This is a genomic window from Paenibacillus sp. CMM36, from assembly GCF_053570945.1.
This window is the reverse complement of record NZ_JBSEDY010000010.1, coordinates 57672-173014: the sequence shown is the minus strand read 5'-3', so window position 1 is coordinate 173014 and position 115343 is coordinate 57672. Positions and strand designations below refer to the sequence as shown.

Here is a 115343-nt window from a genome sequence, read left to right as displayed (position 1 = left end):
GCACATCCGCAAACAATCGCTGTACACCAGGCACACAGGGTCCGCCATGATGCGCCTCTATCGGCATCCCCGCAGAAGGCTTTCTATAATGAAACATTCGGAAATATATCTGAATATAATAGTCCTTAATCAGCTTCGAGACATGGCTTTCATCTACTCTCCCAAATTTGGAAAGCATCATTTTAACTACCTCATAGCCCCTCTGCTCAATAAATTCATTCCTGTACAAAATTTCATCCTTCACATAAGCATCGTTAATGTAGGAGGACCTTACACTGTACAGACTTTCGAAGGTTTCATAATTCGTATAAAAATCATTGATACAACCAAAATCATTACGGGTATCCAGCACCACATTAAAATTAATCCATTCAAAGAGGTCCGGGTAATTTCTCTTAATTTTATCTACATTGGCAATAATGGTATCAAAGGAGCCTCGTCCGTTAACAGCAAATCGTCTATTTCTATCATGATTCTCTTGATCTCCATCCAGACTGATCGTAAGTACAAAACGATGCTCATCCAGAAAGTCCAAAATATCGTCATTAAGTAGCGTACCGTTGGTCGTCAAATGAAAACCTACATCTCTATACGCCACCTGCTCCTTGATATATTCGACACATTTCTTGACCAACGGGAAATTAATGAGCGGCTCTCCCCCATAAAAACCGAAATCCAGACGGTCACTGTCTACTGATCTATCAATGACAAAATCAATACACTTGCGCGCTGTCTCAAAATCCATCATCAGATTCGTATGACCTCGATTGTCATATCCTCCTGAATAAACGCAGTAAGAGCATCTAAGATTACAATTTTGAGTTACCTGTAAGGTGAGGGTTTTCAGCTGATGCTGAAGCATATGCTCCAGGTGCTTTGTCTTGGGATGATTCATAATCTGCGGACGCTGTGAAGATAAAAATCCGTTATCCAACAAGTCACGGATATACTGCTGCAATTCCGGTGTAGCCTCCATCTGATCCAGGTTGAAGCTGGAATGCGAATTCAGAAAATGATAAGCCTCCTCTTTAATCCGCAAAATTAAATTAGTATTTACATCATATACATAATGGTGGAGTCTCGTTTGAAATGTGTATATAAAGGGTTGGCACATGTTCATGATTCACACCTACTCTGTTTTGATGTGGACAGAAGCCTGGAATGTCCAGGCTCCTCCATACAGGTATAAGCTTAATAATTACCAATTCCAGTTCCATTATCTCTGCGATAAGAACCGTCACTTTCTCGCGATGTATTGGAGCTTCGAGTCAGACTGCCTGCGCAATAACAGGAGCAAGGACAGTAACAGGAACAACCACAGCCAAATGCCTCAATCGTGTCGCCTACATTCGCGCTTCTTTTCACAAGCTTACGCATGTTAAACTACTCCTCCCATTCATGATATGATTTAAAAAGGTGTTCACCTATACTAATTCCGTACATGGTGTTAAATCACACTATGAATGCGTTTGTTTTTTTCATCATTTTATGGGGACCTCTTCTTTCTCTAATACCCATCCTCTGTATTCCGCATGACAGGTCATAAAATGGGAGTGTGATCCTATTTGGGCTGGTTCGCCGTTCTCCAACAAAATAACTCTATCGACATGCGCTAATATCTCGCTGCGATGTGTAACGATGATTACGGTCTTGTCACGCAATCGGGTCTTCAACAATCGCTGAACATTTAGCCTAGCTTCTGTGTCCAGATTGGAGGTCACCTCGTCGAGAATAAACAATGACGCTTCCCTGATCAATGCCCGGGCCATAGCAATTTTCTGTCTTTGCCCACCCGACAATCTGGAGCCGTTCGAGCCTATGGGGAAGTCATCTGCCGAGTTCTGAACCAATTCTTCCAGGCCAACCTCAGCGATAATGTCCTCTATTGCATCATTAGTGACTTCTGTGCCTATGCGGATGTTGCCAAAAATAGTAGTATCAAATAAATACACCTGCTGACTGACCAAAGCTATTTGACTTCGATACTCATCTATTTCATAGCTTTGGATGTCAATGCCGTCATAGGTGATTATCCCCTGATCAGGCTGGCTGAATCTCATCATCAAATCCAGCAGCGTAGACTTCCCTGCCCCATTTGCTCCAATGATAGCTACCTTTTCCCCTCGGGCAATCCTAAAGTTCACGTCGGATAGGACGGGTTCATCCTTGGTATAAGAAAAAGAAACATGATGAAATGCAATGTGATCTTCGAATGGCGGCTCAGTTAGTATAGACGCTGGGGTGACTGAATTAGATGTCTCTTCCTCTGCCCAGTCCAAGAACTGATAATATCGAATGGCGGAGGGAACGACTTCAGCCAGCATGTAGCCAATGTTTAAAATAGCGAAAACAGGAGTGGTAACATAAGCACTGTAAGAAACAAAGGCAAAAATCCCCCCTACAGTGAGCTGTAAACGAAAGATAAGATTAGCTCCCACAACGTACACAAGCATCATTAGAAGCTGAATTAAAATAGATTCCGAAGCGATATTCCAGGCGTCCAGAAGTGACAATTTCCGTTCTGAATCTACAATTCGACGCTGCTTGGTTGAGAACTGCTGATGCTTATGTGGAATAAGACCAAACATTCGCTGCTCCTTCATGCCCCCGACAGATTCCCCAAACCACTGGGCAAAATCACTACTGCCTTCAATAAAATCCCCTACCAGTTTTTTCCTACGCTTCACAAAGTACTTCACCACAACATATTTGATGGGTAAAAAAAGCAGCACGATTACAGTCATTTTCCAGTTAATGAGCAGCAAACCACATAAACCACCAATCATGCTGAACGCCTGCATAATTACAAAAAATACTCCACTATCTGTGATCCTTGATACATTGCCTACATCCGTGCCAATTTGGTTCAGCAACTCCGCTTCATTGGTTCGGTTAAAATAGCTCATTCGTACTCTTGTCAGATGTAAATACGCTTTTTCAAATAAAGTAAAGGTAACCTGTGCGCTTAAACCTGCCCGAAAGGTTTCTTTACACACATTCAGCAGCTTGTCCAAGCAAACGATTAAAAACGCAGCAGAAGTGTACAGGATTACAGCCTGCATATTCCCTTTCAGAAGACCTTGATCCACAATAACCTTGCTTGTTAAAGGCAATAATATATTCAAGCCCGCTGATAGGATGAGACATATCAAAATGATAGTGACCGTCTTCAGATAAGGCCTAAATGTTGCCGCCAGACGTTTATATACTATGGATTCTTTCATCCTTTTCCCCCTTTCATCAGATGTACCTTCTCCCCCTATTAACTAATTCCGTATCAGAATCAAAATCACCTTAAAACATCTTTTAACTGTTCTAGTAATTCCATATTTACGAGATTAAATATGATTTATGTCATTCTTGAAAATTGGAATTAATGTATATGATTGGCACATACAAAAATCACTTATTTTTTTATCCGTCCAAAGGGGGCTTGAACAAATGCCGACCACGATGGTTATCGACTGTTGCAAAGAGGATCAGTGCAGAGGTAGTTCCAGATGCTTTTACAGAAAAATTTGTGAACTTTATCTGAGCGAGGTATACCGTTTCTGTATGCATTTAGTCAAGAATCAGTCTTGCTTTACATTTATGGCAGAAGAATGTACACAAGATACTTTTGTAGCGGCAAGACAGCAACTGGTCAAGCTCAAACAACACCCCAATGTAAAAGGTTGGCTGTACCTCACGGCTAAAAATCTTATATATAAATCATTTAGGTGCTACTATACACAAAAAAAGCATGAAACTACGCTTGAATGTGAGAAGATCTGTAGTTATTCAAATTCGGTAGAGGAGGAGTGGGAAAATCGTAGATTGGGAGATGTGGATACGGTTATCGTTAATATACTAATGCAGCTTTCCAACAATGAATATACGCTCTATGAAGACTACTTTTGTCGACAACTGGCTGTGCCCTTCCTTGCTGTCAAATATAATATTTCGGTTACGGCTACAACGACTCGAATCTATAGACTGAAAAGAAAACTTCGTACATTGTCTCATCAATATTGTCTAACTCATATATAAATTTATCCATGAAAGCAAAAAAGCGGAGCCCCTCTTCCTAAGAGAAGCTCCGCTGTTCGTATTGTGACTATGAATTGTATTCACACTACACGATTACTTAATCCCCGAAATCGTATAGTTCTCAATAATATACTTTTGGAAAACAATGAAGATAATCATGATCGGAACGACCATGAAGGTCGAGCCTGCCATTTGAAGGGCAAATTGGCTTTCGTTCTGTCCCTTGAGCAGTGACAGTCCGACGGACAAGGTGTACAGCTTCTCATCGTTCGCAATAATGAGTGGCCACAAGAAGCTGTTCCATCCGCCGATGAAGGTCAGGATGGCCTGTACTGCGATAATTGGCGTCGAAATGGGCAGTACGATTTGTAAAAAAGTGCGGAACTCCCCTGCTCCATCCAGACGTGTCGCCTCCAGCAGTTCTTCCGGGATATCGGACATGAACTGCCGGAACAGGAAGATCGCGAACGCGCCTACCAATCCAGGCAGGACAATCCCCAGCATGGAATTGGTCAATCCCATCTGGTTCAGAATCAAATAGACGGGAATCATTGTCACTTGACCTGGAATCATCATCGTTGCCAGTACCAGATAGAACAGAAACCCTTTGCCTTTAAATTGGAATTTGGCAAAGCCATAACCCGCCATGGCATTCAGGAATAATCCGAAGAAGGAAGCTAAAACAATGATCAGCGTATTCGTCAGATAGGTTCCAAAAGCCATGCTATCGAATAGTAATTTAAAATTATCCAGTGTAAAATGCTGCGGCCAGATGGTCGGGGGAATTTGGGTTACCTCGCCCTCAGTCTTAAAGGAGGATAAAATCATCCACGCAAAAGGCAGCACCATCAACAGACCTCCCACGGTCAGGAGAGTCGCCACGAACCATTGAAATGTTTTTTCACCACTGCGCGTATTGGCGCGGGCTTGCTGAACAGCTGTTTTCACGTTCATCACCTCTCTCTATCAGGACTCCGCTTTATTTTGCAAACGGAACTGAATCAGCGTCACCGCAATGATTGCGAAGAACAGAATGAACGATCCCGCCGCGGCATACCCGAATTTACTAAATTGGAAGCCGTTATTGTAAATGAACAGGGATGCCGTCAGTGTGCCATCGAGCGGTTTCCCTTTGGTCATGACAAACGGTTCCTCGAAAAATTGCAGCCAGCCGATCATCGTTGTGATGGACACGAAGAAAATAGCGTAACGAAGCTGCGGAAGCGTAATATAACGAATTTGCTGCCATGTATTGGCACCGTCAAGCTGAGCCGCTTCATAATAAGAACCCGGAATCCCTTTAATAGCCGCAATAAAGATAATCATGTTTAAGCCGATGCCCCGCCAAACTGCTAACACAATTAACGAAACTTTCGCAACTGTTGGATCGGTCAACCATGGGACGGGACCTAAATTCATCAAACCAAGTACATAGTTGAATAATCCAAGCGTCGGATTATACAAGTAGCTCCAAACGACCGCGACCGCAACTACATTCGTTACGGACGGTAGATAGAACACGACGCGGAATACTTTGAACGCACGTGATTTACCCATGTTAATCAGAATCGCGATGCTAAGCGAAAATATCAGCACCAACGGAACACCTATGATGACGAAGAACAGGGTATTACCAAGGGACTTTATAAAGGAAGGGTCCAATAGTACGTTTGTATAATTTTCGAGACCTATAAAGCGAATACTATCATAATTAACGAGTCCGGACAGATCCATATCCGTGAAGCTGATCACGAGCGCCAGTAGTATCGGCAACAGCGAAAACAGCGTTAACAGGATGATGGAGGGACCGATAAACAAGTATGGCGCAAGCTTCTGCGAGCTTCCTTTCATGCCTTCACTCCCTTTGACAATGGCGGATATGGATCATTATTTTTTCATAATACTTGCAGCCTGCTGATTAAAGTCATCCATTTCCTTTTGTACATCGGCATGACCGCGGTAAATACGCTCGAAGCTCTTGATAAATTGTTGAGAAACCTCTTCCCATGCAGCCAGTTGCGGCAATGCTGCGGAATGATCTAGCTGTTTGCGAATCGTCCGAAGCATCGGATCACTCTTCAGTTTGGCATCTTCCCACGATTTAGTAGTCGCAGGCAAGTTACTGGACAGATCCATCCATTTCAGCTGCGTTTCTGGTTTGCTCATGTAAGCCAGGAATTTGGCTGACTCCTCTGGATGCTTGCTGAATTTCATAATTGAAAGGTTGGCACCACCCAAAACGGACAGGTTGTTTACTTTTCCAGGAAGCTCCGCTATATTCCACTTACCTTCCAGTTCTGGTGCCTTGCTCTTGATTTCTTTAATCATGAAAGGACCGCTGATAAACATTGGAACGATCCCCTCGCCTTGCAAACCTTGAACGGAGTCAATTCCAATATCCACTGCGTTAGAGCCATTTTGGAAAAAGGTATTTACATACTTCACAGCATCTACAAACGGTGGTTGGTTGAACAGCGGATTGCCCTGCTCGTCAACCAGTTTGGAACCGTTCTGGAGAGCAAACATAAAGCCCATAGACTGCTCCTTTGCACTAAAGGAGATACCATATTTGCCTTTGCCCCGAGCCGCCAGCTTTTGGGCAGCATCGGAAAGCTCTTCCCACGTTTTAGGTGCTTCATTATATCCGACTTGTTTCAGCAGGTCAGAACGGTAGAACAAAACTCTCGTTTCAGTGTACCAAGGCACACCGACCGGTTTTCCTTCAAATTTTGTCGTACCTACAGCACCCTCGAAGAAATTCTTCGATTCCAGCTCAGGATACTTGCTGATATAAGGGGTAATATCCGTCAATGCACCCGCAGACGCAAGTTCTGGAACCCATGATGTACCTAACTGAACCACGTCCGGACCGGATTTTGAAGCAACTGCTGTCAGCAGCTTATCGTGAGCGTTATCCCAAGGCAACGCCTGTACCTCAACATGAATATCCGGATTTTCCTTTTCAAAACCTTTCACAATTTCAGGCAGCAGCTTTCCTTCCGCTCCCATACCCCATAAGGTAATGGTCGTCTTGCCACTCGCATCTTTGCCAGACGAATCATCCTTGGACGAGCAGCCCACCAGCGCGCCCCCCAGTAATAAGGTACTTGCCAAAATGATCCCTAACGTTCTTTTCATCATACGAATTCCTCCCGAGATGACCGGTTTACCGATCATGCAATATGATAACGGATTCAAATACGAGGACTTTGCAAAAATTCAATAAGCAACTTCCAATGAACATTATATAGAACGAAATGGTTTAATTCGTCCATATATTGCACTTTGAAACGACAAGAATCGAATTTTGTAAAATCCTGATGCATGTAAATACCTAGCGATTAAAGCATACCGCTATAACACTTATGTTCAAAGCACAAGGACCATACCCCTCAATAGAAACGTTTCGATAGTCATTATAAAACAAATTGAAACCGTATTCAATAGGAATATTATTTTTTATTCACCTACAATTCCGACTTTTTTACATTTATATCATCTTTATTACGTTATTTATTCTATAAAAACTTCCCGAATTGGATTTGACTCTTCATTTGAAAGCGTATATAATCCAACTGAGTTCAACAATAGAAACGTTTCGATTAATAATACAACAGAATATTATGCTTCTATACTAGCTATTAGCCTGTTCAGTACTTTTTTGAATCAATTTTATCCAAAAAATCTCATGAATCTGAAAAAAAGAGCTGTCCACCAACAATACAGCTTATGGAGGATTATGATGGAACAACACCTGAATTCCTATTTAGAAAACATGACGCTTGAAGAAAAAGTCGATCAGCTACTACAGCTTGTAGGCGCCTTTTTTGAAGAAGCAGGAGCAGATAGTCAAATTACCGGACCTATGGCTTCGCTCGGCATCACAGAGAAAAATATCCACAACGTCGGTTCCGTGCTAGGCCTCGCAGGGGCTAAGGAAGCGATTCGTGTTCAACAGGCTCATTTGAGTAAAAATCGTCTGGGTATTCCGCTTTTAGTTATGGCAGATATTGTACATGGCTTCAAAACGATTTTCCCTATACCGCTGGCTATTGGTTGCTCATGGGATATGCGGCTGGCAGAAGAGAGCGCTACCATTGCTGCCCGCGAGGCGGCTGTATCCGGTGTTCACGTCACATTCGCCCCTATGGTCGATCTGGTGCGTGACCCACGCTGGGGCCGTGTGATGGAATCTACTGGGGAAGACCCTCATCTCAACAGTCAATTTGCCCGTGCGTTTGTGCGCGGATTTCAGGGTAAAGATCTGACGAACGATACCGACCGGGTGGCCGCATGCGTGAAGCATTTTGCCGCATATGGAGCTGGCGAAGGCGGACGGGATTACAACACTGTAGATGTATCCGCATGGCAGTTGCGAGAGTATTATCTTCCCTCCTATAAAGCTGCCTTAGATGAAGGCTGCGAAATGGTGATGACGTCCTTCAATACCGTAGAAGGCGTAGCCGCAACGGGCAATAAGCGCCTGATGCGTGATTTGCTTCGTGATGAATGGGGCTTTGATGGTGTACTCATCTCGGATTGGGCCGCCATCAAGGAGCTTATCCCTCACGGCATCGCCGAGGATGAGCGCGAGGCAGCGAAGAAAGCACTGCTGGCTGGCGTAGATATTGAAATGATGACCTCTTGCTATAACGGGCATCTGCCTGAGCTGGTTCGCAGCGGACAGCTGGATGAAACACTCATTGATGAAGCAGTAATGCGTATATTGAAGCTCAAGCAAAAGCTGGGCTTGTTCGAAAATCCGCTACGCGGCGCAGACCCTGAGCGTGAACGTGAAGTTGTGTTCTGTGAAGCTCATCGTACGGTTGCCAAAGAATTAGCTATTAAATCTTGCGTGTTGCTCAAAAATGATTCCGTTCTTCCATTAAATCGCAATCAACATATTGCGTTGATCGGGCCTTTTGCAGAGAACGGTGATATCCTGGGCTCTTGGTCGTGGAGCGGTTCGCAAGAGGAAGCTATTCGCGTTGTTGACGGGTTCCAATCGAAAATATCCTCCTCGCTGCTCACGGTTGCGACAGGTTGCTCTATCGACGATATAACTGAGGAGCAATATGCAGAAGCTCTGCAAGCTGCCAGCCAAGCAGAGGTTATCGTGTTGGCGCTTGGAGAGCGCTCGGATATGAGTGGTGAAGCAGGCAGCCGTTCCAATATTCGCCTACCACAAGCCCAGTTGGAATTGGTAAAGCGCCTGAAGACGCTGAACAAGCCTATGGTAGCCGTATTATTTAATGGTCGTCCGTTGGATCTGCACGGTGTTATTGAAGAAGCAGACGCTGTACTGGAAGCCTGGTTCCCTGGTGGCGAAGGCGGCGCGGCGATTGCCGATTTGTTGTACGGTGATGCCGAACCTACGGGTCGCCTGACCATGTCATTCCCGCAATCGGTCGGACAGGTGCCCGTGTACTACAATCATTTTAATACAGGACGCCCGCAGTTAGATCCGAATACAAAAGAACGTTATGTGTCTCAATATCTAGACGTACCGAACGAACCTTTATTCCCGTTTGGCTATGGACTGAGTTATACCGATGTCGCTTATGACAGCGTACAGCTTTCAGGCGATACCCTTATACCTGGTCAGGAACTGACCGTGAAAGTGCAGGTAACGAACACAGGAACACGTCCAGTCGAGGAAACCGTCCAGTTCTATGTTCGTGATATCAGCGGTGATACGGTTCGCCCAATGAAAGAACTGAAAGATTTCTGCAAAGTCCTTCTTGCCCCAGGCGAAAGCCGGGAAGTGGAATTTGCATTGACCGAGCCTCAGCTGCGCTATCATCATGCAGATTTGAGCTTCAGCAGTGACAGCGGTGAATTTGCCGTCTTTACAGGACCTAACAGCCGAGATACCAGCGAAAGCCGTTTTCGGTTAGTGAAATAAACAAGAAAGTGAGGCGTTCCCTTTGATGAATACAAGTCTGGATCAAAATATTTTGCTGCGGGCCGGCGACCTGTCTTTTACCTTCTTGAGCAGCGGTGATGTGTATAAGATCGCCCATGGCTCAACGATGATCAACCAGCTGTTGACCAATTCAGTCGATGGTTCCCTGAACAATCTGTACTTGAGATTGTACCGTCCATCCGGTGTAAGTATCACTCCCCTGCTTGGAGTTCGCTCACCGGGAGTAATTCGACAAACAGATCAGCAGATTATTTGGGAAGGTTTCACCGCTGGTGTAGGCTATCAGGTGACCTTCACGCTAAGCCGCCTGGGAGTATGGTTCTGGGATGTAACCCTACAGGGCGATGACGTGGAAGCAGATGTCGTGTACGGTCAGGATATCGGCATTGCCGATACCGCTGCTGTACGCAGTAATGAAGCTTATTTGTCTCAATATATTGACCACACCGTCTACCATAATGAACAAAGAGGCTATACCGTTTGCTCACGTCAAAACCAGCCTCAAAGTCAGACATTCCCATACATTCAACAAGGCTCGTTAACCCGCACTGTTGGTTACTCGACTGACGGTTTTCAGTTCTTTGGACTATCGTACAAGGAAACGAATGAGCCGGAAGCACTCCGTCGCGACTCGCTCGCCAATGAAGTATACCAATACGAATTCGCCTATACCGCATTGCAGTCCGAGCGAGTGGAACTTGCCGGGGAAGCTCGCTTTACTTTTTACGGTCTGTTCCAGCCCAATCATCCAGCCGCAGTGACAAAGCTGGAGTATCAGGAACTGGTGACAAAGGCACGCGACGAAGTAACTGCCGTTCTAGCAGATGCCTCTGAGACCAGCATACCGACACACGCGGCAAGTGATCTTCAGGCAGGGCGTGTGGCTCCAGCTCAAACCATCGGTGAGCCGCTGCGTACGCTGGACTTCACCGATGCCGAAGTGAATCAACTTTTCCCGAAACGGCAGGAAGAAGAACGGGATGGCAATAAACTCCTTTCCTTTTTCACGGACAGCTATGAGCATGTTGTACTCAAATCCAAAGAGCTTCGTGTAGAGCGTCCCCACGGGCACATTTTAATGGGCGGGCATTACTCAGGAGGTAAGGAAGAAACCATTACAACCACCTCCTATATGTACGGAGTGTTCAATTCCCAGCTCGTAATCGGCAATACGAATTTCAACAAAATGATTACCAACGCGCGTAATGCGCTCAATATTCCCAAGACATCCGGTCAGCGCATTTATGTCGGAATCCAAGGGAAATACCGCCTGCTCACGATGCCTTCCCTGTTCGAGATTGGCTTTAATTATGTGCGCTGGTACTACAAAACGGCTGACGATACATTCATTATTACAAACTATACGAATGCCGATAGCCCAGAAGTACGGCTTCACATGCGTGCGGCAAGTGGCCAAACCTATCCGTTCCTCATCACTCAGCAAATGTCTATGCATGTGAACGAATATGAGCTTCCGTTTCATATGGAACGTGAAGGCGACGCCTTACTCTTCCGGGCAGACTCTGCTTCCCTGAGTGCCGAAGCCTATCCCGACCTGCTGTACCGAATGCACATAGAAGGCGCTCCATTACAGCATGTGAGCGACGCTCACGCACTGCTACAGGGTAATGCTTCCCCTGATGCATCTCTGGTTGTGCTAGAGCTGGGTGACAGCAGCGAATGGACCTGCACCGTGCAGGGTTGGCTGAATGGACTTTCAGCCGGGCAAGAATCAGCACACAAAGAGCGTCACGCTTCCTTTGAAGATGAGCGCGAGCACTATCGGGCATATTTTGCCGAGCTTATGAACGGTTTCCATCTATCGCTGGGTCAACATGAAACAAGCGAGCTGTTCCGTGTGAACGCAGTGGCTTGGTGGTACACCCATAATATGCTCGTTCACTATTCTGTACCTCACGGTCTGGAGCAATACGGCGGTGCAGCCTGGGGAACACGCGATGTGTGTCAGGGGCCTGTGGAATATTTCTCAGCTGTGCAAAAGTTCGATGAGGTTCGTTCCATTCTGCTGACTGTCTTCAGCCATCAGTACGAGGACAGCGGAAACTGGCCGCAATGGTTTATGTTTGACAACTATACTCACGTGCAGCAAGAAGAAAGCCATGGGGATATTATCGTCTGGCCGCTCAAGGTACTGGGCGATTATTTGACCGCTACCCGTGATTACAGTATTCTGGAAGAAAATGTACCTTACACCCATCGACATACTTTCGATTATACCAAGCAGACCGCGACTCTCATGGAACATGCCCTGAAGGAAATCGAATACATTCGAGATAATTTCCTGCATGATACGTATTTGTCGGCCTATGGCGACGGCGATTGGGACGATACCCTCCAGCCAGCCAATGCACAGCTGAAGCAATACATGGCGAGCAGCTGGACGGTTGCACTCACCTACCAAGTTATTAGTAACTTTGCTGCAGCTTTGGAGCAGGCCCCCGCGGGTGTAGTAAGCGAAGCCGACAAGATTGCACAAGATCTACATCAGATGGCCAATGGCATCCGTAAAGACTTCAACCGCTACATGCTGGAGAGCGGAATTATTCCGGGCTTCGTGTATATGGAAGAGCCCGGTCAACCTAAGCTGATGCTCCATCCGTCTGACACTGAGACGGGAATCCATTACCGCTTGCTGCCGATGACGCGCAGCATGATCAGCCAGCTGCTCACGCCTGAGCAAGCATTGGCTCATGAGCAACTCATCCGTGAGCAGTTCCTCTGCCCGGATGGTGTGCGTCTGATGAACCGTCCTGCACAGTATGATGGCGGTGTGAGCTCGCACTTCAAGCGCGCAGAGCAAGCGGCCAACTTTGGACGTGAAGTCGGGCTGCAATATGTGCATGCCCATATCCGCTTTGCGGAAGCGATGGCCAAGTTGGGACGCAAGGATGACGCTTGGCATAGCTTGAAGCTCATCAATCCGGTCGGCATCCGTGCGTCCGTACCGAATGCCGAATGGCGCCAAAGCAACGCCTATTTCAGTAGCTCGGACGGTAAATTTAATTCCCGCTATGAAGCACAGGAACGGTTTGGTGAACTGCGTGAAGGAGCCGTACCCGTCAAAGGCGGTTGGAGAATCTATTCCAGCGGTCCGGGAATCTATATGAATCAGCTGATATCGAATGTCCTTGGTGTTCGTCAGTCAGGCGAAGACCTGATCCTGGACCCTGTGCTGCCGGATCATCTCGACGGATTGGAATTTAAGTTTTCCTTTGCAGGGAAACCGATCACCTTCGTCTACCGTATGTTGCAAGAGCATACTGGCGGTGAGCAGGGCCGTGTAGTATTGAATGGAACACCACTGGAAAGCGAGCCAGCCGGCGATAATCGCTACCGCTCCGGTGCCTTACGCATCAAACGCGAGGTTTTCGAGCAGACGTTAGCAGAGCATGATGGTGTACATCGTCTGGAGATTATTTTATAAAGAGTTTTTGATGCTAATCTGGTATAGGCAACAAAGGGATGGCGATCTTGCGGGATCGCCCTTTGCTGCTTAGGTGTAGGACTACGACATTTGGAATAGATATGTGGTTAATAATGAATATACAATAGCAATGATAAGACGGACGACAAGGAGGTGACGATGTGGTCAGCATTAAAGATATCGCCAAACAGGCGGGCGTTTCCATATCTACCGTTTCATATGCCTTGAATGGTAGCGATAAGGTAACAGAAGAAACTTGCGCACGTATTTTAGCCATTGCCAAAGAGCTTAACTATGTGCCCAATGCCGCCGCACGTAATCTCAAGAAAAGGCAGACCAAAATTATTGGCGTTTTCCTAACTGATTTTCGTGGAGACGTTTATGGAGATTTACTGTACGGCATCAAGGAAATTTTGAACCGCAAGGGCTATGATCTCATCGTATGTAGCGGTAAGCAGTCTCACCGAATGCTGCCGGAACGCATGATTGACGGCGCCATTGTGCTGGATCAGACGTTTGAAAGTCAGGAGCTACTGAACTACGCCGAGCGAGGACATAAAGTTGTCGTGTTGGACCGTGAACTGAATCATCCTAACATTAACCAGGTGCTGCTGGATAACAAAGCAGGCGCCGCTCTCGCCATAGAACATCTATTGGAATTGGGACACCGTAAGCTTTATGTGGTTACCGGACCAGAAGGTTCTTACGATTCATGGCAACGGATGCAGGCGGTCAAGCAGACCATTGAGCGTAGCGGCGTCGCTGAAATGATTGAAATTTACGGCGATTTTGAGAAATCGGGCGGTGAACAGGCGGCTGAGATCATTTTGCAGCAACAAGTTGGCCCGGGTTTGGAACCTGTAGCCGTATTTTGTCTCAATGATGAAATGGCAGTGGGCTTTTACAATCGAATGGCTCAGTCAGAGCTGACGATTGGCAAGGATATTCATATCGTCGGCTTTGATAATATCGAGCTGGCGCAATATATTCAGCCCCGTCTGACAACGATTGACTACTCCAAACGTAAATGGGGCGCTGTAGCTGCCGAACAAGTTCTCAAAATCATTGCCGGGGAAGACGTGGAGCATGAACGTTTATACGTTACGCTTGTCCAAAGAGAATCAGCAGGCGTAGCATTCATCACCCAAGATCAACAGAATTTGTGATGAGCAACGCAGAAGTAACCTGCTCGCCGACCTCCAAAAAAAGAACTTCCACAGTCCCAGTACACGGGTTGGAAGTTCTTTTGGTTATACTTTTTAACCTAACAAGTCCTCAATTGAATTCGACAACGACCGTAAGGGATTACCAATCGTTTGCCCCGTCTCCAGCTCCACTTGTAACGCAGCATCAACCATAGACAACTGTGCTACAGCCAGCCCTCTGCTTGGATCAGCCTCCCTTAGCTCATACAGCGAACGAACCAGCAGTTCCTTATACTCGTCTTCACGTCCCTGCATAATCAATTCAAAAGCGTCCTCCACCACCTTGACCTCTATCAAAGGAGAGATATCCGGTTTGCCTAACAGAGCAGCCGTATGATAAAGACGCTTCATCGTTCCCTCTACAGTAGCCGGATTCGTGAATACCAAGGTCCGTGGCCGCAAATCATCGCATATCTCATGAAAAAAGGGCTCATCCAGCGCAATTACTGGTGTAGACAGGGTCAATTGAGCCTTTTCTGCCAAAACAATATAATTCGTGCACGTTATCAAAATAACGTCTATATCGCTTTGGGCAATCCATCTCAGTTGCTCTTCTACCTTGCGACTGGCATCGTCCGCAGAAAAATGCGGGTCTGACGAGATCCGGCGCATAAGCCCAGGGTCCACAAAATGTATCAGCTCCACCTCATAAGAAGCCAAAGCTCGTTCCACATAGGCTATGTTCGAGTGATGTGCATGCAGGCAGCCCACACGTTGCTTCAAGCCTTCCATCGTCCAACCTCCTGTTATAAGTTTGCATCATTTTAACAGGAAGAGGACGATTAGGAAAGCATGCCAATCACGCCATACCACAAATGCACTTTCTTAAAACTTGCCGTTTGTATTTTTCCACTCTGTTTTAGCTGGAACCTCCTGAACTACGTCCCAATGTTCCGCTACCTTGCCGTTCTCTACCCGGAACAGATCATAGACAGCGGCTGAAGTTCCCTTAGACGATGTCAATTCACTCACAACCAGCACAAAGTTGCCTTCTCCAATGACCATGTGAACCTGATCATATCCAAAGGGAGAACCCTGGCTTCCCGCTGCGGAAAATGCTTGTTTCAAATTGGATACACCGTCACCAAAAAGAGGATTATGCTGAATGTAATGGTCACCGTTATAGTAGCTTTCCAATGCAGCACGATTTTTGCCAACCAGGACATCATCCACAAACTTGCGGATCAGTGTTTTGTTCGTCTCAGTTTGGTTGAGATCCGTGATCTGTGTTGTTCCGTCAATCATGGTATGTCCGCTTGGATTGGCTGGAGCCGAGTCCTGTATGTTGTCCCAATGCTCGACAATTTTACCGTTGCTATCGAAGCGGAAAATATCAAACACAATGCTAGTTTTCCCTGCAATGGACTTTTTATAATGAACCGCTACAACATTGCCATCCTGAATAACACGTTGGATTTCAACCTGTACATTGGCTCCCTTCAATTGGCTAATCCCTTGCAGCAAGGCATCTCTCCCGCTAGCAAAGCTCAGATTGTGCTGAATGTACTGATCCTTGCTGATCCAAGTCTCGGCCGCTTTCGTATTTCCGGTTTCAAAGCTTTTCAGAATCTCTATAACCTTATCCTTATTGCTCACCCCGATTTGCACCGTTTTGCTGGTCGGGTCCCAAATCACTTGCTTGCCCCATGCTTCTTTGATGACATCGACCGGTACATAGGTTACCCCTTGTTTAGTCAAGATGGGTGAGGTGGACAGCGGTACCTTAATCCCGTTGATTTGCGCTTCCGGGCTGCCCGACATCAGTACAACCGTCGCCTGATCATAACGAATGGTTGTGCTTTGACGCGCCGTATTGAACGTAATATGCTTGGAATCCAGTGGAATCCCCAAACTGGAAGCCAATTGTCTCAAAGGAATCAAAACCTGCTGATTTTCCACGATAGGAGCAATCTTGTAAGCCTCTTTCTTGCCATCTACCCAAACCTGAATACCCGTATCAGGTTTTACCTCGGCCGCTAAAGCCGGTACAGCAGAAGACAGAACAAGCAAACCAGCGAGTGCAGCAGTAACCGTATGTTTTTTCATGAATGTAAGCCCCTCTCAACCTGTAAAATAGAATATGAATACAATTCCTTTTTATGTAACTAATAAAGTTACACCTAATCACGAAAAAGCAATTTTTCCCCGCATACCTAACTTTAAACCCCATTTAAATCTTTTGAAACCTCAATACCCCCCCTTTCAAAATTTATATTTGTACTGCTACAATGCAAGCCACAAGCCTTAGAATAAAGGATATGGGGAGCAATAACAATGTGTGATAACTTGCTAATGCCGAAACTCAAAAAAGCGGCTCCTATCGGCAAGCGAATGAACGCTTTTTGAATAGTAAGCCGCTGTTAACCCCACTGCTATTGTTATACGGATAACGTTCTCCGAAACTTGATAAAGCTGCCGATTCGCCAGATCGAGATATACACCAACGCCATCGTAATTGCCAGCATGCTAATTTCGGACGTACCCAAACTACTAAGGTACTGGGTCAAAACAACGCGAATCAGGATAATAGCGATAATAATATATTTAAAATATTGGTTCGGCTTGGGATAAATCAGACCGTCAGACCGTCTTTCATACGCTGTATGCAGCAAAATAACATAGCCAAACAGAGCCCCTAATAGCCCGGCAGCCAGCAGTTCCCAAAAGGCGGGGGGCGCGTACGTTTGACCGGGAATATGCATTAATTGGTACACAGACATCATCATAAGCGGGAATACGATAAACAAGGGGAGGAGAATCCGTGTTCCGTTTCCCTTTATCGGCCCCCTTCGTCTCTTGGTTCTTAACCAGATCATCAGGCCCACCAGAACAGCTACCAATGCATATATGAATATCGTCGTCATGGTGTAACTCCTTCCTCATAGATCATATGGATACGCTAGTCTAAATCGACAGCTTTTTGTCCAACAAATAAGCGTTCAAGCGGATTAATATATACGCAGCAATCCAACTGATCAACACCGCAACCGGGAAATGCCAGGTAAAAGAAAACCACTGTCCTGTCTGAGCATGATCAAACTGCTCATAAAGCCCATGATCGCCCGACCAATAAAAGACACTCCCGCCACCCATCAAAAGAATCCACAGTATCGGGCTAAGCGGCCGCAAGGTACTGTATTTGGTACTGGCAGTCAGAAGGCCCAGCGCAATAACAAAAGGTGTGAAAGCGATAATCATCACAAACCAGTTCAATCCAGCTACAATAAAGCACGCTGCATCCGCGAGCGTATAAGGCTGTATCGTTGATGAGATGAACAATGCGTACAGAGAACCCACCACAAACAGGAACAATATCACGACAATGGTTTGTAGAATTGCCGCAATCCATTTGGCGCTAATCAGCCACATGCGCGGATAGGGAAGGGTCAGCCACCATCCGTAGGTGTCATTTTCCCATTCTCGTCTCAAACTTCCCACACCCATGAAAATGATCATGTACGGCAAGCCCAGGGTCACATACCACAGCCTTGTCAATTCGAGTTGGTTGTGAAGCGCGAAGTACAAGGAAATAGCGAACGCCGCAATGAGAAATAGTGAGAAATACACAAGTCTCCACGATCTCGGTAGTCGATTGCGGCTCTGTTTTCTCCAGCTTCCTTTATTTCGAAATTCATGGCGTATTAAATCTTTGAACAGCCCTGATGAATTCACGCCTTCCACTCCTTTTTGTACAAATTGCGGAACACCTGATTCAGCGAGCCATGCTCTGCACGCAGATCATCCGAATCACCAGACCATAGGATCCGTCCGCGGCCCATCATGACCGTGTAGTCAAACAAGCCTTCCACTTCCTGAATATCATGCGTGCTAATGAGTATAGATTGCTGCCGACCCTCCAAATAATCAATAATCCCGGCCACAATCGCCTCTCTGGAGAGGACATCAATACCTGCGAACGGTTCATCCAGAATCATGAGTGGAACCTCACGTGCCAAACATAAAATCAGTAGCACACGCGCCTCCTGTCCGCGACTCAACCCGGCCATTTTCAGCTCCAACTCCACGTCCATATGATCAGCAAGTTTATAGGCATCTTTTATATTGAAGCCAGGCAAAAAGGACTTCCCCCATTCCAGCGTCTGCTGAACTGTATGATTAGGGTACCAGCGTGCCCGGTCAGGAAGATAGGATATATCCCGGTTGGTTTCCCAACCAGGCTGTCGGCCCAACACCTGAAGCTCGCCCCCATCTGGCTGAATCAATCCAGTGATCGCTCGAAAGAAGCTGGACTTCCCACAGCCATTGGGTCCAAGCACGCCTACTATGCGTCCTGCCGGAATGACAACATCCAATTGATCCAACGCTTTTTTACTGCCATATTGCTTCACCAGATGATTCGCAACCACAACAGACTCCGTCATGCCTTATCGCCTCCTTCCTTCTCATTTCCGTCCTGTTTGCTTCGTATATACTGCTGAACATCTCCCCAGGATAGTCCCAGGCTGCTCATTTGTCCGAGAAACTGATCTATATACGTCATAGCCAGTTGTTCCCGAAAGCTGGCAATCCGCTCACTGGATGACGTAACATAAGTGCCTAGACCACGCCGTTTCTCAGTCAATCCGTCCCGCTCCAGCTCCTGATACGCTCGCATCACGGTATTCGGATTCATGCGTAATTCCTGCGCCAGATCACGAACAGACGGCATTTTGCTTCCCATTTCGATCTCCCCTTTAGCAATGGAGCTTCGTACTTGATTTAATATTTGTTCATATAATGGCTGGCTAAAGTCAATTAAAAATCGGAACGAGCCAACCCGTTGTTCTTCCATGGGTGTTTCCCCCTAATCGGCTGCATCTTTCGTGCCTGTAGTGTATTATATCACTTAATACACATAATACAAGTACTCTATTAGCTAAAATGTCAGTTAGTCACGCTCTCCAAATTCATTCAGTAAATGCTCAGCTTACACTCAGATAGCATTCAAGTTGATCCCTTATGATGTACCACGTACCAAACACCCCATTACTGAAAGGTGGAAAATGAAGATGAAGAGCACCAAAAAAGCAATTTTAGCTGGAACGATGGCGTTAGCATTTTTAGGAGGCGGAGCACTGTACTCCACAAGCGCAGCTCATGCTGCTTCCACTACACCTGAGAAGGCTCCCCTTGCAGACAAAGCACAGGCACCTAAGGGTAACCCAGGCGATGCTAACGGCCCTAAAATCGCAGGAGGAAACTATGCTGAGAACAAAGCTCTCCTGAAATTATTAAAATTATCCTCCAGTCAATTGGATACACAGCTGAAAGCAGGTAAATCCCTTGCTACAATCGCCAAAGCACAAGGCGTAAGTATAAATTCTGTTATTGATGTAATGGTTTCGGATATGAAAGCGAAACTGGCTACGGAAAAACAAAACGGTAAAATTACAGCAACCGAATATAACCAACGCGTTTCTAATCTAAAACAAATGATGACAGATATGGTGAATGGCGTGAAACCATCCAAACCACCAGTAGATGGCGGTAAAGCGGATGCAGGTAAAACTCCTGCTCAAGGAGATGCCAAGGCTCCTGCTAAAACCAATGCAGCTAAAGCCTCTACTAAGCAGAAATAGCTACAGCTCCCGTTTGGGCACATCCACTCATGTATAATAAATCTCCGTCCGGCTTCCCTGTACGGATAGAGACGACAATAAGCCTGTCCCCTGCTGCGATACAACATAAGGAGATAGGCTTATTTATCATGTAAATAAGATAATATGGTAGACTAACATGATCCAGAATTCATTTTTCACTCTAATCCATAAAAAGGAGAACGTAATGAAAATAAATCAACAGGAATTTGATGTGCAAGGAATGCGCTATACGATCAGATCAGCCATGATTCAAGATGCGAAGAATTTGTCTGAAATCCGTTTGCTGATTGATGGAGAAACTGAAAATTTAGACAGAGAGAAGGGAGAAGCATTTATAAGTACATCCGGTTTTGAACAGCTCATCGAAACGGATACAGAGAATAACAGAAACCTATTTTTAGTTGCAGTAGTTCATGATAAAATCGTCGGATTTTCAAGATGTGAGGGCCATGTTCTGAGCAGATTCTCTCATAAAGTTGAATTCGGCGTATGTGTACTAAAGGATTTTTGGAGTTACGGGATCGGGACGAATCTTTTAAAAAAATCTATTTCCTGGGCTGAATCCAATGGCATCAAGAAAATGACTCTACAAGTTTTGGAAACGAATGATAAAGCCATTGAGCTTTATAAAAAACATGGTTTTGAAATCGAAGGGTTATTAAAAAACGATAAGGTTCTTTCAGATGGCAAATACTACAACACCATTATCATGGGGAGATTTCATAAATAAAAAAAGACCCTGTTCAACAGGATCTTTCATCTTCGTATCAATCACTTACCCTAGTAGCGATAATCATCATAAGGATTGCGATTACGATACTGATCACGCGGCTGCTGAGCTGCGGTAATCATCAAAAATATGCCTGAGAGCAAATGCATCAACCAGCCCACAATCGGAATCCATCCAATAACCGAGGTCACGATCCCTAAAATAGATCCATAATAAGACTCTCTATTCGTCACCGATAGTACCAACGTAACAATGTGGAAAATCAGCATAAAGAACAATATAGTATACGCGGAATTTACGACGAGTAGCCCGCCCAAAACGGGAATAGCTAAAAATAGCTCCAATCCGCCTGTAATCCATTTTAATGTTTTTGATGGTGTCATTGTTCCACTCTCCCGATGCTGTTTCATTCCATAATTATATCCTATCCCTATACAGGATGACATACATTTTTTAACATACTATATGCTTATATCGTGACAGTCCCATCCCTTTCTCGAATGAGCTAAGCCCTGGCTACATATATGTGAGAGAGACGAAATTCCGTGATTTCTAAAGGGGTGAACACGATGGGATATTATATTGAGGTGGAACGCGGCGTGAAGCTGTATGTCGAGGATATTGGAGAAGGCATCCCTGTTCTGATGGTGCACGGCTGGCCGCTGGATCACCGAATGTACGAATACCAGGCCGCCTTGCTGCCTGCTTACGGGTATCGCTGTATTCAGATCGACCTTAGGGGGTTCGGCAAGTCTGATCGACCATGGCATGGATACAATTATGATCGATTGGCAGACGATCTGCTGGCTGTGATGCAGGCACTTCAGTTAAATCAGGTACGGCTGATCGGGTTTTCCATGGGGGGAGCTGTGGTTACACGCTACATGAGCAGACACCGGGGATTTGGTGTCAATCAGTTGATCCTGATCGGAGCAGCTACGCCTCGATTCACCCCAACCAGCGACTTTCCTTATGGTACTCCTGTCACAGAGGTAGATAAACTCATCAAACAAGCCTATACAGATCGTCCACAACTGGTAACTTCTTTTGGCGAAATGTTGTTTGCTAATCCCGTCAGCCAGAGCTTACGCGACTGGTTACGTGACCAGGGCTTTGCGGCAACAGTTCATAGCATGGCTTGTACTTTGTACTCACTACGTGACTCTGATTTGCGCCCTGATTTGCCATGTATACACGTGCCCACCTGGATTCTACACGGCAAGCTGGATCGGGTCTGTCCTTTCCCCCTGGCTGTCCAAACTCAAAAAGGAATTGCCGGATCAAGACTTATTCCTTTCGAACGAAGCGGCCACGGTGTGTTTTACGAAGCGCTACCCGAATTTAACTCTATCTTACTGAGCATACTAGCCCCATCCTCCGCACATAATTGAAAACCTGTTCATCCTTATGTATAATTTATATTTATAAAAAACAAAAAAGACGCCTCAGCGCCGTTAATGGCTATGGGGCATCTTTCACTACAAACATTTATCCGCTTAGGATTGTTTGGTATGGTTGAAGCTCGTATTATTTAAAACAGCCAGCTTTTTCTCGCCCTTCACCATGGCAGAACCGCAAATGGGGCATGTCGGCTCGACAGAAAAAGCGAAGTTATCTCGCATCCAGCCGTTACATGTATCGCTGGCGCAATTCCAGACAGTTGTAATTTCCTCAGGAATCTCATCCATTGGCTTTTTCCGTGAATTGTACATAAACATCCCTCTTTCTTCATGATTTATAAAGCGATAAGATGTAATCAGTTCAAAAACGGTCTTATGAACAGATAAAAACAAATGCCCCAAACGCTATGTTCGGGGCATCTGAAGTAGGCTGTAATTTAAAATTACAGTTTTACAACGTTCTCAGCTTGTGGTCCACGGTTTCCTTCAACTACGTTGAATTCTACGCGTTGGCCTTCGTCCAAAGATTTGAAACCTTCGCCTTGGATTGCGGAGAAATGTACGAATACGTCGCTTCCACCTTCAACCTCGATGAAACCGAAACCTTTTTCTGCGTTAAACCATTTAACTGTACCTGTTTGCATGGAATTACCTCCAAAATGTATTTATATGACCTTTATTTTTTACAAATAAAAATTCACATATTGCACAAGGTTATTTCAACCTAAAACAATAGCCCTCTACAATATGCGAATCTCAGGTCACAATCTCAATATACTCATATTACCATAAGTGTATTGAAAACGCAAGCACTGGTGAATTTAATTTATGCAGAGTGCTTATGTTCTCTATTGCTGCTTCAAAGCTGTGTTCATTCGGCGGGAGCGAGTCATTAACGCCTACTTAAAACATTATATCCGCAGTTGCTACCTATTATACCAGCAATCAAGAAATAAATATACAAAACATTGCGCAGGAGACGAACTTCTTAATAAAAGCCCATCTCCTGCGTTTATTTGCTTATTTTGAACTACAATTCTGCCAGTGCTTTAATTTCCTCTGCTGTCAGCGCTTTGTTATACAATTGAACTTCATCCAGGCTGCCATTGAAGTAAGCATCGGCGGCAAAGCGGCTTTTGCCGAGATAAGCCTCGCTCGTCAGCAACTCATTGGGATTAAAGGTAATACCGTCATTAACAGCTACTTCCTCACCATTTACATACAATTTCCCTGTATTCCCTTCCAGTGTAACCGCTACATGTGTCCACTGGTTTAGCGGTAATGATGATTTGGAAAGCAAGCTTTGATCCGTACCTTCATGGATTGTAAACTGGAGTACACCGCTACCTTGGGAAGGGGTAAGAAACATATGCCGGGCTTGGCCGTTGCCGAAGTCAAAAATCCGTTGCCAAGCTGCACCGCCCTTCCAGTTCACCCAAGCGGAAAAGGTAAAATCCTTCGCATCTGTTACTGTATTTGGTAGTTGCACGTAACCATCCTTACCGTTTAGGACAAGCGCACCGCCAAGCTTCCCGTCTTTATCCCATGCAGCACCACCATAGGTCTTACCATCAAATTGATTGTATGTGCTGTCGACAACCGTAGTTCCTTGATCTTCATTCCACGAATAGCGTGCGAGCTGAGGACCTTGGGCCTGCCCGGGAACAATGGCTGTAAAGCTTTTCTTAGCGGTGGCTTTGTCCTTTTTAATGGTCGCCGTCAATGTAACTTTTACAGGCTGAGAACCGGCTTCTGGACGGTATACATCACCTGTCACAGAAATATTCTCCGGGTGGGTGGACTCCCATGAAATAGTGGTATCTTGTGCTGCTTGAGTAGGTAGCGTCAGATTATAAAGAACATTGCTCGTATCGCCCAGACTAAGGTCCTTCTGCACAGCAGTTACAATCTTGCTGGCCTTCAGGTCAGGCTTTAGCGAACCCCATACCGCAACACCCTTGGAGGACAACGCGGTAAAAGCAAGCGTCTTGGCACCTGTGTCTGGATCACGGTGCCGCAGGAATACACCTTTGTACTTCGTGCCCTCTGCTGTAATTTCCAACTGATTGTCTGCCCCCAACTTCCATGTACCGTTCACTCCACCAGACAGTTTGCCACCGCGATCCAGATTGACGATAACAGCTTGCTTAATATTTGCCGAAATTTCCTTTCCATGATTTACATACGAGTATTGACCGAGGACATCCTTTTCTGACAGCCTTTTCAGTGAATCCTCATCTCCCGAATAACGATAAGGAGCAACCACAGGCCAACCGTCAGCGTTCATGAACATTTCATGTACCCGCACTTCAAACTGTTCGCCTCTCCCAGGGAAACGTGAATGAAAAATGACAAAATGCTTTTTCGTCTTGGGATCATAATAAGCCGAGTTGTGTCCGGGCGACACATAGCCTGCACCCAGTCCTGTACCCGGATCACCAATTTCTCTTGGAATCAGGTAATTACCTATCAGTTTGACACCGTATGGTTCAATGGAAGCGTCATCAAAAAGTGGTTTGTCCGGATTCGCCTTGACCTTGATCATATCGTTGCCTTCAGCATCGTAGAAAGGACCATCCGGTGTTTTGGACCGAGCCACCCGCAGGTTGTATCCGCCATCCGCTGACAATCCACCATACGATAGGAACAAGTAATAGTAGTCCGTTTGCGGACTGTATTGTATGTACGGCCCTTCCATACGAGCATGGTTGCCGCCTGTCAGCTTTTTCCCGTAGCCTTGACCTGGGAGCGGCTTCCCTGTTTTTTCATCCATCTGCATAATGAAGATGCCTCCTGAGTAGGAGCCATATACCATCCACAGCTTGCCGTTCTTATCGTAAAAGGTGTCCGGGTCCACGGCGTTCGGATGCTTGGTTGCGTCATAGATCGCCCCATCCTCACTCGGTTGGTCCCACATACCGGATTTTAGAAAAATCCCTTTATTCTTATACGGCCCTTCAATTTTATCAGCAACTGCTAGGCCCATTGCTGAACGCGGGGAATCACCTTTACAAGCGTTATAATACATATAGAACTTGCCATCTGCCAGTTGAATGACATCAGCTGCCCACAGCGTGTCTGTCTGCGCCCAATCCAGTGCTTCCTTTAATTCTTCTTTAACGTTGGGAATTAATGCATTACCATTCGCCACTCCTGTAGCAATCGTATCCCAATTCATGAGGTCTTTGGACTTGGCAGCCGCAAGATGGGAGCCAAAAATGTAAAATGTGTCTTTCACTTTCAGGATGGATGGATCATGTACGGAAGTCTCCTTGAAGGAAACGGCCTTTTTACTTTGGATTGAAAGGTTCCCCATATCTTGAGCCTGAAGGGAAGTTTGACCCACACTTTGAGCCTCAACTGTATCTAAATTGAGTGTTTGCTCGGCGCCTACCAAAGAAGCAGGCAACAACAGCGCACCTGCGAGTGAAGCTGCCGTTACTTTACGAACAAATAAATGCTTCATAAATTAATCTCCTCTCGTTTTGAACATCCCTGATAACATAAAACAATTTTGGGAAAGCGGTCAGGATTATGTTTGTATTAACTTCTTCGCCCTCGAATTTAAAGTTACTTATCCCTCCTGTCCAATTTAAAGCGCTTTCAATAGATTTGAAAAATAAAAGCACCTTCTGTTAAGAAGGCCTATTCAAACCTGACGGTTAACCGTACCTCTATATTATTCAATGGATATGGAAAATTCAATATGTAATTTTATATTTTTATAAATTATTCACTGTATTATTAATTATAATAAATGTATTGCTTTAATTCCTAGTTTAAAGTTATAATTTTACAAGTAAAATTCTATATGTTACCTGCCGATATATTTAAAAACAACTGTTTTATGATGATTATAATACAAATATTTACATTTTATGAGGAGGTGAAAATATATGCAATGGTATTTAAATGGATTAAAAAACTATGTAGGATTCCAAGGTAGAGCAAGACGTACAGAGTATTGGATGTTTGTTCTATTTAGCGTAATTGCCAGCTTTATAGTCGGTCTGATCGATGGTCTTGTGGGCTTAACTCCGATATTGACGTACATTTACTCTCTGGCAGTCTTGCTGCCATCCTTGGCCGTTCTGGCCCGTAGACTGCATGATACAGGCAGAAGCGGATGGTGGATTCTAATCGCTCTGATTCCTCTTGTAGGGTCAATTATTTTGATTGTATTCGCATGCCAAGACAGTCAGCCTAACGACAATAAATATGGAAAAAACCCTAAATTGTAATGGTTGTAGTTGTCTAAAAACCTCCTTCACTTTTGTGAAGGAGGTTTTTTTCATATCCGGCAGAATTCAAAGGGTAAAATTACTTCCATTATTCACATCCGTGAATTTTTTTAGCTTTACCTGTTTACATTCTCCTCTTTTAGTTTATTTTAAACGAGTATTAAGCTGGCACTAAGATTGGGTGTGTATGATGTATATTAGAATCTGGTAACTACATAAGCCGGATCGGCTAAAGGCATAAACATTACTCCCGTTGGATATCCATATAAGGCTCCACTCTGTCAGAAATTGAATGAAACACAAAGGAGATTTTACACTTATGAATCGAAAACGAATGTTGGTCATCTGTACACTGTTGCTGGCGTTGTCTATTGGGCAATCTTCTACTTGGGGAAGTCGGGCTAATGCTGCTACACTGGCTCCAGAGAGAGCCCCTCAGGTACAGGATAATGAAGCTTCCAAGGATGATGAACTGTTGAAAACATTGGGCGCATCCTCGGATGAGCAATTATATGAAGCGTTGTATAACGGTCAAACCTTGGCAGATATTGCACACACCAATAATCAGGATGCACAGGCTGTCGTTGATTTACAAGTAGCTCAGTTAACGGAGCAGTTGGATCAACGACTGGCTAATAAGAGCATTACGCCTGAGCAATATCAAGCCCATAAAGCAGAATTGACACAAGTCGTTGCTAAAAGTGTGTTCGGGCTGTAAGTCAGTGACGTACGTGGCCAGCTATACGCCGTAGTTCATGACACCCTCAGAGGTGCTTCTTAATTCATGTCAAAAAGGCGCTCCCCCGACGGGATGGCGCCTTTTTGCTGTCTATATTTTGTTGTAAATTACACTTGGTATACTCGGATCAAGTTAGTGGTGCCCGCCTCAGCGACTGGAACACCCGCCGACAGGACTACAGTGTCACCTTTATGGATATATCCTGCATTCAGAGCGTTACGGATGGAGGATTCGAACATTTCATCCGTTGTAGCTACTTTATCCCCTTTGATCGGGAACACACCGGATAACAGGCAAATTTTAGCGAATACCGTATTATTCGGAGTAACCGCAATAATAGGCGCCTTCGGACGATATTTGGATACCATACGTGCCGTGAATCCACTGGCAGTCGAGGTAATAATCGCTTTGGCATCCAGCTCCAGAGACGAACTTACCGCACCCTGACTAATCACTTCGGTAATGTTGGTGCTCTGACGTGCTCTGCGCTTATCGAACTGCTCCTGATAATCCAATTGTGATTCTGCACTGGCAGCTACCGCAGCCATGGTCCGTACAGACTCGACAGGATATTTACCTGCAGCAGATTCACCTGACAGCATAACAACATCGGCTCCTTGCATAACGGCATTAAACACGTCACTAACTTCAGCTCTCGTCGGACGCGGGTTCACCTGCATGGATTCCAGCATGTGGGTAGCTACGATAACGGGCTTGCCGACCAGATTACACTTGTCGATCATTTCTTTTTGCATCACAGGCACATCTTGAATCGGCACCTCGACGCCCAGATCGCCACGGGCTACCATAATGCCATCGGAAGCTTCGATAATATCATCCAGGTTTTCCATGCCTTCAGCATTTTCAATTTTGGAATAAATTTGGACATGCTCCGCATGATGGCCCTTCAAAATCTCACGGATTTCGCGGATATCGTCGCCTTTACGCACAAAAGAAGCCGCAATAAGCTCAACGCGCTGCTCCACCCCAAATTGGATGTGTCTCACATCTCGCTCCGTCACGCCTGGAAGGGTTGTATGAATCCCTGGCAGGTTTACACCTTTTCTCGGCTTCAAAATACCGCCGCTTACAATATTACAAATCATTTCCGTACCTTCGATGGAGGTTACAGTCAGATCAACCAAACCGTCGTCAATGAGAATGCGGTCGCCTGGTTTGATGTCCTTCGGCATATCCGGGTAATTCACTGAAATACGATGCTCGTCCCCTAGAATCTCTTCTGTGGTCAGAATGAGCTGGCTACCTGGCTTCAGCAGACAAGATGCCTCTCTCAGCTTGCCAATCCGTATTTCCGGTCCTTTAATATCCATCATGACAGGGATAAAGGTATTCATTTCCTTCGCAGCCTGACGCACATTTTCGATACGTTTAACGTGATCTTCCAGCTCACCGTGAGCCATATTCAAGCGGGCTACAGTCATACCAGCCTGGATCATTTCTTTTAACAAATGAATGGAGTCACAGGCAGGTCCCATAGTACAAATAATTTTCGTTTTAAGCATAGTAATGTCATCCTCCTGAATGTCTTTACTGTATGGTTTCTAATTCCATTTTGCTTCTCTATCTACATTAAACTTATATAGCTCTATTCTACCTGTACCCGTGCACCAAGACTATGAACTATAGTATGATGAATGTACTACAGTATAACGAAAGTTGAAGACATCGGGGAGTGATTTTCGTGATTACATTGATAGATATACGGCAGGATAACGGTGTGGACTGGTATGAAAAGGCTGGTGCAAATAGCGACAACGATGACTTACTGTTCATTTTGGTCACCTTTGGCAAATGTGTATATTGGGTGAACGATTGCAAATTCATTCTCGGTAAGGGTGAAACACTGCTTTTACCCGGTCATCTGGATTACTATGGCAAGAGCATTCCTACGCTTTTTCATACCAAGTATGTGATACATTGCCGCAAAACATGTACGAACAGCACACTTCCCATACTGAATACCGACAAGCCGTTGTTGATCAAACCTGGATGCTACGATATGCTGCATGAACGGATCAAATCGATGTACTATCAATGGACTGAACACCCAAGCTACTACACCATGATGGCTGACTGTCTGCTGACCGAGGCCATGATATATATGAATCAGGAATGGGACAAAGGCGCCATTTCTTGCGATCGAGAGCGACATGTGGAACATATGAAACAGTATATCCAGAACCACTACCGGGAAAAGGTGACCAAGGAGGAGCTTGGCGACGCCATCCGTAAAACCCCCAATTATGCCGCGACGCTGCTGCGTGAGGTAACACGCCAAACGATCAGTGAGCATGTACATACGCAACGTATTAAAACCGCCATCTACATGCTGACCGAGTCCCGGCTAACGATTCGTGAAATTTCGGAGTATGTGGGATATAGTGATGTTTCCTATTTTCATCGGATCTTCAAACGGTTAACAGGCTGCTCGCCGTCCGAATTTCTGGATGAACGTTCCTCCATCGTTTAGAACTACAGAAATAGGACTATGGGAAGATGATACGAAGCAATTTTGAATTTGAAGCTAGAAAAAAGAACGCTCATTTTTTTGAGCGTTCCTGGGAAAATCAGTTTTCTTCCTCTTTTTTTTCGTAGGTGAAATTTCTTAAAATGACCTGTTTTGTTTTAGAAGTTATTTCTTCTCCCTTATTATCCAAATTTGCAACCTGATCGCTTTGGTACTTGTTTGGAACCTTAACGGGATAAAAATCTCCGTGCTCAGTTAACAGGACATGGGGTTGTTTAGATTCAGCTAGATGAGTTAGTTCTTTCTTTCTCTCTGGTGAGAGCTGGTTAGAATCATCGGTTGCCTTAGTCTCAGTTTTGGTTACACTGGTTTTAGAATCGCCGGTTACCTTAACCTCAGTTTTAATTTCATTAGCAAAAGTTTGGCTTTGAATGACGGTTATAACCCCTCCGATAAGAACAGTTAGACCTAAGACAACAACACTTGTTCTTAATCGCTTGTTCACACGCACACACCTCCCTTCTCAAAAGATGTATTACGTATTTTAGAAAATATTAGTATTATAACGAGTTCATAAAAAACATAATAATCGTTAAATAAAATAGTATTAAAACGTAACGTATCCATTTCCTGAAATCGTATAATCATTGAGGTTAAGTACCATTACCTGATATTCTCCAAAACCTGGAGCTTTAATTTGAAAATCCCTATTTTCATCTGTATATCTTCCATAAACGGCAAAAACCTCTCCCAAATAATTTTTGTTCACAAGCAGGTAACCTACTTCAGGGCTGGACCAAGAACTACCATCTGCCCATTGTACTACATGGAAATTCAGGATAGCTGCGTTATTAACCGAAAACTTATTAGAGTAAACAGCCCCATCGTCTCGAGAATGGTGACTAAATGACCATGCTCCCAATGACATAGGAGAAATCTTTTGATCGAGTTGAGTCTTTTCTTTTTCAACAGCAATTGATTCTATGGGTTTCGCATTTTTGATAACTTCATTATATTCTTCAGGCGTCAAACCGCTCAATAGTGAATTCGAATTAGCAATTGAAGAATATGGTGGGAATAGAGACGATGAAGAAGATTCTTTAGCCGATGAAGAGGAATCTGCGTAGGAGCTTGTAGGGCTCAATCCGATGGCTACCAGCATGACAACTAGCATAGTTACAAGAAATTTTTTCACGAATAATTGCCTCCCAAATACTAAATTTTAACAACATTTATATAATAACACACAAAATACCCATAGTGTACATATTATTTGTAATTTTTACCTCATTGACACAATATTTCGTCTCCTTCCGGAAGTCTGACAGATAAAAATGGACAATCATTCAGCATGAAGGGAGCATTTTCAGTCTATTGGGCGTTTAAAAACGGACTAACGTCCAAAGTCCATTTCATTGAGATGCTCTGAAACCATTGCGTTATGAGCCGACTGTTGGCCAAAGCCAAATTACGTATCCGGATACGTAATGATAAAGTCTATAAAAAACGGTCTCCCCACCTGGAAGCTTCTCTAGCATCCCTTTTCAACAAGGGCCTAGAGCGCTCCAAAGTAGGGCGACCGTTATAGTTCATTTATATGCGAATCTGTGCTTATTCCGAAATCATATTAAGTTGAAGAACCCGCTGTTTTGACCTCTTCCAGCATTTTATCGTTATAGCCAAACATCCAGGTCAGGACAAAGGCTACAACCATAGCAGCCAAGTTCGCCAAAATGTAAAGCGGAAGCTGATGGTTCATGTAGAGCAACGTGCCTGGAATGACTGTAACTGCCATACCTGTAGCCGCCAAATGGAAGAGTGAAGCGATAAAACCGCCAACCGCACCACCGATAAGCCCCATGACAAAAGGCTTCATGTATCTCAGGTTGACCCCGAAAATAGCCGGTTCCGTAATCCCCAGAAAAGCAGACAACGAGGAAGGAAGTGCCAACGCTTTCAGCTTGCTATTCTTCGTTTTCAGTCCAACCGCCAGACAGGCAGCACCTTGAGCAGCCATAGCGCAGGTAATGATGGCGTTAAAGGCGTTCGCGCCGTTCTTTTCAAGCAGTTGAATCTCCAAGAAATTAAAGATATGATGCACACCTGTAACAACGATAATCTGATGCAAGAAACCGATGACAATCCCTGCAATACCGAAAGGCAAATCCAGCACAAACGTTGTTCCGTGCAGCACCCATTCTTCGAGTGAATGGAAAATCGGACCGATAGCAAACAATCCCAGGGTGATCATGATCAACAGTGTTAAAAACGGTGTAAGAATCAAATCTAGCGCTTCAGGCACCCGTTTGCGCAGCGCCCGCTCCAGCTTGGCTCCGATCAAGCCCACGAAGAAAGCTGGCAATACCGAGCCTTGATAGCCCACCACAGGAATGAATCCGAACATCGTCAACGGGTGGGCTGAACCGTCCGCAACACTATAAGCGTTGGGCAAGGCTGGATTTACCAGCATCAGACCGAGAACGATACCCAGCACTGGACTACCACCGAATACTCTAAAGGCTGACCATGCGACTAACGCTGGCAGAAAAGCAAAGGCCGTATCTGTTAATACTTGTGTGTACAATAGAAAATTGGGTGAAATGTCCTGTGGCGTCATGCCAAGTAGAGCGAGAATTTGCGGCTGAGTGAGCAAGCCACGTAGCCCCATGAACAGCCCTGTAGCGACCAGCACAGGAATAATCGGTACAAACACATCACCAAAGGTACGGATGGAGCGCTGGAAGACGTTCCCTTCCTTTTTCGCCTGACTCTTCACCTCTTCTTTAGATGAACCAGTCACGCCAAGCTTTTCAACCTCTTCGAAAATTCGATTTACCGTACCTGTACCAAAAATAATCTGATATTGCCCGGAATTGAAGAAAGCACCCTTGACCTTGTCGATCTCCTCAACTTTTTTCTGATCAATTTTCTCCTTGTCATGCACCATAATCCGCAAGCGCGTCGCGCAATGAGCAAAAGATGCAATATTTTCTTGCCCACCGATTGCCTGGATCACTTCTTTAGCTATTTCTCTGTTCTCCGCCATGATGTTCATCCTCTCGTTGATTCCGTTATGTTTGATGATTAACGATCCACTTGATGTTTTAGCCTACTCATGTAAAATCCCATTTCACCGCCTGGAAGAGAGCCTCTCCCTTGTCGGCAAAAAAGCGTATTTCGTCACTCTCTGGATGCGGAAAAATACGACTGGTGAACACCTCTTCCCCATCATTGACGAAAATCTCAACCGAAGACGTATCTACAAACAAATGAAGTTTGATATGATCTTTATCCCATGAACACTGCCGTATCTCACCATACGAAGTGGCTACAGGCTCACCTGATTGCGAACGATCCAATACAAGTTTGCGACTGATGGCATCATATTTAATTACCGTTTTCTCAGTCTCACTCGCACGGAATTCAATACCAAACATCTTAGCGCTTAAAAGATCTACCTCACAGATCAGCTCATAGGCCGTACCTGTAAATCCTTCATAGGTTTTGCTCTCTGAGAATAACGTGTCAGCTACCCGATCCTCACGATTTCTGCGTAGCGTAGTCAGCTCAGGAATTGGCCGCTGCAAGAGTTTGCCCTCATGAAACGTAAGCTCCCTTGGTAATGTCAGACAATGAGCCCATCCGTTCGGATCTGTGGGATAGTCGATATCCGGCAGACCCATCCATGCCACCATAATACGCCGCCCCTGCGGGTCAATCATCGTCTGTGGCGCATAGAAGTCAAAGCCTCTGTCGAGCTCGTGGAATGCGCCGTGCTCCAGTATTTTTGTACCGGTATCTAACGGCTTGCCGATTACGTAGCCCGATTGATAAATATTGTGATTTTCATCCCCGGAAGGCTCCAAGCCCTGAGGAGAAAAGATCAAGACACCCGCTTCGTTCAGTTCAAAATAATCCGGACATTCCCACATGTAGCCAAACGACTCCAGCCCTGTGCACAATTCTCCCTCAAACTCCCATGAATGAAGGTCGGTTGATCGGTAGAGGACGGCGCAGCCTGTTAAATTCGTTCTTTGGGCACCAATCACACAGTAAAAGCCATCGCCGTCTTTCCATAGCTTGGGATCACGAAAATGGTCTGTATACCCTTCTGGCACATTGGAAATAACGGGGTGCTCCCATTTAGTAATGCGACCGTTCTCGTCCATAACAGCCATGCATTGATAAGGATGTCTGATCCAATCTTCATCTCGTGCATTTCCCGTATACAGCATATATAATTTGCCCTCATGCTCCAGTGCGCTGCCTGAGTAAGCCCCATGTGAATCAAAATAATCCCCAGGTGCAATGCCAATGCCTGCACTATTCCATGTGGCCAAATCTCTGGATTTCAAATGATACCAGTATTTCATCCCATGATCCGTTCCGAGTGGAAACCACTGATAAAATAAGTGGTATTCACCTTGGTAATACGAAAAGCCATTGGGGTCATTGAGCAAACCTGTCGGTGGCTGGATATGAAACCCCTGCCGCCAGTGACATTGCTCCACTTTCTCCTCCAAGCTGGCTATTTCACCGGGCTCTGCCTGCTCGATCACTCGATACTTTTGTTCTCTTGTCATTTTCATAGTTGTACCTCATTTTTATTAAAACTTCGCCTCAGGAACCGGTTCCAAATTAGTGAAAAAATATTCCTTCGGAACCGGTTCCCATACGATTAAAAAAATGCTCATCCATGGATTTGCAACCGATTCCATTTATGTCCGCATACTATGGAACCGGTTTCGAAGAAATTATAATCCACTTGTTCAGCGTTTGTCAACGCTTTCTCTTTCGATAAGGGAATAATTCATGACCGTCACTTTTTCTACCGATTTATGTTCTACCAGCCGCATAATATTTTGCGCTGCTACACGTCCAGCATCCATATACGGATATTGAACGGTTGTCAGCGCAGGGTGAATGACCTCCGTAATATCGTATCCCCCAAAGCCAGTTACCGACAAATCCGACGGAATGACAATCCCTCTGGAATAAGCCGCATTGATTACGCCCAGCGCAATATTATCCGTAGCACACACCATTAACGTTGGCTTGAAATTGTCCAAAATAGCGGATGCAGCAATTCGTGCATCGGACATTTTAAATCCGGTCTCATAGTATCTGATATCATACCCTGCTGCTTGCATCGCATCGTCCGTACGAGACTCAGTAGGCAATGCATCGCGTACAGCCTGCCTAAAGCCCTCCTTGCGCTGCACACCGACGGCAACATCCTTTTCAGTAACACCAACGTAGGCAATTTCGCGGTGTCCCTGAGACAAAACGTACGTGCCAATATCATATCCTGCACGATAGTCATCATGGATAAGGCTATGAAGCTGCTCGTGCTGCTGGCCCACCAGCAACACTGGAATACCGATGTCACGAATCGCGGTCAGATGGTCGTCTGTAATTTGAGCAGCCAGCAAAATGATACCCGAAATCTTTTGTCGGCCCAGCTCATAAATGGCTTCGATTTCACGCTGTACATCCTGGCTCGTATTGGAGATCAGCATCTGATAATGCTGAGAACGCAGTTCCTCATCAATCCCCATCAGCGTATGGGATGTCGCAAAAGAATCCAGACGCGGCACAACGGTGCCGATAATGTTGGTCCGCTTCGCCTTAAGACTCTGGGCAAAGGCATTGGGCACATAGCCCGTGGCTTTAACCACTTTTTCAATTTTTCGTTTCGTATCCACGCTGACAGACCCGCCGTTCAAAAAACGGGATACCGTGCTCTTGGATACACCAGCCATTTGGGCTATATCTGCAATTGTCTTATTCATGAAGTCCCCCGGAGATTTTTCGTGTTCACAAGCTTCCAAAACGTCTCTTTTCACATAACCCTATAATACCATATGGCGGGATTGGATTGCTGTGGCTCCAGACCCATCATGCACAAAACGCCGTCCCTTCAGTGAAGAAGGAAACGGCGTCTCATGATGAACGTAATTTTAAAAATCAAAGTTATCCGGATCTGGACCTACCCGAAGATCGGCATTTAACGCCTGAATTCGATCCATATCCTCGCGCGTCAGTTCGAAGTCAAAAATATCGGCATTTTCGACGATCCGATGCGCCTTGGTAGACTTGGGAATGGTGACAACTCCCTGCTGCACATCCCAGCGTAAAATCACTTGCGCCACCGATTTACCGTACTTGGTCGCTATGTCTTGCAGTACCGGATGATCCAGCAATTGGCCTTGCATTAACGGGGACCAGGCTTCCATTTGAATGTCGTTCCTTTGACAGAATTGCAACAGCTCGGTTTGGGTTAATTGTGGATGGAACTCCACCTGATTGATCATTGGCTTGATTTCAGCATCTTTCATGAGATCTTCCAAATGATGAATCTGGAAGTTGCTGACTCCAATTGCCTTAATCCGTCCTTCTTTATACAAGGATTCCAACGCTCTCCAAGCTTCTTTATACTTTCCCTGAACTGGCCAATGAATCAGATATAGATCCAGGTATTCCAGACCCAGCTTATCCAGACTGGCTTCATAAGCTGCTCTTGTCTCTTCATAGCCTAAATCTGCATTCCACACTTTGGACGTGACGAACAGTTCTTCTCTGGACAGATTATTTTCCTGAAGGGCTTCCTGAATAGCCTGCCCTACACTGCTTTCATTCGCATAGATTGCAGCTGTATCTATACTGCGGTAGCCATGCTTTACAGCAGCCTTTATAGCATCGACCAGCTCCGAACCTTCCTCCACTTTAAATACCCCGATGCCAAACCAAGGCATACGAACTCCGTTGTTTAACAATGTTGTGCTTTGTAAGTTTTGTGTCATTTTGTATCTTCCTCTCTATTTTTTAAAAGCTTTAACCTGTAATGGTAGTTGTATCCCTTTTTTCGAGCATACGACTCCAGCCTGTGAGCAGGACCGCAACGAAAACCATAATGCTCCCGATCCAGGCTGTATGAATGAGACCGAGTGAATCCGTTACAATTCCGCCTACATAAGCTCCGATGGCTATCCCTGCGTTGAAAGCAGCAATATTAACAGCAGAGGCAACATCGACAGCTTTGGGTGCAAACCGTTCGGCTAACATGACTACATATACCTGTAACCCGGGCACGTTCATAAACGCAAGCAATCCCATAAAGAAGATCGTAATCAGTCCTGCCGTTTTAAAAGGTGCCGTGAACAACAGGAGAAAAAGGATCACTGCTTGAATCAGAAACATGTAAAACAAAGCTGAAAGCGGCTTACGGTTTGCTGCTTTTCCGCCAATGACATTCCCGATGGCAATCGCAATTCCATACAGCAAAAGAATAAACGTTACCGTACTTTGCTGAAATCCGGTTATGTCGTGGAGTAATGGAGATAAATAAGTAAACACCACAAATGTGCCTCCATACCCCAAAGCTGTAATGATAAATGCAAGTAGCAAGCGACCATTGGTAACCAGTTTGACCTGCTCGCGGAAAGGAGTCTTGTTCCCTTTGCGCAGTGTAGATGGCAGCAGAATCAGATTGGCGATGAGTGCCACTACACCGACGACCACAATCGCCATAAATGCAGCCCGCCAACCCCATTGCTGCCCAATATAGGTACCCAAAGGTACACCTGTGACTGTGGCTACGGTCAACCCGGAGAACATAATGGAAATCGCACTCGCTCGACGATCATCCGGCACAAGATCGGCCGCGATGGTGGAACCGATGGACATGAACACCCCATGGGCGAACGCCGAGATCACACGTGCAATCAGCAGCAAGGCAATTCCACTAGAGACCGCAGCAAGGCTGTTACCTGCAATAAATATAATCATGATCCACAGCAGCAACGTTTTACGGGGAACACTTGATGTTAATGAGGTCAAGACAGGTGCCCCGATGGTAACTCCTAATGCATACAGCGTTACAGTTAGTGCGGACATCGTTACAGATATGTGCAAGTCTTCAGCAATGAGGGGAAGCAGTCCCACGCTGATGAACTCAGTTGTCCCAATCGCAAAGGCGCTTACGGCTAGAGCCAGTAATGGCCATATACTTCCTTTTGATTCTGGCGACATGTTTTTCCCTCCTATCTATAGAAATCTTCAACCAACAGATGTTATTATGAGTTATTCAAGCAATTATGAACAGTACGTACTTTTTAGTGATATAGGTACCAAAAAGTACCCTAAATAAAGTCCTTTTTGATTAAAACAGGCTGTTAAGGTATGTATAACAGAAAAGCGATACACATGGAGGGATCGGCATTGGGGAAGAAAAAATACAATATCTCTGTTGAGGCGACGTTAGAGGTGATCGGGGGGAAGTGGAAATGCGTGATTTTGTGTCATTTGACACATGGAAAGATGCGGACAAGCGAATTAAAACGGATGATGCCTTCCATAACACAAAAAATGCTGACTCAGCAGCTTCGTGAATTAGAGGAAGACGGCATTGTCAATCGGATTAGCTATAATCAGGTTCCACCCAAAGTGGAGTACGAGCTTAGTGAATATGGATGTAGTCTGAAAAGCATTTTAGATTCTCTTTGTGCCTGGGGAGAAAGACATATCATCAAAGAATATGGGGATAAATCTGCGGTTTTGGAAGATAACATTCTGAATAAGCTGTAAAGCCAAAAAGAGCGCCTGCAATACATCAGCAGGCGCTTCCTCTCTCTGAACTCCAAGGGTTACCAATTCGATTTCATTTTATTTTGTGAAATCAATGACCATGCGCCCTTGGATTTTGCCATGCTCCATCTCCTCGAAGATCTCATTAATGTCTTCGAGCGGACGTTTTTGTACAAGAGGGACGACTTTACCTTCTGCAGCGAACTGGAACGCTTCTTTAAGGTCTTCACGAGTGCCGACCAAGGAGCCAATAACTTGAATGCCGTCCAGAACCAGACGAGGAATGTCCAGATCCATCTTATCGGTTGGAAGACCTACAGCTACAACACGCGCGCCAGCTTTTACAACGTCGATGGCCTGGTTGAAAGGTGTTTTGGCAACAGCAGTAACTACGGTTGCATCCAGACCAGAACCGTTTGTTAACTCCTTGGCTCGGGCGACCGGATCTTCTTTCATACTGTTAACGGTATAGTCAGCACCAATTTGTTTGGCCAGTTCTAGTTTTTCATCACTGATATCAAAGGCTACAACTTTAGCATTGAATACATTTTTGGCATATTGCACCGCCAGGTTACCCAAGCCGCCAATGCCGAAGATACCGATCCATTGGCCTGGTTTGATTTCACTTACTTTAACTGCTTTATATGTTGTAACCCCTGCACAAGTTACACTACTTGCAGCGGCAGGATCAAGACTATCTGGTACCTTGACCGCGTAGTCAGCTGTGACAATACATTGCTCTGCCATTGCACCGTCTACCGTATATCCGGCATTTTTAACTTCACGACACAGCGTTTCCCGCCCAGTTAGGCAATATTCACAATGACCGCAGCTTTCGAACATCCAGGCAATACTTACGCGATCACCAATTTTAAGACTGGTTACTCCTTCACCTAATTCAATGACTTTTCCAATACCTTCATGCCCTAGAACTCTGCCTGTGACATCACCGAAATCTGCATTTTTCACATGTAAATCTGTGTGGCAAACTCCGCAGTATTCAACTTGGACTAACGCTTCTCCATGCTTCAAGGAACGCAAAGGTCTCTCTTCTATACTGACTTTCTTGTCTTTTGTAACAATTGCTGCTTTCATGTAGATCTCTCCTTTAAATAGATATGGAATTATTTTGTAATGTACACTCATTATTATAGTAATTTTTGCCCAAAAAGGACAAATATAAATCTAACTTAAAACTATTTAATCCAAAAACGCTTCTTTCTAAGTCCTTGGACCCTTGTAGGAACTTTGTACAATAATTTACAATGTAAAAAGTTTCACATATTCTATTTTGGAAGAAGGATAAAGAAACATGAAAAAAAACTGGAAAGGTTGCCTGTTCAGCATATTTGCCATTATCTTGGCTGTATCGGTAACAGGATGCAATTCACAGCCCGCCATTTCTAGTACCACTAGCACTTCATCCTCATCAGTTAACAACGCTCATGCAGTTGTTCAGAAAGGCCCACACTGGTCCTATGAAGGAGATCAGGGACCGGAACATTGGGGAGAGCTGGAAAAAGATTTTGTTGCTTGTGGTAACGGCCACGAACAATCTCCTGTCAATATAGAGCATACCCATCTGGAAGCATCGCAAACACAGCAACCGCTGCAAGTTCATTACACTAAAACGAAAGCATCCATTTTGAATAATGGGCACACTGTGCAAATCAATGTTGCCGATGCCAGCAATAACATCATGCTGGACGGTACTAAATTCACTTTAAAGCAGTTTCACTTTCACCACCCGAGCGAACATCAAATTGATGGTAAAAATGCTGAAATGGAGCTTCATTTTGTCCATCAAAGCAACAACGGAAGCACAGCTGTCTTAGGGGTCCTTATCCAAAGTGGCAAAGAAAACAAGGCTTTCAACCGCATTTGGTCCAAACTGCCGAAGGATATTTCCCAAGAAGCGGCTCTGGATGAAGAAATAAATCTCGCTGCGCTGCTGCCAAAAGACCTGCACTCCGTTCGCTACAACGGATCGCTGACTACCCCGCCATGCACAGAACATGTAAATTGGACAGTGCTGGAGCAGCCTATTGAATTGTCCGCAGACCAAATCAACCAGTTTGCTGCCATTTTCCCCGATAACCATCGTCCTGTACAACAACTGGGAACCCGGGAACTGACTGCTGATAAATAATAAAATAAAGTGCCGTAAGATGTAAGGTGCATTCTATATTTGAATACCAAAATAAGACCCCTCTGTTCAATCTAGTTAGAGGGGTCTTTTCGGTATTAAATTTACTACTCATTACAAGCGCACCAGTTCCTCCACCTTCACTGGCTGACCTGTACGCATAGAGCGGTTGGCGGCGATGCCAGTTAAAATGGACCATGCACCGTCGATATGTGAGGCCGCACGATGAAACCGATCCTCTGCCGGCTTATCAAAAATATCCCGCAGCATAACTGGATCTCCTCCGCCATGACCACCTACGCCTTCTTCTACCTCGACCTCATAAGGTGCTGCAAAGTGGGGATAGATGGTGATGGTCTTCTCTTTGAGCGCACCCTCATCTGCCTTGCTGCCACCGGAATTAACATAGGATTGCTCGGATACCCGAACCTCCATCCGTCCCTTCGTGCCATTAAATACGATGATAAAGCCCTCCCAAGGCATATAAGCATTCAGTGAATAGTTCATCACCGTCTTGTTCTGATACTTCACCATGACACTCAGCGTGTCTTCTATGCTGATATTGTCGCCAAATACGCTTTGATCCCGCACATAGCCATCCTCATGCTCAGCATCCAGATACATACTTTTTAGATGCTCATTACGGTCCAGGTGTAGCGCAAAGGGGTCATTCTCCGCTGCCTTGCTGCCGTAAGCCCGTTGATAAAACTCCGTCACGCCACGCTGCTCCGCATTTTCCCGGCCGTAAAATTTCAGATCTCCCATCGCATACACCGTCTCCGGTTTCGAGCCAAGCCAGAAGTTCATCAGATCAAAATGATGCGTCGATTTATGCACTAGCAGACCACCGCTATTGCGCTTGTCACGGTGCCACCGACGGAAATAATCTGCGCCATGCTGTGTATTCAGCAACCACTCGAAATTGACTGACAGCACCTCTCCGAGCGTTCCGTCCATAATAATCTCGCGGATTTTCGTATTATGCGGCGCATAGCGGTAGTTAAAGGTGACGCGCAGCTTCCGTCCCGTGCGGTCTATGGCATCCAGAATGTCTTGGCATTTGTCCTCATCCACCGTCATCGGCTTCTCGGAAATGACATCACAGCCCAGCTCCATCGCCCGGATAATATACCGATGATGCACCCGGTCAATGGTCGTGACAATGACGATATCCGGCTTCGTCTCCGCGATCATCCGATCAAACTCGTGAGCTTTATAGGTCGGAATCGGCTCATGCTCGTATTTCTCCTGCAACAGCCGATTGGCATAATCCATTCTCGTCTGATTGACGTCACAGAACGCGATCAGCTCCGAGGTATCTTTGAAAACGGTAACAACTTCACCGTAAAAAAATTCGGCTCTTCCTCCGGTACCCACAAGTGCATATTTGATTTTAGCCAATTGGTTCACACCCTTTACATGAATTGCTTTTATTTTATAGTATAAGAAAGAGCGAAATCTTCGCTTTTATTATGATTTTCCCCAAAAAATATACATATATTATCCTTATGTATTCTTTCATTAAAGGAGACTATCGATATGATCGCTACACCCCGCTTTGCCATTGAGCAAGCGCTACGGACGGTGCCATTCAGTATGTCCGCCGACCATGTCCACCAAGCGCACGAAATCTATTATTTGCTGGCAGGAGAGCGCTACTACTACATTAATCAGCGGGTATACGCGCTCCAGAAGGGCGATCTGATTTGGATTAGCAAACATGATTTTCACCGTACAAGTAACAAGGGTAGCGGTAGCCATGAACGGATTTTGATTAACTTTGATGAAGAATTTGCAGCCTCGCCAATGACTGTCTCTCCCTCCAGCGATCAGAACCAGCCTCTTCTGCCAGAAAAAAGCTTTCTGCTTCGCCCCTCCGCGGAAGAACAATGCGAGCTGGAGCATCTATTCCAGCAAATGCTGGATGAATACTACCAAGAACATGCCTACCGCCAACTATATCTCCAAAGCTTGCTACTCCAGCTCCTTATCCGCATCCGGCGCATACAATCAGCCACTGCCGATACCATTGCACCGGAACGTAGCGAAAAGCAGCAACGCGTGTACTCAGTCATCGCATACCTGCATGCTCATTATGCCGAGAGCCTGTCACTAGATCAGCTGGCTGAGCATTTTTATATTAGCAGCACGTATTTGTGCCGTATTTTCAAGCAGACAACAGGTTTTACCTTAGTAGAATATCTTCAAGATGTGCGGGTCCAGCAGGCTCGTGTGTACTTGAGAGAAACAAACTGGAAAGTGACTTCCATTGCTGAAAAAACGGGTTTTGACAGCATCGCTCACTTTGGTCGTGTATTCAAGCATCTTACCGGGCACACCCCGCTACAGTACCGAAAAAAATACAAAAAGGAGTAGCCATACGAAAAATCGGCATCTCCTGTTCCAAAAGTTCTCGGAGTTTTAAAACCCGAAGGGTTGGTGTAATCCAAAATGTGCGTTACATCTCCCTTTACATTACGATAATAGCTGTTACTATAGAGCCATGATCCCTTACTGATTTCAATCAGTAAGGGATTTGGAGCGGAATACCCATTTGAGGTATACCATGTTTCATGATCTTCCCATTTGAGTCCTATCAAAGTCATGTGGAGTGCGTAGCTCGGATGGACTTTATCGGAAAAGGCTGAAAACCAAAACTTGTGATGGTTTTCAGCCTTTTCACACCGTCTTTTGATTAGACACACTCCCGGACATTACGTCAAAAGCTATATGCAGGTCTTCAAGCTGGAATATGTGCATAGCTCGACCGCAGAGACGCTTTGAACGCTACTTTTTTCAATGCGAGAGGATCATGCGGCTCTTGTTTTATAAATTCAGTCCACTTAAAGCGGCTGGGAGGTATAAATATGCTAAAAACGATATTAGTTGTAGACGACGATGAAGAAATCGTAAAACTCATCACAAAGAGTTTAAGATACGAGCAATTTGCAATAATTTCGGCATATTCTGGGGAAGAAGCCTTATCTGCATTGGAAGAAAATAACATCGATTTCATCATTCTTGATATAGTAATGCCTGATATGGATGGACTTGATGTCTGCAGAAGTATCCGAAATTCTTATAATGTTCCAATTTTGTTTTTAAGTGCGCGTGATAAGGACATTGATAAAATCGTCGGGCTCGAAATAGGAGCAGACGATTACATGACCAAACCTTTCAGTATTCAGGAGCTTGTCTCCAGGATAAAGGCTCACTTCAGAAAAGTGGACAGGCTTTTTAAAGAGTGGGATGAACTTAGTCCCAGTAACGAAAAGGCGGATTCTCCGCTCATTTTGAACGATAAGACGTTTGAAGCATTCCTGAATAGCAGGAAGCTCGACTTATCAACGAAGGAATTTCAGATTCTGTCTATCCTCATGCGCCACCCCAATAATGTATTGACTCGTGAACAGATATATGAAAACGTCTGGGGAGACGAATACGGAGAAATAAATACCGTAACGGTTCATATAAAAAATATCCGTAAGAAACTTGGTCCTGAATATGACTTTATTAAAACAATATGGGGCATAGGATATAAATACACGGAAAGAGAGCAATAGTATGAAACTGAAAATAAAGCTTCCTCTTTTGTTCCTGCTGATGTTTATAATATTCATGTTTTCGATTGGAATGTACCTGAAGCTTGTCTTTGCAGTATATTCCCCTATACGCAGTTCATTGCTGGACTCGCGATATATAGCATTGCTCCTGCCCATATTTGCAATTGCCTGTTTCATATTTATTATTCTGATTATCTATATTCATTTTTGCATAGAGAAACCCATTCAGCTTCTGAATACCAGGCTTGAAGAAGTAAATATTGTACATCCACTGCCTCCGCTAGCTCTGAGAAGTAATGACGAGATCGGAGAACTTTATAAACACTTCAATAAGATGGAGCACCGGCTTCAACTCGCCCACAAAGAGCAGATCGAGATGATCGCGGCAATTGCCCACGACTTGAAAACACCCTTGACATCTATTAATGGTTTTACTGAACTGCTGGCTACGCACAAGGATTTACCAGAAACTGAAAAGCAGGAATATTATGATTTGATTCAAAAGAAGTCAGGATATATGGTTGAACTCATCAATGATTTTTCCAGCTTCACCAAAGAAAAACTGGAGTTGGAATCTATGGTAGCTACACCTGTAAAAGCATCAAAATTATTTGAAAACATTGCCCTTGAATATGAGTATGAGTTGGCAGGACTTGACAACGAGCTTACTTGCCGCCATTCATTTACGGAAAATATATTGCTGATGGTCAATGAACCGATGATACGTCGGGTTTTCGGCAACCTCTTTAGCAATGCTGTAAGATATGGAGGGAAAAATAAGCTGAAAGTGTATATGACTGGATACCCGCTAGGACAGTATGCCTTTTTTCAAATCGAGGATAATGGAATTGGAGTGCCGGAAAAGGATATATCTTCTCTGTTCCTCAAATTTTTCACTGTGGATAAATCGCGGCAAATCCAAAAGGGCGGACTGGGGCTGGGGCTTGCAAGCTGTAAATCCATTATTGAACATCATAGGGGCGAAATTTGCGCCTACCCTTCCGAATATGGCGGTTTGGGGATAAGATTCAGTCTTCCCTTGGCCGCACAACACTGATTTTATTTGTGCACACTTTCTTTTACTACAGGAGTTAAAGGCTACTGCCAGGTGTGAACACCCAGGCAGCAGCCTTTTTTATTTTTTCAGTGTTTTATAATTTTTTATATTCTCTTTACAAACATTTATTTTTCTTTTAAAAAAGCTTTATCTTTGTGTTGTAAAAATTACTTGTAGTAAAAAAACTACAATCAATAGAACTGGAAAAGGAGGATGTTACAATGTCAATTGAGTTCAGCCGTTGGCCCAATCACTACATGATGTCATACCAAGTCACCAAAGCTTTAGGTATGGCAAGCCTCGGTGCTACGGATGTCACCGAGATCTACGAGGCCTGCAAAAAAATTGACCCCGATGACAAAGATACGTGGCACAGGGAATGGCTCATAACGGCTCAGGCATTGGAAAGACACGGCAAGGAGGCCGAAACGGCTGGAAACTGGTATACAGCACGAAACTGCTACATTCGTGCCTGCAATTACTACAGAATTGCGGAATATGCGGTGATGGATGATGACACCGAGAAAATCCGTGTATTTAAGAAAGTAAATGAACTCTTCGAAGCTGCCGGAAAGTACTTCGATGTCCAACCGGAGAAGATCCAAGTCGATTACGAAGGTGTCAAGCTGGATGGTTACTTCTTCTCCCCTTCCTGGATAAAAGGTCCGAAGCCGACCCTTTTTGCTCTCAACGGTGGCGACGAGTGGTCAATTGAAAACTATTTCTGGCTAGGTCCCGCTTTTATTTCGTGTGGATATAACTTTCTGGTCTATGACCAGCCTGGCACCGGCCTCTCGCTGTACGAAAAGGGAAAAGGAAGACGAGCGGACAGTGAGGCTTTCCATTCCCGAGCAATCGACTTTCTTCTAACGCGGCCGGAAGTCGATCCCGATAAGATTATCGTGCACGGTGAGAGTTTTGCGGCTTACGACTCTTTGCGATTCGCTTCGTTCGATCACAGGATTGCTGCCGTCATCTCCGACGGTGGTACGCACGCCTTTGATTGGGATGCAATGCTTAAATGGATGCCACCGAGTCTGGCCGCACATGGCATGAGAATTCTGGGGGCAAAAAGCTTGGAGGACTTTGCGGGTAATCCGCGTTTTGCCTATGATCTTGAGGGCGTGCTCCACCAGATAGAATGTCCGCTTCTTGTAATGCACGGAGCGGAAGAGATATTGGTTCAGCCAAATCCGCTGACACAAGCCTTGAAAAATTATGAGCAAGCGGGTTCGAAAAACAAGACGTTCTTCCCGATAGAGGATAGACGACTTGGCGGATTAGAACACTGTCAGGTAGACAACATCAACGTGCTGCATGAGGTAGCGCTGAATTGGCTCTGCTCAATTGGGCTTGGGCCAGCCGCACCTCGCCCTGAGTGATTGCCAAGACGTCATAACGTAAAAGTCTATTTCACTCGCATTCTCCTTTCGTAGTTTTGAATATGAGTCAATCGTTTCTTTTGTGTGTCTAGATTATCAAATAGTACAGAAGAAATTTCAATGGACTGGCGTAGATAGTATGTTGATGACGTAAACAGCATGAAATACGAGTACATTTCCGTCCGGACAACTAAAGAGGGTGTCGCAAATCAGCTGTAAATTAGCTGTTTCGCTGCACCCTCCATTCATTTGGGCATGCCTCTCTGATGATTCATAATATTCACGGCAATACATCATCTGAGTATACCTCAAGCAGGTTATTAATATGATTTCTGCTCACGGGAAGATTGGTAATCTCATGACCATTAAAAATATCGACGTTCCTTGCTTGTTTATAAGGCCCCCACAGCGCTTGATGCTTTTTCTGCATCTGGTCACCTTCCTCCCCGGCCACGGGTCATCCCGTGCCTACTTGACCGCCTTGGATATGATCTGATTCAACTTTTCAATAGTTGCCGCAGCATCCTGCTTGCCCAAGAACATCAGGTCGATGGTCTCCGTGATATCCGAGTTCAACCCCGGCACCTGAGCATCATAGGCCAATGCAGATCCATGAGCATGCCCTATGTTACATCCCTCGGTCAAATAGCTTGAATGCTCAATGGTCGCCTTTTTCATAATGCTCTCATCTGCGGCAGCAAGCGTACCCATGGCATTCCCACCTTCAACCAGCCGCGCCTCCTGCCCCTTCACAGAGACGTAGAATGCTGCCAGCTTCATGGCCTCTTGCACATGCGGACTATTTTTATTTACAGCTACATAGGCAACCGGAATGGCAACGGGCTCATTCTTTCCGCTATTGGATGGCCAGTAGATATAATCAAAGTCGAGGCTTTTATTTTGATTAAACAAGGGCTCCAGCCATCTTCCCGCCGCCAGCATACCGACTTGATTGGACATGAACATCGCGTCAGCCCCTTGCCCTTTGGGAAGTGATCCGAGATATACGGCATTTCCCCTTTTCACCATATCGTACATAAAACTGAAGGCTTCCTTGCCCTTTTCATTGTGGTCCAGCACATATTTGCCCTGTTCATCAAAAATCTGACCGCCATTCGACCACACCCATGAATACCAGTGAGCCCACCAGTTTTCCGCAATATAACCCTGTTTTCCGGCTGCCTTCAGCTTGGAAGTAGCCTCCTCAAAGGCATCCCAGTTCCATTTGCCTTCGTCATAGTATTCTTGCGGCGTCTTCACGCCTGCTTCCTTGAATACCTTTTTGTTGTAATACATGACCATCGGGTTTGAGTCGGGAGTGACCCCATAGATTTCCCCATCACGCTTTGCCGGTCCCCACAATCCTTCTGGAAAATCCTCAGCCTTCACATCACTTGCATCACTTTTTAAAAACTCACCCAAAGGCTGTACCTGCTTCGCCCCGATCAAACGCGCAATCGTCGGTTCATACGAATAAAACACATCCGGTTCGCGACTTCCCTGAAGCTGTGTCAACAGCTTTTGCTCATATTGGTCTCCCGGTACAGGCACCAGCTTAACCTCGATATTCGGGTTTTCCTTTTCAAATGCATCCAGTGCCCGCTGATACACCTTTACCTCCGCAGGATTACCCCAAGCCTGCATCGTAAGCCGCACTTTTTGCCCGTCTGTGTTCTCTATTTTGGGAGAGGTACTGCATGCCGCTGCAAGTAAAAACAGAACGATGAGGAAAAATCCAATCTTTATCCAGCTCATGTAATCGTCCACTTTAACCGCCTCCTGTAGCTTCGCATGGTTGTATGTCATCCTTTTTTTGAAGCGTTTACAAAACTTTCCCTATCATCATATGTAGAAGGGGGAGACACGATATCCCCATTTTCATTTTTATATAATTTTCATCTTTTGGAGGGCTCTGATATGACAGCGATCAAGGGAAAGTAAAGGCTGCACAACAAAAAAAGAAGAATGCAGATCACCTGCTTCCTTCTTTCGTATTCCTTGAGCTATAATTCAGTTTTCTAAATCTTTATTAGCATCTTTTCAAAAGTATTATAGCCGTTCGTTTCGCCTATATACGTATAACCGCATTGTCTGTAAAACTCGCTAAGTTTTTCATTGCCCGCAATACAGTCTAAACGGATTCGATCCTTGCCTGCGAAGCGGATGCCTTGCTCAATCCACTGCATGAGCTCACTGCCCAGTCCCTTCCCAGTGTTATCGCGATTCACAACCAAACGATGCAGATATACGGAGGTTCCTCCTTCAGAATCCGTTTCGTCTAATTCCCACAACTTACGGTCCCATGCACTGGGCTGCTGCTGCAAGATCACTGCGCCAGCCAAGCCATGATCCTCTGATGCTCGGAAAATAATCACTTCTCCGCGTGCAATAGCGCCGCCTAGGTTGTGATCATCTTTTCCTTTTAGTAAGCGTCCCCATTGTGTGGAGCCTTTGCTATACAGCCATCTGGCCGTCTTTAAAATTAACTCCTGAACCTCAGCCTGATCTTCAGTGCTTGCCTGAAAAGCCATTAATCCTGGTTTGACGGATGATTCGACAATAGTCATTGATGTCATGCTGCACCTCAGCTCTCTAATTTTCCTTATGTATAAAATATAGCATAAAAAATGAGCGTCTGATGATCTGGCAAATGTTGTTCAGAATCTACTGCTTTCAAGCAGAGAGCTTCTTTTCCATTCTCTCAACACCATAAAGATCAGAAAGGGAATGCCGATACAGGCCAACACCGGGGTTACGGGAGACCCAACCGGCTCGTTGATTTTAGAGGAAATGACTTTGGCCAACATCAACAGACCGCTCCCCCAAAAGATGGAGCCCAAAATGAGAAGCCGTGGACGGTTTCCTATCATACAACGTATGAAATAAGGCACAATAAGTCCTATATATCCGATGGTACCACATGCCCACACAGTAACGCCGGTCAACACAATCGCAAATGGAATGTATAACGGACTTAGCTGCTTGGGGAATGCAAAGACAGATCCCGCAACGAGAATTGTAAGCAATGCAAGCCAAAACGTGAATGATCCTTCTCTTATTCCCCAACCTCCCTGAGAGATTGCCCACTCTTGCTGATATCCTCCATATTCTCCAAGTAACATAATCAATCCCGACGCTGAACGAAGGACAACATCAATAATGAAACCAATCATGAATAAATGAACTCCCGAAGACCGTCCTCGAATGAAACTGATTTTATTCAATGTAAATACAATGAATCCCCCAAATACCGCTCCTGCAATACAAAGAGCCATACTACCAAAGGAATCTATGTCCATCCCAAGTAAAAGGACAACACATAGCCCTACCATTGCCCCAGGCATAAGTCCGGTTAAGGTTGGTGATGCAAAGCGATTAGCTGTTCGTAATTGTAAAAGAGTACCTGAAACAGCCAGACATCCACCAAGCAACAACATATCCAATGCAAATGGCATACGAATTTGGTATATAACTTCCTTTAATGTGGGATCGGGATTTGAAGAAAACAACACTTCCCATACCTCTGCATAGCTGATAGGAAATATACCTGTGATTAGCGAAAGAAACAAACCAAGGATCAATAAAGCAAATCCTGCAACCAAGGTCAAAACAATTCTTAATGGACGTGGTGCGTGCGGTTCAGCGGCAATCGTTCCACCTCCACGTTCACCCACATGTATTTCTTGTTCACTCATCAGATTTAAAAAATCCCCTTTCCTCATTTACCATAAAATATGAATACTACTATACTCTTATCGGTCATTTATGGTGAAAAATGTAACCTTTCTAATCTTTTCAACCGATGATATCCGTATGAGAACAGTTGGAAAGGTTGTGAATGAGGTGCCAAGCCGTAATCCATATCTCCTCAAAAAGATATTTGGCATTAACAAAGAACGTATACTCATTTTCGCGCTGCTGCTGATCCCGGCTATCGCCGCCTTTATTGGAACACGGCCTATGCCTGCACAGTATATTTTGCAAGGAGAAATGCATCCGGTCAAAGATCTTGGCGTTCAGGGAAGCGTGTTTTTTGCGTCTGTTCAAACGGGTATTGCTAACAATCTCCTGGAGCGTTGGAATGTATACTCCAGTGAAAATGTATCCGGGGGTGCGATTAAGTTTGAACCCATTGCCCCTGATGAAGTGGACTCTTATTTGAAGGACCTTTCAGAGACGGACACGCTAAAATATTCTGCTATGCAAGCTGTACATGCAGCGACGGAATTAAGTGTAGACAGCGAAACAGGTGGTGATTCAACAACTTTCTCGAATCTTAGCAAATTGGAGGATGCTCGCTATGCGGAGCTATTGACTCATTTGCAGGATCTTGCGGGGAATTCCTTGGGTCTGATGACAGGCATCGGACTGTATGAGGAAGCCAATAACATCGACTTTTCAGATGGCGGACGTCACAAAATTGCAGGCACTGGCACGATGGAAGAATACGGAGATGTCGGATCGGTCGGTGGGCTGGAGCAAAAACTGCTGGGAGCCGAGGCGGCAAAGGTTGATCTATTTTTCGTACCGGCAGATTATGAATGGTATGGGGAGGAAGGCAACGAAGCAGAGGCTGCCCGAGTCCAAAAGGAGCATGGACTCAAGCTGCGCATTATCCCCGTAGAAACACTGGAGGATGCTATCGTGTATTTGAAGCAACTAGACTGGGAGGAAGTACATCTTGAATGAATCAGATTCCAAAGCATTTCCATCCAAGACAGCTGGCAGCGTACACCAAGCCTTGCTAGCGGTGGGCACTATAGGTGAATTTATTATCCTTATTTTTACGTTAGTGTATATTTACGCAAATGATTTTTATTATGATCATCTATACGAATTGGAGCAAAAATTTACAGTCTTTAGCTTTGTTCTGTACTACATGTGTTTTGTAACCTATCTGATCTGGCTAGTTCAAGTACATAAAGCCATCCGGCAAAAACATTCCGATTATCCGATTCGTACCGTGGGAGCCATTGCTCGCATGATTCCTTTTATTAACTTGTGGGGATTCTCCAATACATTCACCCATATTTATAGGTACTTTGCGCTCCACCCCGAATTGGAGCGTAAAGCTCGTTATATTCAAAAGATGATTGTTCCGCTATATTTTGTCTGGTTTGGTGAAGGAATTATTAACCGGATTCTTATCTTACATTTCTCCCAAATGGAATCGATGTCCATGTTGTTGGGAGCTATTATGCAAACCACCAGAATGGCCTTCTTTTACTGCATGACACGGATCATTCACAATAGTCTGGTTATGCTGAATAAAAAAGATGAAGAAGAATTGCAATAAAAAAACGAGCTGGCCTCCACGGTCAGCTCGTTTCAATTTCTGGTAAAGTATATTACTTCATCCCCAGGATTTAATGCGTCTGTGAAGCAGGTACAATTCGGTATAATCCTGAAGTCTCGCCAGCCGCGGGACGTACTTCCTGGATGACCCAGCCTAATGAAAGTACCCGTTCTAGCCGATCATACTCAGCCTTCGTCAGTTCGGATGTAACGGCTTCGCTTCCTTCCTCCAGTGACAGCTCAGGCTCCCGCCCGAACGCAACGGCAATCCACGAACGAATGCCCCGGATCGTATTGTACTTGATCTGATATCCGTCCGCTACCGCGCTGACAAACACCTCCGGCTCTTGGGACGCCAGCCCAGTGACAAGCTCTGTGTAATCAAAATCGAGTGGTCCATCTGTTGGTAGCTCATTTTGCTGCACCCGACGGATTAATTCCTCTTGGGACCAGCCTAAAGAGCGTAATGATTCCAACAAGAGCGCGTCCCATTGGGAAATACGTACTCTTTTCGTCGATTCAGTCATCGTTTTTTACCTCCTTTGGGTCATGCACATCGTACAACCGCTTTTAACCCTAACGGTTAACCGGATATGCTACATAATGGCCGGGACTGATTTCTCTCAGCTCGGTCGCACTGTTGTTCTCCTTGTCCCATATTAATGAACCGTCTGGTTGGGCCAAGCCTCCCCCCAGTCCCTCGCGCTCTCCGACTGCTCTCGGATCAGGCACAGGGATAGAGGACAACAGCGCCTGCGTATAAGGATGAGCGGGCTGCTCATACAATTCATCTGCATCAGCTACTTCTACCAGTCGCCCATGGTACATCACACCGATTCGGTCTGAAATATGCCGCACCATCGACAAGTCATGGGCGATGAACAGGTACGTCAGCCCGAACTCCTGCTGGAGATCCTCCAGCGTGTTAATGACCTGCGCCTGGATGGACACATCGAGTGCCGAAATCGGCTCGTCACAGACGATGAACTCGGGGTTCACGGACAGGGCACGAGCGATGGAAATCCGCTGGCGTTGTCCGCCGCTAAATTCATGCGAATAGCGGTACAGATGCTCTCGCTTCAGCCCTACCTTCTCCAGTAAAGCCACTACGGCATCCTTACGCTCACTCCCCTGATGCAATCTGTGAATATCCATCGGCTCACCGATCAGGTCAAGCACGTTCATACCCGGATTAAGAGAGGAATATGGGTCCTGAAAAATGCTCTGAATGCGCCGACGCAGCGGCTTGAGCTGTTTATCGTTCAGCTTGGAAATATCCTGGCCGTCAAAGCGTACCGTACCTTCTGTATAATCGTATAACCGCGTCAGACAGCGTCCAACCGTCGATTTGCCACTCCCTGACTCACCGACCAGTCCGAACGTCTCGCCACGCTTGATTTGAAAGCTCACGCCATCCACCGCCTTGAGCACCTCAGAGCTACGCCCTAACAAATCCTTTGCGGTCACAAAATGCTTCTTAAGCTGGTGTACCTCTACCAATGGCTGATGCTCACTCAATACATTATTTGCTTCACTCACCGTTATTCCCCCCTTCCGTATGGCCCGCTTCGGGCGTCTCGTAGACTCCAGCAGGCCCTGCTTCCGGATCGTTCAACCAGCAGGCTGCTCGCTGACCCGGGCGCAGCTCTATCATCGGCGGCCGCTCCACACAGCGGGCAAACGCGTGCGGGCACCGTTCCATGAACGGACAGCCCGATGGCGGGTTCAGCAGGTCCGGCGGCGTGCCCTCAATCGGCACTAGCCGCTCACGGAAGCCGTTCGTACGCTGGGGCACAGAGCGCAGCAGGCCCTGCGTATACGGGTGGCCCGGACGATAAAAGATATCGTCCACGCGTCCCTCCTCCATCACCATGCCGCCGTACATGACGATGACACGGCTGCACACCTGGGCGACGACGCCCAGATCATGGGTGATTAGAGCAATCGACATGTCGGATTGCTGCTTCAGCGTCTTGAGCAGTTCCAAGATTTGCGCCTGAATCGTTACGTCCAGCGCTGTAGTCGGCTCATCTGCAATCAGCAGCTCCGGGCTGCACGAGAGCGCCATAGCAATCATCACCCGCTGGCGCATCCCGCCGCTGAATTGATGCGGGTATTGGTTCATTCGGCGCTCCGGCTCGGTAATGCCTACTTGTCGCAGCAGTTCTACAGCTGCTTGCGTAGCCGCTTCCTTGCTCAGTCCTCGATGTCTGCGAATCACCTCGATCAGGTGATAGCCAACCTTTTTGACCGGATTCAGCGAGGTCATCGGGTCCTGAAAGACCATCGCAATCTGGTTTCCACGTATTTTGCGCCATTGCTTTTCCGTCAGAGCGGTCAGACTTTGTCCCCGATAACGAATATCGCCGTTCAGCCGCTTGCCCGGCGGGGCAATCATCGACATGATCGCTTTCGCTGTAACACTTTTGCCGCTGCCGGATTCTCCTACGATTCCTACCGTTTCTCCAGCATCAATGTGAAAACTAACCCCTCGAACTGCCTGATTTTCCCCTTCACGAGTGAAAAAGGAGACCTCCAGCTGTTCGACGGACAGTAGATGTTCTGTCATCGTGTTTTCGCTCCTTCCTGTCGCTCCTGGAGCCATTTGTAATGGGCCTGTACTATGAATCTATGAAACTATAAATCATCGTTTTACTAATTTGGGTTCAAAGCCTACACGCAGCACATCTCCCAAAACATTAAAGCTCAACACAGTCAGTAAAATAAGCAAACCCGGGAATAATGCCATATATGGGGCCTGTGCAATATATCCTTGGGCATTATTCAGCATACTGCCCCACGTAGCGTTCGGCAGTTGAACACCAAAGCCGAGAAAGCTCAGTGACGATTCCATCATAATCGCTGAAGCGATATTGTTCGTCGCCCCTACGATAATTACCGGAATCAGATTCGGTACAATGTGCTTCATAATAATACCAAACGTACTTTGTCCCGAGGCTTTGGCGTATAGTACATACTCCCGTTCACGCAACGTCATTGTCTCTGCCCGCACCACCCGGGCAATGTTCATCCACATGAGCAAGGCGATAATGACAATGATATTGCCGACGCCCGGCTTCAAAAACACACTTAGCAGCAAAATAACCAAGAAAGACGGAATCGACATGATCAGCTCCAAAACCCGCATAAGCAGATTGTCGATCCATCCTCCAATATACCCGCTCACAATACCTACCACTGCACCAATACTGGTCGCAATAATCATGGACGCGAAGCCTACCAGCAATGATACACGTCCGCCGTACAGTGCTCTTGTAAAATAGTCCCGCCCATAATCATCCGTTCCAAACCAGTGTGCCGCTCCCGGTGGTTGGAGACGCTCCAGCACATTCAATTTATTCGGGTCCTGCGGCGATAAAAATGCGAAAATCGCCCCCAGCGAGAATACGATCAATAGTATGAGGGCGACGGCGCCCATTTTGCTCGTCATCAGCTCGATCCCGATGTTGCGCCATTTGCTCCGATTCATGAATTCACCTCGTTGATTTAATTCTCGGGTCCGCAATGCTGTACAAGATATCCGCAAGCAGATTACCCAGGATCAGCAGCAGGGCGGAAAATAAAGTAATCCCCATGATGACAGGATAATCCATCCCTTTTACCGACGTCATGCCCAGCGAGCCAATGCCCGGCCAGGAAAATACCGTCTCCGTCACAATGGCTCCAGCCACCAAGTCCGCAACCGACATTCCGAGCAGCGTAATGATGGGCAGCAGCACATGCTTGAGCACATGTCGAAACAAAACTAGTCTTTTTCCAGACCCGAACGCGTATTGAATCTGCACGTACTCTTCCTTGAGCTGCGTAATTGTGCTGGAACGGATGTACCTCACATACACAGACAGAAAACCGAAGGCCAGTACAAAACATGGTAAAATCCCATGCTTGATCACATCCAGCACCGAGTCCGTACCGATGGTACGCATCCCAGTACTCGGAAGCCAATGCAGATAAATCGCAAACAAATAAATAAGTAAAATACCGAGCCAAAACAGCGGAACAGAAATCCCGATGTACGACATCAGATTAATGACCTTGTCGATCCAGCGATTCCGGTTCGCCGCAGCCGTCAAACCAAGTGGGATGGCAACCAGCACGGCAAGTATGATGGATGCGCCCATTAACCCGGCTGTAGCTGGGAGACGGTCGAGAATCTGATCCAGCACGGGCTGGTGATTAATTAGCGAGTAGCCGAGATCACCCGTTAGACTCTTTTTAAGCCATAATATGTACTGCACGTAAGCGGGCTGGTCCAGCCCCAAGCTATGCCTCATTCGTTCAATGTCTTCCAGATGCATATTCGGTGTAACAAAAGAGAGAACCGGATCACCTGGGGCCAGCTTGATCAAGCCGAAGCAGACGATGGACACAAAAAATAGCATCGGTATAACTTGCAGCAACCTTCTGGCGATGAGTTGTCTCATACGTTTCCCTTCCCCTTGCTGTTTTCGAAAAAATAAGCTGGTTAGCCCAGCTTATTTTTGAAAACCCTGTCTTATTTGTGATAAATTTTGGACAAATCCTCGAAAATCACGACCGGCTTCAGCACAGCCTGATCAATACCGCCATACTGCTTGTCGAAGGCTACAATAGTCTTGGTGTAAGCAATCGGATAGATGACAGCATCCTCAGCCAGCAGCTCTTGTACCTTTTTATAAATTTCTCCACGTTTAGTCGTATCCGACTCACCCGCGCCCTCTTCCAGCAGTTTATCCACTTCCTTATTCGAATAATGCGAATAGTTGGAGGATGATCCGGTGCTATACAAAATACGATATGCGTCAGGGTCATACCCCATGATGTAGCCGCTGATCGCCAGATCAAAGTCCTTGGCATTCGTATCGACGAACTTTTGCGACCATGCCGATGAATCCATGCTGTTCACGTCCAGCTGAACGCCTATGTCCTTTAACTTCTGCTGGATATAGAGTGCTTGTGCTTCCTGTACCTTGTTACCGCCCGGAATGATAATGCGCAGTTTCAGTCCTTCAGCTCCAGCCGATTTCAGCAGCTCTTTTGCTTTGTTCACATCATTATTAAAAAATGCAACGTCGTTCGTGTGATACAGTACGTCCTGTGTCAGAGCAGATTTTGCAGTGTCTGCATAATCCTTGGAGCCATAGGAAACTTGAATCAACTCATCCTGATTTAATGCATAAGAAAGCGCCTGACGCACTTCTTTTTTGTTCAGCTGCTTCGTATCACTGTTTTCATTAAACATCAGATAAGCCAAGCGACCTTCGCTGTAAGGGAAAATGTCAAACTTATCTGTTGCTTTAATGGTCTCCACATTTTGCGGATCGAGATAGTTTACATTGATCTCACCATTTTGAAGGGCCAAATTCGCAGCATTTGAATCTTTAACAATTCGGTATGTTACTGAATCCAGATGCGGCTTTCCGCCAACATAGTTATCGAACCGTTCGAGTGTAACGTACTCACCGGTTTTGTACTCTTTAAATTTGAAAGGACCTGATCCAATCGGGGAGTTGTTTTTTGTACTTTTCTCAATATCCGCTTCATTCTCGAAAATGTGCTTCGGAATCGGGGATACCTGTACCAGTGCTGCCTCAAAAGCAGGAGCTGGCTGAGGAAGTTTGAAATCCACCGTTGTATCATCAACCTTGCTCGCCTGAACCGGTTTGCCATTAACCATAAAATTACTTCTCAAAAAGCTGTGCTGCTTCTCATCCAAAATTTTGTTAATGGTGAAAACAACATCGTCAGCTGTCAGCTTCTCGCCATCATGCCAAGTCAGATCTTTTTTCAGTTTTAGTGTATAAGTCAGCTTGTCTGCTGAAGGAGTCAGACTGTCTGCCAAATAAAATGTCTTTTTGCCATTGTTCACCTGAAACAATGGTGCGAATATCGCCTGGTCTATCGTCAGACTTACCCGATCACCCGCATAGTTCGGATTCAGCACCACCGGATCAGCTTGTACGCCAATGATCAGGCTGCCGCCGTCTTTTGGCTGTCCGTTATCAGCTGTTGTGGTAGCTGTACCGGGTGTATTCCCATTCGTCTCAGACGTAGATCCAGAATTCCCGCCGGAGCATGCACTTACAACCAACATCAATACAATGAATACCAATACACCAGTCAAATTACGACGCATCGCTCTAGCCCCCGTGTCCTCTTAGTATGTAATAAATTTATTATAAATCGGAATAGTCGGATTTACAATCGGTCAAAAACTGTTTATTCCCCTTGTCATTAGCATTCCAGACATTATGTGATCGAATCTAGAAAAAAGACACCCGTTAAGAGTGTCTTCAGAATATCCACAAACTGATTAGTGCCAGGATGGCAGGCAGACCTTGCTTTAATAAAATAGACTTGTTGGCAGTTAATGCACCATATACCGCAGCCACTACCACACAAATGACAAAGAATAATTGGATTTGCCGCCCGATTACAGGTTCCGGATAGAACAAGCCCCACACCAATCCGGCTGCCAGAAATCCGTTATACAGCCCCTGATTTGCTGCCAGGGATTTGCTTGCTTCCGCCAGCTCCTTCGAGGTCCCGAACGTACGCATCGCCCGCGGAGTCGTCCACAGAAACATTTCCAATATTAGAATGTACACATGTTCCAGAGCTACAATTCCGACCAATATTGAACTAAGTAAGCTCAAGGTATGTTCCTCTTTTCCACATAAAGTTACTATGAGGTGATTTTTAGATCGATCCTCAAAAAGTATAGTTCATCTTCCAAAAACAGTAAAGAGACCGAACCTTAGGCCCGGCCTCATTTCTACATGAAGCCTTACATCGTTCTCGCGAAATCCAACAAAGCTTTGGACATGCTGTTGATCTCGTCCGTAGATGCATTCACTTGCTGAGTTAGGGCGGCTTGTGTCTGTGTCAGCGTAGACATGTTCCCGATATTGTGCAAAATCCGCTCGATGAGTGTCTTCATTTCGTCCAGACTGGTCTCGATATTTCCGGTCGCATCAGCACTGTGAATAGCGAGTTTTCTCACTTCATCTGCGACTACCGCAAAACCCCGCCCCTGCTCGCCCGCACGCGATGCCTCAATGGCAGCATTCAGACCCAGCAGATTCGTTTGATTTGCAATCTCTTTAATGAAGTTGGAAATGTTTTGTGTCTCTTCTGCACTGACTTTGGCTTGATTCGCTGCGTCTGTCGATTGCTCCTGAGCCGTAGCCAGCTCCTGCGCTTGGTTACTAACCGAATTAACACCATTCACCATTTCCGTAATGGAATCGGAGAGATGCTGGATCTTGAGCGTGAGTTCATCCGCAATAGCCTGCTTTTCCTTTTCTATTGTAATGTCACGAATGGTACCCGCAATCCGAATAGGCACTCCCTTGCTATCGCGCAATGTTTTTCCACTGCAATAATACCAGCGATGCTCACCATTCTTACGCACCAAACGACATTCCATTTCATAAGGTGTGCGCCCTGTATAATCATTTAAATGATCATTCAAAACTTTAATCGCCATTTCGGCGTCCTCAGGATACAGAATTGAAGCCCAACTGCTAAGCTTGCTTGGGAAATCTTGCTCATCCTTAAAGCCCAGCGTAGCCCGGAATTGCGGTGACCACCAAAATATACTATCCGGATTCTCAATGTCTCCTCCAATAATGTTTACATCGTAAGGAGCCTCCACCAAAACACGATTAATGAGATCGTATCTTGTAACCAATGCCTGAAGCTCCTCAGACTTAATCTTCTGATCGTGCACATCCAACAGAGCGCCTGCAATCCGAAGCGGCACTCCCTGCTGGTCACGGATCGTCGTTCCGGTAGCCCGGAACCAACGATATTCTCCATGCTTCAGCCTCAAGCGATACTGTACGTCATAAGGGGTCTTTCCCGTAAAGTCCAGTAAATGATCAGACAATTCTGCCAAAGACCTGTCATAATCTTCGGGATGCAGCCGAGATGACCAGCTATCTAATACATTAGGGAAGTCCTTTTCGCTCTGATACCCCAGCATAGAACGGAATTCTTCTGACCATGTGAACGTATTACTTGGATTGACAGGATCACCCGCAATGACCTCCATGTCCCATAAGCCAATCTCTATAGCCTTGGTAACAAGCTTCAAACGGATATCAACATGTTGAGCATCATTTTTCATGGACTCTATCGCTTGGTTAACATTGTTTGCGATTTCTTGAACCTCAGGAGAAGCTGAGGAAACCTGTATTGCAGCAGAGTAATCTTTTTGCTGTATTCTTTGTGAAAGTTTGCGGCTTTCTTCTACTAAAGGAGCAAGTGATTGAGACTCATTTTTCTTGAGAAACATATATGATCTTCCCTTCTAAGCCAATATATAAAACGGTATAATTTAATATCGGAATTTTATTAAGAATCATTATAATTAAATCTTTAATTACATAGGCATTAAGACTTATTTTTCATGTCCATATACCTATAATTCCATACAGGAAACATCGAAAAATGTCGAAAAAGGAAGAATTCTAACAAGTCTGGAAACAGAAAGGGCACCTTTGCATTACTGCGCAAAAGTGCTCTTTCTGTCAACTATTCAGTTCGTTATATCTTATTTAATTGAAGCAACGTATTCCTCGCCCTTTTCTTTATCATATTGGCCTTCCCATTTGGACATGACCACAGCGGCAAGCGAGTTACCTAATACATTAACTACCGTACGCGCCATATCCAGAATGCGATCAATACCAGCGATAAAAGCCAAACCCTCCAGCGGGAGGTTCACTGCTCCAAGCGTAGCGAGCAAAACGACAAAGGAAGCACCCGGCACACCTGCAATACCTTTGGAAGAAATAATTAATACTAGTACCAGCGTGATCTGTGTCGTGATTGGCAGATCAATACCATACATTTGGGCAATGAAAATCGCAGCCAGTGCCTGATACAGGGTGGAACCGTCCAGATTAAAAGAATACCCAATCGGAATGACAAAGGACGTAATTCCTTTAGGACATCCGAACTTCTCCATCTTCTCCATGATCTTAGGCAAAACACTTTCCGAACTGGCCGTCGAATATGCAAGCAACAGCTCACTTTTCAAAATTTTAATCATGGTCCAGAGACGGGTACCGCACAGCTTGGCGATAATTCCGAAAACAATCACAATGAACAGCGCCATGGAGCCGTACACCGACAAAACAAGCTTCAATAACGGCCATAATGAAGCCAACCCAAACTTGGCCACTGTCGTTCCAATCAGTGCAAATACTCCGAACGGAGCCAGGCGCATGACCTGATTGGTTACCCAGAACATGGCGTCGGCTACGCCTTCAAAGAAATTCAGCACAGGCTTGCCCTTGTCACCAATCGCCGCTACCCCTAGTCCAAACAGTACGGAGAAGAATATAATAGCGAGCATATCTCCCTCGCCCAGAGCTTGAATAACATTGGTAGGAACAATATGCACAATCGTATCTATAAAGCTATGGCCTGACTTCTCTGCAGTCTCCACATAGGAATGGATATCACTCTTCGCCAGGTGGGACATGTCCACGCCGTCACCAGGTCGAACCAGGTTGGCAACAAGCAGTCCGAACAGGATGGCGACTGTCGTTACAATCTCAAAGTACAGAATGGACTTTCCGCCAAGTTTACCTAGTTTTTTCATATCGCCCACGCCGGCAACGCCGATAATGAGCGTTGAGATCACAATAGGCACGACAATCATCTTGATCAAGCGGATGAAAATATCGCCGATTGGCTTTAAGTAGACTTCCACCCCTGAATTGCCGTAAAATAAGGCACCAATAATAATACCTAAAGCCAGACCGATAAAGATTTGCATCGTCAAATTAATCTTTTTCACTTCGTGTCCCCCCCTGGCTGATTTGTATATTTTTGCAGTATGCTGTTCTTAATATTCAAATGATGTTATTTATACTACAATCTGATCTATAAAAACCGACAATTATCTACAGCTGCATTTATTTTTTTCTATAAATTCACAAACTTTAACGACGAGCCTGTGAATTTAGCTCACATTGCCTTTCTGACTGAATACCCAGGAGGTGAATATGAATGAAGTTGAACACGCTCCTTTTCCTGCTCATGCTTGTATTTGTACCGCTCGCAGGTGAGCTGAATATTCACCCGTTCGCTAATACATTCCGTCTCAGCTTTGGTACGCCTGTATTTTTTTTCTTTCTGTTATCTATTCGTCATATTCCGCCTGCATTATCGGGAGTGCTTGCAGGGATAGCGGTAGTCGCCTTTCGCATCTTACTCAATCATTACACTCAGTCCAGTCTTCTCTTCGAAGAGTTGCTGATCTTGCATGGCCCTACCTTTTTTTATTACATGGTCTACGGTCTGCTCTTCCAGCTCCTTAACATTAATGCTGAGCCTTACCGCGCACTCCGTGTGGGTATCCTCTCTGTAGGGATTGAGGTTGCCGCAAGTGTGTCGGAACTTAGCGTCCGGTGGAGTATTGACGGCGATTTCTGGGACATCATTAAGATCAGTAAAGTAGCTTTTATGGCTATGATCCGCAGCTTCTTCGTGCTTGGGTTTTATAATATGATTCGGTTAAATCAATCGGTCCAGCATGAAGAGGCACAAAGACAGCAGACGGAGCGAATTTTACTTCTTGTATCAGACTTGTATGAGGAGTCGGTCCAGTTAGGCAAAACGCTGTCACATGCAGAACAAATCACTCGTGAAAGCTACGAGCTGTACCGTGAACTGCAACAGGATGAATCTCTAAAGGATAGAGAACATTACGCCAGACAGGCACTTCGTATTTCCGGACAGGTTCACGAGATTAAAAAAGACAGCCAGCGGATTTTTGCTGGTTTGTCCAAGCTGATTGATGCCGAAAGCGGAGTGCATTACATGGCTTCTCAAGAGCTTGGGGAGCTCATCATCCGAACGAACAGCAAGTACGCCCAATCACTGGACAAGTCTATTCGTTTTACCCTAGATGTCGATCCTTTGTTGCCCAAGCTACATGTTTATACCGTTCTGACACTTATTAATAACCTGACAGCCAATGCGGTTGAAGCCATGAGGGACGACGGAAGGATTGACGTTTCTATTCGCTGTCTTCCGGGAAAAGAGGATATAGCTTCATTTAGTGTTACCGACAACGGTCCGGGTATTCCTCAGCGGAAACGGGAAATGGTCTTCACACCAGGGTATACGACCAAGTATGATGAGGAAGGACAACCGTCGACCGGTATGGGATTGTTTTATGTACGTGAGGTCGCGGAGAGCCTTGAAGGAACGATTGAACTCCAACAGGTTGAAGAAGAGAATTCAGATAGATTACAGACCACTTTTAGAATTACATTGCCTTTACGGAAACTGACGGAGAAAGGAAGATAGCCCGGATGCGTTTTTATATTGTGGATGACGATCAAGGGATTCGTTCTATGCTGGCAGACATTATTGAAGACGAAGGTCTAGGGGAAGTCATCGGGGAAGCGGAGGATGGTTCCTATGTGAATAGCGGCCTGCTGGAGCTGAACCGGATTGATGTATTGCTAATTGACTTGCTGATGCCGCTTCGTGACGGCATTCAGACCGTGCGTGCACTCGGCGATCAATTCAGCGGCAAAATCATTATGATTTCTCGCATCGAATCCAAAAACATGATCGGCGAGGCGTACTCGCTCGGTATTGAATATTATGTGGCCAAGCCTTTGAATCGACTGGAGATTATTGCAGTTATTCATAAGGTGGCTGAGCGTCTGCGTATGCAGCAGTCGATTACGGATATCCAGCGGACGCTTCAAGGGTTGTCGATGTTCACATCGAATAACCCAACGGCAACGATTGAACCGACCCGAAACATCGTAACTTCTGGGCAGTTTCTGCTCTCCGAGATGGGAATGATCGGCGAAGCTGGGAGTATGGATTTGTTGGACATGCTGGAATTTCTGGACCAGTATGAGGAGGAAACAGGCAATCTGTCTCCCTATCTGTTCCCGCCGTTGAAGGATATATTTGCTAATGTAGCATCCAAACGGTTAGGGGCTTCAGCCTCAGCAGTAGAGCTGAGTAAGGAAATTAAAGCATCGGAGCAGCGTGTCCGCCGCGCTATTTTCCAGACGCTAAGCCATATAGTATCGCTCGGGTTGACTGACTATACCCATCCTAAATTTGAAAATTATGCATCCAAATTTTTTGACTTTACAGAAATCCGCAAAAAAATGCTGGAGCTACAAAACAATGTGGAGCCTTCACTGTCCCAAGCCCGCATTAATACGAAAAAGTTCGTACAGGTGCTCTATATGGAAGCAAAACGACTATTGCATTAAGAGAAAAAGCACCTGCATCTCCCCATGTACCTATTACTCGGAGATAAAACAGGTGCCCATCGTTGATGATTAGATATCCCTTTAATCCAGACTCTTTCCCTGCCACTCCATAGCTTCCAAGAGATCTACACCATCGGACAGCAGACGTTTCAAGACATTCAGTTCTTCCGAGCTGTAACGATTTAAAAATTGAAATAACTGCTGCTGTACCTCAGCATGCAGCCGCTCATGTACAAGAAAGAGTTTTTTTCCCAACGGGGTTAACCGAAAATAAATTTCTTTCTTGTTGTCGTTAAGCTGGGTTCTGCGAATCCAGCCTTCCTTGAGCAGCTTGGTGCTGACTTTCGAAACTGTACCCTTGCTCAGCTCAATTCGATCCGCTAATGTCGTAACATTAATCGGCTCATGCCGCCCGATACAATCCATAACGTGCACATCCGTCATATTGAGCGAAGTCATTCCATCAAAGTGCTCGCGGATTTCTTCGAGAAAGGTCATGCTCTCTCTTTGCTGATGCTGCTCCCACTGATGATTCATCTTAATAAGCAAATCATAGACATGCTGAACCGATGTCGCCTTTTCCATACGAACAAGTAGTCACTCCTTTGGCATACTCCTCCTTTCATTATAGCCCACATTTGTTTCACAAGAAACAATATGGTCATGTTATGAACATACCCTTTCCCCTTTATACCAATGTGGCAATGCCTTCCTTAATCACACTCAATATATCCGTTTGTTTCATAGAAATGGCCCAAGCGATATACCCATCCGGACGGATGAGAACCGTATGCACATCTCTCCATCCCACGGGCACTTCCTCGGCTACGGCCTCCACATATGAAATATGTGAAAGTGAGCTATGGTGAAACTCATTCGATACCTCATTATCCTTTGCAAGATGGAGAAGTACAAAGCGGCCTTCATGAAGAAGATCGTAAGCATACGTTGTCATTCCGTCAGGCAAATGCAATTCAAAATCAGCAAACCGTTTCCCGTTCAGTGGATGCTGCGGTATATTGCTAGCCGCTGGATAACATACATCCAGTGCACTAATCTGCTCTGCCATAGATTGATTAATTTCCGGATGGCGGAACCATTCCTCATGCAATTGGCGGTGTGCCAATACAGCAGGCGTAAAGTCCAATAAACAGGTCTGAACCTCGGTATTCCGTAAGAACTGCGTATTAACCGGATAACGTTCGTCATGATAGCTACTCAGCAGCGTGTCTGGAGCCCAGCCACGAATCATTCCGGCCAGCTTCCATCCCAGATTTACCGCCTCTTGCAAGCCAACATTCATTCCCTGTCCACCTGCCGGGAAGTGGATATGCGCAGCATCACCTGCTAGTAGGATTCTCCCTTTACGATAGGTCTGCGCCTGCCGCGTTGCATTTCCGAATCGAGATAACCAGCGAGGATTGGATACGCCAAGATCTGTACCGAGCAGATCATACAGTCCTGTCTGCACTTCTTCCAGCGTCACAGGTTCGTCCTTCGGAATCTCCATCATTCGCGGTGTAGTCAAAATAACCCGATAAATATCTGGATACACGGGGGCAATCATCACCCCACCTCGTTCACTATATTCGGAATGTACGCCACTTTCAGGCGGATTGGCTAACTCTACATCCGCCAATACAGCGGTCAGAGTCGTATCCGTGCCCGGAAAAGCAATCCCGGCTTGTTTACGCACGATACTCCCAGCCCCATCCGCTCCTACGACATAAGCAGCATTCATTACCGATACATTGGCTTGTGGTCCAGATGCGCATACACTCACCACCTCTACGCCCTGCTCGTGCTCTCGCACAGATACCACTTCCATGCCACGATGGACGACAACTCCCAGCTTGAGCGCATGCTCCTCGATCACTTGCTCTGTAATCACCTGTGGAATAAACAACGTATAATTAGAAGAACTATCAAGCACAGAAAAATCCAAGCGGGTATTCAGCATTGAAAAGTGACCCGTACGTATAGGTCTGCCGCACTTCATAAACCGCTCCTTCAATCCGCGCATATCAAACATCTCAAGCGTCCGTGGATGTAGCGTAAGCGCACGCGACTGACCACTAGGCTCCTCTAAACGTTCAATTACACATACGCTTACGCTTGCTAATGCCAACTCAGCAGCTAACCACATTCCAACAGGTCCGCCGCCTACTACAATCACTTCGTAATCCATGTTCACACCCCTATCTAAAATCTTTATTTCCACCACCTAATTGTTTCACACGAAACAATATATACATACAGAAAGCTCCCCTTAACATTTCCGCATGTACGAAACAACATATACATCCGTCGTTTATTGTTTCTATCGAAACAATATTATTGTAATTTAATCGAGAACAATTATCAACCACTTTATTAAAAACATTTCTACCCTTTACATTAAATCATGCATCCATTTACATTTTATAAAATATAATTGTATAATCGTTAAATGAGACTAAGCTAGAACAAACTCTCCATAGAAGGGATGATCATACATGTCGGATGCCAATCAATTATTCGGTCAAGCACTGGTTAAATCACTGCTCGGGGAACGTGGACATATTCGAGTAGCTCGGGCTTTACCAGACATTGACGTTGAGCTGGCAGGGAAGAAACATGCAGAAATGCCCTACAGCATTTATCAACTACTGAAGCATATGATTTACTGGCAGCAATTTATGCTGGAGCATTTGGAAGGACGGAAGCCCCAGCTTCCGGGCAATGTCATGGAAAGCTGGCCCGAAGAGACTGGACCGCAAAGCAAAGAGGCATGGCAGGCTGTCATTAACGAATTTTTACAGGGCGTAGATCAAGCTGTGCAGATTGCCGAAACCGCGCAACTGGATGATTCACTAGCTCATTTCCCAGGTGAAACGAAAGCAGGACTGCTGCGAAATATCGCTTCCCACAATTCATATCATTTGGGTGAAATCGTACTGCTACGCCGGATCTATGGAGCTTGGCCACCACCAGGAGGCGGCTTTCCAGCTTAAAGGCAACACCACCGCTCTAATCAAATTCCTTCCATCCGCCGCTTCATACCTCCATCATTGCATTGGGATTTAGGCACCGCGAGGAACTCGCTCGCGTACCTTATATGGGAACCCGCTAACTCGACTTGAAGCCGTTCATCCGTAATCAAGTGCAATCCGAATAACGGTTCCCATGATGCAAGATCAAAGAGAGGTTTCGAGGTTATGGTGAGACACTTATATTTAAATCGTAATATCGCCTGTATGATCGTGATCAGCCTTATTGCTAACATGAGTGGAAGTATGATCCTTCCACTCTTTGCTATTTATGTAGAGCAATTCGGGATATCCGTACTCGGCATGAGCATTTTATTTTCTCTGTTTTATGTGGGGAGATTTCTTGGTGGAGGCTTGGCAGGACGAATTTATGAAAAGATTGGCGCAAAATGCTTGGGGTTGAGCTTGCTTATTGCTGAAATCGCTTGTATGCTCCTGTTTCCAATTGCAACAAGTTTCATCATTTTATCCATACTGAGACTCCTTCAGGGCTTGGTAGCTATAGGGCTAACCGTCTTTGTAAGAGTCACGATCAACCATATGAGCACCCCAGAGAATCGAGGTACGCTCAATGGATATATCGGCAGCAGTGAAGGCGCCGGTATGATTTTGGGGCCTCTTATGAGTGGAGCTATTGTTTCTTATTTTTCTTTATCCATTCCGTTTTATTTCGTTGCTATTTTCTCATGTATATCCTTCGTTGCCGTTTCAAGAATGACTTTCCTCCGTTCTCCCTTAAAGCCACAAGAACAGCATTCGCCCCATCTAGAACCCAAAGGAAAAACCATGTTAACGAAACAGTTACTTGTCTATTCTACCGTTCATTTTCTTGAAATGAGTGCATTCGCTATATTTTTAACGTACTTCTCCATATATGCAACCTACAAGCTCCATTGGAGCCCCGCAGAAATTAGCTTAGCTTTTACAATTATCGGCATATCGACCTTCATCTCAGCGCCCTTTATTGGCAAAATATCTGATCTACTTAAGGATCGCTTGATGCTTTGTATCCTCGGTCTATTGTTGATCATGGTGGAAATCATCTTATTTCTTTGGTTCACAGAACCGTGGATCGTATACTTAGGGATGTTCATCGGAGGTATAGGAGGAGCCAGCTATCTGGATTCCTTTTACTCACAACTAGGGGACGTTATTCCTGAGGAGAATAGAAGCTCATTTATCGGCAATGTCGTATCTTTGTCCGAATTGGGGGCCATTGTGTCTCCGATCATCGCAGGGGCACTCATGGAACGATTTAGCATCAACACTCCCTTTTACTACAATTTGATTTTGGTGTTGATTGCTATGGTTATCCAATATGTCATTCGATTCAAGTCGAAATCTATAAGAAAAAGGCCACTTGCTTAAGCAAGTGGCCTCCTTTCTTTCTCACAGCTCCAACTCAACTGCAACCCCAAAATGATCCGATACAACTGGTCCAGTTTTCCCGTTCAGTACAACGGTTGAGGATTGAACCTGTACAGCCTTATTGGAGAAGATAAAGTCAATACGGAGCGGCTCCGCATTACTTTCCCAACCAGCAATAGCTTTAATCACCGTGTGGCCATCATCACGTACTGCTGCATTCGGATAGGTGTCCGACCAGCCGGATTGCAGTACATAGTCATATCCTTCTCCGCGCACTTCAGCCGCGTTGTTGAAATCACCCATCATGAACACAGGAGTCGGAGCAAAAGAATGTAGCACTTTGGTTGTACGATCCCATAGTCCACGGAAGGATTCTTCATCATTCCACCAGTTAAAATGTCCACTTACAAACCAGGCCTGCACTCCGTCCACCACAGTTTGAATACCGACAATTTTACGTGAGCGGTAGTTGTCATAATCCTGTAGCGAGGAAACATATTCGTTCACCGTAGCTGTAATCGGTGTTTTCGACAGAATCGCCAACCCCTCGTCGTATTTGGCAAAACCAACATGCGCGGGAGCCCACGTCCAATGATAGCTATCAGACAATAGCCCGTTCAGCACATAAGCATAGTTATCACGCTTAATGACAACTTCAGGATCTGCGCTATGGTAAGTGCCCAAATCGTCCGCTGACAAAGGAGCCTCTTCCATAGACTGGTTCACTTCCTGTAAAGCAATGACATCAAACTGCTGTTCATCAATAAAAGCAGCCAGTTGCTTTAGCTTATCGTGCTGGTTTTCTTCCATCCAAGCATGTGCATTTAAGGTTAACAACTTCAAAGTAATCACCTGTTGAGTATGTCTTGTATATCTGATTTAAGCACATCAGCCTTCGGTCCGTAAACCGCCTGCACCCCATTATCTACTTTTATCAAGCCCAAGGCACCCAGCGCTTTCCACGTTTTTTCGTCCCCAACGGCATCTGTATCCTTAACCGTCACACGCAGACGGGTCATGCAAGCGTCCACCTCGACAATGTTCTGCTCACCCCCAAGTGTCTTGATGATATCCGTAGCCAGTTGATTTTGAGTGGAAGTAGCTGCCACACCCTCTGTCTTCGTACTCCCTGCCTCGGAAGTCCCTTGGGGCTCCTCATCCGTATAGTTCCCCAGTCTTCCCGGCGTAGCCATTTGGAATTTACCGATCATAAAATAAGCGATAAAGTAGGTTGCTACCGCAAACACCACGCAAGTCAGCACGAAGTTAATAATATCCTGCACCAACCCCGCATTTATAGACAACGGCATTCGGGTCAGCAGTTCAATCATACCAAATGAATGTAAACGCAAATGTATGATGTCGGCCATTCCGAACGCAATACCGGTAAGAATAGCATAAACCACATACAGCACAGGCGCCACGAACATAAACATGAATTCCAGTGGCTCCGTTACCCCTGTTAAAAAAACAGCTGCGGCTGCCGAAAAGATCATCGACTTGTACTTGCCGCGTTTGTCTTTGTCTACACGGCGATACATAGCCACCGCTAGTCCCATAAGGATACCTGCTCCACCAATCATTTGTCCTACCTTGAAGCGGGCAGGCGTCACGCCTTCCAACAAGCTATTGTAGGCTGTCGGATCGGTACCACGAAGCGCACTCAGGTCACTTGCCCAAGCCAGCCACAGCGGGTCTTGCCCGGCAACGACACTTCCTGCCCCGGAACCTGTAAGCGTTGTGTAAACGCCTCCAAGTTGAGTATAGTTAATAGGAACGGTCAGCATATGATGAAGTCCAAAAGGAATCAGCAGTCTTTCCAGTGTACCATAGACAAATGGTGCTACAAAAGGAGCCGATTCTCCCGAAGTCGCCAACCAAATGCCGAACTGATTAATCCCCCCCCTGGACAAATGGCCAGACGGCAGACATGATCAAACTTACGATGACAGACCATAAAATCACGACAAAAGGAACAAAACGTTTACCGTTAAAAAAGGCTAAAGCGTCCGGCAGCTTGCGGTAATTATAGTACTTGTTAAATACCACCGCCCCGACGAATCCGGAGATGATACCGACAAACACGCCCATGTTGAGTGCGGGTGCTCCTAAGACAGAGGTGAAATAACCACTGACCGGAATCGATGCACCGAAGAGTGTATGGGTGGTTGCTCCCTCCTGGGTTAACATCTTCGATGATACGCCCAAAATCGTCCCTGTTGAAATATTGATGAGAACAAAGGCAATTAAAGCCGCAAAAGCCCCGCCCGCCCGTTCCTTAGCCCAGGAACCACCTATCGCTACCGCAAATAGAATGTGTAAGTTATTGATAATACCCCAACCCAAATTCTCCATGACCCCGCCGACGGTCAACCAGAAATGAATATCGCCAGCCAACATCGCCACTACTTTACCAAGCGAAATCATAATCCCGGCCGCCGGCATAACAGCAACAACCACAAGCAGTGCCTTCCCAAGCTTTTGCCAAAAATCAAATGATAGAAGTTTTTTCATGCTCGTTCAGTCTCCATCCCTTATAGTATGTATAGCATGGGTAGTACTCAAAAAATATTATGCAATCGGTTGCACAATTATTATAATGATATCGCTTTCTATTAGCAATACCCTAATTGTAAATACCTTGGTTAATAATGATAGAAACACTCGAAAAAACCGCGAATTTGTTGATTTTCGAGCAATATCGTATGATAGAACATAATATTTCCTGCTTGAGATAGCAAAAGGAGACGAAGACGATGGCAGTAACCATCAAAGATGTCGCAAAACGTGCTAATGTTGCTACCTCCACCGTATCCCGCGTCATTCAAGACAGCCCCAAAATCAGCGAAGCTACCAAGTTACGTGTCCGTAAAGAAATGAAGGCGCTTGGCTATGAACCCAACTATTCAGCTCAGAGTCTGGCTAACCGAGTCACACAGTCGATAGGCATTATTATGCCTGAATCGGATGTGGCGATCTTTCAAAATCCTTTCTTTCCGGAAAGTCTTCGCGGGATCAGCGAATGGGTGAACGAGCACAACTATACACTGTCGATTGTCACAGGCAAAACGAATGATGAATTGCTATCCCGCGTAAAGCTGATGACCCGGACCGGACGCGTTGACGGCTACATTGTCCTGTACTCCAAGCAAAAGGATAGCATCGTGGAGTATCTTCACAAAGAAAAAATTCCCTATACCGTAATCGGCAAACCTCAACAGTTTGTCAGCGAAACCACCCATGTAGACAACGACAACTACCAGGCTGCCAAGGATGTGGTCACTTATTTGACTGGGCTGAATCATCAGCGCATTGCTTATGTTGGCGGTGATCAGGAACACATCGTGAATCTTGAAAGACTCCGAGGCTACCAAGATGCGCTACGAGAGGTTGGCTTGCCTCTACCGAAGGAATACGTGGTCAGAGAGCCCTTTAATCTGGAGGACATGCGCGCGTTATTGCAGGCTACCCCGCCGCCTACTGCGATGATCGTTAGCGACGACCTTGTAGCCATGGCCGTACAGAAAATGCTTGCCCAGTTAGGCGTGTCCATGCCAGAGCAGTTATCCATGGTGAGCTTCAATAATCTAATGCTGGCTGAGCTGATGAATCCTCCTCTTACATCCGTGGATATTGATATCTTTACTCTGGGTTATCAGGCTGCCAAAAGCCTGATTGAAAAAATTGAGGACCCCAAGGAACTGACCAAACACATCATTGTGCCCCACCGAATCGTGGAGCGCAAATCCAGCCAGGTACTATGAATCTCTAAGAAATGGACAAGAACTGATTTTGTGGATATCCATAAAATCAGTTTTTTTGCGTTGACAGGGCAAACGGTTGCACTATATACTGAACTCGCTCATATATTGGTCTCGTTAAAACAACGATCTCATTTTCCGAGAGGGGTACGCACTCATGGTTTACAACCGATTATTTGACGTAGATAGTTGGAAGCTGACAACACACGCTCTACATAGCACACACATGCGATTACAGGAAAGCTTAACGTCCATAGGCAACGGTTATATGGGCATGCGCGGCAATTTCGAAGAAACGTATTCAGGGGATCATCATCAGGGAACTTATATCTCCGGTGTATGGTTCCCCGACAAAACAAAGGTCGGCTGGTGGAAAAACGGCTATCCTGAGTATTTTGGTAAGGTCATCAATGCCATGAACTTCATCGGCATCAATCTGATCGTAAACCAAGAGGAAGTAGACTTATTTACGGCACACATCAGCGATTTCGTGCAGGAGTTGGACATGAAACAGGGGATCCTGCGACGCACCTGCACCGTGAACGATCAGGTTCGTATCACTACGGAGCGTTTTCTGAGCATCACCACTCGTGAGCTATGCCTGATTGATTACCAAGCAACGAATATAAGTGAGCAACCTCTAACTATAGAGCTTGTCCCCTATTTGGACGGCAATACGAAGAATGAAGACACGAACTATGATGAGGTTTTTTGGCTGGAGGAGGCCCGAGAGGTTCAGGAACAATTCATCAGCCTGTCCACAACAACTATAGATAATCCCTTCGGTATTCCGCGCTTTACCGTAAACGCTACCATGGGTATTGTGACCGAGGGACAGGATCAGCAGACGACGGAAGAGGGCTTTCTGTATGCTGCTCGCCACTATCAATACAGCGTTGCTCCGGGCGACAGTATCCAGCTGCAAAAATTTGTGGCTGTTACCACTTCACGGGATATGGAAAAGGACGCACTGATTCCACAAGCTGAACGCATCGCCGTAGAAGCTGTGAACAAAGGCTACACTTCTCTTAAACAGGAGCATGTCGCAGCTTGGGCCCGACGTTGGGACAAAGCAGATGTAGAAATAGAGGGCGATACGGAGGCCCAACAGGGAATACGCTTTAACATTTTCCAGCTGTTCTCTACGTACTACGGTGAAGATGCCCGTCTGAACATTGGTCCCAAGGGTTTTACAGGTGAAAAATATGGCGGTGCCACCTATTGGGACACAGAAGCATATGCCGTACCTATGTACCTGGCGCTCGCAGACCCGGATGTAACCCGAAATCTGCTGTTGTATCGCTATCAACAACTTGAAGGTGCCAAGCATAACGCGACCCAGCAAGGACTTCGGGGTGCACTGTACCCTATGGTCACTTTTACGGGTGTGGAATGCCATAATGAATGGGAAATTACCTTCGAGGAAATTCATCGTAACGGTGCCATTGCCTATGCCATTTACAATTACACCAACTATACGGGTGACTTGACCTATCTGCATGACTACGGCGTAGATGTACTGGTCGAAATTAGCCGCTTCTGGGCCGACCGGGTTCATTTTTCCAAAAGTCAGCAGCAGTATATGATCCACGGGGTTACCGGGCCAAACGAGTACGAAAATAACGTCAATAACAACTGGTATACCAACACGCTGGCTGCATGGGTTTTGAAATATACATTATCGGTCTTGCCTCAAATTTCGACTGAGAAAGCGCAGCGCCTGGCAGTTACGGCTGATGAGCTTGCACATTGGCAGGATATCGTCACTCACATGTATTATCCCTATGATGAGGAGCGGGAAGTCTTCGTACAACACGATACCTTTATGGATAAGGATTTGCAGCCTGTATCCGCCCTTGATCCCAGCAACCTTCCACTGAACCAGAAATGGTCATGGGATAAAATCCTGCGTTCATGCTTCATTAAGCAGGCAGATGTGCTGCAAGGACTGTATTTCTTTGGAGACCAGTTCACACTGGAGGAAAAAGCGCGCAATTTTGCATTTTACGAGCCCATGACTGTTCATGAATCCAGTCTGTCTCCTTCTATACACGCCGTGCTGGCCGCCGAACTCAAAATGGAGGAAAAAGCAGTCGAGATGTATAAGCGGACGGCCCGTCTGGATCTGGATAACTATAATAACGATACCGAAGACGGCCTTCATATCACTTCCATGACGGGAAGCTGGCTGGCGATTGTACAGGGATTTGCCGGGATGAGAACCTATAATGAAACATTAAGCTTCTCCCCCTTCCTGCCTCAAGACTGGAACAAGTATACGTTTAAAATCAACTATCGCGGTCGCTTGTTAAGTATTCTCGTACAGGAAAATGAAGTGAACATAACCCTGTTGGACGGAGAACCGCTGACGCTGGAGCTGTATGGACAGCCAACGCACATTACCAGTGGGCAGACGTTAATGACAAACAGCATTTCATAAATCGGGCAGACAGGGGGGAAAGCAAATGAAGGCAGTCATTTTCGACTTGGACGGAGTCATTACAGATACCGCCGAATATCATTTTCAGGCATGGGGCAGCTTGGCGGCAGCGCTCAGCATCCCTTTTGATCGGGAATTCAATGAACAGTTAAAAGGAATCAGCCGTACGGAATCGCTCGACAAAATACTGGCGCGCGGTAACCTGTCCGATACGTTTTCAGAAGAAGGCAAGCAAGAACTAGCCACACGGAAAAATACGGAGTATCAGCGACTCATCTCAGCTGTAACTCCCTCGGACATTCTTCCAGGCATTAAAGCGCTTCTGACAGAACTTCGTGAAGCCCGAATCGGCATCGCTCTGGCCTCTGCAAGTAAAAATGCAGCGTTTATCCTGGAGCGACTGGAGCTGGCGTACTATTTTGACAGTGTGGTGGATGTTACCGCCATTCGGCATGGCAAGCCTGACCCGGAAATTTTCCTCACTGGAGCTGCAAATCTGGGCGTTCAGCCTGCCGATTGTATCGGTATAGAGGACGCACAGGCTGGCATACAGGCGATCAAGGGCGCCGGGATGTTTGCGGTCGGTGTAGGAACACCTTCACAAATGCAAGGGGCAGATATCGTGGTAGCCACGACTGCCGAGCTTTCTCTGAGCATGTTGGAGGCCCATTTTTACGAGTTCAAAAAGTGACTCCACTCGGAGGGATTTATATGGCGTTATCTCTAGGATAGAGTACCCTCGCCTCATAAGTATGACCAAAAACGGACACCACTGGTGTTCGTTTTTGTTTACATATACCCAAAAAACTCCCTCTGTCTCTCGCGTCTTCAGCTCCTCTATCGTTGAACACATTAGATTACCATTCCATGAATATTTATTACCATTTTACACATATTACATGCATAACTTTTGAAGGAGGAGGAGTCATGGCAAGATCACTCGAGGCGAAATTGGACCATCTACAAAAGACCCTGGGTCATCTTCCTGATGTCGTCTTCAAGAAAATGAATGTGGGTCAAACGGGAATTCATGTAATTATGATCTATCTCTCTGGTATTGCGGATACGAGCATCATTAACGAACAAATCGTCAAGCCGCTCATTTTAACTGGAATTCGTGAAAGTCACTCCCAAGTTAATCCCGAGAAAATAAAGGAGGAGCTGATACAACAGACAGCATTTACGATCGATATGGAAGAAGAGACAGACCTTGAGACGTGTGTACACGAAGTGTTATCGGGAAATACCTGTCTGCTGATCGAAGGAACCGATGAAGTCTTTTTTGCGTCTACGGGCCAGTTTCCGTCGCGAAGTGTCGATGAACCAAGCACTGAAACTTTGGTTAGAGGACCGAGAGAAGGTTTTATTGAAGATTTGCAAAGCAACCTGGCAATGGTAAGGCGGCATATCAAAGATCTAAGTTTCAAAATAGATAAAATGACCATAGGAAGGAGATCCTCACGGAAGTTAGCGATCTTGTACATATCAGATATCGCAAATCCGGAGCTAGTTCAGGAAGTTAAACGAAGAGTCGAAACGATTGATGTGGACGATGCTTCCGATACCGGGATTATTGAGCAATGGATTGAGGAACATTCATGGTCTCCGTTCCCACAGATTCAAGCCTCTGAACGCTCGGATAAAGCTATAAATGCTTTAATGTCCGGAAGAGTTGTCATTATGCTTGATGGCACTCCTTTTGTCCTGATTGCTCCCATGACCTTCTGGATGCTGGCTCAATCCCCAGAGGATTATTACGAGCGTTTTCCTTTAGGAACATTTTTCCGCATGCTTCGTTTAACGGCTCTGTTCATTGCAACATTCCTGCCTTCGCTGTACGTTGCTCTTATTTCTTTTCATCCTGGATTAATCCCACCTGAGCTAGTGATGTCTATCGTTGCCTCAAGGGAAGGGATTCCTTTTCCCGTTTTTGTGGAAGCTCTAATTATGGAGTTAGCATTGGAAATACTGCGCGAGGCAAGTCTACGGCTACCTAAAGGCATAGGACAAGTCATCGGGATTGTAGGCGGTCTTGTGATTGGACAAGCCGCTGTCGAGGCGGCGATCGTAAGTGCTTTTCTGATTATTGTCGTTGGTCTTACTGCCATTGCGTCCTTTGCAAGCCCGCAGTACAGCGGCAGTATTGGAATCCGGCTTCTTCGTTTCCCCATTATGATGATCGCAGGGATTTATGGGCTGTATGGAGTAATTTTAGCCTTTATTTGTTTAGGCGTACACATGGTCCAGATCAAAAGCTTTGGAGTTCCTTACATGTCACCCCTAGCCCCAATTCGGCTAAGAGATCAACAAGATACTTTGGTTCGGGTTCCTTTTAAATATCTCAAAAAACGCCCTATGATGCTAAAGACACAGGACGAAATACAATCTAACAGAAAAAGGAAGTAAACCTATGCTCTCTTACATCTTTCTGTTTCGTCGAACCCTATGGGCGCAAAAATGCTTTGCTGCATGGATCGCATGTGCTGCTCTCCTCACCGGTTGTTGGGATAGCAGAGAGATCGATAACTTGAGTATTATTCAAGGCGTCGCCATTGATACGGATCAGCAGGATATGCTGGAACTTACCTACCAGCACTTAATAGCGCAGAAATCCAGAAAAAATATGTATAGCAACGTAACAACCTTTAACAAAGATTCAATCCAGTCTGCTTCCAGGGAACAGGCCAAGCAGGTATCCCGTGCTCCTTTATATAGTTTTATTCGCTTAATTTTGATTAGTGACCAAGCTATACAAAAAACAAGAATCGACCAATTGTTAGATACGTTTACTCGCTCCTATAAACCGAGTCGAAAATCACTTGTTATGATCGTAAAAGGCAATGCGAAAGAAGCGCTCAATAAGATTGGCAAACATAAAGAGATACCTTCCATTGACCTTGAAGCATTGGCCAAAAATAGTGATTTCAACTCAAAAATACCTTATAGAATAACATTAGGGGAAATGTCTACACATATCTCACAAGGAGCTGACTTCCTCATTCAATGCCTAGAAAGCAATGACGGCAATCACTTCTCAGGAGCAGCTCTGGTCAGCGGCAAAACGAAGAAATTTGCTTATTGGCTGGACGAAGAGGATGTTATCGGGATCAACTGGATGCTGGGAAAAACGAAGGGTTCCATTATTAAAGTTGAGGACCCAAAGACGAAACAACACATGGTCTTTGAAGTTGAGGATGCCCATAGTAAACTTATTCCCCACCTTAATGGACAGGATCTCTCATTCACAGTTCGTATCAAAACAGATATCAAGCTAAACGAAAACTCGGTTACTTCTGTGGACTTCCTGAAGGAATCATTCATCCGAACCGCCAAAGAAGCAGCGCAAGATGAAATCAAACAGACCATATCCCAATCGCTAAACACACTTCAGAAAGAAATGAGAGCAGATGTAGTCGGTTTTGGCACAAAAGTAAAAGTGAACTATCCCGCTTACTGGGATCGGGTAAAGGAAAATTGGCAAAATACATTCAGTCAAATACCAATCGATGTTCAGGCCGAAGTACAGATTAAACGAACAGGTGCTTATACAAAAGGAGAGGAAGAGTAATGTCCAACATACCTTCCATGAAACAGGAAAAAATCTCTACCCTTCAAGCCTTACTTACAGTCACTTCGACCGTGTACGCTGTGGGAATTGTCAGTTTGCCAAGAACCATCGCGGAAAAGACACAAACGCCCGACGTGTGGCAGGGACTTTTGCTGGCAAGTCTGCTTGGGGTAGGCATCGTTTTTATCCATTTTAAACTGTGCCGGAGATTTCCAGGGAAGACGTTCTATGAGCTCAATCCTGTGATCGCGGGTAAATTCATCGGCCTGCTCATCAATATTGCATTTATTGTACATTGCACGATGATATGCTCTTTTGTATGTAGAATGATGGCGGAATTCCTCAAAGGTCTTGCACTGGAGAGAACCCCAATAAGTATGATTCTCTTACCGTTTCTTCTGCTTATTGGGTATTTGACCTGGGGCGGTCTCCATGCAATGGTTCGATTGATCGAACTTTTTTTCCCTTTAACCCTTATTGTTTTTTTATTGTTGGTCGTTCTTAATGTCAACCATTTCAATCTTGATAATTTGCGCCCTGTTTTCCATAAAGGATGGCGACCAATCTTTGAATCACTTAAAGTTATACCTTTCTCTACATTGGGTTTTGAATCCATCCTTATATTAACTAATGTGATGACCCACCCCAAAAAAGCATGGAAGGCTGGGTCAATCGGCTACTCGATTGCAATGGGTTTGTATATTTTAATGGTAACGATGGTCGTCGGCTGTATGTCAGTTGAGGAAGTTTCCCGACTGCAATGGCCAGTCGTTTCTTTTGCACAGCAAATTGAATTCCCCGGCGCGTTCCTGGAACGATTTGAAATATTATTTATCATTTTGTGGACGATCAAAATTTTCATGACCGCCTCAAACTATTATTTCTATATTGTAACGGGGATCAGCCAGCTCACCCAAAAGTGGAACGGGTATATCTGTTATCTCCCGTTAATTATATTATTTTGCCTGAGCATGTATCCCCAAAATTTTGTTGAGATAGGCAACTTCGATAAAATAATAGGTTATTTTGGAATTGCTGTATGCGCAGTAGTACCCTTGGTGCTTCTTGTTATCTCTATGGTCTTCCATCGAACAGAGAATCCGGATGGGAAACAATAGAGAATGCCTCCCCGCTCTTGCCAATGAATCAAACCCCTTATGCTATAGCGTAAGGGGATTTTTACTTTTTACCCGATGGTTATTCTTCGGAATTTTCCAACTGCTCCCTCCACTCAATTTATATCCGTGAACTGATATAATGGAAGAGTTAAGCAGTCATCGGATTAACTATTCTCTCTTAGGAGACTAATGCATATGAAACCAACCTATCTTATGGATGATATACAGTGGCAACAGCTTATCCAAAACGTGGCTGACCATTTTAATGATGTGACGATCAAACGAGGTTTCCAATATTTTAAGCAAGGAAAGGTAAAAGAATTCGTAATGCCTGATGCCGATCATATTGCAGCTGTCGTGGATGGAAGCGAGCTATACGAGGTGGATCTCCACTTGAGCGCTTTTGCTGCCAGCAGATGTACATGCCCTGTCCACGCCAACTGCAAGCATATGATCGCCGTACTACTGAATTACGCGAATGAACAGGAACGTTCTGTACATGCTTTAGTGAACGCTCATTCGGCGGGATTCACTCGATTGGCGACAAAAGCTGACACGCGTAACACACCTCCTTCCCGGTCGAATCTTTCACCGGATCACAAGGAAACAACAAGAAACGCCCTCAGTAAAACTGCAAGTAAAATACCGGACATGCCCATTTCAGAGTGGCATGATCTGTTCGATCAGTGTATCGCCCTTAACCATGTAAACACACAAAACTCCCAATTTGTCCAAAGCGCTTTAGCCTCGATCTATGCTGTGAAGCCGCCGCTTTCACCCGGCATGCAACAGCTATACGGACTGCATGCTCATCTGCGTGTGCTGGAAAAGCTGGTACCTCAGTCTTCCATGCCAGGCTATCCCTCTCATACCTATATGGGGTATTACACGCAAATTGCTGCCGATGAGCTTAAAGAAGCGATCGAGCGTGATTTTGAGAGTCCACTGGAGCTGACCGATGAACCGATGCAAGAAGCCCGTATCGCAGAAACCTTAGCCTATTTACGCCGAAAAATGCTGACAGAATCGCGTAACGGTACTTATTTTTCAGACGCGTATTATCAGTTTTGGTTGTACTGGGTGCATCCCGCAAGACAGGACGCCAGCATATATACGGAGGAATTACAGCATTTGCAGGCGGCTGAGGAGGATCTCGGCACTACTTTAGCAAGGCTTCCGTGGATGTTGGCTCGCAGCTGGATGCATATTTTCCAATCGCAGGATAATGAAGCCTGGGTACTTCTTCAGGAGGCGGAACGAGTTTTCCCACTAAAAATCTCTTCCAGTCAATTGCTTTTGTTCTTACAGGCGTTGCGGAAAGCCGAGGATTGGGCACGTCTCAAGGACGGATTGCGACATATCGGTCCCCTGCTTCACAGTCATCGGGATGACCATTTACAGGATTATATGCATAATTGGGATCTGGTTTTGCAGCACCTTCCAGAAGCGGAGCAGGACATGTGGGACACGCTGGTGGGTATGCTTCCATTTGCCGGGGGGATGTATGAAGAGGCACTGCTTGCTCACGAGAAATGGCGGTCATGGATCGACTATCAGCTGAGCATACGCAGTGAACCTTTGAGTTTTCGAGTGAGCGTGTTACAGCCCATTGAAAAGAACGCGCCTGAGTTACTACTTCCCTTTTACCATCAAGCGGTAGAACGCTATGTGCTAGAAAAAAACAGAGCCAGCTATAAAGCAGCAGTCAAGCTGTTAAAGCGGCTGTTCAAGCTGTACAAGAAAATGAAGCAAGAATCACGCTGGGAGCTGTTCTTTACGACCTTCACCAGCCGTCATAGCCGCCTGCGGGCGCTACAGGAGGAATTGCGGAAAGGGAAATTGTTATCATGAGCCAATATACCGAAACGATTACCGTGCATATCCAATTAACTACCTATGGAGACGCGCTGATCTATGGCGATTCCTCCATGAACTATAGCATTTCCGGCCAAATTCTGAAGCAGCGTTTGTTTGCTTGGCATGAGGCTTCGTTTTATGGCACCGAGCTGGAGATTCAACATGTTCAAGACACGGATATTATCCTGCTGCCTTCGGAGCAGGTGATTCCTTTTCTGGCAGAGCGCGAGCTTCTAAAGCATATCGAATGGATCTGGGACGAGGCCCATGCCCCATGGCTTCAGCTGATCCCTTCGCTTGCTCACTGTATTGAAGCGAAAGCCTATGTGCCCAGCTTCACGGCGTTCCAGGCAGGGAAGCTGCAATGGGAATGGGATGCGGAAGCACTGGAAAACATCCAGCCGGCAGAGCTTGCTTTGCTAGGCAACTTGGAGAAGGACGAACAAGATGGGCTGATAGCGGCGTTCTCGGCTGCCGTATTTCAACGCTGGTACGGCACCGAAGCGGAAGCCGCCGATTTGCGAAGAGAATATCCGATTCTCTTCGCCTCCAACCGCCCAGCCGCGGCGGGTCTAGACGCGCGGGCCTGGCTCATCGCCATCGGCTGGAAAGCCGATACCGCGCCCTTTCGGCCGCTTCTGCAACTGCTGGAGCCAGAGCTGGAGGACGACGAGCCGTCCTGGCAGCTCAAGCTTGTGTTGCAGGACAAGCAAGACCCGGCGTTGCTGGTGTCTGTACAGCTCGCCGATGATGGGTACGCATCCGGCTCATGGCCCGATGCCTGGACAGCACATGTCCGTGAGCGCTCAGCCGGGTGGCTAGAAGGCTTGACCTCGATTTTGCCTGCCGGGCAGCGTGCCGGAAGCCGTGATGACGTGCTGAATCGCCCGCTCTCCGACGAAGCGGCGTGGCAATTCCTGACGACCGACAGCCAGCGTCTGCTGGAAAGCGGTTGGCAAGTGCTGCTCCCGGCTTGGTGGGAGGCAGCTACCCGCAAGAAGCCGAAGCTGCGGGCCAAGGTACGCCCGGGCGAAGGGGCGGGAGAGCGCACGAAGGGCAGCTCGCTGTTCGGACTGGACTCGATTGTCCAGTTCGATTGGCGCGTTGCCATTGGCGATGCCGATCTGAGCGAGTCAGAATTCGCCGAGCTGGTCGCTCGCAACGAGCGCTTGGTGCGCTTCCGCGGGCAATGGATCGCGCTCGACCCTGCGCTGCTGGCGCAGATCCGCCGGGCCATGGCCGGGATCGACAGCGCTCAGGGGTTGTCCTTTCAGGACATCTTGCAGCTGCACCTGCTCGGCAACGCCGACGAGCCTGAAGGCGACGCCTCGGGTGAGCAGCCGGAGGATGCGGCACGCTTCCGGCTGGAAGTCGAGCTGAATGCCCATCTGCTGAAGCTGATCAGCCAGCTCGGACGGCAGTCAGAATGGCCTGCATTGGACGTGCCGGACGGGCTGCAAGCCGAGCTGCGGACGTATCAGAGGGACGGGTACGCATGGCTTGCCTTTTTACGGCGTTTTGGACTGGGGGCCTGTCTGGCCGATGACATGGGACTTGGTAAAACGGTGCAATTTATTACTTATTTACTGCACTTACAGGAAATTGCCGCTGAGACGGGTGTCCGCTCCAGTTCGCTGCTGATTTGCCCGACGTCGGTGCTGGGCAACTGGCAGAAGGAACTCAGCCGCTTCGCCCCTTCATTGAAGGTGATGCTGCACTATGGAAGCAGGCGGAAGCAGGGAGACTTGTTCCGTGAAGAAGTAGAGCAGGCTGATGTCATCCTGACCTCCTTTGCTACGGCAACCCTGGATCAAGAGCTGCTACAAAGCATGACCTGGGATTCGGTCTGCCTGGATGAAGCGCAAAACATTAAAAATGCGCAAACCAAGCAATCCACAGCCGTGCGCAGCTTTCCTGCACGTCATCGGATTGCGTTGACCGGGACACCTATTGAAAATCGATTGTCCGAGCTGTGGTCCATTTATGATTTTATCAATCCAGGTTATCTGGGCAGCTCACGCGCCTTTAGCAATCGTTTTATGAATGCTATTGAGAAGGAACATAACGAGCAGCGCACATTAGATTTGCAAAAGCTGGTTCAGCCCTTCATGCTGCGGCGCAAGAAGAAGGACCCTGCTATACAGCTTGATTTGCCTGACAAGAATGAGATGAAAACCTACATTCATCTGACCTCTGAGCAGGGCGCGCTCTATGACCAGATTGTCAAAGAGTTGATGGAACGGATGCAGAAGCTGGAAGGGATTGAACGGAAAGGAGCCATTTTATCCGCCCTTACCCAGTTGAAGCAGCTTTGCGACCACCCAGCCCTCTTAACCAAGGAGGCACTCCCGGATGCAGCGGCTTCCGGTTATAGTCAGTCCGATCTTGAGACGGTCATTAGCCGTTCATCCAAGCTAGAGCGCATTCTGGCTATGGTCAAGGAACTGCGGGAGGAGGGCGAGCGCTGCCTTATTTTTACACAGTATATTGGTATGGGGCAGATGCTCCAGCGGGTACTCGCTCAGGAGCTGCAAGAGCCTGTGCTCTATCTGAACGGTAGCACGTCCAAAACGGCGCGTGACCGAATGATTGATCAATTCCAATCTCACACGCTCCCCCCTGCCGAGCAGCCATCCGTGTTTATTTTGTCGCTCAAAGCCGGGGGGGTGGGTCTGAATCTGACGGCAGCCAACCACGTCTTTCACTTTGATCGCTGGTGGAATCCGGCTGTTGAAAATCAGGCCACAGACCGAGCCTATCGGATGGGACAAACGAAGGATGTACAGGTGCACAAATTTATCTCGCTGGGCACGCTGGAGGAACGCATTGATGAAATGCTGGAGAGCAAGCAGCAGCTTAGCGACCAAATCATAACCAGTACCGAAGGCTGGATTACTGAGCTGTCTACAGACGCGTTAAAAGACCTCTTTACGCTACGGCGCGAGTGGGCATAATGATGTCCCAAGTTCAATATATACCTATTTTTAAGAAGCAGTAGTTTATAGCACGGTCCAAAACTCCTTTGTGTGCATTTACTATCTCATCACAACAAAGGAGTTGATTTGAAGTGGCCATTCGTCCTCCACAAACGCTGAAATCTACGGGCAGAAAGGTTCCTGTTACGAGATATCGCAATGTGAGTCCAACACAAACCCTTCGTAGATTTACAGTTATCTGGGCTAACAATGATGGTGTACCTTTTAACACGTCTGGATTTTTTGCAACACTCCGGCGTTTAGATGGAACCTTTGTGCAAGCTGCAGGCTTCGACCGCTTTGGTACTGCCCGATTCAACAGAGTCCGCACACCTACGAACCAGCCTTATATTCTGCGTACTTTTAGAGATGATGGAGTATTATTCCGCGTTAGATCCGTACCTGCTGGCGTATCCTCATTTGTCGTTATTGGTTAAGCTCATACCGAACGCAGCCTAAACGTGGGTAACCAAAAAAGCAACCAGAAACAGAGCATATCTGTCCTGGCTGCTTTTTTATATGCCTACCTATTCGGAATCTTCTTCCACTATTGCATCTTTCGTAGCGGCTGTATTGTACACCGTTTTGAGCCAGTTTTCACTCGACCAGTTCAGCTTGCCTGCACCCGCTCCATCCTTGGCCTGCAATTGAGCAACCAGGTTAGCAGGGTCTTCGGCAGTATAGCTGTATGGCAACGTTGTGAACCCATTCCAAGAGAAGCCCTTGGCCTTCGCAGGATAAGGGGCTAACGGGCTATTCGCAGCTTCACTGCCTCCTCTGAATACGGTACCATTGTCGGAAAAGATAACCTCTTCGGCTTTGATTTTACCTGTGTAATCCGCTTTGTTAGGATCTTTTTGATTATTACGCACTGGAGAAAACACATCAATTAAATAAGACTTTTCTAGCAATACCGCGCCGTTTTCTGTTGAAATTGCACCATTACCCACGACATCAAAATGGTATCCCTTTGCGGCAATTGCTTTAGCCATGTCAGAAGTAATTCTTTTTTTGGCTCTGGCCAATCCGGCATCGTCCATAACGATGTTATATGCATGAGCATTACCACCACGCAAACGTGGCATACGGTCCTGAATATCCAGGTAGTAATTATGATGCAGCGTCACTTCCAAATCCGCATTGTCGCCTGCCATTTCCGTAGCACCGATCAGATGCGCTTTCTTTTGTCCTGCTGCAATATCAATGATATCTTCTTTACTCATGCCTACTGCACTGCTTCTCAGATAAGCGTACATAGGATAGGAAGACTTGTCTGCTTCCATCGCGTTGACTTGTTGGGTTACCCAGCTGTTGGAGCTGCGGTCATCTCCTTTGAACAAGGACCAGGAAATCGTAACTCCGTTACTACCTTTTTTCACATCTACCAGACCATCATAGGCTTTGTTAAATGTGCAATGGTCGATCCATACCTTGGAGCTTGCACCTTCGACAGTAATATAGTCCCAGTCATTCTTGTCATAGTTCCCTTTGGTTGCTTCATCCCACTCCCAAAGTTCATCAAATTCGAGGTTACGGAAAATCAAATTGGAGCTTCTTTTGATAACAAAGCCGGCATGTTTGATTTTCGCACCATTGGCCGAGAAAATCGTAACCCCATTCATATTTTCGATATAGACTTTGCTCACACCCGTCTTTTTCAGAACAGGATGCGTCTGTACAGGATTGTTGGCACTAAAAGGCATCACTCTGGCAGCACTAGGAATTTCATTCCAACCGAGATCAAGATCGTTCATAATCTCAATCACTTTGACCTTGCTGCCTTTCTTCAGTGCTTCGTTGAGATCTACAGCGTTGTAAACTTTTTTGTAGTTGGCATTTGTATCCGCAATGTTGCCACCACCTGTATTACCATACGAAAAGCCAGTCAAATTATAGTTATTTCTAGAGGTTACATCAGTGTCCACTTCAGGAGTCGGTTTTTCTGTACCTGGTGTTGGTTTCACAGGCAATGTTCCTGGATCTACCTCAGAAGAAGCACCGGATACAATCACATTATCGAATTCGGCAGCTGCTTTGGAGGTCACCAAACCAATGGCTCCAGCAGTGAGGCTGGTGTCTGTTGCGGACAGCTCCAGTTGATCATTGACATACATTTTGATTTCCGAACCGGATAGTTCCAGCTTTACTTTGTACCATGTATTCGTGTCCAGTTTGTATTTTTTATTGGTAGCCAGTGTCTTCATAGAGCCTTTGACTTTTTTTCGAATCTCAAGCGCTCCGTCTTTCTTGTTGTACAACGATGCTGCGTAGAAGTTGTTGGAATCTGTGTATCTACCTGCAACGTAGACTCGATTGGAGCCATTAAAATCATTTACATATACATCTGCTTGCACGCTATAGTTCGTCCATGAGGCATTACCTTTAACGGAATGGCTTTCGCTTCGACTAGATTGCTGGTATGTAGAGCCATTCCCATCCTTGACCACAGACCAGTTCCCCGAATCCGCGATCCAGCCTTGAGCTTCTCCTTGTTCGAAATCATCACTTATCTGTAAATTCCCATCTGCATGTGCATGACCTAGCAACGGTAAGGATAAAGACAGTACCAACGTACTGCTTAACATTACACTTGCACATTTTCTTAGCAAACTCGATTTCATATAACAATCCCCTTCTTGATTAGATTCATGAATACTAAAGCAAAGGTTGCACCATTCATCGGACATGATATTCCCAACGGTATATAACATACTGATGAAGAGAATAATATCCCAACACCAATGAGGGCCCTCAAGCGCTATACTCCAATAATTATAGGCATTTAAATATATATTAAAATATGTCTAATTACTTATCTTTTGTCTTAATCTTTCAATTAATTTTGCATCCTGTTTCGTGAACACGCCAAATTCTGTTTCATAAAATCACAAAAAACGATATTTTTTTATTTTTGAATAAGACATACAGTTGTCATATTGGGAATGGTACATATAAAGGGGTGAGTATCATCCATATCATTTAAAGGAGCGATGAGATGTCCAGCTACGACTACGCTTCCAAATCGGAGTTAAAGGAAGCCATTCATGCCTCCTATTTACGATTTGACGGTGAGTTTCAGGAGATCGACGAGAGCCAAAAAGATATTCGTATCCCTGAAGTAGATAAAACACCCGCAGAGATGATTGCCTACCAGCTCGGATGGCTTCATCTTGTCATGACATGGGACAGAGACGAACGGGAAGGAAAAACCGTCATCATGCCCGCCCCCAATTATAAATGGAACAGACTAGGCGAACTATATCAATCATTTTACAAGACTTACTCCCACCAATCTTTACGCGAATTACGCGATATGTTCAAGTTGACTGAGCAAAAGTGGCTGGATTGGATCGACACACTTAGCCACGAAGAGCTCTTCACTCAAGGCGTTCACAATTGGACGGGTACGAATCCAAACTGGCCCATGGCAAGATGGATTCACATCAACTCGGTGGCACCGTTTAAAACATTCAGAGCCAAGATACGGAAATGGAAGAAATACAAAGTTCAACAGTGATGAAAAAAAGTGTGCATTGTGCTACAATACTTGAGTTGTATCGGGATACATTTAGGGAAGGGTAAGTGAAACGCCATGCTTATTATTGGTATTGCCGGCGGTACAGGTTCCGGTAAATCGACGGTAGCACGCGCCGTCGTTGAGCGTCTGGGATCTAATAAAGTGACTTTCATATCTCAGGATAACTATTATAAAGACCATTCACATCTGAGCTATGATGAACGTGCTTTGGTCAATTATGATCATCCGTTTGCCTTTGACAACGAATTGCTTATTGAGCATCTCCAATGTCTGAAAAAAGGACAAGCGACACAAGCGCCCGTGTATGATTTTACGGTTCATGCCCGCTCCACGGACGAGACGGTAGAGCTTCTGCCAAATCATATCGTTATGTTGGAGGGTCTGCACGTACTGTCAGACGAAAAGCTCCGCAGCCTGCTTGACATCAAAGTATTTGTGGATACGGACCCTGATGTGCGTATTCTCCGTCGGGTTCTTCGCGATATTGAGGAACGCGGCCGCACCATCCATTCGATCCACGATCACTATCTGACTACGGTTAAGCCGATGCATGAGGCATTTATTGAGCCTTCCAAGAAATACGCTGACCTGATCCTTCCTGAGGGAGGACACAATGAGGTTGGCATTCAACTGCTGTCTATTTTGACTGAAAAATATTTGGCAGGAGATCGGACTTGGGGTACTGTATAAGGTAATCCCGGTTGTTTAAGGCTGTCGAGGTTTTCTCGGCTGCCTTTTTTGTGTTTTATATGCCATTTGGACTAATTTTTTTTGGAATCCCCGTGTGGTTTATGTTAGCATGTAAAGGTTAAATGCTTTAGATTCAAGCTAAGTTGGAAGCGTTATCAAATATGTGCCTCAGATGATATGACGTCCACGTGGTGGAGGTCTTTTTTGAATCAGGATTTTTACAAATCCTCGAATAGGTATAATTACGGAGAGTGCTGCCATGAATGAGCTATGCAACATTTTGATTGTGGATGATGAGATATTGGTACGGCAAGGAATTAAACACCATTTATCGTGGGAACAGTATGGATTTCGAATTGTAGGTGAGGCCTCCAACGGGAAAGAGGCGCTGGAGCTGATTGAAGCCTTGCGTCCTCATATTGTCATTACAGATATCGTGATGCCGATCATGGATGGCGAGGAGCTGACGCGCATAGTCAGACAGAATTATCCAGATATTGAAGTCATTGTGCTTAGCAGTTACGGTGAATTTAATTACGTGCGATCCACCTTTCAACAAGGGGTTGCTGACTATATTTTAAAGCCCAAGCTGGACACGGATGAACTACTCCAAGTCCTCCAGAGAACCGCTCGCAAAATTCCATCCATTCAATATCAGGCGGATGCTGGGAATAGTCAAATTACGATAGATCATGTGATCGAAAAGCTGATCTCCGGGTATAGCATGGACTATGACGCCGAGCTGCTGAAGCAAGCATTCCCTTATACTCGTTTTGCGCTCATAGGTATAGAACAGTCGGTACAGCAGGATAAAGGGCGCTCCATCTCTGCCTCGGACCTATTTTCCAAGCTTACAGATCGAGTATCCTCTGCCTGTGAGCGCATCGTACTGCGACAACTGCCGTCTGATGCCTATGCGGCTGTGTTTTTAGCCAATCTTGATCCACGGGAAGTAGACGCCTGGATGGCTGCGGTTAGGGAAGTTGCTCAGGAGACAAAGCGAGTCGATCCACAGACAGGCTGGGCAGTTAGCCATTTATTTGATGAGTTCAATCAGATTAGTGACGTCTATCAGGATGAACTGCCAAAACTGCTGAGTTACCGCTTTTATTTCCCAGGAACAGCGCTGTTAATAGAAGACGAACTCCCTCAGCCTGTACAAGTGAACAGCTCGTTTAACTTAAAACAATTTACAGAAGAGATGAAGCGTGAGCATTTTGATACAGCTTTTCAGGATTTGAGATCCTATGTAGCCGCCATGTCCGGTAACTATACCTCTACCGCTTTTGAATTCAAATCGCTTCTTGGAAATATCGTGTTCAACATTACGATTTTGCTCGGGAATCAGGGGTATGATATGAAGGAGTTGGATGCGGCGAAATATTCCTATTTCAAAACAATTAATGATGCCCCTCATGTACATGAAGCTGTGCGCCTTCTGGAGGCCTTTTTGGAGGAAGCGAACAGGCAGATCATGGCCAAGACACAGCCGGGAAGTAGCGCAAGCATGAAAAAACTGCTGGAGTATATTGAGGAGCATCATGCTGAAACACTCAATTTGACGACACTTGGGCAATATTTTCACTTTAACCCTTCCTACTTGTCCAGTTATTTTACGGCACACCATACAGAAGGTTTTAGCGAGTATCTGAACAAAATTCGGGTTGAAAAAGCCGCAGAGTTACTACGGTCGGGGACGATGTCCATTTCGGATATTAGCAGCATGGTAGGCTATTCGGACCCCAGCTATTTTACCAAAGTGTTCAAAAAGGTGAAGGGTTCCTCGCCCAGTCAGTACCGCCGGGAGCATCTCTATTAGAGAGTAAGTCACATCTGCCAGCAGAAAAGAGATTGAATATGAAAAGATATATGCATAAGATCAAATATCAAGGTCTGTTCTTCAAAATCTTTATTGTTATGGTGGTCAGCATCACTGCGGTGTCCTTGCTGACCTCTTTGGTGACGATTCGAATGTCTGAACGACTTTTTGCGGAGACATTCAGTATTACAAATGCCAAGGTACTCAGCCAGATTCAATCCAGCTTTGAATCCTTCAATGATTCCATCGTGAATGCCGTAACCCATGCTTCGGAAAATGGAACGGTCAAGAACTATCTGACTGGCGGTCAATCTGACTCGATAAACTCAGCGAGGACTTACTTCGGAATGGCACAGCAAATGAAGCAAATTAAATCGAACGTCGATGCCTATGATGTCGGTGTCGCTGTAACAGGTCTGAACGGTCGGAGCTTTTACTCCGACTCTTCCTATTGGCCTGTAACTGCGGAAGAGCTTAAAAGCAGTGCGATTACAGCCCAAAGTGTAGCACGACCGGCACAGCTTATGTATCAATTGGATACTGAATTATTTCAGCAACAAATGAATACCACCGCGCAAAAGCCAACACCCTATATTATCGCCTCCAAACCATTTATGGAGCGGACCAGTGGCACCCTGTACGGCATGATCTACATCGCTATCCGAGAGCCTGAATTTCGCCGTTTCTACAACAATTTCACGAGCAACGGCAATGATGTGCTTATTTTGGACAAGTCGGGATTAATTGTATCGAGCAACCGCCAGGACCTGATCGGACAACGCTCCAGTGAGCTGCTAGGCTATGCCACAAAAATCAATGAACAGGGATTGAACTACATTAATACCGATGTGATGAATAAGGAGAGTATCCTCCTTTCCAACTATATCCCTTCATTTGATTTTTATCTGGTGAACATGATCGACAGACAAGCCGCGATTGGGCAAATTATTGACGTTAAATCCGTTGTCTGGATCTGCATTGCCATCGTACTGATTGCTTTGGTGATCGTTTTTCTGATATCCCGTCGACTAATTCGTTCCCTGACTCGACTGGTGAAGCAAATGTCGACCATACGTGAGAAAAATTTTGATAATTATATCCCGGTAACAGGCAGCTATGAGGTTAGACAATTAAGTCATGCTTACAACTACATGTTGGATGAACTAAATGACTATATCCGTAAGCTTTTAGAGACGCAAAAAGGCCAACGAAACGCAGAGCTTGCTGCACTACAACGGCAGATCAATCCGCATTTTCTGTACAATACACTGGCTTCGATCAAAATGCTGGTACTCAAAGGAAACAAGGAAACAGCCGCCGAAACGATCAATGCGCTCATTTCCTTACTGCAAAATACAATCAGCAATGTGAGTGAAACAATCACCATCGAGCAGGAAATGGCCAACATGCAAAATTATGTGTTCATTAACCATGTGCGCTACGGGCAGCGGGTACAAGTGAATTATTTTGTATCACCCGATTGTCTGGAGTACCATGTGCCCAAGCTCATCATTCAGCCTTTTATCGAAAACTCTTTTTTCCATGCGTTTAATGAAAAAAATGTAGGCCACATCTATATATTGGTGTCCAAAACGGAGGATACATTGATCTGTGAGGTGGTCGATGATGGGGACGGTATGGATTTGGACGGGCATACGGCGCAAGACGGACTGCCGAATCCCAAGAGCAAGCGCCAACTGTTCACAGGCATCGGCATCCAGAATGTGCACAACCGCATTACCCTTTTATATGGAGAAGAATACGGCGTGACCATCTCCAGTAAAAAAGGCGAGGGCACCAAAGTGAGAATGACCCTCCCACTGATCGTAAAACCCACCCCACCTACCCCATAAAAAAATAGGCTGAACTAAACAAAGAAGGTGGAACAAGAACGGAGTGGGCGGAATGGTGCTGTACAAGCAACAGCGATGGGAAGCACCATCCGGCCGCGCAGTGGCGCTTAGTGAACAACTTTAGTTCAACCTAAAAAAAATACCTAAATCAAAATAAAACACAAATGTAAGCGGTACCTTTTTTCATAAATCATAATAATAAGACCAATCCGTATAAAGATATTCCTAACACCGACAAAGTATGGATGGTACACTAGATTTACAAACAAGGTAACCGCTTTCATTCAAGAGATTTAGAACTGGCAAGCAACATATAAAAAAAGAGTAGGGGTTGAACAAAATGAAAAAAATGACTTTCCTTCTGCTGATTGCAAGCTTGATCTTGCTATCCGCATGCTCCAGCAATTCCGAGAAAGCAGCTACAACCACAGATTCAGGCAAAAAAGAAATCACCGTCTGGGCTTGGGACCCGAATTTTAATATCGCAGCCCTGAAGCTGGCAAAAGATCGCTACGTTGCCAAACACCCAGATGTAACCGTAAACATTGTTGAATATGCTCAAAACGATATCGTACAAAAAATGAATGCCGGCCTTAACTCCGGATCTACTAAAGGATTGCCGAACGTGGTTCTGATCGAGGATTATCGGGCACAGAACTTCCTGCAAGCCTATCCCGATTCTTTCCATGATATGAGCAGCACGATCAAAGCATCCGACTTCGCTGATTATAAAATTGGACCGACTAGCTACAATGGCAAGCAGTACGGTGTTCCATTCGACTCCGGTGTTATGGGACTGTATGTAAGAACGGACTATCTGGAACAAGCCGGCTACAAAGTAGCGGACCTGACCAATATTGATTGGGACAAATTTATTGAAATTGGTAAAGCCGTAAAACAAAAAACAGGCAAAGAAATGCTGACTCAAGATCCGAATGACCTCGGTCTGATCCGCGGTATGATCCAAACCGCAGGTTCATGGTACCTGAAAGAAGACGGTAAAACACCAAACCTGGCTGGTAATCCAGCTCTGAAAGAAGCTCTCTTGACGTACAAATCCTTGTTCGACGCTAACATTGTTAAAATGAATGCCGACTGGAGTCAGTTCTTGGCCGCATTCAACAGCGGTGCAGTTGCTTCCGTACCTACAGGTAACTGGATTACACCTTCGATCAAAGCAGAAGCTTCGCAATCCGGTAAATGGGCTGTTGTTCCTTTCCCTAAGCTGAAAAATATACCTGAATCCGTGAATGCTTCCAGCCTCGGCGGCAGTTCCTGGTATGTCCTTAACTCGGACGGTCAAGATACCGCTGCTGATTTCCTGAAAGAGACATTCGGAACAGATACAGATCTGTATCAAGATATGCTGAGCAAAATTGGAATTGTCGGTTCATTGAACGCAGCTTCCAGCGGTAAAGCTTATGACGTGGAAGATCCGTACTTCGGAGGCGACAAAGTATATAAGAAATTTGCAGAATGGACTAAACAAGTTCCAAAAGTCAATTATGGTCTGCACACGTATGCCATTGAGGATATCATGACCGTTGAAATTCAAAACTATCTGAACGGAAAAGATGTAGACGCAGTTCTGAAAGATGCTCAAGGACAAGCGGAAGCACAGCTTAAATAAGACAGTCCATCTAGCCAAGGCTAAATAATAAAACGAAAAGCACTTAAAACCTTGGGCTTGCGAGTTCAAGGTTTTATTGCTGCACAGGGAGTTGACATGGTATGAAGACAGCCGCGCCCAAAATAACTACAACACGTCTCAAAGCAGGTATGACAGGATGGTTGTTCATATCCATCGCAGTGATCATGATCGCCGCTTTTTATTTCTATCCGATGATTCAGGCGCTTATCTTGTCCTTTAAGACAGGTACAGGGTCTAATCTGAGCTTTAACGGCATTGATAACTACAAGCGACTCTTCACCGATAAAATGTTTATAACCGCCGTGAAGAATACGTTTATCTATTTAATTTTCCAGGTGCCTTTGATGGTCATTCTGGCTCTGTTCATTTCGGTATTGTTGAATGATAAAAACCTGAAATTCAAGGGCTTTTTCCGCACCGCTATCTTCTTGCCGTGTATCACATCCCTTGTAGCCTATTCCGTTGTCTTCAAGTACCTGTTCTCGTCCGACGGTCTGGTAAACTCCTTATTGCTGAATCTGCACGTGATTGGCACGCCCATCCAATGGATTACAGATCCTTTCTGGGCCAAGGTTACGATTATTATCGCGATCACATGGCGCTGGACTGGTTATAATATGATCTTTTACCTGTCCGGTCTTCAGAACATTGACAGTTCCATCTACGAAGCGGCCCGTATTGACGGAGCTTCCCCGATCCGACAGTTCTTCAGCATTACGGTTCCACTGCTTAAGCCGATTATCCTGTTCACTTCGATTACATCAACGATTGGTACACTCCAACTCTTCGATGAAATTATGAATATTACCAAAGGTGGGCCAGGGAACGCGACATCTTCAATTTCGCAATATATTTACAATCTGTCCTTCAAGTATTCATCCGACTTTGGTTATGCGGCGACCGTATCTTATTCCATCGTCATTATGATCATTATCTTGTCGATTATCCAGTTCAAAGTGGCAGGTGAGAAAAAATGATGAAAACAAAAAGAGCATTTACGTACGCCTTTCTGATCCTTGTGTCGTTCGTTTCGATTTTCCCGTTCCTGTGGATGCTATCCAGCGCCACGAACCTGTCGGTCGATGTGACCAAGGGCAAGCTGCTGCCTGGCTCCCATCTGATGGATAACATGCACAATTTGCTTGAAAAAGTGGACATCGTTACCGCACTCAGTAACTCTGCAAAAGTCTCCATCTCAACTACGCTGCTGGCTATGCTAATCGCGTCATTGGCTGGTTATGGCTTTGAAATTTACAGAAGTAAAGCGAAAGACGTTGTCTTCAATATCCTGCTGATGTCTATGATGATTCCGTTTGCGGCGATCATGATCCCGCTCTACCGGATGTTCGGCAGCATTTCTAATGTCATACCGTGGATCGGTATTGATACGCTCTCTTCTGTCGTCATTCCGACCGTAACTACGGCGTTCCTGATCTTCTTTTTCCGTCAAAGCACCAAGATGTTTCCCAAAGATCTACTGGAGGCAGGTCGTATGGATGGATTGTCCGAGCTGGGTCTGTTCTTCCGGGTATACATGCCTACAATGAAAACAACCTATGCCGCTGCCGCGATCATCACATTCATGTCCAGTTGGAACAACTACCTCTGGCCTCTGATTGTGCTGCAAACGCCGGAAAATCAAACGATTCCGCTGTTGATCTCGAACCTCGGCTCCAGCTATGCACCGGATTACGGTGTCATCATGATCGCCATTGTCCTGTCCACACTTCCGACTGCACTGGTATTTTTCCTGATGCAGAAACACTTTGTAGCGGGCATGGTGGGTTCGGTAAAATAGCAGATTTCTGTGTACGTTCTTCATTTCAATTTTAAAAATAAGGAGTGTTCGCCTTGACCATCCAACCCCCTAGTCTGGACTGGCTGACCGACGTAACCAAATTTGCTGTACATCGGCTGCCCGCCTATTCCGATCACAAATATTACGCTACGCTTCAGGAAGCGGAGCAGCAAGCTGATATGGCTTGGCGCCATAGCCTGAATGGGAGCTGGAAATTTAACTATGCAACGAATCCAGCCAGTCGTCCAGTAGAGTTCTATGCGCCTGGCTTTGAGTACGGCGGCTGGAGCGATATTCAGGTACCGGGTCACATTCAGACGCAAGGCTTTGGCCAAATGCAGTACGTGAACACGATGTATCCATGGGACGGACATTCGGACGTTCGCCCACCCCATATTCCGGAGGATCACAACCCGGTCGGGAGCTATATCAAAAGCTTTGTTTTACCGGAAAATATGGCTTCCGACGCGCAGCCTGTGTTCATTTCTTTCCAAGGTGTTGAGTCGGCTTTCTATGTATGGTTGAACGGACAATTTGTCGGTTATAGCGAGGACAGCTTTACACCATCTGATTTTGAACTGACACCGTTCCTGCAAGCAGGCGAAAACAAGCTGGCGGTAGAGGTTTATCAAAGAAGTACGGGGGCGTGGCTGGAGGATCAGGACTTTTGGCGTTTTTCCGGTATTTTCAGAGATGTGTACCTCTATACCATCCCTACGCTTCACGTACGTGACCTGCATGCCAAGGCAGATCTGGATGCTTCCTACACGCAGGGCCTTCTGGAACTGAAATTGACCTTGGAAAAGCCGGCAACGGCCTATGCAACTGTCGATGTGAAAGATGCTACCGGTCATGTTGTAGCTTCTTTGAAAGCTGACTTTACGGATGGCACGGCTTCACTGTCAGCAACCTTGGAGCAAGTGCAGCGGTGGAGCGCGGAAAAACCCTATTTGTACACGTTGTTCATTCAAATTTATGATGCCAGTGGATCGCTCGTGGAAGTCATTCCACAAAAAATCGGCTTCCGTAAATTTGAGCTGATCAACAAGGTCATGTATTTGAACGGCAAACGTATCGTCTTTAAAGGTGTGAACCGCCATGAATTTAACGCTCGCACCGGACGTGCGATTTCCCGTGAAGATATGCTGTGGGATATTCGGACGCTCAAGCAGAACAATATGAACGCTGTCCGCACCTCTCATTATCCAAATCAGACGCTGTGGTATGAGCTATGCGATGAGTACGGGGTCTATGTAATTGATGAAATGAACTTGGAAACACACGGTTCCTGGCAAAAACTCGGTGCCGTCGAGCCATCGTGGAATATTCCTGCCAATCTGCCTGAGTGGCAAGATATCGTCATGGATCGCGCCATTTCCATGCTGGAACGGGACAAAAACCACGCGTCCATTCTGATCTGGTCCTGCGGCAATGAGTCGTATGCAGGCGAAGTGCTGCGCAATGTAGCTAACTATTTCCGAACCACCGATCCGAGCCGTCTAGTGCATTACGAAGGCGTGTTTCATAACCGTACGTACGATGATACTAGCGATATGGAGAGCCGGATGTACGCCAAGCCTGCAGATATCGAGCAATACTTAAACGATAATCCACAAAAGCCGTATATCAGTTGCGAATATATGCATGCGATGGGCAATTCCGTAGGCGGCATGCACAAGTATACCGAGCTGGAAAACAAATACGAGCTATATCAGGGCGGTTTTATTTGGGATTATATTGATCAGGCTGTTATGAAAAAAGATCGCTATGGACGCGAGTACCTCGCGATCGGCGGCGACTTTGACGACCGTGCTACAGACTATGGCTTCTGTACGGACGGAATTGTCTATGCAGATCGGAAGGTTTCGCCGAAGATGCAGGAGGTCAAATTCCTGTATCAAAATCTGAAGCTCACCCCGGATCGCAGCGGTGTAACCATTCGCAATGAAAACCTGTTCGAAGGAACGGGGGACTACGAGCTTGTATACAGCCTGCTGCATGAGGGCCAAGAGATCGCACGTAATGCCATTCATGTGGATGTGGCGGCTCAGACCGAAGCGTATATTCCACTGACGTTCCCAAGCACAGACGAGAAGCCCGGTGAGTACGTCATTCACACCGCTCTGGTTTTGAAGGAAGCGACGCTCTGGGCTGAGGCTGGACACGAAGTGGCCTTCGGACAGCATATTTTCATCGTGGAAGATCCAAATCCGCTGCAGCTCCCTACGGTCGGTGCCTTACGAGTGGTGCATGGCGATGTAAATATTGGCGTTCACGGTGCAGATTTCAGTATCATGTTCTCCAAAGGAGCAGGTAGCCTGACTTCACTTCGCTACGCCGGACGTGAGATGATCGCTACACCTCCTGCTCCATTGTTCTGGCGGGCGACCACAGACAATGATCGGGGAACCGCACTGGGCTTTGAAGCCGGTGGCTGGTTCGCTGCAAGTCTGACACGTAAATGCGTGGGCATCGAGGTCACGGAAGAGCAGACAGACCGTGTAACTGTTGCATTCCGCTACACGCTGAGCATTCATACGGACGCACAGGTAACGGTAGCCTACACCGTCTTGGCAGATGGCAGTCTGAACGTAAAATCGACTTATGAAGGCGTCTCAGGACTGCCTAACCTGCCGATCTTTGCCCTTTCGTTCAAGGTTCCGGCAGACTACCGCCATCTGGACTGGTACGCGATGGGACCGGAAGAGAATTACATCGACCGTGCCTTTGGCGCGAGACTAGGCGTATTCCGCAACGAAGCTGCGGATAACGTATCCGGGTATGTCGTGCCGCAGGAATCCGGCAATCGTACAGGCGTGCGCCGTGTCGATATTACCGACGATTCCCAGCGAGGCATTCGCATTACTGCACCTGCCACCGCGCCTGTGGAATGTAATATTTCGCCGTATACAGCGTTTGAGCTGGAAAGTGCCTACCATCTATATGAGCTACCCAACGTGTACTATACCGTTGTCACCGTAGCTGGCAAGCAAATGGGCGTAGGCGGCGACGATAGCTGGGGAGCCCCGGTACATGAAGAATACCAAATTACAGCCGATCAAATGCTGGAATTCGAGTTCACCGTGCAGCGGATATAAATAAACTCCCCGTATAAGCAAGTATATATAACAAAAGCCCTTCCGCTGCTTCCCTGATGGAAAGCCAGAAGGGCCTTTGCATTTTATCATTCCAATCATACTGTCAGCAGAAAATAAAGTCCTAGGTTGTCGTTGTTTCATTGAATCAACGTTTCCCGTTAGTTCATGGATTAATATACAACTAAAATCCAAACTCTGTTACTCTTTCAAGCCACTCACGCATAAGTGACTCAAATAATAGAACCTGTTCAATCTGAAGATTATGCCCTGCTCGATCTAAAACGGCGAAGGTTGCTCTAGGATAATTATCTAAAATTCTAAAAGCATCTATGTAACCAACGACTGCATCTTGTCGCCCAAGAGTAAATACTGTTGGTTTATCAAAAACTAATTTATCTATATTGGTGGAAAACCCATAGTTTCTTTGAATCTTGCTAAGAAAATCGTAGTCAGCGATCTTACAACCTGCCACTATCTCTTCAGAATACCTTTTCCAATTATATTCATTGAGAACGACTTGATTTGCGCTAAAATCACTTATTTGCTCTTCACTTAAGGTGCCCATAAACTCGCGATCACAATGAACAACAAAATGCTCGGGCAGTATTCTTCTTTTGTGTTCAGGAATAATTAATGGACAAATCAGAGCAGCTCCACCAATACGATCTTTATGTCTATTAATTATTCCCCTTGTAATATATCCACCGTACGATTCGCCTGCTATGAGATAATCCTCGTTTGGGACAAGAGTTTCAATAAAATTTATAACTGCTTCTAGCATATCATCTGAATTACATATTTGATCGTAATCCTTTGTTTGTCCCATTCCAGGCAGGTCAAGATAGATACGACGCCAATCGGAATTACCTTCAAATATCGGTTCCATGCACCCACTCATTAACCGATGGTCTGGTGTAAAACCATGAATCATTATAATCGGTTTGCCTTTACCAATTTCCTCGTAATATATATTGGCATTCTTGACTTTACAATATGGCATACAGACCCTCCAAAATTGAGTTATTTATAAAATTCTTACACCAAAGAAGAATCTACATTGTTTTATCAAAAAAAACAGATCTCCGGTTCGTTTTGATTATATACTCATATATAACACATGTAAAGAACGCTTGTTCCCTTTTCTTATTTCTAGAGTTAAACTAACCTGCCCGTGAGCTGAATGAAGCAACGTCCGTCTAATACTTTATTTTCCCAGTCTAGAACTTTAGCTAGCTCGTAGCCAGATTGACATACGTTCGCGTGAAATCAAGGTTCTTCAAGTCCCTTTGATCTATAAAAAACTCCAAATACCCCGCGTCCCACCAGCACATACCAACCTCGTCCAAAGAAGAGACCGAGAGCAGAACATGCCAATTTTCCGAAGCCTGATCGTGCTTTTCCCGATTCGTTTGATATTCTTGTAGCTGAGGCAGCACTTCGGATCGTAAATGCTCCGCATAATCCGTACTCCCCCTATGCGTAGCTTGCTCGATTTCCTTATGAATCTGACTCTCACTCTTATGCCAGTTAAACAGAAGACCCTCCAGCCCATTTCGGCGTAGATAAGCATCCCGCCGGGTGTTCCCTGCAAAAGATTGATGCTGACCCCACAACGTGTCACTTTGTTCACAAACAAGCTCATACAGCTCTTCATACTGATCTACAAGAATATCTCCTAGCTCACCCTCCGACCGAAGGGTAACAATCGGCTGAAAAGAAATTGCACAAGATGTGAAATCCCTGTCCTCGGCACATACTTCAACCTTCCCAGTCGGTGGCATGGTTTTCTTCAAAGCGCTACTATCACCGTTATAGTAAAAGATTTTATGGTCAATATCATAGGCGGGCTCATCCAGCCCAAGAAAAAAGTATAGTATGCCCTGATGAGGCAATCCCTCAAATGGTGAAAAAGGCAGCTCACTCAAATTAATTTGAGCAATAAACGTATAATATTCCCCGTCTGAATTACACGGCCACTCTATCGTGGGTGGCAGATCTGGATAGCCGGCGATCCGACTATTTCCAATGTGTTCGTAGTTTTCCTCATGCTCCACATGAAATTGTATAGCAGCTTGAGCTTCCTGATGAATCTCTTCTTTTAAATCTTCATCCAGTGAATACCCTTCCAGTATTCGAGTCAGTTCATCCTTTAATGGTGGTTGTAGCATCTCGCTCGCCCCTTTTTCATCAAGTAATAACATAGCCTGCAACCATTTAAACCCTTCCCTCAGATTACCATATTAAGTGACTCCGTCAATTGACCAAATACTGCACCAGTTGCCTCCTATGGACGGTGGCACCCAACTTTTAGTAGAAATGCGCTAGACATTGTTCATAAATGTTTTGTGATAGGCATTCCGGTATTGGGAAGGAGTCATGTGGGCTCTCTTTTTGAACAAACGCATAAAATACTTCTCATCGGTATAGCCTGCCTCTTCGGCAACCTGCTTAATGCTCATATCTGTACGGGAAATCAACTCTTTGGCTTTGTTGATACGAATACTGTGAATGAACTCCAAGGGGCGCATACCTGTGTTTTGCTTGAACAAACGAGAGATATAATCCTTGTTATAATTGAATTTTCGAGCTAAATCCGTCACGGTCAGCGGCTCTTCGGCATGAATTCGGGTCCACTCAATAATTTTGTTAAAACTCACATTCCCCTGTGAATGAGCAGGATTGGAAAGCAAGCGGCTAAGCGCCAGTTCTGATATCTCGATCAGCAGCGAGGTGAACAAATAATTGGCACTGTGATACGTAAGATAATGTGAGTTGGCTACATGCAAAATCTGATTGACGATAATATGAATCCGATCCCCGTTGTCTGCCTGTACACATTGCGGTAAATAGATATCCCGCATCTTGCCATGACGCTGCAAAAGTCCATTCATAGCACTTGTTTCCTGCTTCATTTCCTCATTAGATAGTACATTCGGGGTCGCGGGAACATCGAAATGAAACCAATAAAATTTTACACCCGGCAACGATTCCCGGTATCCTTTATGCGTACGACCGGGGTAAAGCAATAGAATATCTCCCTCGCCTACTTCAAAATCCTCCCGTTCCTCCCGTTCCTCTCGTATATATACCGTCTCTTGGACACCCAGGATCAGCTCAAAATTATCAATGGAGCGACTCATATGCTTCCAAGGCACCTCGGAAACAAACTCGCCTGCCGAGATCAGTTGGATCGGAGCATCTACATTTACTTTTAGATAGGTCATGTTATCGCCTCTTTAGATTCATGTTCGGATTTGTCCACCCATTGTATGGTTAAGCTACTGACATACCGCGATTCCAATGCTAATGTAGTGGAGAAATATACACTTTCATCTTAGCTAAGGAGCGATGATTTTGAAAGCTAAAGCTTTTGACTTGCATAAAGTAAGAATTGATTCCGGCCCACTTTTACATGCGATGGAATTGAATACGGCCTACCTGCTGAGTTTGGAACCCGATCGTTTATTATCGCGCTTTCGTGAATATGCGGGACTGGAGCCCAAAGCGGCTCACTATGAAGGCTGGGAAGCGCGTGGCATCAGCGGACATACACTCGGCCACTACCTGTCCGGCTGTGCACTGATGTTTGCCTCCACAGGCGACGAAAGACTGTTGGAACGCGTGAACTATGTAGTCGACGAACTGGAAATATGCCAAAACAGTCATGGAAACGGATACATTTCCGGCATTCCACGTGGGAAAGAGATTTTTGAGGAGGTAAAAGCCGGAGATATCCGCTCCCAGGGCTTTGATCTGAACGGTGGTTGGGTGCCACTATATACCATGCACAAACTTTTTGCGGGCTTGCGTGATGCACATCTGCTGGCGCATCATCCCAAGGCCCTGTCTATAGAAATCAAACTCGGCAACTGGCTGGAGGATGTACTTCAAGGACTGGACGATGATCAGGTGCAGCAGGTGCTGCATTGCGAGTTTGGCGGTATGAATGAGGTTCTAACGGATCTGGCGGAACATTCGGGAGAAGAACGCTTTTTGAGTCTGGCGGAACGCTTTTATCACGGAGAGGTGTTAAATGATCTCGCAGATAGCCAAGATACGTTGGCAGGGCGACATGCCAATACGCAAATCCCCAAAATCATTGGCGCTGCACGGCAATTTGAAATGACGGGGAAACCGCAATATGCGGACCTATCTCGCTTTTTCTGGGATCGGGTGGTTCACAAGCATTCCTACGTGATCGGCGGCAATAGTTATAATGAACATTTTGGTGAACCTGGGAAGCTGAATGACCGTTTGGGCGAAGGTACCTGTGAAACTTGTAACACCTACAATATGCTGAAATTAACAAGACATATGTTCGAGTGGGACGCCTATGCAGCCTATGCCGACTACTATGAACGAGCGATGTTCAATCATATTCTAGCTTCACAGCAGCCTGTAGATGGACGTGTGTGCTATTTTGTATCGCTGGAAATGGGAGGACACAAGTCCTTTAATTCTCAATATGAGGATTTCACATGCTGTGTCGGGTCCGGTATGGAAAGTCACTCCATGTACGGCACTGCAATTTATTTTCACACGCCAGAAGCGATCTATGTCAATCAATATGTCCCTTCTACCGTGACATGGGACGAGATGGGCGTACAGCTCAAACAAGACACTCTCTTTCCGCAAAATGGACGGGGAACGCTGCGCGTTATCAGCAAGCAGCCCAAATCCTTCGCGATCAAGCTAAGATGCCCGCATTGGGCGGAGCAAGGGATGCTGATTAAAATCAACGGGGAAGAGTACGTCACAGAGGCCTGTCCTACCAGCTACGTTGTAATGGAACGGGAATGGAGCAATGGGGATACGATCGAGTACGATATTCCTATGACCGTGAGAGTCGAGGAAATGCCGGATAATCCACACCGAATTGCTTTTATGTACGGCCCGCTTGTACTGGCTGGGGACCTTGGCCCTGTTGAACAGGAGTCCAACGAGGAACGTCTGCTTGCGTCTGTTCTGATCGGATCGACCGATTCCCTGACAACGAAGCTGATTGCTGACGGGAACGAGCCTAATACATTCCATATGACCGACTTAGGCTATATCGGAGACTTGCAGCTTCGTCCGTTTTATCAGATGTATGATCGTTCATATACCGTCTATTGGGATCTCTTTTCCAAGGACGAATGGACAGCAACCGAGGCAGAATATCGTACCGCGTTAGCGTATCAGCTAGAGCTGGAACGACTTACAGTGGACGTTGTGCAGCCTGCCGAAATGCAGCCTGAACGGGATCATGCCTTTACTGGAGAGCATGTAGGTCTAGGGTCCATCTATAACCGCAAATATCGCGATACCTGGCCTGGGGGCTGGTTCTCTTTTGTCATGAAGGTGCTTCCGGATGAGCCTGTCCAATTGGCGGTTACTTATTTGAAGGACTTGAGCCGTCCCCATAGTGACTTTGACATCACTGCGGATGGCCTGATTTTAGGGGAAGGCAAGCTGGAGTCTGAGGAAATGAATAAATTCGAAACGTTCGTCTATGAGCTTCCTCTATCTGTGACGAACCACAAGAATGAAGTTACGATTCAATTCAAGGCCCATCCACAAGGCAAAGTGGCGAAAGTAGCTGGATTACGAGTGATTAGACACTCTATTGTATGATCAAATTATCTATATAAATCTACTATTCCGCCTACTGCGTTTTGATGTTCGTTTTTTAAAGGAAGTTTATAAAACAACAAGCAGACGCTTCTATAAGCTGTCTGCTTGTTCCACTTACTTCCTTATAACTTCGATTCATCGTCATTGCTTCATGTTCACTTCACAGCATGTTCATTTCGCGGAAACTGTCTCTAATCTTGCGCAGCTCTTGCTGTGCTCGACCATAGCGGGAAGCGTAGGTCCAAGCAAGCACTTGATGATAATGCGAAGGTGTTTCAATCGTGGTCACGTTATACATGGCCAGATTCCCATCTATTTTTCCTTTTAGGGTAAACTCAATGGCAGGATATCCGTTCACCACCATATCTGAAGCGGTCCCCAATTCAGGGTCCGTAATTCCTGACACCAAATGATCCTCAATGATTCCTTTATATTCTTGAAGAGTCATACTGCTGTCAAAATCGCTTTTCGGTTCAGACAATACAATCAGATATCTTTCGGTAAATTCATTTTTAATGGCGATGTCCGCATCCTCATTAATCCTATTATCTCGTGACCAATTCCAGGGAGCCGTAACCGCAAACTGGGTATCCTTACTGGTAAATACCTCAGGCTTCATGATTTGCGTAATGAGCATAGAAATTAAAGATACAGCAAAAACCATTGAAATGATCGTCGTCAGGATGATTGCTCCTGCAATAATCCCGGTTTTCTTTCTGCCCACCTTTCCCAAATCCCTTACCTTAACCACATATGTATTCGCAGCCATATCTCCAATCCGTTGTTTCCGAGGTGTCACCAGCACACATATACCGGCGGGCAGTCCCATGAAAAGCAGCGGATTCGTATCCACCAGATGTATGAGAGTGCGGATCAAGGATTTAACCATGCCTGGCGGCCTTCCTTCTCCATTCACAACCTGAATACGAAGTACAAACTTGCCCAGCGTATAGCCTGTAAGTCCTTCCAGTAACAGATAATAGCAGAAGGAGCCGATCAGGAAGAGCATCACTACCATACCCATATTTGGGGTTTCCGCTTCAGCTACTTTTTCCGCTGTAAAATATACCAGCCCTCCGTACCCAAAGACGATAAGAATGAAGTCAATCATCCAAGCCGCCCATCTTCTGAAAAAAATAGAGGCACCGTATGTTTCTGATAATACTGCCATCTTATCCGGTTCTCGTCGCTGATAACCGCCATTCCTCACAAATTCTCCCGGAGCTACTGTAGATGGATTTTTCAATAAATTAGGTTCTTCCAAATGATACACCCCTGATGTCAATTTAATCCTAGTTAAGTATAGCATCCTTTTTCATCCAATGGAGCAAGCCTGACAGTGCACTGGAGTAAACCGAATCCCGCCGATGAACAAACCACACCTCTAATTTACGATATTCCTCAGGTAAACGATGAGAAGCAATACTTCCCGCCTCCTCTGCCTTTGCAATCGACGATTGTGGCAACATGGACACTCCCAAACCAGAGGCTACTCCACCCAAAATGACTTCCAAGGTTCCGAATTCCATAATCTGATACGCATCCACACCTGCATCGCTCAGAAAACTTTCCGCTCTTGCCCGATGTGTGCAGCCTACATCGAAGAACAGCATAGGCTTGGCAAGCAACTTGCTCATATCACTTTCTCCCGGTTCCGAAATAAGCACCAACTCCTCTTCAAACGCCGCAACATGCTCTATATGCGGATCATCGACGGGGCCATAGACGAACGCTCCATCTAATTCGTAATTTAATACCTTTTGTACGAGATCATGGGTGCTGCCTGTCATAAGCGATAGATGGACATCAGGATATTGAGCGTGATATTCCATCAATAAAGAGGTCAGATGCGTAACCGCCGCCGTCTCAATCGAGCCCAGTCGCAAAGGTCCCGCGGGCTGGTCTGAATATTGAGTGGACTTTACAGCCTCGTCCAGCAAGGTCAGTATGGTATCCGCATATTTCAGCAGATTCTCTCCTGCTGGCGTTAACGTCATTCCCCGGTTAGATCGGCGAAATAGCGGTACGTTCAATTGTGCCTCAAGCTGCTGAATCCGCGAAGTCACATTGGACTGTACATAATTCAAAACTTGCGCAGCCTTCGTGATACTGCCCTCGCGAGCGACGGCCCGAAAAATTTTCAAATCACTGCTTTCCATGTATACGTCACCTGCTTGGTATGATCATTTGTGATACTCACGTTCGATTTTGTTCATTTTACCGGATGCTTGCCGCTCTGTACAATTCAATATATATGCAATTGCATCTAAATTCGCACCACGGGAGGTTTTAAAATGAAAGCCGTGATACATGCCAGCAAAAACGGCCCTGAGGGTCTGATGTATACAGACGTTACGGACAGACAGCCAGGGAACGATGAGGTGAGGGTAAAACTCAAAGCCGCAGGCTTGAACCATCGGGACTTATTCCTCATGGCAGATCGAGCTGCCAACGATGCTCCACTCATTCTCGGATCCGATGGAGCAGGTGTGATCGAGGCTGTGGGTGCTGGCGTCCCAACCTCGCTGGTAGGCACCGATGTAATGATCAATCCATGTATCGGATGGGAGAATACGCATCATGTTCCCTTAGTTCCAGCCATTCTGGGCGGACCTTCGGACGGGACATTCGCTGAATCGGTTATCATCCCCGTCCAAAATGCCGTCAGCAAGCCAGCATACCTTTCATGGGAAGAAGCAGGGGTACTGCCTTTGTCTGCTTTGACCGCTTACCGCGCGCTCTTCACAAGAGGCCAATTGCAGGAGGGTGAGCACGTCCTCATTCCCGGTATTGGCGGTGGTGTAGCCACGTATGCCATGCTTATGGCTTTAGCGGCAGGTGCACGGGTCAGCGTCACATCACGCAGCGAAGCAAAGAGGCAGGCTGCCCTCGCCCATGGCGCTAATCATGCATTCGACAGCCATAGCGGATGGAAAGAAAATATGAACGGAGACACCGTAGATCTGGTCCTTGACAGTATCGGTCCTGCTACGTTCGATAAATATTTGGATGTCCTCAAGCCAAACGGTCGGATTGTTACATTTGGCGCAAGCTCAGGAGATCAAGTAGAGATTCCACTGCGGTCTATATTTTTTCCTCAAATCAGTATCATCGGCACCTCTATGGGCAGTGGCGAGGAATTCGCAGCTATGCTTCAGTTCATGGAGCGCCATGCACTCCATCCGATTATAGATAGCGTATTTCCTCTACAAGACACAGCAAAAGCCTTCCACCGTATGCAGCAGGGAGCGCAGTTAGGCAATATAGGAATCAGGATAGAGTAAGGAGTCTGAACGAAGTATAGGAATGGAAAAAAATCCACTACCGTAAAATGCCTTCATCCAGAAGTCAATTTTATGGTAGTGGACCTATTTAGTCGATCAAACGATGCTGGACCCATTTGTTGCCCCGGAAGCGCCAAAGGAAAACGAGTCCCCGCACGCCCCATTCAATATCCATAGCCAACCAGACACCAACAATCCCCAAGTTGAACACAATGCCCAAAATATACCCGAGCACCACCCGACACAACCACATGGACAGCATTGAGGTGAGGGACGTAAATTTTGAATCACCTGCTGCCCTTAGTGCAGAGGGTGTGATAAAGGCAATGGACCAGAGCGGAATCTGGGCCAACGTATTAATCAGTATGACAACAAATATGTCATCTACGATTTCGGCAGGCGGATGAAACAGCCCCACCATCGGCTCAAACAAAGGCATCAGGATTAATCCCATTACAATAAACGAACAAGACGACAGCCAAATAAACGATTTGGTAAACTTGCGGGCATCCTCGACATTTCGACGTCCCATGCATTGACCGACCACGGTTACAATCGTAAGAGCCAAAGCATTCGCAGGGATTTGGAACACGTTAGCTAGGGATGAGCAAATGGCATTCGTCGCCAACGCATTGGTTCCCAGACTCACAATGAAAATTTGGGTTAAAATTTTCCCCCCATTAAAAAACATCTGCTCCGCTGCAAAGGGAAGCCCGATAAACAAAATCTTTTTAAGCATGGCCAGATTAAAGTAAAGCATATCTCTAAGCTGAACACGCAAGTCATCATCTACCCTGACCAAATAGATCAGCGCGCACACTGCTCCTGCATATCTGGACACATTGACGGCAATCGTCATGCCCAGCACACCCATATCCAATACATTAATGAATACCACATTGAGGAGCACGTACGAGAGGTTCATGATGAGAGAAAGAGCCAGCGATGCCCTCGTCTTCCCGATCCCCCTCAGCGCTCCACACACCGCCTCAACGATTGCAATCCCCACAAAAGACATACAACTTCCCAGTAGATATACCTTACCGTTAGCTAATACATCAGGCGAGGCGGAACCAAACAGAACACTCAAAATCGGATTGTACAACACGATCATAAACAAACTGATACATAAGGCCAGCAAGGAAACGGAGGAAATGGTACCGGATGCGGCTTTAGAAACCATGAGGTCGTTACCGCTCCCCTTATACTGTGCCACGACAACCGTTCCCCCGGTAGACACTGCGACAAACACATTAATCAGAAAAATATTCAAAGAATCAATCATATTTACGGCACTGACTGCCGCCATCCCCGACGAGCTAATCATGGCCGTGTTCACCAAATTAAGACCCACGATAAAAGCCTGATCAATCAGCAGCGGGATAAACAGCGCAATCATCTGTCGATAATCAATAGACTCTCCTGAAAAATGCTTATTCAGAAAGCCATGTGTTCTCATCCTTACACTCAGTTGACTCATATCATCACATTCTTTTTCTCAAATTGAAAAAAACCCTTCAACAGAAGAGCCTTCATGGCGAAAAAATGTATAAAGTTGCAAGGCTAGATGTGTCTAGTTCTTGATTCTGTACACTTTTCTCTACATAGAAGTATTGCTCCAAAAGAAAATCCTGTCAATGGTCTTGCTCACATTTGAATAGAAAATAACAGAAAAACCTGCTCAGCTCAGTGAACAGGTTTTGCAGCAGTATTATAATGCCTTAATATGTCATTAAAACCTTGTTAAAAGAATGTCTATGATCTTCTCGCAATCAAATCTTGTTGAATAGAAGCTTCATTCTTTTCGAATTTTTTATAAAAAAACATAGGAATGATCCCGATCAAGAAGATGATAAATGGCAGCCAGATAAAGCTGAACTGAATGCCAGACAACGCCGTAGGGGTTTGAACTTGCCCAGCGATGTAACCGGTGCTGCCCATAATCCATGCTGGCAATAATCCGCCAATTCCGCTACCCGCTTTAATACAGAATGCGCTTCCAATAGAGGTCAGGAAGCCACTTGCCCGAATACCATTTTTCCATTCCCCATAATCGACTGTATCTGACAACATCGCAAACGGCATAGAACATGCAAAGCCTGATCCTAACGCACCAATAATCCAGCCGATAATAATGAGAGTTAAGTCTGTACTTCCCATTAAAATCACGACTTGACCCAGCGCAGCTAATATCAATCCGATAATCATAATCGCATTTTTACTTAATTTTCTGGCAAAAAACGGAATCAGAACCATCGAGATCAACTGTAAGGAGGTCAGTCCATTGATTAAAGGTACTAAGTCCTTACTGTCCAGATTGTATTGCAGATAAAAGATGAGCGTTGCTGAACGAATATTCAAACCGATCCAGTAACACAAGTTGGCAGCTACAACGAGCATCCAGGGCCAGTTTCGTTTGATGGCTGTGAAGCTTTTGGCAATGGGAACGGATTTCGTTTTCACTGCTGCATTTTCTCGCAAATCGGCAAACGCTATGAAAAACATAATAATCGCCATGATTCCAAATAAAACGAGCGTTAAGGAAAATCCTTTTTGATCATTCCCTTGTCCAAAGAAAGCAACCAAAGGTAACGTAAACGTCGTGGCGATGAAGAAGCCCACATTCCCCCCGACCATGCGGAAGGAGTTCAAGACAACGCGTTCATTAGAATTGGTGCTCAGGTTAGGCAGAATAGACGTAATCGGCGTACTAATTCCTGTGTACAGGATGCCGGCTATGATATACGTAATGGCGGCATATGCAATTTTGCCCGACTCACTCCAATTGGGCGTCGTAAACGTAAGGACCATGAACACAGCGAACGGAATTGCTAACCATAGAAAATAGGGTCTGCTCTGGCCGTATTTTGACTTCGTTCGATCAATCAGGATGCCCCAAATCGGGGCATCAATAGCATCAATAAAACGGGTGATAAATAGTAATGTCCCGGCAATCCCGATAGAAAGACCGAATACATCTGTATAAAAATATAATAGATAACTGGAAATGACACAGTACAATAGATTGCCGGCCGTATCCGTTAATGAATAGCTGATTTTACGATGAAAAGGAACGGTACTGGTTGCCTTTTCCGGTGGTTCTGTACTCACAATTCTCGTACTCATGATCTTTCCTCTCCCCATGCGAATGAATTATGATTCATAAACCCATACACGCATTTCCCCTTTAGCCCGATTGCACCAGGCGTAGTAAGGAATGGCGGTAATTTGTTGAGGAACAAATTCAGGGGGCTCCGAGCTGTATAATGCATTCGAATTTTTTACCCGGTGTCCCTCTATGGTCAGCTTTACAATGCCACCCAGCAGGTTTCCGCTGAACTCTTCCGTAATAAGACTATCCTTCGTCAATCTTAATCCTGCCAAATTCGCTCCATTATCCACTTCTTCCAGGCAAAACACGACTGGTCCGCGTTGGAGAGCAATTTGCTGCTGGTTCATGGAGACCAGCGGATTGCTCCGAATGCGCTCAACTGGCATAGCCAAATGCAGAGTTACCACATCTCCGTCCTTCCAAGTACGCTGAATCTCGATATAGCCTTTTTCCAGACGATCTAATGATATGGTTTCCCCATTCACCTTTACCTCTGCCTGCTTGCACCACCCTGGAATTCGCAGTGCCCATTTAAAGGGAGTTGGCTCTGTTACATGGATCGAAAAGGTTAGATCCGCATCCCATGGATAATGATGAGTTTGTGTAATTTCAACCTCATGACCAGATAAAGTCATGTTCACCTTGCTGGCAATGTACAGATGCGTATACAACGTATCGTCCGTTTGGGTGTACATATTGTCCTCAACCGATGCAATCATTCGTGCCAAATTGGGCGGACAGCAGGCGCAGAAAAACCATTTTTGCCGTTCTGTTTTTACATGCTCTTGATCTTTTCTGGATTTTTGAAAGGGATTAACCTCCAACGGATTCACGTAGAAAAATCGTTTCCCGTCCAGGTCCATCCCACTAATCGTCCCGTTGTATAGCGCACGCTCCAGCACATCGGCATATTTCCGGTTCGGCGCTAAGCGCAACATACGATTGGCCCAAAAGGCCAGCCCTACAGAGGCGCAAGTCTCACAGTACATGCTGTCATTAGGAAGATCGTGATGGCAAGTGAACGCTTCCGCGTTTACAGTAGAACCGATCCCTGCGGTGATGTACATTTTGTGATTCGTGACATCATCCCACAGCGTTTCACAGGCTTGTAACAGGGAAGCATCCCCTGTTTTCGCGGCCAAGTCCGCCATCGCAATATACAGGTACACCGCTCTTACTGCATGGCCGACTGCCTCTTTTTGTTCCCGCACAGGTTGGTGTGCTTGCTGGTATTCGAAGCCTAAACCAAAATTAATGTTGTTCTCATCATTCCAGGTGGGCTCTGTTTGAATATGTTTTCTCTGTTCTTGTTCCTCTGCAAAGTAAATAGGATGCTGTCCCCGCTGTTCAATAAAATATTGCGCTAATTTGAGATATTGATCCTTTGCAGTTACGTCGTATAATTTGATCAAGGCCAACTCAATTTCTTCATGTCCCGGGTAGCCTTTCCGTTTCCCTTCTTCCGTACCAAAAACCTGCTGAATCAGGTCTACGTATTTCTCCATAATGTGAAGAAACTTCGTTTTGCCCGTCGTTTCATAATAAGCAACAGCCGCTTCTATAAAATGCCCTGCACAATACAGCTCATGATTGTCTCTTAGGTTCGTCCAGCGATTATTGGGTTCCTTAAGCAGATAGTACGTATTCAGATACCCATCCTCAGCTTGAGCTCTGCCCAACAATTCAATCACTTCATCAGCCCGCTCTTCAAGCGCAGGATTCGGATGATCCCTTAAGCTAAAGGCAACCGTCTCCAGCCACTTGGCAATATCACTGTCCTGAAAAACAGTTCCATAATACTCCCCACTGGATTCCCCGGCTGCAATCCTAAAGTTTTCAATCGCATGACTGGGTTCTGTATCTGGTAATTCATCATTTAATGCTTTCCACTGATAAGGAATAACCTCTTCCGCCACAACCTGCTTATACTTTTTCCAAAATAAATCGTCAACGATGACATGCTTAACTGGCTTTGCCGTTTTCATTGGATAAACATCCCTTCCTGTAAATAGAACGCTTTCATTTTTTGAAAAATAAGGATAAAGTATTGATAATATCGTACAAGCTAACCTGAGTTCCCCTTGCTACAGTCCTTATTTTATCAACCTGAATTTATAAAAAAAATCGCGATCTTTAACTAAAACTTATACGATTTCACACACAAAGGAGCTGGCTTCCATGAGCAAAACAGACTTTCTATCATTCCTTGTTCCTCCACTGCCTTATTTCATTGAGGGGAATTTTACTACATATCAAAAAGGGGATTGGCACCCGAATAGGTATAATCTGGGTTATTTTGACGTAATAATCATTAAAGAAGGATTGCTGCACATTGGTGAAGAGGACGAAGTGTGGAAGGTAACTGAAAATTACGCTCTCATTCTTGAACCGGATAAACATCATTTTCCCATTGAGGCATGTACAGAACAAACCTCCTTTTACTGGTTCCATTTTCAAACCAATAGCATGTGGTGCGCACAATCCTCGTCCAATCCTATTATACCCAGCACTCCCATTCCCGAGCTGCATTTTCATTCAGAACATACGACCATTCATTTGCCTAAAATTCAAAAAGTGGTGAATCCACATGAGCTATTTTCGAAATTAGACTATTTACTAGCCTCTACTTTAAAACCTAGAAAACTGGCACTCTGGGAGGCCCAACAGACGTTTGTGAATGTTTTTCAGAGTTTGGAGTATGATCAGAATAATAAAGACAGCTCCTCTAAGTTGGCGGAACAGATCGAAATATACCTAAAACAGAATTACAAAAATACAATCACCAATAAAGATTTGGAGACCCATTTTCACGTACATCAGAACTATCTCGCTAGATGTATGAAGGTCGCCTTCCAGCGCACACCGCTTGAATATTTAATGGATTATCGACTGGATCAAGGGCGTAGTCTTTTGCTACAAACCGACTGGTCTGTCCAACAAATTACCGAGGAAACGGGTTTCTCCCAAGCAAGCTATTTCTCCAAATGCTTTAAAGAAAAATTCGGAATGTCTCCGAAGAATTACAGACAGCAATACTGGAAACCAGTTCACTGATTGCTTACATCATCTTTATATTCCCTTTACATTTTCATTGTTTTCTTTTGATATTCTCGCTTTATACTGAGTCGGTTATATCATTTGCACTTCAGAAAAGGGGCATACATATGAAGTCAACTAAACTCGCATTATTAGCCATGTTAACGGGGGTTCTGATATCACCAGAACTGACCCATGCGGCAAACATTCAGCCGTCCGGGTATGCACCACTACGAACACAGGCAGATAAAATGGGGGCGACCATTACATGGGATAGTGATGACCAGTCTGTTTTGGTCAAACTGAAAAATGGCATTGTCGGAACCTTTACAGTTGGTGAGAAGGAATATCGTCTAGCTGGACTAACCGGAAAAGCGGACCAGGAAATTAAGATGATGAATGGAACTGTATATCTTCCTACAAAACTTCTTACAGCGCTTGAAGCAGAGAACAACAAATATGCAGATCCTAAGGACGCAGTTCCCACCTATAAAGTGATTCCCTCTGCCGAAACAGAAGCTGTAGAGGATGGAGAAGACGCAGCCGACGACCCTGCCATCTGGCTCAACCCGGTCGATCCAGAAAAAAGTAGAATTTTAGCAACTAATAAAGGCGGCGGGATTTTAGTCTATGATCTGGAAGGCAAGCAACTGCAAAACATGAAGGTTGGAAAAATGAACAACGTGGATCTTCGTTACGGTTTCACCTTGGGCGGCAAAAAAATCGATATCGCAGGCGCAACCAATCGAACCAACAACACGATCGATATCTTTGCCATTGATGGTGCTTCAGGAAAGCTGACCAACGTGGTTGGCAAACCCATTAAAGCATCTATGAAAGAAGTATACGGATTCAGCCTATACCATAGCCTCAAGACAGATAAATTTTACGCGCTCGTATTGGGCAAAGAGGGTGAATTTGAACAATATGAGCTGACTGATGACGGAAGCGGCAAAATTGCAGGTAAGCTTGTCCGCCAGTTCAAGCTGGCTACGCAATCCGAAGGCATGGTTGCTGATGATGAATATGGTACGATCTACATCGCTGAAGAGGATCACGCCATTTGGAAGTATAGTGCCGAGCCAGACGGTTCTTCCGAGCCACTGCGACGTGTGGATATTGCAGATGGGCGCAGACTTCACGATGACATAGAGGGACTTACATTGTATTACGGTAAAGATGGCAAGGGATATCTCATGGCCTCCAGTCAAGGAAACAGTAGCTATGCGATCTATGAACGACAAGGCGACAATGCATATATAAGCAACTTTACGATCAGCGCGAGCCCTACCGTTGACGGTACGTCTGTCACAGACGGTATTGATGTTCTTGGCTACGGATTAGGCAAGAATTTTCCTCATGGTATCTTCGTTGCACAAGATGACGAAAATCTTCAAAACGGCAAAAAGTTAAATCAGAACTTTAAAATGGTGCCTTGGGAGCGAATCGCTACGGGAGCCCCTACCCCGCTAACGATAGACGATGGCATCAACCCGCGTGAATTGGTAAACAGAAGCACGCAGTAATGCCTGCCAGGGGAAATTGACTCAACATTCCGACTCTATTCATAGAAAAAAGGGGTGTCCTAAAAGCCATAAAACGGCTGCTTGGGACACCCCTTTTTGTTTTTAAGCGGAAAA

General features: G+C 45.7%; 95 protein-coding genes and 1 pseudogene (2 of these 96 cut by a window edge). 43 read left to right on the top strand and 53 right to left on the bottom strand.

Annotation, left to right across the window (positions count from 1 at the left end; all coding sequences use genetic code 11):
• From ccpM to ACWA2B_RS19445, 3 genes are all read right to left on the bottom strand, one after another.
• On the bottom strand, positions 1–1120 hold the 5' portion of the coding sequence (gene ccpM / locus ACWA2B_RS19455; protein ID WP_245231681.1) for a Cys-rich peptide radical SAM maturase CcpM. Its footprint begins 335 nt before the window's first position; 1120 of the gene's 1455 nt are visible here — the first part of the coding sequence; it begins with the start codon at positions 1118–1120; the stop codon falls past the left edge of the window.
• 71 nt (positions 1121–1191) lie between these two features.
• Complete coding sequence (locus ACWA2B_RS19450) at positions 1192–1377, bottom strand: CLI_3235 family bacteriocin precursor (protein ID WP_080710748.1); 186 nt, start codon at positions 1375–1377, stop codon at positions 1192–1194.
• 104 nt (positions 1378–1481) lie between these two features.
• Positions 1482–3224, bottom strand: coding sequence for an ABC transporter ATP-binding protein (locus tag ACWA2B_RS19445; RefSeq protein WP_318628193.1), 1743 nt, complete (start codon positions 3222–3224; stop codon positions 1482–1484).
• Between the two features lie 217 nt (positions 3225–3441).
• On the opposite strand from ACWA2B_RS19445, the gene ACWA2B_RS19440 reads away from it, so the two are divergent.
• Positions 3442–4029 carry an RNA polymerase sigma factor gene (locus ACWA2B_RS19440; RefSeq protein WP_039274262.1) on the top strand — a complete coding sequence of 196 codons (588 nt, stop codon included), beginning with the start codon at positions 3442–3444 and terminating at the stop codon, positions 4027–4029.
• A gap of 93 nt (positions 4030–4122) precedes the next feature.
• On the opposite strand, the gene ACWA2B_RS19435 is transcribed toward ACWA2B_RS19440, so the two are convergent.
• The 3 genes from ACWA2B_RS19435 to ACWA2B_RS19425 are packed head-to-tail and all read right to left on the bottom strand — an operon-like array spanning position 4123 to position 7170.
• Complete coding sequence (locus ACWA2B_RS19435; RefSeq protein WP_370682672.1) at positions 4123–4983, bottom strand: carbohydrate ABC transporter permease; 861 nt, start codon at positions 4981–4983, stop codon at positions 4123–4125.
• A gap of 12 nt (positions 4984–4995) precedes the next feature.
• Complete coding sequence (locus tag ACWA2B_RS19430; RefSeq protein ID WP_013308374.1) at positions 4996–5880, bottom strand: carbohydrate ABC transporter permease; 885 nt, start codon at positions 5878–5880, stop codon at positions 4996–4998.
• Between the two features lie 36 nt (positions 5881–5916).
• Positions 5917–7170 carry a sugar ABC transporter substrate-binding protein gene (locus tag ACWA2B_RS19425; RefSeq protein ID WP_029516846.1) on the bottom strand — a complete coding sequence of 418 codons (1254 nt, stop codon included), beginning with the start codon at positions 7168–7170 and terminating at the stop codon, positions 5917–5919.
• A gap of 601 nt (positions 7171–7771) precedes the next feature.
• On the opposite strand from ACWA2B_RS19425, the gene ACWA2B_RS19420 reads away from it, so the two are divergent.
• From ACWA2B_RS19420 to ACWA2B_RS19410, 3 genes are all read left to right on the top strand, one after another.
• Entirely contained in the window at positions 7772–9934 is a 2163-nt protein-coding gene (locus tag ACWA2B_RS19420) for a glycoside hydrolase family 3 N-terminal domain-containing protein (RefSeq protein ID WP_449292535.1), read from the top strand.
• A 25-nt stretch (positions 9935–9959) separates the two neighbouring features.
• Positions 9960–13400 carry a GH36-type glycosyl hydrolase domain-containing protein gene (locus ACWA2B_RS19415; protein WP_449292526.1) on the top strand — a complete coding sequence of 1147 codons (3441 nt, stop codon included), beginning with the start codon at positions 9960–9962 and terminating at the stop codon, positions 13398–13400.
• Positions 13401–13561: 161 nt separating this feature from the next.
• Positions 13562–14566 (top strand): LacI family DNA-binding transcriptional regulator, encoded by a 1005-nt coding sequence (locus tag ACWA2B_RS19410; RefSeq protein ID WP_449292525.1) that lies wholly within the window; start codon positions 13562–13564, stop codon positions 14564–14566.
• Positions 14567–14659: 93 nt separating this feature from the next.
• Here the strand turns inward: ACWA2B_RS19410 and ACWA2B_RS19405 are convergent, their stop codons facing one another.
• The 6 genes from ACWA2B_RS19405 to ACWA2B_RS19380 form a co-directional block, all read right to left on the bottom strand.
• Positions 14660–15337: a hypothetical protein gene (locus ACWA2B_RS19405; protein WP_165149208.1), complete on the bottom strand. Its 678-nt coding sequence runs from the start codon at positions 15335–15337 to the stop codon at positions 14660–14662.
• Between the two features lie 93 nt (positions 15338–15430).
• The gene (locus ACWA2B_RS19400) at positions 15431–16651 is read right to left on the bottom strand and encodes a stalk domain-containing protein (protein WP_449292524.1); all 1221 of its coding nucleotides are present in this window, start codon (positions 16649–16651) and stop codon (positions 15431–15433) included.
• 332 nt (positions 16652–16983) lie between these two features.
• Positions 16984–17469, bottom strand: a complete 486-nt coding sequence (locus ACWA2B_RS19395) for a CcdC protein domain-containing protein (RefSeq protein ID WP_342434736.1) — start codon at positions 17467–17469, stop codon at positions 16984–16986.
• Positions 17470–17509: 40 nt separating this feature from the next.
• Entirely contained in the window at positions 17510–18277 is a 768-nt protein-coding gene (locus ACWA2B_RS19390; RefSeq protein WP_029516853.1) for an ABC-2 transporter permease, read from the bottom strand.
• Positions 18274–18987, bottom strand: a complete 714-nt coding sequence (locus tag ACWA2B_RS19385) for an ABC transporter ATP-binding protein (RefSeq protein WP_069010117.1) — start codon at positions 18985–18987, stop codon at positions 18274–18276. The genes ACWA2B_RS19390 and ACWA2B_RS19385 overlap by 4 nt, the downstream gene beginning before the upstream one ends.
• Complete coding sequence (locus ACWA2B_RS19380; RefSeq protein WP_029516855.1) at positions 18984–19397, bottom strand: GntR family transcriptional regulator; 414 nt, start codon at positions 19395–19397, stop codon at positions 18984–18986. The genes ACWA2B_RS19385 and ACWA2B_RS19380 overlap by 4 nt, the downstream gene beginning before the upstream one ends.
• 217 nt (positions 19398–19614) lie before the next feature.
• On the opposite strand from ACWA2B_RS19380, the gene ACWA2B_RS19375 reads away from it, so the two are divergent.
• The gene (locus tag ACWA2B_RS19375; RefSeq protein ID WP_449292523.1) at positions 19615–20184 is read left to right on the top strand and encodes a hypothetical protein; all 570 of its coding nucleotides are present in this window, start codon (positions 19615–19617) and stop codon (positions 20182–20184) included.
• A 205-nt stretch (positions 20185–20389) separates the two neighbouring features.
• Entirely contained in the window at positions 20390–20935 is a 546-nt protein-coding gene (locus tag ACWA2B_RS19370) for a GNAT family N-acetyltransferase (RefSeq protein WP_165149216.1), read from the top strand.
• A 50-nt stretch (positions 20936–20985) separates the two neighbouring features.
• Here ACWA2B_RS19370 and ACWA2B_RS19365 read toward each other — a convergent pair whose 3' ends face one another.
• Complete coding sequence (locus ACWA2B_RS19365) at positions 20986–21318, bottom strand: hypothetical protein (RefSeq protein WP_029516858.1); 333 nt, start codon at positions 21316–21318, stop codon at positions 20986–20988.
• Positions 21319–21504: 186 nt separating this feature from the next.
• Between ACWA2B_RS19365 and ACWA2B_RS19360 the strand changes: the two genes are divergently transcribed.
• Entirely contained in the window at positions 21505–22326 is an 822-nt protein-coding gene (locus ACWA2B_RS19360; RefSeq protein ID WP_029516859.1) for an alpha/beta fold hydrolase, read from the top strand.
• A gap of 105 nt (positions 22327–22431) precedes the next feature.
• Here ACWA2B_RS19360 and ACWA2B_RS19355 read toward each other — a convergent pair whose 3' ends face one another.
• From ACWA2B_RS19355 to ACWA2B_RS19345, 3 genes are all read right to left on the bottom strand, one after another.
• Positions 22432–22647 carry a cold-shock protein gene (locus ACWA2B_RS19355; protein WP_013308357.1) on the bottom strand — a complete coding sequence of 72 codons (216 nt, stop codon included), beginning with the start codon at positions 22645–22647 and terminating at the stop codon, positions 22432–22434.
• Positions 22648–22778: 131 nt separating this feature from the next.
• A complete protein-coding gene (locus tag ACWA2B_RS19350; protein WP_007428290.1) occupies positions 22779–22979 on the bottom strand; it encodes a cold-shock protein in 201 nt (66 codons plus the stop codon).
• A 386-nt stretch (positions 22980–23365) separates the two neighbouring features.
• On the bottom strand, positions 23366–25801 hold the full coding sequence (locus ACWA2B_RS19345; RefSeq protein WP_069010121.1) for a LamG-like jellyroll fold domain-containing protein: 2436 nt from the start codon (positions 25799–25801) through the stop codon (positions 23366–23368).
• A 430-nt stretch (positions 25802–26231) separates the two neighbouring features.
• Between ACWA2B_RS19345 and ACWA2B_RS19340 the strand changes: the two genes are divergently transcribed.
• Positions 26232–26576, top strand: a complete 345-nt coding sequence (locus ACWA2B_RS19340; protein WP_318628183.1) for a DUF805 domain-containing protein — start codon at positions 26232–26234, stop codon at positions 26574–26576.
• Between the two features lie 319 nt (positions 26577–26895).
• Positions 26896–27294, top strand: a complete 399-nt coding sequence (locus ACWA2B_RS19335) for a hypothetical protein (RefSeq protein ID WP_029516862.1) — start codon at positions 26896–26898, stop codon at positions 27292–27294.
• Between the two features lie 128 nt (positions 27295–27422).
• On the opposite strand, the gene pyk is transcribed toward ACWA2B_RS19335, so the two are convergent.
• Positions 27423–28838 carry a pyruvate kinase gene (gene pyk / locus ACWA2B_RS19330; RefSeq protein ID WP_029516863.1) on the bottom strand — a complete coding sequence of 472 codons (1416 nt, stop codon included), beginning with the start codon at positions 28836–28838 and terminating at the stop codon, positions 27423–27425.
• Between the two features lie 179 nt (positions 28839–29017).
• On the opposite strand from pyk, the gene ACWA2B_RS19325 reads away from it, so the two are divergent.
• A complete protein-coding gene (locus ACWA2B_RS19325; RefSeq protein WP_341071525.1) occupies positions 29018–29806 on the top strand; it encodes a helix-turn-helix domain-containing protein in 789 nt (262 codons plus the stop codon).
• Positions 29807–29903: 97 nt separating this feature from the next.
• On the opposite strand, the gene ACWA2B_RS19320 is transcribed toward ACWA2B_RS19325, so the two are convergent.
• The 7 genes from ACWA2B_RS19320 to ACWA2B_RS19290 all read right to left on the bottom strand — a co-directional run bounded on the left by ACWA2B_RS19320 (position 29904) and on the right by ACWA2B_RS19290 (position 37834).
• The gene (locus ACWA2B_RS19320) at positions 29904–30308 is read right to left on the bottom strand and encodes a hypothetical protein (RefSeq protein WP_069010127.1); all 405 of its coding nucleotides are present in this window, start codon (positions 30306–30308) and stop codon (positions 29904–29906) included.
• Between the two features lie 102 nt (positions 30309–30410).
• Complete coding sequence (locus ACWA2B_RS19315; RefSeq protein WP_341071524.1) at positions 30411–30998, bottom strand: hypothetical protein; 588 nt, start codon at positions 30996–30998, stop codon at positions 30411–30413.
• Between the two features lie 432 nt (positions 30999–31430).
• A complete protein-coding gene (locus ACWA2B_RS19310) occupies positions 31431–32849 on the bottom strand; it encodes a sucrose-specific PTS transporter subunit IIBC (RefSeq protein WP_029516869.1) in 1419 nt (472 codons plus the stop codon).
• A gap of 67 nt (positions 32850–32916) precedes the next feature.
• Positions 32917–34392: a glycoside hydrolase family 32 protein gene (locus ACWA2B_RS19305; protein WP_449292522.1), complete on the bottom strand. Its 1476-nt coding sequence runs from the start codon at positions 34390–34392 to the stop codon at positions 32917–32919.
• Positions 34393–34572: 180 nt separating this feature from the next.
• Complete coding sequence (locus ACWA2B_RS19300) at positions 34573–35595, bottom strand: LacI family DNA-binding transcriptional regulator (RefSeq protein WP_165149230.1); 1023 nt, start codon at positions 35593–35595, stop codon at positions 34573–34575.
• Between the two features lie 168 nt (positions 35596–35763).
• Positions 35764–36606 carry an aldo/keto reductase gene (locus ACWA2B_RS19295; RefSeq protein WP_029516872.1) on the bottom strand — a complete coding sequence of 281 codons (843 nt, stop codon included), beginning with the start codon at positions 36604–36606 and terminating at the stop codon, positions 35764–35766.
• A gap of 31 nt (positions 36607–36637) precedes the next feature.
• Positions 36638–37834, bottom strand: a complete 1197-nt coding sequence (locus ACWA2B_RS19290) for an MFS transporter (RefSeq protein WP_029516873.1) — start codon at positions 37832–37834, stop codon at positions 36638–36640.
• A 189-nt stretch (positions 37835–38023) separates the two neighbouring features.
• Here ACWA2B_RS19290 and ACWA2B_RS19285 point away from each other — a divergent pair, with 189 nt between their 5' ends.
• A complete protein-coding gene (locus ACWA2B_RS19285; protein WP_013368959.1) occupies positions 38024–38389 on the top strand; it encodes a winged helix-turn-helix transcriptional regulator in 366 nt (121 codons plus the stop codon).
• A 78-nt stretch (positions 38390–38467) separates the two neighbouring features.
• On the opposite strand, the gene adhP is transcribed toward ACWA2B_RS19285, so the two are convergent.
• On the bottom strand, positions 38468–39484 hold the full coding sequence (gene adhP, locus ACWA2B_RS19280) for an alcohol dehydrogenase AdhP (RefSeq protein ID WP_318628177.1): 1017 nt from the start codon (positions 39482–39484) through the stop codon (positions 38468–38470).
• A gap of 217 nt (positions 39485–39701) precedes the next feature.
• On the opposite strand from adhP, the gene ACWA2B_RS19275 reads away from it, so the two are divergent.
• Positions 39702–40538, top strand: a complete 837-nt coding sequence (locus ACWA2B_RS19275) for a carbonic anhydrase (protein ID WP_340953819.1) — start codon at positions 39702–39704, stop codon at positions 40536–40538.
• A 111-nt stretch (positions 40539–40649) separates the two neighbouring features.
• Here ACWA2B_RS19275 and ACWA2B_RS19270 read toward each other — a convergent pair whose 3' ends face one another.
• Positions 40650–41936: a Gfo/Idh/MocA family protein gene (locus ACWA2B_RS19270; protein ID WP_449292521.1), complete on the bottom strand. Its 1287-nt coding sequence runs from the start codon at positions 41934–41936 to the stop codon at positions 40650–40652.
• 138 nt (positions 41937–42074) lie between these two features.
• Between ACWA2B_RS19270 and ACWA2B_RS19265 the strand changes: the two genes are divergently transcribed.
• From ACWA2B_RS19265 to ACWA2B_RS19250, 4 genes are all read left to right on the top strand, one after another.
• Entirely contained in the window at positions 42075–42911 is an 837-nt protein-coding gene (locus ACWA2B_RS19265; protein WP_340953814.1) for a helix-turn-helix transcriptional regulator, read from the top strand.
• A gap of 491 nt (positions 42912–43402) precedes the next feature.
• Positions 43403–44098 carry a response regulator transcription factor gene (locus tag ACWA2B_RS19260; protein ID WP_029516878.1) on the top strand — a complete coding sequence of 232 codons (696 nt, stop codon included), beginning with the start codon at positions 43403–43405 and terminating at the stop codon, positions 44096–44098.
• Between the two features lies 1 nt (position 44099).
• Entirely contained in the window at positions 44100–45155 is a 1056-nt protein-coding gene (locus ACWA2B_RS19255; protein ID WP_029516879.1) for a HAMP domain-containing sensor histidine kinase, read from the top strand.
• Between the two features lie 221 nt (positions 45156–45376).
• Positions 45377–46537, top strand: coding sequence for an alpha/beta hydrolase family protein (locus ACWA2B_RS19250; protein WP_029516880.1), 1161 nt, complete (start codon positions 45377–45379; stop codon positions 46535–46537).
• Between the two features lie 280 nt (positions 46538–46817).
• Here the strand turns inward: ACWA2B_RS19250 and ACWA2B_RS19245 are convergent, their stop codons facing one another.
• The 4 genes from ACWA2B_RS19245 to ACWA2B_RS19230 form a co-directional block, all read right to left on the bottom strand.
• Positions 46818–46967 (bottom strand): hypothetical protein, encoded by a 150-nt coding sequence (locus ACWA2B_RS19245; protein ID WP_318628172.1) that lies wholly within the window; start codon positions 46965–46967, stop codon positions 46818–46820.
• Between the two features lie 38 nt (positions 46968–47005).
• The gene (locus tag ACWA2B_RS19240) at positions 47006–48304 is read right to left on the bottom strand and encodes an ABC transporter substrate-binding protein (RefSeq protein WP_449292534.1); all 1299 of its coding nucleotides are present in this window, start codon (positions 48302–48304) and stop codon (positions 47006–47008) included.
• 251 nt (positions 48305–48555) lie between these two features.
• On the bottom strand, positions 48556–49113 hold the full coding sequence (locus tag ACWA2B_RS19235; RefSeq protein WP_340931191.1) for a GNAT family N-acetyltransferase: 558 nt from the start codon (positions 49111–49113) through the stop codon (positions 48556–48558).
• Positions 49114–49194: 81 nt separating this feature from the next.
• Positions 49195–50232, bottom strand: coding sequence for an iron ABC transporter permease (locus ACWA2B_RS19230; protein WP_340931190.1), 1038 nt, complete (start codon positions 50230–50232; stop codon positions 49195–49197).
• A gap of 118 nt (positions 50233–50350) precedes the next feature.
• Here ACWA2B_RS19230 and ACWA2B_RS19225 point away from each other — a divergent pair, with 118 nt between their 5' ends.
• Positions 50351–51226 (top strand): S16 family serine protease, encoded by an 876-nt coding sequence (locus ACWA2B_RS19225; RefSeq protein ID WP_029516883.1) that lies wholly within the window; start codon positions 50351–50353, stop codon positions 51224–51226.
• Positions 51219–51833, top strand: coding sequence for a hypothetical protein (locus ACWA2B_RS19220; RefSeq protein WP_449292520.1), 615 nt, complete (start codon positions 51219–51221; stop codon positions 51831–51833). Before ACWA2B_RS19225 ends, ACWA2B_RS19220 begins: the two co-directional genes overlap by 8 nt.
• Before the next feature lie 70 nt (positions 51834–51903).
• On the opposite strand, the gene ACWA2B_RS19215 is transcribed toward ACWA2B_RS19220, so the two are convergent.
• The 9 genes from ACWA2B_RS19215 to ACWA2B_RS19175 form a co-directional block, all read right to left on the bottom strand.
• Entirely contained in the window at positions 51904–52359 is a 456-nt protein-coding gene (locus ACWA2B_RS19215) for a hypothetical protein (protein WP_165149265.1), read from the bottom strand.
• 49 nt (positions 52360–52408) lie between these two features.
• Positions 52409–53371, bottom strand: coding sequence for an ATP-binding cassette domain-containing protein (locus tag ACWA2B_RS19210; RefSeq protein ID WP_449292519.1), 963 nt, complete (start codon positions 53369–53371; stop codon positions 52409–52411).
• The gene (locus tag ACWA2B_RS19205; protein WP_241113454.1) at positions 53364–54401 is read right to left on the bottom strand and encodes an ABC transporter ATP-binding protein; all 1038 of its coding nucleotides are present in this window, start codon (positions 54399–54401) and stop codon (positions 53364–53366) included. The genes ACWA2B_RS19210 and ACWA2B_RS19205 overlap by 8 nt, the downstream gene beginning before the upstream one ends.
• A 75-nt stretch (positions 54402–54476) precedes the next feature.
• Positions 54477–55322 carry an ABC transporter permease gene (locus ACWA2B_RS19200; RefSeq protein ID WP_029516888.1) on the bottom strand — a complete coding sequence of 282 codons (846 nt, stop codon included), beginning with the start codon at positions 55320–55322 and terminating at the stop codon, positions 54477–54479.
• A gap of 4 nt (positions 55323–55326) precedes the next feature.
• Complete coding sequence (locus ACWA2B_RS19195; protein ID WP_449292518.1) at positions 55327–56277, bottom strand: ABC transporter permease; 951 nt, start codon at positions 56275–56277, stop codon at positions 55327–55329.
• A gap of 71 nt (positions 56278–56348) precedes the next feature.
• A complete protein-coding gene (locus tag ACWA2B_RS19190) occupies positions 56349–57968 on the bottom strand; it encodes an ABC transporter substrate-binding protein (RefSeq protein WP_449292517.1) in 1620 nt (539 codons plus the stop codon).
• Positions 57969–58125: 157 nt separating this feature from the next.
• On the bottom strand, positions 58126–58488 hold the full coding sequence (locus tag ACWA2B_RS19185; RefSeq protein WP_029516891.1) for a DUF1304 domain-containing protein: 363 nt from the start codon (positions 58486–58488) through the stop codon (positions 58126–58128).
• Between the two features lie 131 nt (positions 58489–58619).
• On the bottom strand, positions 58620–60131 hold the full coding sequence (locus ACWA2B_RS19180; RefSeq protein ID WP_029516892.1) for a methyl-accepting chemotaxis protein: 1512 nt from the start codon (positions 60129–60131) through the stop codon (positions 58620–58622).
• A gap of 258 nt (positions 60132–60389) precedes the next feature.
• Positions 60390–61643: a cation:dicarboxylate symporter family transporter gene (locus ACWA2B_RS19175; protein WP_069010145.1), complete on the bottom strand. Its 1254-nt coding sequence runs from the start codon at positions 61641–61643 to the stop codon at positions 60390–60392.
• A gap of 212 nt (positions 61644–61855) precedes the next feature.
• Here ACWA2B_RS19175 and ACWA2B_RS19170 point away from each other — a divergent pair, with 212 nt between their 5' ends.
• Both ACWA2B_RS19170 and ACWA2B_RS19165 read left to right on the top strand, forming a co-directional pair.
• Positions 61856–63160 carry a sensor histidine kinase gene (locus tag ACWA2B_RS19170; RefSeq protein ID WP_449292516.1) on the top strand — a complete coding sequence of 435 codons (1305 nt, stop codon included), beginning with the start codon at positions 61856–61858 and terminating at the stop codon, positions 63158–63160.
• Positions 63161–63165: 5 nt separating this feature from the next.
• On the top strand, positions 63166–64095 hold the full coding sequence (locus tag ACWA2B_RS19165; protein ID WP_013308322.1) for a response regulator: 930 nt from the start codon (positions 63166–63168) through the stop codon (positions 64093–64095).
• A gap of 81 nt (positions 64096–64176) precedes the next feature.
• On the opposite strand, the gene ACWA2B_RS19160 is transcribed toward ACWA2B_RS19165, so the two are convergent.
• Both ACWA2B_RS19160 and ACWA2B_RS19155 read right to left on the bottom strand, forming a co-directional pair.
• Entirely contained in the window at positions 64177–64680 is a 504-nt protein-coding gene (locus ACWA2B_RS19160) for a MarR family transcriptional regulator (protein ID WP_340931184.1), read from the bottom strand.
• 103 nt (positions 64681–64783) lie between these two features.
• Positions 64784–66283, bottom strand: a complete 1500-nt coding sequence (locus ACWA2B_RS19155) for a monooxygenase (RefSeq protein ID WP_449292515.1) — start codon at positions 66281–66283, stop codon at positions 64784–64786.
• Between the two features lie 307 nt (positions 66284–66590).
• Here ACWA2B_RS19155 and ACWA2B_RS19150 point away from each other — a divergent pair, with 307 nt between their 5' ends.
• Both ACWA2B_RS19150 and ACWA2B_RS19145 read left to right on the top strand, forming a co-directional pair.
• Positions 66591–67088 carry a DinB family protein gene (locus ACWA2B_RS19150; RefSeq protein WP_449292514.1) on the top strand — a complete coding sequence of 166 codons (498 nt, stop codon included), beginning with the start codon at positions 66591–66593 and terminating at the stop codon, positions 67086–67088.
• 204 nt (positions 67089–67292) lie between these two features.
• Positions 67293–68492: an MFS transporter gene (locus ACWA2B_RS19145; RefSeq protein WP_318628162.1), complete on the top strand. Its 1200-nt coding sequence runs from the start codon at positions 67293–67295 to the stop codon at positions 68490–68492.
• Between the two features lie 21 nt (positions 68493–68513).
• Here the strand turns inward: ACWA2B_RS19145 and ACWA2B_RS19140 are convergent, their stop codons facing one another.
• Both ACWA2B_RS19140 and ACWA2B_RS19135 read right to left on the bottom strand, forming a co-directional pair.
• Positions 68514–69335 carry an endonuclease/exonuclease/phosphatase family protein gene (locus ACWA2B_RS19140; protein WP_318628161.1) on the bottom strand — a complete coding sequence of 274 codons (822 nt, stop codon included), beginning with the start codon at positions 69333–69335 and terminating at the stop codon, positions 68514–68516.
• Positions 69336–69340: 5 nt separating this feature from the next.
• A pseudogene (locus ACWA2B_RS19135) lies at positions 69341–71006 on the bottom strand (PTS transporter subunit IIBC).
• A 242-nt stretch (positions 71007–71248) separates the two neighbouring features.
• Between ACWA2B_RS19135 and ACWA2B_RS19130 the strand changes: the two are divergent.
• The 9 genes from ACWA2B_RS19130 to ACWA2B_RS19090 all read left to right on the top strand — a co-directional run bounded on the left by ACWA2B_RS19130 (position 71249) and on the right by ACWA2B_RS19090 (position 84648).
• Positions 71249–72256, top strand: coding sequence for a LacI family DNA-binding transcriptional regulator (locus ACWA2B_RS19130; RefSeq protein ID WP_029516899.1), 1008 nt, complete (start codon positions 71249–71251; stop codon positions 72254–72256).
• A 154-nt stretch (positions 72257–72410) separates the two neighbouring features.
• Positions 72411–74693 carry a glycoside hydrolase family 65 protein gene (locus ACWA2B_RS19125; RefSeq protein WP_318628160.1) on the top strand — a complete coding sequence of 761 codons (2283 nt, stop codon included), beginning with the start codon at positions 72411–72413 and terminating at the stop codon, positions 74691–74693.
• A 25-nt stretch (positions 74694–74718) separates the two neighbouring features.
• Positions 74719–75384 carry a beta-phosphoglucomutase gene (pgmB, locus tag ACWA2B_RS19120; protein ID WP_025722091.1) on the top strand — a complete coding sequence of 222 codons (666 nt, stop codon included), beginning with the start codon at positions 74719–74721 and terminating at the stop codon, positions 75382–75384.
• Positions 75385–75620: 236 nt separating this feature from the next.
• A complete protein-coding gene (locus ACWA2B_RS19115; protein WP_029516902.1) occupies positions 75621–77099 on the top strand; it encodes a spore germination protein in 1479 nt (492 codons plus the stop codon).
• A gap of 4 nt (positions 77100–77103) precedes the next feature.
• Positions 77104–78261 (top strand): Ger(x)C family spore germination protein, encoded by a 1158-nt coding sequence (locus ACWA2B_RS19110; protein ID WP_340884051.1) that lies wholly within the window; start codon positions 77104–77106, stop codon positions 78259–78261.
• 17 nt (positions 78262–78278) lie between these two features.
• On the top strand, positions 78279–79379 hold the full coding sequence (locus ACWA2B_RS19105; RefSeq protein ID WP_318628158.1) for a GerAB/ArcD/ProY family transporter: 1101 nt from the start codon (positions 78279–78281) through the stop codon (positions 79377–79379).
• A gap of 195 nt (positions 79380–79574) precedes the next feature.
• Positions 79575–81230 (top strand): SWIM zinc finger family protein, encoded by a 1656-nt coding sequence (locus ACWA2B_RS19100; protein ID WP_449292513.1) that lies wholly within the window; start codon positions 79575–79577, stop codon positions 81228–81230.
• Entirely contained in the window at positions 81227–84190 is a 2964-nt protein-coding gene (locus tag ACWA2B_RS19095; RefSeq protein WP_412178862.1) for a DEAD/DEAH box helicase, read from the top strand. Before ACWA2B_RS19100 ends, ACWA2B_RS19095 begins: the two co-directional genes overlap by 4 nt.
• Before the next feature lie 113 nt (positions 84191–84303).
• Positions 84304–84648, top strand: a complete 345-nt coding sequence (locus tag ACWA2B_RS19090) for a hypothetical protein (RefSeq protein WP_016820169.1) — start codon at positions 84304–84306, stop codon at positions 84646–84648.
• 90 nt (positions 84649–84738) lie between these two features.
• Here ACWA2B_RS19090 and ACWA2B_RS19085 read toward each other — a convergent pair whose 3' ends face one another.
• Positions 84739–86832, bottom strand: a complete 2094-nt coding sequence (locus ACWA2B_RS19085) for a pectate lyase family protein (RefSeq protein ID WP_449292512.1) — start codon at positions 86830–86832, stop codon at positions 84739–84741.
• 374 nt (positions 86833–87206) lie between these two features.
• Here ACWA2B_RS19085 and ACWA2B_RS19080 point away from each other — a divergent pair, with 374 nt between their 5' ends.
• The 8 genes from ACWA2B_RS19080 (at position 87207) to ACWA2B_RS19045 (ending at position 98658) form a co-directional block, all read left to right on the top strand.
• A complete protein-coding gene (locus tag ACWA2B_RS19080; protein WP_029516908.1) occupies positions 87207–87728 on the top strand; it encodes a ClbS/DfsB family four-helix bundle protein in 522 nt (173 codons plus the stop codon).
• Positions 87729–87803: 75 nt separating this feature from the next.
• Positions 87804–88439 carry a uridine kinase gene (udk, locus tag ACWA2B_RS19075; RefSeq protein WP_013308305.1) on the top strand — a complete coding sequence of 212 codons (636 nt, stop codon included), beginning with the start codon at positions 87804–87806 and terminating at the stop codon, positions 88437–88439.
• Between the two features lie 259 nt (positions 88440–88698).
• Positions 88699–90258: a response regulator transcription factor gene (locus tag ACWA2B_RS19070; RefSeq protein ID WP_318628149.1), complete on the top strand. Its 1560-nt coding sequence runs from the start codon at positions 88699–88701 to the stop codon at positions 90256–90258.
• Between the two features lie 38 nt (positions 90259–90296).
• Positions 90297–92111, top strand: a complete 1815-nt coding sequence (locus ACWA2B_RS19065; RefSeq protein ID WP_449292511.1) for a cache domain-containing sensor histidine kinase — start codon at positions 90297–90299, stop codon at positions 92109–92111.
• A gap of 340 nt (positions 92112–92451) precedes the next feature.
• The gene (locus ACWA2B_RS19060) at positions 92452–93741 is read left to right on the top strand and encodes an ABC transporter substrate-binding protein (protein WP_069010158.1); all 1290 of its coding nucleotides are present in this window, start codon (positions 92452–92454) and stop codon (positions 93739–93741) included.
• Positions 93742–93842: 101 nt separating this feature from the next.
• Positions 93843–94739, top strand: coding sequence for a carbohydrate ABC transporter permease (locus tag ACWA2B_RS19055; RefSeq protein ID WP_013308301.1), 897 nt, complete (start codon positions 93843–93845; stop codon positions 94737–94739).
• Positions 94736–95560, top strand: a complete 825-nt coding sequence (locus ACWA2B_RS19050; RefSeq protein ID WP_013308300.1) for a carbohydrate ABC transporter permease — start codon at positions 94736–94738, stop codon at positions 95558–95560. The genes ACWA2B_RS19055 and ACWA2B_RS19050 overlap by 4 nt, the downstream gene beginning before the upstream one ends.
• Positions 95561–95613: 53 nt before the next feature.
• A complete protein-coding gene (locus ACWA2B_RS19045; RefSeq protein WP_449292510.1) occupies positions 95614–98658 on the top strand; it encodes a glycoside hydrolase family 2 TIM barrel-domain containing protein in 3045 nt (1014 codons plus the stop codon).
• 181 nt (positions 98659–98839) lie between these two features.
• On the opposite strand, the gene ACWA2B_RS19040 is transcribed toward ACWA2B_RS19045, so the two are convergent.
• The 3 genes from ACWA2B_RS19040 to ACWA2B_RS19030 all read right to left on the bottom strand — a co-directional run bounded on the left by ACWA2B_RS19040 (position 98840) and on the right by ACWA2B_RS19030 (position 101882).
• Positions 98840–99658 (bottom strand): alpha/beta fold hydrolase, encoded by an 819-nt coding sequence (locus ACWA2B_RS19040; RefSeq protein WP_029516913.1) that lies wholly within the window; start codon positions 99656–99658, stop codon positions 98840–98842.
• 229 nt (positions 99659–99887) lie between these two features.
• On the bottom strand, positions 99888–100826 hold the full coding sequence (locus ACWA2B_RS19035; protein WP_318628146.1) for a YwqG family protein: 939 nt from the start codon (positions 100824–100826) through the stop codon (positions 99888–99890).
• A gap of 153 nt (positions 100827–100979) precedes the next feature.
• The gene (locus tag ACWA2B_RS19030) at positions 100980–101882 is read right to left on the bottom strand and encodes an AraC family transcriptional regulator (RefSeq protein ID WP_449292509.1); all 903 of its coding nucleotides are present in this window, start codon (positions 101880–101882) and stop codon (positions 100980–100982) included.
• 130 nt (positions 101883–102012) lie between these two features.
• On the opposite strand from ACWA2B_RS19030, the gene ACWA2B_RS19025 reads away from it, so the two are divergent.
• Positions 102013–104271, top strand: coding sequence for a beta-L-arabinofuranosidase domain-containing protein (locus ACWA2B_RS19025; RefSeq protein ID WP_342434717.1), 2259 nt, complete (start codon positions 102013–102015; stop codon positions 104269–104271).
• A 160-nt stretch (positions 104272–104431) separates the two neighbouring features.
• Here the strand turns inward: ACWA2B_RS19025 and ACWA2B_RS19020 are convergent, their stop codons facing one another.
• Both ACWA2B_RS19020 and ACWA2B_RS19015 read right to left on the bottom strand, forming a co-directional pair.
• Positions 104432–105580 (bottom strand): RDD family protein, encoded by a 1149-nt coding sequence (locus tag ACWA2B_RS19020; protein ID WP_449292508.1) that lies wholly within the window; start codon positions 105578–105580, stop codon positions 104432–104434.
• The gene (locus ACWA2B_RS19015; RefSeq protein WP_049816966.1) at positions 105564–106430 is read right to left on the bottom strand and encodes a LysR family transcriptional regulator; all 867 of its coding nucleotides are present in this window, start codon (positions 106428–106430) and stop codon (positions 105564–105566) included. The genes ACWA2B_RS19020 and ACWA2B_RS19015 overlap by 17 nt, the downstream gene beginning before the upstream one ends.
• A gap of 135 nt (positions 106431–106565) precedes the next feature.
• Between ACWA2B_RS19015 and ACWA2B_RS19010 the strand changes: the two genes are divergently transcribed.
• A complete protein-coding gene (locus ACWA2B_RS19010) occupies positions 106566–107555 on the top strand; it encodes a zinc-binding dehydrogenase (RefSeq protein WP_209949920.1) in 990 nt (329 codons plus the stop codon).
• Positions 107556–107643: 88 nt separating this feature from the next.
• Here the strand turns inward: ACWA2B_RS19010 and ACWA2B_RS19005 are convergent, their stop codons facing one another.
• The 3 genes from ACWA2B_RS19005 to ACWA2B_RS18995 form a co-directional block, all read right to left on the bottom strand.
• Positions 107644–109035, bottom strand: coding sequence for an MATE family efflux transporter (locus tag ACWA2B_RS19005; protein WP_069010166.1), 1392 nt, complete (start codon positions 109033–109035; stop codon positions 107644–107646).
• 275 nt (positions 109036–109310) lie between these two features.
• Positions 109311–110681 (bottom strand): MFS transporter, encoded by a 1371-nt coding sequence (locus tag ACWA2B_RS19000; protein ID WP_029516920.1) that lies wholly within the window; start codon positions 110679–110681, stop codon positions 109311–109313.
• Positions 110682–110708: 27 nt separating this feature from the next.
• Entirely contained in the window at positions 110709–112652 is a 1944-nt protein-coding gene (locus tag ACWA2B_RS18995; RefSeq protein WP_340931172.1) for a glycoside hydrolase family 127 protein, read from the bottom strand.
• Between the two features lie 193 nt (positions 112653–112845).
• Here ACWA2B_RS18995 and ACWA2B_RS18990 point away from each other — a divergent pair, with 193 nt between their 5' ends.
• Both ACWA2B_RS18990 and ACWA2B_RS18985 read left to right on the top strand, forming a co-directional pair.
• A complete protein-coding gene (locus tag ACWA2B_RS18990) occupies positions 112846–113721 on the top strand; it encodes a helix-turn-helix transcriptional regulator (RefSeq protein ID WP_069010168.1) in 876 nt (291 codons plus the stop codon).
• Between the two features lie 110 nt (positions 113722–113831).
• Positions 113832–115229 (top strand): phytase, encoded by a 1398-nt coding sequence (locus tag ACWA2B_RS18985; protein ID WP_449292507.1) that lies wholly within the window; start codon positions 113832–113834, stop codon positions 115227–115229.
• A 102-nt stretch (positions 115230–115331) separates the two neighbouring features.
• Here ACWA2B_RS18985 and ACWA2B_RS18980 read toward each other — a convergent pair whose 3' ends face one another.
• A protein-coding gene (locus ACWA2B_RS18980) for an alpha-L-arabinofuranosidase C-terminal domain-containing protein (RefSeq protein WP_449292506.1) crosses the window boundary here: on the bottom strand, positions 115332–115343 show its final stretch. 3738 nt of this gene lie beyond the right edge of the window; the window shows 12 of its 3750 coding nt (coding positions 3739–3750); its start codon lies off the right edge, out of view; its stop codon occupies positions 115332–115334.

What these genes read in the sequence shown, in the direction of transcription:
- ACWA2B_RS19450 (WP_080710748.1), bottom strand. Translation starts at nt 1,377, where the DNA reads ATGCGTAAGCTTGTGAAAAGAAGCGCGAATGTAGGCGACACGATTGAG.
- ACWA2B_RS19445 (WP_318628193.1), bottom strand. Translation starts at nt 3,224, where the DNA reads ATGAAAGAATCCATAGTATATAAACGTCTGGCGGCAACATTTAGGCCT.
- ACWA2B_RS19440 (WP_039274262.1), top strand. Translation starts at nt 3,442, where the DNA reads ATGCCGACCACGATGGTTATCGACTGTTGCAAAGAGGATCAGTGCAGA.
- ACWA2B_RS19435 (WP_370682672.1), bottom strand. Translation starts at nt 4,983, where the DNA reads ATGAACGTGAAAACAGCTGTTCAGCAAGCCCGCGCCAATACGCGCAGT.
- ACWA2B_RS19430 (WP_013308374.1), bottom strand. Translation starts at nt 5,880, where the DNA reads ATGAAAGGAAGCTCGCAGAAGCTTGCGCCATACTTGTTTATCGGTCCC.
- ACWA2B_RS19425 (WP_029516846.1), bottom strand. Translation starts at nt 7,170, where the DNA reads ATGATGAAAAGAACGTTAGGGATCATTTTGGCAAGTACCTTATTACTG.
- ACWA2B_RS19420 (WP_449292535.1), top strand. Translation starts at nt 7,772, where the DNA reads ATGGAACAACACCTGAATTCCTATTTAGAAAACATGACGCTTGAAGAA.
- ACWA2B_RS19415 (WP_449292526.1), top strand. Translation starts at nt 9,960, where the DNA reads ATGAATACAAGTCTGGATCAAAATATTTTGCTGCGGGCCGGCGACCTG.
- ACWA2B_RS19405 (WP_165149208.1), bottom strand. Translation starts at nt 15,337, where the DNA reads ATGGAAGGCTTGAAGCAACGTGTGGGCTGCCTGCATGCACATCACTCG.
- ACWA2B_RS19400 (WP_449292524.1), bottom strand. Translation starts at nt 16,651, where the DNA reads ATGAAAAAACATACGGTTACTGCTGCACTCGCTGGTTTGCTTGTTCTG.
- ACWA2B_RS19395 (WP_342434736.1), bottom strand. Translation starts at nt 17,469, where the DNA reads ATGACGACGATATTCATATATGCATTGGTAGCTGTTCTGGTGGGCCTG.
- ACWA2B_RS19385 (WP_069010117.1), bottom strand. Translation starts at nt 18,987, where the DNA reads ATGACGGAGTCTGTTGTGGTTGCGAATCATCTGGTGAAGCAATATGGC.
- ACWA2B_RS19380 (WP_029516855.1), bottom strand. Translation starts at nt 19,397, where the DNA reads ATGGAAGAACAACGGGTTGGCTCGTTCCGATTTTTAATTGACTTTAGC.
- ACWA2B_RS19375 (WP_449292523.1), top strand. Translation starts at nt 19,615, where the DNA reads ATGAAGAGCACCAAAAAAGCAATTTTAGCTGGAACGATGGCGTTAGCA.
- ACWA2B_RS19370 (WP_165149216.1), top strand. Translation starts at nt 20,390, where the DNA reads ATGAAAATAAATCAACAGGAATTTGATGTGCAAGGAATGCGCTATACG.
- ACWA2B_RS19365 (WP_029516858.1), bottom strand. Translation starts at nt 21,318, where the DNA reads ATGACACCATCAAAAACATTAAAATGGATTACAGGCGGATTGGAGCTA.
- ACWA2B_RS19360 (WP_029516859.1), top strand. Translation starts at nt 21,505, where the DNA reads ATGGGATATTATATTGAGGTGGAACGCGGCGTGAAGCTGTATGTCGAG.
- ACWA2B_RS19355 (WP_013308357.1), bottom strand. Translation starts at nt 22,647, where the DNA reads ATGTACAATTCACGGAAAAAGCCAATGGATGAGATTCCTGAGGAAATT.
- ACWA2B_RS19350 (WP_007428290.1), bottom strand. Translation starts at nt 22,979, where the DNA reads ATGCAAACAGGTACAGTTAAATGGTTTAACGCAGAAAAAGGTTTCGGT.
- ACWA2B_RS19345 (WP_069010121.1), bottom strand. Translation starts at nt 25,801, where the DNA reads ATGAAGCATTTATTTGTTCGTAAAGTAACGGCAGCTTCACTCGCAGGT.
- ACWA2B_RS19340 (WP_318628183.1), top strand. Translation starts at nt 26,232, where the DNA reads ATGCAATGGTATTTAAATGGATTAAAAAACTATGTAGGATTCCAAGGT.
- ACWA2B_RS19335 (WP_029516862.1), top strand. Translation starts at nt 26,896, where the DNA reads ATGAATCGAAAACGAATGTTGGTCATCTGTACACTGTTGCTGGCGTTG.
- pyk (WP_029516863.1), bottom strand. Translation starts at nt 28,838, where the DNA reads ATGCTTAAAACGAAAATTATTTGTACTATGGGACCTGCCTGTGACTCC.
- ACWA2B_RS19310 (WP_029516869.1), bottom strand. Translation starts at nt 32,849, where the DNA reads ATGGCGGAGAACAGAGAAATAGCTAAAGAAGTGATCCAGGCAATCGGT.
- ACWA2B_RS19305 (WP_449292522.1), bottom strand. Translation starts at nt 34,392, where the DNA reads ATGAAAATGACAAGAGAACAAAAGTATCGAGTGATCGAGCAGGCAGAG.
- ACWA2B_RS19300 (WP_165149230.1), bottom strand. Translation starts at nt 35,595, where the DNA reads ATGAATAAGACAATTGCAGATATAGCCCAAATGGCTGGTGTATCCAAG.
- ACWA2B_RS19295 (WP_029516872.1), bottom strand. Translation starts at nt 36,606, where the DNA reads ATGACACAAAACTTACAAAGCACAACATTGTTAAACAACGGAGTTCGT.
- ACWA2B_RS19290 (WP_029516873.1), bottom strand. Translation starts at nt 37,834, where the DNA reads ATGTCGCCAGAATCAAAAGGAAGTATATGGCCATTACTGGCTCTAGCC.
- adhP (WP_318628177.1), bottom strand. Translation starts at nt 39,484, where the DNA reads ATGAAAGCAGCAATTGTTACAAAAGACAAGAAAGTCAGTATAGAAGAG.
- ACWA2B_RS19275 (WP_340953819.1), top strand. Translation starts at nt 39,702, where the DNA reads ATGAAAAAAAACTGGAAAGGTTGCCTGTTCAGCATATTTGCCATTATC.
- ACWA2B_RS19265 (WP_340953814.1), top strand. Translation starts at nt 42,075, where the DNA reads ATGATCGCTACACCCCGCTTTGCCATTGAGCAAGCGCTACGGACGGTG.
- ACWA2B_RS19260 (WP_029516878.1), top strand. Translation starts at nt 43,403, where the DNA reads ATGCTAAAAACGATATTAGTTGTAGACGACGATGAAGAAATCGTAAAA.
- ACWA2B_RS19255 (WP_029516879.1), top strand. Translation starts at nt 44,100, where the DNA reads ATGAAACTGAAAATAAAGCTTCCTCTTTTGTTCCTGCTGATGTTTATA.
- ACWA2B_RS19250 (WP_029516880.1), top strand. Translation starts at nt 45,377, where the DNA reads ATGTCAATTGAGTTCAGCCGTTGGCCCAATCACTACATGATGTCATAC.
- ACWA2B_RS19245 (WP_318628172.1), bottom strand. Translation starts at nt 46,967, where the DNA reads ATGCAGAAAAAGCATCAAGCGCTGTGGGGGCCTTATAAACAAGCAAGG.
- ACWA2B_RS19235 (WP_340931191.1), bottom strand. Translation starts at nt 49,113, where the DNA reads ATGACATCAATGACTATTGTCGAATCATCCGTCAAACCAGGATTAATG.
- ACWA2B_RS19230 (WP_340931190.1), bottom strand. Translation starts at nt 50,232, where the DNA reads ATGAGTGAACAAGAAATACATGTGGGTGAACGTGGAGGTGGAACGATT.
- ACWA2B_RS19225 (WP_029516883.1), top strand. Translation starts at nt 50,351, where the DNA reads ATGAGAACAGTTGGAAAGGTTGTGAATGAGGTGCCAAGCCGTAATCCA.
- ACWA2B_RS19215 (WP_165149265.1), bottom strand. Translation starts at nt 52,359, where the DNA reads ATGACTGAATCGACGAAAAGAGTACGTATTTCCCAATGGGACGCGCTC.
- ACWA2B_RS19205 (WP_241113454.1), bottom strand. Translation starts at nt 54,401, where the DNA reads ATGACAGAACATCTACTGTCCGTCGAACAGCTGGAGGTCTCCTTTTTC.
- ACWA2B_RS19200 (WP_029516888.1), bottom strand. Translation starts at nt 55,322, where the DNA reads ATGAATCGGAGCAAATGGCGCAACATCGGGATCGAGCTGATGACGAGC.
- ACWA2B_RS19195 (WP_449292518.1), bottom strand. Translation starts at nt 56,277, where the DNA reads ATGAGACAACTCATCGCCAGAAGGTTGCTGCAAGTTATACCGATGCTA.
- ACWA2B_RS19190 (WP_449292517.1), bottom strand. Translation starts at nt 57,968, where the DNA reads ATGCGTCGTAATTTGACTGGTGTATTGGTATTCATTGTATTGATGTTG.
- ACWA2B_RS19180 (WP_029516892.1), bottom strand. Translation starts at nt 60,131, where the DNA reads ATGTTTCTCAAGAAAAATGAGTCTCAATCACTTGCTCCTTTAGTAGAA.
- ACWA2B_RS19170 (WP_449292516.1), top strand. Translation starts at nt 61,856, where the DNA reads ATGAAGTTGAACACGCTCCTTTTCCTGCTCATGCTTGTATTTGTACCG.
- ACWA2B_RS19165 (WP_013308322.1), top strand. Translation starts at nt 63,166, where the DNA reads ATGCGTTTTTATATTGTGGATGACGATCAAGGGATTCGTTCTATGCTG.
- ACWA2B_RS19160 (WP_340931184.1), bottom strand. Translation starts at nt 64,680, where the DNA reads ATGGAAAAGGCGACATCGGTTCAGCATGTCTATGATTTGCTTATTAAG.
- ACWA2B_RS19155 (WP_449292515.1), bottom strand. Translation starts at nt 66,283, where the DNA reads ATGGATTACGAAGTGATTGTAGTAGGCGGCGGACCTGTTGGAATGTGG.
- ACWA2B_RS19150 (WP_449292514.1), top strand. Translation starts at nt 66,591, where the DNA reads ATGTCGGATGCCAATCAATTATTCGGTCAAGCACTGGTTAAATCACTG.
- ACWA2B_RS19145 (WP_318628162.1), top strand. Translation starts at nt 67,293, where the DNA reads ATGGTGAGACACTTATATTTAAATCGTAATATCGCCTGTATGATCGTG.
- ACWA2B_RS19130 (WP_029516899.1), top strand. Translation starts at nt 71,249, where the DNA reads ATGGCAGTAACCATCAAAGATGTCGCAAAACGTGCTAATGTTGCTACC.
- ACWA2B_RS19125 (WP_318628160.1), top strand. Translation starts at nt 72,411, where the DNA reads ATGGTTTACAACCGATTATTTGACGTAGATAGTTGGAAGCTGACAACA.
- pgmB (WP_025722091.1), top strand. Translation starts at nt 74,719, where the DNA reads ATGAAGGCAGTCATTTTCGACTTGGACGGAGTCATTACAGATACCGCC.
- ACWA2B_RS19115 (WP_029516902.1), top strand. Translation starts at nt 75,621, where the DNA reads ATGGCAAGATCACTCGAGGCGAAATTGGACCATCTACAAAAGACCCTG.
- ACWA2B_RS19110 (WP_340884051.1), top strand. Translation starts at nt 77,104, where the DNA reads ATGCTCTCTTACATCTTTCTGTTTCGTCGAACCCTATGGGCGCAAAAA.
- ACWA2B_RS19105 (WP_318628158.1), top strand. Translation starts at nt 78,279, where the DNA reads ATGAAACAGGAAAAAATCTCTACCCTTCAAGCCTTACTTACAGTCACT.
- ACWA2B_RS19100 (WP_449292513.1), top strand. Translation starts at nt 79,575, where the DNA reads ATGAAACCAACCTATCTTATGGATGATATACAGTGGCAACAGCTTATC.
- ACWA2B_RS19095 (WP_412178862.1), top strand. Translation starts at nt 81,227, where the DNA reads ATGAGCCAATATACCGAAACGATTACCGTGCATATCCAATTAACTACC.
- ACWA2B_RS19085 (WP_449292512.1), bottom strand. Translation starts at nt 86,832, where the DNA reads ATGAAATCGAGTTTGCTAAGAAAATGTGCAAGTGTAATGTTAAGCAGT.
- ACWA2B_RS19080 (WP_029516908.1), top strand. Translation starts at nt 87,207, where the DNA reads ATGTCCAGCTACGACTACGCTTCCAAATCGGAGTTAAAGGAAGCCATT.
- udk (WP_013308305.1), top strand. Translation starts at nt 87,804, where the DNA reads ATGCTTATTATTGGTATTGCCGGCGGTACAGGTTCCGGTAAATCGACG.
- ACWA2B_RS19070 (WP_318628149.1), top strand. Translation starts at nt 88,699, where the DNA reads ATGAATGAGCTATGCAACATTTTGATTGTGGATGATGAGATATTGGTA.
- ACWA2B_RS19065 (WP_449292511.1), top strand. Translation starts at nt 90,297, where the DNA reads ATGAAAAGATATATGCATAAGATCAAATATCAAGGTCTGTTCTTCAAA.
- ACWA2B_RS19060 (WP_069010158.1), top strand. Translation starts at nt 92,452, where the DNA reads ATGAAAAAAATGACTTTCCTTCTGCTGATTGCAAGCTTGATCTTGCTA.
- ACWA2B_RS19055 (WP_013308301.1), top strand. Translation starts at nt 93,843, where the DNA reads ATGAAGACAGCCGCGCCCAAAATAACTACAACACGTCTCAAAGCAGGT.
- ACWA2B_RS19050 (WP_013308300.1), top strand. Translation starts at nt 94,736, where the DNA reads ATGATGAAAACAAAAAGAGCATTTACGTACGCCTTTCTGATCCTTGTG.
- ACWA2B_RS19040 (WP_029516913.1), bottom strand. Translation starts at nt 99,658, where the DNA reads ATGCCATATTGTAAAGTCAAGAATGCCAATATATATTACGAGGAAATT.
- ACWA2B_RS19035 (WP_318628146.1), bottom strand. Translation starts at nt 100,826, where the DNA reads ATGCTACAACCACCATTAAAGGATGAACTGACTCGAATACTGGAAGGG.
- ACWA2B_RS19030 (WP_449292509.1), bottom strand. Translation starts at nt 101,882, where the DNA reads ATGACCTATCTAAAAGTAAATGTAGATGCTCCGATCCAACTGATCTCG.
- ACWA2B_RS19020 (WP_449292508.1), bottom strand. Translation starts at nt 105,580, where the DNA reads ATGCTATACTTAACTAGGATTAAATTGACATCAGGGGTGTATCATTTG.
- ACWA2B_RS19015 (WP_049816966.1), bottom strand. Translation starts at nt 106,430, where the DNA reads ATGGAAAGCAGTGATTTGAAAATTTTTCGGGCCGTCGCTCGCGAGGGC.
- ACWA2B_RS19010 (WP_209949920.1), top strand. Translation starts at nt 106,566, where the DNA reads ATGAAAGCCGTGATACATGCCAGCAAAAACGGCCCTGAGGGTCTGATG.
- ACWA2B_RS19005 (WP_069010166.1), bottom strand. Translation starts at nt 109,035, where the DNA reads ATGAGTCAACTGAGTGTAAGGATGAGAACACATGGCTTTCTGAATAAG.
- ACWA2B_RS19000 (WP_029516920.1), bottom strand. Translation starts at nt 110,681, where the DNA reads ATGAGTACGAGAATTGTGAGTACAGAACCACCGGAAAAGGCAACCAGT.
- ACWA2B_RS18995 (WP_340931172.1), bottom strand. Translation starts at nt 112,652, where the DNA reads ATGAAAACGGCAAAGCCAGTTAAGCATGTCATCGTTGACGATTTATTT.
- ACWA2B_RS18990 (WP_069010168.1), top strand. Translation starts at nt 112,846, where the DNA reads ATGAGCAAAACAGACTTTCTATCATTCCTTGTTCCTCCACTGCCTTAT.
- ACWA2B_RS18985 (WP_449292507.1), top strand. Translation starts at nt 113,832, where the DNA reads ATGAAGTCAACTAAACTCGCATTATTAGCCATGTTAACGGGGGTTCTG.